This window comes from Pseudomonas sp. 29 (assembly GCF_002754355.1).
Taxonomy (GTDB): domain Bacteria; phylum Pseudomonadota; class Gammaproteobacteria; order Pseudomonadales; family Pseudomonadaceae; genus Aquipseudomonas; species Aquipseudomonas neuropathica.
The window spans coordinates 2,710,881-2,826,223 of the sequence record NZ_PEEY01000001.1 but is presented as its reverse complement, the minus strand read 5'-3'; the positions used below and the strand labels follow the sequence as shown (position 1 = coordinate 2,826,223).

The following is a 115,343-nucleotide window of genomic DNA, read 5'->3' as shown; positions in this document are numbered from 1 at the left end:
GGCCAAATTCGAAAGCAACGAGATGCTGCTGATCACCGTGCTCGGCCTGTGTTTCGGCTTCTGCCTGCTGGTGGTCAAGCTCGAATACAGCATGGTACTTGGTGCGTTCCTGATCGGCGCGATCATGGCCGAGTCGCGACAACTGCTAAAAATCGAGCGTCTGATCGAGCCGGTTCGCGACCTGTTCAGCGCGATCTTCTTTGTCGCCATCGGGCTGATGCTCGACCCGATGATTCTGCTCGAATACGCGTGGCCGATTGCGGTGATCACCGTAGCCGTTGTACTCGGCAAGATGTTGTCCTGCGGTCTCGGAGCGTTTATCGCCGGCAATGACGGACGCACCTCACTGCGCGTGGGGATGGGCCTGTCACAGATTGGCGAATTTTCCTTCATCATCGCCGCTCTCGGGATGACGTTGCAGGTCACCAGTAACTTCCTCTACCCGGTTGCCGTGGCGGTGTCGGTGATTACCACTTTGCTGACGCCGTATTTGATCCGCGCGGCTGATCCGCTGTCGATCAAGTTGTCCGCGGCTGTGCCCAAGCCTCTCGGCCGCGTGCTGGGCATGTATGGCGAATGGCTGCGCAGCATTCAGCCGCAAGGCGAGGGTGCAATGCTGGCGTCAATCATTCGCAAGATCTTGCTGCAAGTCGGCGTCAACCTGGCGCTGGTGATCGCGATCTTCTTCGCCGGCGCGTATTTCGCTGAACGCATCTCGCTGTGGCTGCAAGACTGGATCAGCGATCCGAGCTGGCAGAAGGCGTTGATCTGGGGCGGTGCATTGTTGGTGTCGTTGCCGTTCCTGATCGCCGCTTATCGCAAGCTCAAGGCGTTGTCGATGCTGCTGGCGGAGATGGGTGTGAAGCCGGAGATGGCCGGGCGTCACACGCAGCGAGTGCGCCGGGTGATCTCCGAAGTGATCCCGATTCTCTCACTGCTGGTGATTTTCCTGCTGCTGGCAGCCTTGTCGGCCAGTATCTTGCCGACCAACAAGTTGCTGGTACTGATCGCCGTGGTCGCGGCCGCCGTGGCGGCGCTGCTCTGGCGCTGGTTCATCCGCGTGCACACGCGGATGCAGGTGGCCTTGCTGGAAACCCTCGACAACCATAAGGAGTCGTCGGGGCACTGACCTGCCGGGGCGGCTGGCTGATCAGCTTTCCAGCCAGACGTCCCGCGCCCAGTGCCACACCGATTCCCAGGTTTCCTCGGCAATCAGCTCTTCTTCGGCCTGCCACAGCACCACAGTGCCGTCTTCTTCGACGCAGTAGTAATCATCGCCGTCCTGGCAGATTGGAATCAGGCTGCGATCCACGCCGGCATCCCAAGCGTTGGCGGCGACATCCGGCAAGTAGGTGTGCGATTGCGGGTCGGTGACAGTTACCGGCTCCAGGCTACCGTAAACCACGTCGCTGACGGTCAGCAAAAACTCTCTGAAGACAAACGGAATGTCGATGAACAGCTGTTCTTCGATTTCGACCAGCAGATCTTCGTCAGGCAACTCCAATGGAACCGGCACGGGTTCGTTGGCTTCACGCAGTTGTTCGATGATTTCTTCCACGTCCGGGATCCTCTTGCTTGAATGGCGCGGTTTATATGGGCCGGTTTATACAGTAGCTCGCTATAGATGCAACCGCGAAATAGAAAACCCCAGCCGAGACTGGGGTTTTTTATTACGGCAAGTGAAGCCTGGAAGGGATCAGCCGTTCTGGCGGATACCGGCCACCAGCCAAGGCTGGTTCTCGCCCTGCGGACGTTCCATGTTCCAGCTTTCGCTGAACACTTCGCCCTGGTCGAAGCGCGAGGTTTTCGAAACACCGCTGAAGGTCAGAGTGGCGATGGTCTTGTCGGCACGGTCATCCACGCCGTCCAGTTGTACCTGGAGGTTGTCGATGTAGGTCGACTGGAACGCGTCGCCCAGATCCGCACGCTCACGCTTGAGGAACTCAAGCATTTGCGGGGTCACGAACTCGGCGATCTTGTCCATTTCGTTGGCGTCCCAGTGCTGCTGCAGCGACTGGAAGTGGCTGCGGGCAGCTTCAAGGAAGTTATGCTCATTGAACCAGGCTGGCGCGTTGATCACAGGACGAGCGGCGGCGGGTGCGGCCGAACCACCGAAGATCGAACCCATGGCGGCAGGCTTCTGCTCGAACACTTCACGCTGCATCGGCGCGCCGGCCGGAGCGAACTGCTCCTGCTGCTTGCGTCGACGCGCGGCGATGAAGCGGAAGATCACGAACGCGATCACGGCCATGATCAGGATGTCGAAGATCTGCATGCCCTGGAAGCCGCCGCCCATGAACATGGACGCGAGCAGGCCACCGGCGGCGATACCGGCCAGAGGGCCGAGCCATTTCGAAGCACCGCCGGCCTTGGCGGCAGCGCCTGCGGCACCGGCAGCACCTGCGGTCGCCGCAGCGCCGCCGACACCTGGAGAAGAAGGAGCCATCTGGCTGGTCTGGTGCGTCGGCGCAGCGCCGGCGCTTTTGCCACCACCAAAGCGCTTGGCGTTGGCGTCGAGGCTCATCGTCAGGCCGATGCACAACGCCATGGCGATGCTAAGAAAACGTTTCATAAAGGGAATTCCCGTTTGTGGAGACACGCGCGCCATGTTGCACAGCTGAAGTGTTACTGGCTAGTGAGAGAGTGTTTCGGGCTTTTGCCTGACAGGTTACGTTCAGCTCGGTCGGGACAATAAGGCCATGTACTTTTGGTTGTAGGAAATCGGGACGGGTTCAGTGAGAAAGCTCGTTTAGCGACGAAAAGCGAGCATCACCACACCTGCGGTGATCAGGCCGATGCCGCCCCATTGGCGCAGGTCGAGTTTCTCGCCCAGCAGGATCACGCCGAGCACTGCGACCAGCACCACGCTGAGTTTGTCCACTGGCGCGACCAGCGAGGCCGGACCGACTTTGAGCGCGCGGAAATAGCACAGCCACGACGCACCGGTTCCCAGGCCAGACAGCAGCAGGAACAGATAACTCTTCGCAGAGATCGATCCCAAAGATTGATATTGGCCCGTCGCGTACAAAATCAAGGCCAGGCTGACGAGTACCACGATGGTGCGCAGCAGGGTGGCGAAGTCGGAATTGACGTTTTCGATGCCGACTTTGGCGAAGATCGCCGTCAATGCGGCGAAAGTCGCCGAGAGCAGGGCCCAGAATGTCCAAGAAGAAAAGAAGCCTGAGCCCATGGAAATGTCCTTTTATCAACCTGCCGACCCAGATCCTGTGGGAGCGAGCTTGCTCGCGAATGCCGCACCGCGGTCTATCAGATAAACCGCAGCGATTTCATTCGCGAGCAGGCTCGCTCCCACAAAAACAGCAGAACTGGTATCAGATTGCTTCTAGCTTGGCGTAACCGAGCATCAGCCATTTGCTGCCTTCGCTGAAATTCACCTGCACCCGTGCCTGGGCGCCGGCGCCTTCGAAGTTGAGGATCACGCCGTCACCAAAGATCGAATGGCGTACCGCCTGACCGAGGCTGAAACCCGTTTCCGGAATCTCGCTGCCGCTGAACAGATTGCTGCCGCTCATCGACTGATTGCCGCCGAACGGTCGGCTGACGCTGTTCGACAAGCGCACTTCCTGAATCAGGCCTTTCGGTACTTCGCGCACAAAGCGCGAAACCTTGTTGTAGGTCTCGCTGCCGTACAGGCGTCGGGTTTCAGCATAGGTCATCACCAGATTCTGCATTGCCCGGGTAATGCCCACGTAAGCCAGACGCCGCTCTTCTTCGAGACGCCCCGGTTCTTCCAGGCTCATCTTGTGCGGGAACAGGCCTTCTTCCATGCCCACGAGGAACACGTAAGGGAATTCCAGGCCTTTGGCGCTGTGCAGGGTCATCAACTGAATGCTGTCTTCGTGTTCGTCAGCCTGAGTGTCCCCGGCTTCCAGCGAAGCATGGCCGAGGAACGCCGCCAGCGGCGTCAGTTCTTCATCCTCTTCGGTGTTCTCGAAGTTGCGCGCGGCGCTGACCAGTTCCTCAAGGTTTTCTACCCGGGCCTGGCCTTTCTCGCCTTTTTCCGCTTCGTGATAGGCGATCAGCCCGGATTGCTCGATGACGGTTTGCGTCATCAGGTGCAGCGGCATTTCCATGCACTTGGCGGCGAGGTTTTCGATCAGCTCGATAAACGCACCCAGCGCACCGGCGGCGCGACCGGTCAGGCCTTTATTGGCGACCAGTTGGCGCATCGCCTCCCACATCGACACATCGCTGTGGCGTGCGTGATCGCGGATGGCTTCGACGGTTTTTTCGCCAATGCCTCGGGCCGGCACGTTGATCACCCGCTCCAGCGCTGCATCGTTGCCGCGACCTTCGAGCAAACGCAGGTAGGCCATGGCGTTCTTGATTTCGGCACGTTCGAAGAAGCGCTGGCCACCATAAATGCGGTAGGGAATGCGCTCACGCAGCAAGGCTTCTTCGAGAACGCGCGATTGGGCGTTGGAGCGGTACAGAATCGCGATATCGCTGCGGGCCAAGCCGGTTTTCAGCGCGCTTTCGATGGTTTCGACAACGTAGCGTGCCTCGTCGTGTTCATTGAACGCAGCGTACAGATTGATCGCTTCGCCGTCGCCGCCGTCGGTCCACAGCTCTTTGCCCAGACGCCCGGTATTGTTGGCGATCAAGGCGTTGGCGGCCTTGAGGATGCCGGCGGTGGAGCGGTAGTTCTGCTCCAGACGAATGGTCACCGAATCCGCGAAGTCGGAAGAATACTGATGAATGTTCTCGATTTTCGCGCCGCGCCAGCCGTAGATCGACTGGTCGTCGTCGCCGACCACCATCAGGCTGTCGCCGCCTTTGCCAAGCAGGCGCAACCAGGCGTACTGCACGGCGTTGGTATCCTGGAACTCGTCCACCAGAATGTGCCGAAAGCGCTTTTGATAATGCGCCAACAGGCCCGGGTGATCGCGCCACAGGTCGAGGGCACGCAGCAGCAGTTCGGAGAAATCGATGACGCCGGCACGCTGGCACGCCGCCTCATAGGCCTCATAGATGCCGCGCATGGTCGCCAGGTACAAATCGCCGCTGGCCTGAATGTGTTGTGGACGCAGGCCTTCGTCTTTCTGGCCATTGATGAACCACTGCGCCTGACGCGCCGGCCAGCGTTGCTCGTCGAGGCCGAGTTCGCGGATCACCCGTTTGACCAGTCGTTGCTGGTCATCGCTGTCGAGAATCTGGAAAGTCTGGCTCAGGCCGGCTTCCTGCCAGTGCGCCCGCAGCAAGCGGTGCGCCAGGCCGTGGAAGGTGCCGACCCACATGCCGGCCGGGTTGATCCCCAGCAACTGCTCGATGCGGTGACGCATCTCCGCAGCGGCCTTGTTGGTGAAGGTCACCGACAGAATGGAGTGGGGCGAGGCGTTTTCGACCTGGATCAACCAGGCGATACGGTGCACCAGCACTCGGGTTTTACCGGAGCCAGCACCGGCCAGGACCAACTGACGGCCAACGGGGGCTGCTACGGCCTGGCGTTGGGCATCGTTGAGGGAGTTCAGCAGAAGGGAGAGATCATCGCGCATCGGGGCATTCTAGGGTGCGCCGCAGGCCCGGGCAAACCGAGCTTTGCATTAGCCGATGAAACTCCCGTCGATGACGACCGGTCGGTCACTGGCTACAGGCATCGGCCCGCCGCGCTCCAAGGGTTTGGCCGGTGGCAAAGGACGGAAAAGTTTCGCTGAAATTATGATGTGGAGCAGTTTGGCAACGGGATCGGCTTGTGTATGCTCCGTCCACGTTTCGGGCGCACGCCCTCCTTATAAGAACAAGAACGTTGCCCATGACCCTCAGCTCCGAACTGTCGGGCCCCTCCGTGGATCCCCGGGTTATCCGCAAGCACTATGCCGTCGAGATGGCGGTCGAGCGCACGCGTCTGCTGTATCAGGGCTCGTTGTTGCCCACGTTGTTCATGTTGATCAATGGTCTGGTCTGCGCCGCTTTGCTCTGGAGCCCGCAGCGCTATTTCGTGGTCAGCGTCTGGCTGGTGTGGTTGCTGTCGCTGGTGGCGTTGCGGGTGATTCAGGTGGCGGCGTTCGATTCGGCGATCCCTGATCGTCAGGCGCAACCGATCTGGCGGCGGATGTTTCTGCTCGGCTCGACCATGACCGGCCTGACCCTGGCCGGCGCCGGCATTGCCCTGGTGCCCGCCGACAACTTCATCCAGCAGGCTTGGGTGTTCGGCCTGATCGGCGCCGCAACCCTCTCGGCCAGCGTCGCCTACGCGGTGAGCCTGCCAGCGTTTCTGTCATTTACCTTGCCCTGCCTGTTGCCGGCGATCGGTTATCTGTTCTGGGGCGGTGACGAGCAGGCGCGCGGTTGGGGCTGGCTCGGTCTGATCCTGCTCGGCTCGCTGAGCGTGGTCGCGTGGCAAGTCAATCGGCTGATTGATCGGGGCTTGCTGCGGCGCTTCCAGAATCAGCGCTTGATCGAACACCTGCAACAGACGCAGGCGCGCAGCGAACAGCTCAATCAGGAACTGGCCAAAGAAATCGATCAGCGCCGCTGCGCCGAGGGCAAGTTGCGTGAAGCGCAGGTCGAACTCGAAGACCGCGTGGCACAGCGCAGCCTTGAACTGGACGCGGCCACTCAGGCCCTGAGCAAAAGCGAAGCGCGGCTGGCGCTGGCGCTGAAGGCCAGTGAGCTGGGGCTGTGGGACTGGAACCTGCAAACCGATGAGGTCCACCACACGCAGATTCAGGAACTGTTCGGCCTCGCTCCGGAATACGTCACGGCACTTTTGCGCGACCTCAAGCCACGTCTGCATCCAGACGATGTGCCGACGCTGAAGTACGCATTGATCGAGCACTTGAAGGGGCGCACCGAGGACTATCAGATCGAATACCGCGTACGTCACGGCGATGGCCATTGGGTGTGGATCGAAGACCGTGGCCGCGCCGTTGAGCGCAGCGACAGCGGCCGGGTGATCCGCATGGTCGGCACCCGCCGCGACATCAGTGCCAGCAAAAGCCTCGAAGAGCAGCAGCGCCTGGCGGCGACGGTGTTCGAAGCGGCCAGTGAAGGCATCGTGATTCTCGACCCGAATTACGCGTTGATCGCAATCAATCAGGCGTTCAGCCGCGTCACCGGCTACGACATCGGAGACATGCTCGGGCGCAACGTCGTCGAGCTACCGTGCAGCCGTGATGCCCGCCGCCATTACGTCGCCATCCGTCATGCACTTGAGCAGCACGGCAGTTGGCAGGGCGAACTGGTGGAGACGCGCAAGAATGGCGAGCTGTATCCGCAGTGGCTGCAACTGAATGCAGTGCGTGATGGTCGGGGAAATGTCAGCCATATCGTCGGCTTCTTCGCCGATCTGTCAGCACGCCGCGAATCCGAAGAGCGCATGCGCTATCTGACCCATTACGACGAGCTCACCGGGTTGGCCAACCGCTCGCTGTTCCGCGAGCGTTTACATGAAGCGCATCAGCGCTCGCGTCAGGGCCGGCGCAGCCTGGCGTTGCTGCACATCAATCTGGATCGCTTCAAATTGCTCAACGACAGTCTCGGCCATGAGATTGCCGATCAGTTACTGCAGAAAATGGCGCGCCGGCTGGTCAACGCCTTGCCGGAAGCGGACACCATCGCCCGCTTGTCCGGTGACGAGTTCGCCGTACTGTTCGATGCCTACGGCAATCTCTCAAGTCTGGCCCGGGTCGCCACGCGCCTGTCGAGCAAGTTGCGCCTGCCACTGACGGTCGAAGGGCATGAGCTGGTGGTCAGTGCCTCGATGGGCATCAGCATGCTGCCGGACACCGCCCGGGAAATCTCCGCACTGGTCAGCCAGTCGAACATGGCCATGCAACATGCCAAGCATCTTGGCGGGAACAACTTCCAGTTCTACACCGACAGCCTGCAGGCCAGCACCCTTGAGCGCTTGCAGCTGGAAAACCATCTGCGCAAGGCCATCGAAGACAAGCAGCTGAAAGTGTTCTATCAACCGAAGCTGTGCCTGCAAACCGGGCGTTTGAATGCGGCAGAGGCACTGGTGCGCTGGGATCATCCAACCATGGGCCAGGTGCCGCCGGGGGACTTCATCGGGCTGGCCGAGGAAACCGGTCTGATCGGGCCGATCGGCGAATTCGTCCTGCGTCAGGCGTGCTGGCAGGCCTGTGAATGGCAGCGTCAGGGGCTGGAGCCGATTCGTGTTTCGGTCAACCTGTCGGTGCATCAACTGCGTCAGGGCAAACTGGTCAGTCTGGTGCGGCAGGTGCTGGAGGAAACCGGACTGGCGCCGCACTACCTCGAACTGGAACTGACCGAAAGCCAGTTGCTCGACAGCGTCGAGCACATCATCGCGACCTTCCAGCAACTGCGCGATCTGGGGGTGAAACTGGCCATCGATGATTTTGGCACCGGGTATTCGTCGCTGAGTTACCTCAAGCGCATTCCGGTGGATTACGTGAAGATCGATCAGGCATTCATTCGCGGTTTGGGGGAGGGCAGTGAAGATGCGGCGATCACTCGCGCGATCATTGCCATGGCCCATGGGCTGTCACTGAAAGTGGTCGCCGAAGGTGTCGAGCGCCAGGAGCAGCTGGAATTTTTACGCGCCGAGCGTTGCGATGAAGTGCAGGGTTACCTGATCAGCCGGCCGGTGGAGGCGAGCGGTCTGGCCGGGCTTTTGCGCGAACAGGAAAAACCGTTTTAAGGGCTACATGCATCCCATCGCGCCTGATATGGGGACATGGAGTTACGCATTGAGCAGGCAAAAAGCCAATTCATGTAGTATAACTACAAGCGTGCTACATCCTTGCCCATAAGAAGAGTCCAGCCCCTTGAATCTGCTGCAACACATCGCCCAGTCACGTCACCTGTTACGCAAGTCGGAGCTCAAGGTCGCCGACCACGTGCTGCTTGACCCTGCGGCGGTGATGCACAGTTCCATGGCCGACCTGGCCCACAGCGTTGGCATCAGCGAGCCGACCATCGTGCGCTTCTGTCGCGCCATTGGTTGCTCCGGTTTCCAGGATCTCAAGCTCAAACTGGCGCAAAGCCTGGCCGCCGGAGCCAGCTTCGGTCAGTTCGCAATCCATGAAGACGACTCGGTTGCCGATTACAGCCTGAAGATTTTCGACACCACATTGCACACCTTGATGGAGGTTCGCGAGAAGCTCGATCCGGTTGAGCTGCAGCGTGCGGTGACGTTGATGTCGCAGGCGCAGCGCGTCGAGTTCTACGGCTTCGGCGCGTCGGGCGCGGTGGCGGCGGATGCGCAGCACAAGTTCTTCCGTTTGCTGCTGACGGCGGCGGCGTATTCCGATCCGCACATGCAGGCGATGTCGGCGGTGACGTTGAAACCGACCGATGTGGCGATCTGCATTTCCCAGTCGGGGCGTTCCAAGGACCTGCTGATTACCGCCAATCTGGTGCGTGAGAGCGGCGCTTCGCTGATTACTCTGTGCCCTAGCCAGACGCCGTTGGCCGAACTGTCGACCGTCAATCTGGCAATCGATGTGCACGAAGACACCGAAATCTATACGCCGCTGACTTCGCGTATTGCTCACCTGGTAGTGATTGACGTGCTGGCGATGGGCGTGGCTATGGCGCGTGGGCCGAGTCTGGTCAATCACCTGAAGAGCGTGAAGCGCAGTCTGCGCAGCTTGCGCTTGTCGCCGAAAGCCGTGAAAGCGCTGGATGACTGAAGTTATCTAAGTAATCGCGAGCAGGCTCGCTCCCACAGGGGATTTCCTGTGAACACAGATTCTGTGTCATACCGAGATCAGATGTGGGAGCGAGCCTGCTCGCGAAGGCGTCCACAAAAACACCACAACCCTGCGCAAGTTTCATCGCACTGTCATCCCCGCGCAGCCAAACCGTCATCCCTCCCGCCTATGGTGAAACTCCCGTAATCGCCTTGGGAGACTCGAAATGGCTCAGCCCTACGAAGAACGCAACAGCGCCGCGAAAACCCGTCGTCAGCAGGAAGACCAGCGCCGCATGGAGTTTCGCCGCGCTATCGAAGATCGCTTCGAACTTCGCCAGCTACAAGCCGAAATCGGCGATTTTCCCGAGATCAACCATTGGCAGGCAGCACCCGCAGCTTCCCGTCGAAGCGCTCAACCAACGCGCTGATCTGCACCCGTTCGCTGCGGATAAACGCCAGGAAGGCGTGTGCCACCGGTGACAAGCGTTTGGCCTTGGCTTGCACCAGACACCAGCTACGGAATAGCGGCAATTCCTCGACCGGCAACTCGACGAGGCCGCCGGTCGCCAGCTCCAGGTTCAGGGCGTGGCGCGTCAACAGCGCCAGGCCCAGACCCGCCTGAACACATTCACGCTGAGCTTCGGCCGAGGCCACTTCCTGAGTCTGGGTGAAGTGCACGCGTTTCTCTTTGAAGTACTCTTCGCAGGCCAGTCGTGTGCCCGAACCGGGCTCGCGGATCAGCAGCGTGTAGGGTTCCAGATCCTGCAACCGCAGCGGGCCCATGTGTGCCAGCGGGTGATCCGGGCGCGCCACGGCAACAATCGGGTTGTTGAGGAACGGCAGGAATTCCAGACCCATGTCCTGCGGCACCATCGACATGATCACCAGATCGTCGCGGTTGTCGGACAGCCTGCGAATCACCTGGCCACGGTTGACCACGGTCAGTTGCAGATTCACTTCCGGGTGCTGACGCTTGAACGCGGCGAACAGGTGCGGCACGAAGTATTTGGCGCTGGATTCCACCGCCAGCTTCAATTGGCCCTGCAGCGAACCCTGCATGTCGGACAGCTGCATATCGAGGTTTTCCAGACGCCCGAAGATGTCCCGGCTGGCGCGCTGAAGTGCTTCGGCGGCCTCGGTCATGTAGAGTTTTTTGCCGACATAATCGAATAATGGCTGGCCGATCAGCTCCTCGAGCTGACGAATCTGTAGGCTGACGGCCGGTTGTGTGAGCGACATTTCCTCGGCTGCGCGGCTGTAAGAGCGTAAATCACACACTTCATTGAAGATTTGCAACTGACGCAATGTCATACGCATCAATGACTTACGCATTTATTATAGGCTCTGATGGCAGGCTGATCGTTCAACTATAAGTCTTTACTTATGGCTAACCCAATTTTTATTCATTTTTGTTAATCCCTCATGAGCGCTAGTGTGGACCTGCGACTGAATTGAAACATTTGGTCACGCGTCGACCTGGGTCTAGCAGGTCGTGGTGCCACCGGCTCAAGGGAACCTCCAAGTGATAACAAAGATCCTGATCGCCAACCGTGGTGAGATTGCCGTACGAATCGTGCGAGCCTGCGCCGAAATGGGCATTCGCTCGGTTGCGATTTTTTCCGACGCCGACCGCCATGCGCTGCATGTGAAACGCGCGGACGAGGCCCACAGCATCGGTGCCGAGCCACTGGCGGGTTACCTGAACCCGCGCAAGCTGGTGAACCTGGCGGTTGAAACCGGCTGCGATGCGTTGCACCCCGGTTACGGTTTCCTTTCGGAAAATGCCGAGCTGGCAGACATCTGCGCCGAGCGCGGCATCAAATTCATTGGCCCGTCGGCGGAAGTCATTCGCCGCATGGGCGACAAGACCGAAGCCCGGCGCAGCATGATCAAGGCCGGTGTACCGGTGACGCCGGGCACCGAAGGTAATGTCGCCGACATCGAAGAAGCCTTGGCCGAGGGCGACCGCATCGGTTACCCGGTGATGCTCAAAGCCACTTCCGGTGGTGGCGGTCGCGGTATCCGTCGCTGCAACAGCCGCGAAGAACTCGAACAGAATTTCCCTCGGGTGATTTCCGAAGCGACCAAGGCCTTCGGTTCGGCCGAAGTGTTTCTGGAAAAATGCATCGTTAACCCCAAGCACATCGAAGCGCAGATTCTCGGCGACAGCTTCGGCAATGTCGTGCACCTGTTCGAGCGTGATTGCTCGATCCAGCGCCGCAACCAGAAACTCATCGAAATCGCCCCGAGTCCGCAACTGACCCCGGAACAGCGCGCCTACATCGGCGACCTGTCGGTGCGTGCGGCCAAGGCTGTCGGTTACGAGAACGCCGGTACCGTGGAGTTCCTGCTCGCCGAGGGCGAGGTGTACTTCATGGAGATGAATACCCGGGTGCAGGTGGAGCACACCATCACCGAAGAAATCACCGGGATCGACATCGTCCGCGAACAGATTCGCATCGCCTCTGGCCTGCCGTTGTCGGTGAAGCAGGAAGACATTCAGCACCGGGGTTTCGCGTTGCAGTTCCGCATCAACGCCGAAGACCCGAAGAACAACTTTCTGCCGAGCTTCGGCAAGATCACCCGTTATTACGCCCCCGGCGGACCGGGTGTGCGCACCGACACAGCGATCTATACCGGCTACACCATTCCGCCGTTCTACGATTCGATGTGCCTGAAGCTTGTGGTCTGGGCGCTGACCTGGGAAGAGGCGATGGACCGTGGCCTGCGTGCCCTCGACGACATGCGTCTGCAAGGTGTGAAGACCACCGCCGCGTACTACCAGGAAATCCTGCGCAACCCGGAATTCCGTAGCGGCCAGTTCAATACCAGCTTCGTTGAAAGTCACCCTGAACTGACCAACTACTCGATCAAGCGCAAACCCGAAGAGCTGGCCCTGGCCATCGCCGCCGCCATCGCCGCCCACGCAGGCCTGTGAGGAATACAACAATGTCCAAGAAGATCTTTGTCACCGATACCATCCTGCGCGACGCTCACCAATCGCTGCTCGCCACTCGCATGCGCACCGAAGACATGCTGCCGATCTGCGACAAGCTCGACAAAGTCGGCTACTGGTCGCTGGAGTGCTGGGGCGGCGCGACGTTCGACGCCTGCGTACGCTTCCTGAAAGAAGACCCTTGGGAGCGTCTGCGCCAACTGCGCGCGGCGTTGCCTAACACGCGCCTGCAGATGCTTCTGCGCGGGCAGAACCTGCTGGGCTACCGCCATTACAGCGACGACGTGGTTAAAGCCTTCGTCGCCAAAGCTGCGGTCAACGGCATCGACGTGTTCCGCATCTTCGATGCGATGAACGACGTGCGTAACCTGCGCGTGGCGATCGAAGCGGTGAAGGCTGCCGGCAAACACGCCCAAGGCACCATCGCTTACACCACCAGCCCGGTGCACACCATCGATGCGTTCGTCACTCAGGCCAAGCAGATGGAAGCCATGGGTTGCGACTCGGTGGCGATCAAGGACATGGCCGGCCTGCTGACTCCGTACGCCACTGGCGAACTGGTTCGTGCGTTGAAAGCCGAGCAATCGCTGCCGGTGTTCATCCACTCCCACGACACGGCCGGTCTGGCGACCATGTGCCAGCTCAAGGCGATCGAAAACGGCGCTGACCACATCGACACCGCGATCTCCAGCTTCGCTTCGGGCACCAGCCACCCAGGCACTGAGTCGATGGTCGCTGCACTCAAGGGCACCGAGTACGACACCGGCCTGAACCTCGAGCTGCTGCAAGAGATCGGTCTGTACTTCTACGCCGTGCGCAAAAAATACCACCAGTTCGAAAGCGAATTCACCGCCGTCGACACTCGTGTGCAGGTCAACCAAGTGCCGGGCGGGATGATCTCCAACCTTGCCAACCAGTTGAAAGAGCAGGGCGCCCTAAACCGCATGGCCGAAGTGCTGGCGGAAATCCCACGCGTGCGCGAGGACCTCGGCTTCCCGCCACTGGTGACCCCGACTTCGCAAATCGTCGGCACCCAGGCGTTCTTCAACGTGCTGGCCGGCGAGCGCTACAAGACCATCACCAACGAAGTGAAGCTGTACCTGCAGGGCGGTTACGGCAAAGCGCCGGGCGTGGTCGACGAGAAGCTGCGTCGCCAGGCGATCGGCAGCGAAGAAGTCATCGACGTGCGTCCGGCCGATCTGCTCAAGCCGGAAATGACCAAGTTGCGTGCTGATATCGGCGCCTTGGCCAAGTCCGAAGAAGACGTGCTGACCTTTGCGATGTTCCCGGACATCGGCCGCAAGTTCCTCGAAGAGCGTGCTGCCGGCACCCTGACCCCTGAAGTACTGCTGCCGATTCCGGAAGCGGGCGGTGTGACCAAGGCGGGCGGCGAAGGCGTGCCGACCGAGTTCGTCATCGACGTCCACGGCGAAACTTACCGCGTCGATATCACCGGCGTCGGTGTGAAGGCCGAAGGCAAGCGTCACTTCTACCTGTCCATCGACGGCATGCCGGAAGAAGTGGTGTTCGAACCGCTCAACGAATTTGTCAGTGGAGGCAGCAGCAAACGCAAGCAGGCGTCGGCACCGGGTCACGTCAGCACCACCATGCCGGGCAACATCGTCGATGTGCTGGTCAAGGAGGGCGATACCGTCAAGGCCGGCCAGGCTGTGCTGATCACCGAAGCGATGAAGATGGAAACCGAAGTCCAGGCAGCGATTGCCGGCAAGGTAACCGCCATTCATGTGGCCAAGGGTGATCGGGTCAATCCGGGTGAAATTCTGATCGAGATCGAAGGCTGAGATAACGGCCGCGATCCAACGTTTTAAACCTCGGGGGGGCATGTGCTCCCCTTTTTTTTCATCCGGAATTTGTCTGCATCACATGAGGCCTATGTGGGAGCGAGCCTGCTCGCGAAGAGGAGTGTCAGTCGATATTTATTCAACTGACCGATCGCATTCGCGAGCAGGCTCGCTCCCACAGTGACGATGTTCAATCCGTCAGAACGCCATGCGCCATTGGCCCATTACGCCATGAGTGCGGCTGTCAGTGGCCATTTCACCCGTGAGACCCACACCGACCGTGTGATTGGCAGACAGCCCGAGATCGAGGCCGGCATCCACCGACAGGCTGTTGCGATCCAGCGCGGCACCGGCAATTTCAAAGCGTTTGCCACCCTTGACCAGTTGCTGGCGGGTGTCGCTTTCGATCTCGCCAAGGGTGTGTTTCCAGCCGGCACTGAATCGCGGTGTCAGCGTCATGCCGTTGTCCAGCCGATTGATTTTCGCCGTGCGCAGGCCAAAGGTACTGCTGAGGTTGTCGCGGGTTTGTCCGAAGACTTTCAGCGCCGCATCCCCGCCGTTTTCGCGGTAGCTGTCGCGTTGATAGCGCTGATAGCCGACGCTGGCGAACGGTTCGAGCGTCGCGTTGTGCCGGCCGATGTTGACCGCCAGTTCGGCAAAGGCTTGTTGGGTGTTGGCGTCATAGTTGCCCTTGAGGCGATCGCTGAAGCCGTTGAAGGCCACGCGACGTTTACTGGCGCCGTCATGACTGGCGTAGGTCGCCCCGAGACGCAGCGAGAAGGGGCCGTCCTGACGTGCGGCGTAGGCACCGAGGTGCCAGCTGTCGAGGTCGCCATCGTATTGCCGGGCATCGAGTCTGGTCTGCGATTTACCGCCGACCAGGCCGACATGCCATTGCTCGTTGAGCCGCCAGTCGGCGCCCATGACCAGGCCTTGGGTAGCGTGTTTGAGGGTGCTGTCGAAGTTGCGGTCGACTTTGCCACCATGGCGAAGCGCCTGAATCCACACGCGCCCGGAATCGGCAGCGCCGGCGGCCTGACGCGGCGAGTTGCCGGAACTGTAGGCAGAACCGTAACGGCTGTTCAGTTGCTGCATGGCCGAAAGCATGCTCACGCTCACCGGAGTGATGCTGCTCAGCGTGGCTTTGGCGAGGTTTGCATTGCTGCCGGCGGCGAGTTGTTCGAGGGCGATGGGGGCAGCGGTTTTGTCGCTGGTCAGGAGTGCGGCGACTGCTGCGTTTGTGGGTTTTAGTGGCGCAGGGGCGGGCGGTTCGGCGGTCTCGTTAACTTGCGCAGTAAGAGGTTCGTCCGGCATTGGCGATGGGACGGACTCTGCAATGGGAGTCGGCGCTGAAGTCGGAACAGGAACAGAAATTGGAGCTGGTGCAGACGCCGTCAATGGCGTTGGTGTCGCTGATGGCGCAGGTGCTGTTGGATCGACAATGGCCTCGGCAGCGGCACGAGTGTTGGCTGTCGTGGCAGCGCTCGAAAGCGGCTTACCGTTACGGGCGTAAGTCAGCCCGACGGACTTTTTGTTGTATTGCGCAGTGGCTGTCATGAAGGCGAGGTCGCTAACGACCGTACCGAATTCGCCTTCTACCTTGCCCGCTTCGAGGATTTTGTACTGTCTGCTTTGCGGATATTCTCCCGGAGCCGCAACGACTTTCAGGGTGGCGCCTTCCAGCTTGGCGGTGCCATCAACCTTGATCGTTTGACTGCCACCAGGGGTGACCTCGTAAGCCAGTTCGGCGGTCGGGGACAAGCGCAAGTCGCCTTTCACGCGCGGGCTGCCTAGCACCTCATTGACGGTGAGCAGGCCGGCGACCTCCAGGCTTCCCACCACACCTTTACCGGCAAAGCTGCCACCGCTCTCGACATACACGTCGCCCTTAATGCTCCCCAGGTTGGTCAACGCGGTACCGCTGTTGACCAGCACGCCCTCCTTGAAGTCTCCCTTGGAACTCAGCGCCCAATCGCCCCGGCTGAGGAACAGGCCGTTGAAATTACGTGTGTCTTTCAGCTCGCCGCCTGCCGCTGCATCCAGGAACAGGACGTTATCTCCCCCGCCACCATCCAGCAGGCCGGTAAAGCTTGCGCCGTCCGTGAGCGTGATCAGATCGTTTACAGCGGTACCTTTAAACGTTTCTTCAGGGGTTTTAAAAGCGATGGGCACCGTACTTGGGTCGGTGAGAAATCCCTTCAGTCGCTCAAGCGCCATTTTTTTAGGGCTGGTTTCGGACAATTCAGTGACATCCGCTACTGCGGTTGAATCAGCGACTTCAGAGGGTTGCTGAGCGTTGGCAACCGCTACGCAACCCAGCGCCAGCGAAATGGCCAAAGCCAAGTGTTTTGGTTTGAATATGTGTTGAGTGGGCATCGGGTTGGGCCTTTCTTTGGAAGAAGACCCAACTCTATTGATGCCCCAAAAAATCCGATGTCGGCTGCTTCCCGCAGGCTTGCAGGCGACATCGCATCGTTTTGTAGAAAATGACCGCGAGATCCGCAACCAGGATTTTTACTCGGTTGCAGCGTTCCCTTTTCCTACAACCGTTCAAGACCCCGCCGGCTGTTCAACCCTCAAAAGCTCATCTGCCACTGCCCGATCAAACCGTGATTGCGGCTGTTGCTGCCGATCTCGCCGCTGTATCCCACGCCCAGCGTATGCCGCGCTGAAATCCCCACATCCAGCCCGGCCTCCAGCACCAGGCTGTCGCGATCCAGCGAGCTGCCATCGACACTGAACGCCGTGCCGCCAGTCACAAACGCCTGACGAGTCGAGCTGCTGACATCGCCATAGGTGTGTTTCCAGCCAGCGGCCATGCGCGGGGTCACGCTCATGCCGTTGTCCAGGCTGCTCAGGTGCGCCAGGCGCAGGCCGAAGGTGCTGCTGAAGTTGTCCTGAGTCTGGCTGTCGACTTGCAGCGCGGCGGCGCCACCTTTTTCCTTATAGCTGTCGCGGTGGTAGCGCTGATAACCGAGGCTGGCGAATGGTTCGGCGCTGAGGCGGCCGCTGCCCATGGCATAGCCGAGTTCGGCGAAGGCTTGCTGGCTATCGGCGTCGTAGTCGCCTTTCGGGCGGTCGCTGAAACCATTGAAGGCGATGGTGCGTTTGCTTTCGCCCTGATGGCCGCTGTACGCCGCGCCGAGGCGCAAAGCGATCGCGCCGTTCTGGTGCAGCGCGTAGACGCCGGCGTGCCAGCTCTCGACGTTGCCGTCGACGCCGGTCGCGTCCAGATCGGTTTTCGAATAGCCACCGAGTACGCCCAGCCGCCATGCTGGATTCAGCGACCAGTCGGCACCCAGCACGCTGCCCTTGGTGCGTTGTTCCAGACCACTGCTGCCATGTTCGCCATCGAGCTTGCCGTAGCCGCCGATGCCTTGCAGCCAGAGCCGCCCGCGAGCGTTCGGGTCATTCAGGTTGCGTGCTTCGGACGGCACGCCATTGGCCGCCAGCACGGGGGTGTCACGCTGATCGAGACCGACCAGCAGACCCGGGCTGGCGCCCATTTGCTGCATCGCCGAGAGCATGCTGCTGCCGACCTGACTGCTGGCGCCGAGGGTGGCGCTGGTCAGGTTGGCATTGCTGGCACCGGCCAGTTGCTCGATCGCCGCGCCGGCGCTGCTTTGGCTGGTATTGAGCAAGGCGTTGTACAAGGCGTTGTCTTTGCCGATTGAGGCGAGGCTGTTGGCGGCGTTTGTGCCGTTGCCAGTCGTGGCGAACTCATTGAACGCCACATCATTGCGGGTGTAGGTCAGATCGACTTGCGTGGGCGTGTAGGCGAGAGTCGGCGTCAGGAATGCGTAGTCGCTGCTGACCTTGCCGAAGGTGCCGTTGACCTGCGCCGCTTGCAGCACGGTGTAGTGGCTCTGCCAGGGATAGGTGCCGCTGCCGGGATTGACGGCGAGCGTTGCACCGTTGAGGTTGGCGATGCCGCCGACCTGTACCGGCGCGCTGCTGCCGTCGGCATTGACGCCGTAGGCGAGGGTGCCGGCGCTGCCCATGTTCAAGTCGTGAACGATGGTGGCGCGGCCGAGTCCGGTGTCCGTGCGTAGCGTGCCGTTGACGTTGAGATTGCCCACCGAACCGCCACCGGCATACACACCGCCAGCGTCGACGGTCAGGTTGCCAGTGATGCTGCCTTGGTTGATCAGGGTGGCGCCGTTGCGCACCGCGCCGCCGTCGCTGAAATCGCCACTGCCCGACAGCGTCCACGCGCCTTGCTTGACCTCCAGCCATTCGAAGTTGCGACTGGCGCCGAAGCTGCCACCGGCCGCGTCCTCCATCACCACGCGGTCGTAACCGCTGCCGCCATCCACCACGCCGACAAAGCGACTGCCATTGCGCAAGGTCAGGCTGTCGTTGCCGCTGCCCAGATCCAGCGCCAGGCCATTGCTGCCGCTGATCGTGCCGCCGTTGATGACGTTGTCGGCGAACTCACCGACGAACTTCACGCCAAAACCGTTGAGGCCTTGGATGGTGCCGAAGTTTTCCAGGGTGGTCGCCGCCAGCCCCGAACCGCCGCTGCCATCGTCGACCAGAATGGCGCTGTCGGCACCGCTGATCAACGCGTTGCTGGCGTTGAGTATGTAGCCACCACCGAGGGCAATACCTTCGCTGCCGTTGGCGAAACCGCCCTTGTCGACACCACCTGCACCGACGCCCTGAATGGTCCCGTAGTTTTCGATGTGGGCGATCTTGTCGATGTCCACGCCATCGCCGTCACCGTTCGCTTGCAAGCCTGAGTAAGCGCCAGTGATGGTGCCGTGGTTAATCACCGTGCCATCGCCGTCGGAACCGAAGCCGGAGCCATTGCGGCCAGTGACCTGCCCGTAGTTGATCAGCGTCGCGCCAAGGTCAGTAGTGATGCCATGCCGGCCGCCGGAAATCACTCCGTAGTTAGTCACGCTGACACCGCCTGCGGAATCGATATCGATGCCGTCGAATTTCTCGTCGGCATTGTGCGAATCACCGGTGGAAATCTCGCCGTAGTTGGTAATAGTCGCGTTGGCCCCGGTCTTCATGCCGTCGCTGGCGTCGCCGCGAATCAGCCCGCCGGCACGGTTGATGATGGTGGTTTTCACCCCGTCGCTGCGCAGCGCATCCAGATCCAGGCCTTGGCCGGTAGTGGAGCGAATCACACCGCTGTTGTCGATTAACAGGCTGCCGCTGACGAAGTTGCTGTCGATGCGCAAGGCGTCGTTGGCGCCGAGAATCTGCCCGCCGCTGCGGTTGTAGATCGTGTAGTTGCGCGCCTGGGTCAGGTCGCCGCTGCTGTCGATGGCCCGGCCACCGCTGGACACGATTTTGCCGGCGTTATCGATCACCACACCCGCACCACTGGTCTTGTCTTTCAGGCTCACGGCCTTGCCGCTGTTGGTGATGCTGCCCGGTGCGGAAATCGTCAACGTGTCGCTGCCACCCAGCGTTTGCGCTGCCGTGGTGGCGGTGTCGATCTGCACGGTTTTGCCGTGGGCTGCCGTGGCGGTGATCAACAGGGCAATGGCGAGAGACAGACGCTGGCGCGGGAACGGCATGGTCGGACGGCCTTTTTGTTATAAGCGGGCCGTCCTGTATAGCGAAGGGTTTTTACAGAATGATGTCTTTGAGGTGATGAGTCACTGATCGCGACGCACGTAAGCCTTGCCGTAATGCCGCTCCATGCGTGCCTGAATCAACTCCAGGCCAATCGACATCAGCCAGTAAATGATCGCCGCCGTCGTCAGCATTTCGATATAGCGGTAGCTTGAGCGCCCGTATGACTGGGCGAGAAACATCACTTCCCAGACCCCCATCACCGAGATCAGCGACGAGTCCTTAAGCATCGAGATGAACTGGTTGGTGGTGGGCGGGATGATCGTGCGCATGGCTTGCGGCAGGGTGATGCGCCAGAAAATCACCGTCTCGCGCATCCCCAATGCCAGCGAAGCTTCGCGCTGGCCGTGGTCGACGCCGAGAATGCCGGCACGAAAGATTTCGCTGAGATAGGCGCCGTAGTTCAACGACAGGGCAATGATGCCCGCGACGATGGCGCCAGGCACGATGCCCAGTTGCGGCAAGCCGAGGTAGATCAGCAGGATCTGGATGAGCAGTGGCGTGCCGCGAAAGAACGAGGTGTAGAAGCTGGCGATACCGAACGCCACGGCGCTTTTCGACAGGCGCGCCAATGCCGTGATGAAGCCCAGCAGGGACGAGGCGACAATCGAGCACATACACAGGAAAAGCGTCAGCGCCGCGCCTTGCAGAAAGCCATTGGGCGCCAGGTGCAAGCCGACCAGGTTGGGCAGTTTGTCGAGGATGATCGAGAACTTCAGGTCGAAGCTCAGGAAGAATCCGGCGAACAGGCAGAACAGCGCCGCCCATGTCAGGTACAGCCGCGTACGAAAACCGAACAGGCGTTGCAGGCGTGATTCAGCCACCGGTTGCGGCGGCTGTGGAGGTGTCGGGAAAGAGGTCATTGGCTGATATCAGCGCCGATCCATTTTTGTGACAGCTTGCTCAGGGTGCCGTCCTGCTTCAGTTGCGCGAAGACTTCACGCACCTTGGCGTCCCATTGCGCATCACCCTTTTCGATGGCCACCGAATTCGGCTCCGAGTACAGCGGCGCGCCGGCCAGTTTGAAGCGTTTGTCTTCGTTCAGGCGTGGCTGCGCGGTGACGAGGTTGGTGAGGATTGCATCCAGACGCACGCCGGCGCCCAGGCCCAAATCCTGGAAGGCAACGTTGTCGGTGTCGTACGGCGCGATCTGCACATCTTCGAACGGGTACTGCAACTGCTTGTCTTCGGCACCTTCGATGACCAGGTTCTTGTTCAGATAGCTTTCGTAACTGGACGCGCTGGTGAGGCCGACTTTTTTGCCACTCAGATCCTTGGCAGCGTGAATCCGATCATCCTTGGCGTTGACTACGATCACTGCGGGCGAGGCGTAGTACTCGACCGGGAAATCGAACACTTCGGCGCGGGCCTTGCTCGGTGTCATCGAGCAGATGCAGATATCGTAACGCCCGCTCCAGCGGCCGGCGGCAATGACGTCCCAGGACGGCGTTTCCAGTCGCAACTTCACGCCCAACTTGTCAGCCACGGCCTTGGCGACGTCCACATCGAAGCCATCAAGCTGATTCTGGTCATTGAGAAACGAGAACGGTGGATAGCTTTCCATCAGCACACCGACCAGCTCTTTTTTCTGCTCGATACGATCCAGCGTGGCGCCAGCAAAGGCTTGAGTGGAAGCGGCCAGAATCGTCAGGCCCAGGGCCAGTAGCGGTTTAAATTTCACAGTCGATCCCTGGGTAAAAAAGAGGTTGTTTTTAACGGAATGGTGCGTATTAAATAGTTATAAGAACGACTCTGATAGTGAGTTATTTTCATAAGCATATGAGTGAAAAGCATATGGGCGCAGGAAGCACGATTATTCTCGATGGCGGCATGGGCCGTGAGTTGCAGCGCGCCGGGGCGCCATTTCGTCAGCCGGAGTGGTCGGCGCTGGCGTTGAGCGAGGCGCCGCAAGCGGTTGAGGGGGTGCATGCCGCTTATATCGCCAGTGGCGCCAATGTGATTACCACCAACAGTTATGCCGTGGTGCCGTTCCATATTGGCGAAGAGCGTTTCGCCGCAGAAGGGCAGGCGCTGGCCGCGTTGGCCGGTGAGCTGGCGCGACGTGCGGTGCAGGCCTCGGGGAAATCCGTGCGGGTGGCCGGCTCATTGCCGCCGCTGTTCGGCTCTTATCGTCCGGATCTGTTCGAGGCCGCACGAGTGACCGAGTTGCTGGCGCCCTTGGTCAATGGTCTGGCCCCGCACGTTGATCTGTGGCTGGCGGAAACCCAAAGCTCGATCATCGAGGCGCGTGCCATTCACGCCGGGTTGCCGAAGGATGGCAAACCGTTCTGGTTGTCGTTCACCTTGAAGGACGAAGACACCGATGAAGTGCCGCGCCTGCGCTCGGGTGAGCCAGTCGCCGAGGCGGCTGCGGTGGCGGCTGAGTTGGGCGTCGAGACGTTGTTGTTCAATTGCAGTCAGCCGGAAGTGATCGGTGCCGCGATTGATGCCGCGCGTGACACCTTCGAGCGTCTGGGGGCGAAAATTCACCTTGGTGCCTATGCCAATGCGTTTCCGCCGCAGCCAAAAGAAGCTACGGCCAATGACGGACTTGATCCGCTGCGCGATGACCTGGATCCGCCGGGTTACTTGCACTGGGCGATTGACTGGCAGCAGCGCGGTGCGAGCCATTTGGGCGGTTGCTGCGGGATCGGGCCGGAGCACATTGCGGTGCTGGCGCAGAAACTGGAGTAGCCGCAGATCAAAAGATCGCAGCCTGCGGCCACTCCTGCATGGGATTTAAATTCACCGTGTAGGAGCTGCCGCAGGCTGCGATCTTTTGCTTTTCAGATAATCAGGAACGGCACTCGACCAAACCTTTCACCTGCCCGTCGGGCGTCTGATTTTCATCCGACAGCCACCGCTCGAAACCTGCCGCAATTGCCGACCACTCGCCATCCAGAATCGAGTACCACGCGGTATCACGATTCTGGCCCTTGACCACCATGTGCTGGCGGAACACCCCTTCGAAGCTGAAGCCCAGACGTTCGGCAGCGTATTTGGAGCGGGCGTTGCCGTTATTGCATTTCCATTCGAGGCGGCGGTAGCCGAGGTCGAAGGAATATTTGGCCAACAGGTACACCGCTTCGGTGCTTCTCGGCGAGCGCTGCATCGGCGCGCCGAAGGTGACGTGGCCGATTTCGATACGGCCCTGGGCCGGGACAATCGACATCAGGCTAAGGATGCCTTGTACCTGACCGCTGGCGCGATCGACGACGCTGAAGAAATACGGGTCGCTGGCGGCCGCGTGGTTGTTCAGCCAAGCGTCGAAAACGCTGCGTTCCGGGAACGGGCCGTAGGGCAAATAATCCCAGAGTTTCGGGTCGGCACCGGGGCCTTCGAGTGCGGCGAACAGTTGGTCACCGTGGCGCGCCGGGTCGAGTCTTTCCAGACGGATAAAACGCCCTTCAAGCAAGGTGGCGGTGGGGGCGGGGACGCCTTTCCAGTCAGCGAGTGAAGCGATCATGCGTGCGTCTCCTTAAAGGGCTTGGCGAAACTGGATGAAGCCCGGGCGTTCGGCGATACGCTCGTAGAGCTGGATCGCGGTGGCGTTGGTTTCGTGGGTCAACCAATGAACCTTGCAGCAGCCGTCAGCCTTGGCGGTGGCGTAGACGTGTTCGATCAACCGGCGGCCGACGCCGGTGCCCCGGGTCTGCGGAACCACCAGCAAGTCCTGCAGGTAGCAGGAGTTTTCGATGCTCCAGTTCGAACGATGATAGATGTAATGCACCATGCCTACCGCTTTACCGCCAGCCCAGGCGAGGGCGGCGTGGGTCGGTTCGTTCGGGTCGAGAAAGCGCTGCCAGGTGCTGTGCGTCACAGCGTCCGGCAGTTCGGTGTTGTAGAAACGCAGGTAGGCCTGCCATAGCGGCAGCCAGGCGGCGTGGTCGTCGGCGCTGACCGGGCGAATGTCGATCTGACTCATGGGGGATTTCCTTAGCGCATCAATCGGGCGAGGGTTTGATCATTGATGTCCGGGCTGGCGGCCAGGCCTTCGCGGACGCCGGCAATGTCTTCGGCGCTGCGGTTCTGGCTGAGCTTGCGCTTGCCTTCGAGACGGTCGATGGGAATGGCGAAACCGACAATCGCCTTGAGCATGCCGTCGATGTAATCGGCGGGCGCGTCGGCGACTGACCACGGCTGGGCGCGGCCGGCCTCATGCCGGTCGGTGAGGGTGCTGACAATGTCGAGCAGGCGTCCGCCATCGCTGAAGGTTTCGGCGTGGCCATAAGCGTGCACGGCGATGTAGTTCCAGGTCGGCACGACTTTGCCGTGTTCGGCCTTGCTCGGGTAAAAGCCCGGGCTGACGTAGGCATCGGCGCCGGCGAAGATCAGCATGGCTTCGGCGCCGTCGCGCAGGTCTTTCCACTGTGGGTTGGCGCGGGCCAGGTGCCCGTAGAGCGTGCCGTACTCGCCCTGTTCGCAATGCAGCAGTACCGGCACATGGCTGGCCTGCAAGCCGCTTTCGCCATGGCTCACCAGAATGGCGAGGCGGGTGGCGAGAATCAGTTCGTGCAGTTGGGACAATTCTTCGATGGCAAAGGCGCGTGGCGTGTACATGGGCAGATTTTCCTTGGCGAATGCCAGCATCCTAGGCAGGCTATTGGTCTGTTGTAAGAGCCATTGATGACCAATTTCATAGGTCCATTGCCATGCCCGATTCGCCGCTGTTATCCATGCCGTTCAACCCTGCCGGGATCGAGCTTGATCGCCGCCAGGGTTTGAGTCGTCAGCTGTATCAGGCGTTGCGCCTGCGGGTACTGGACGGGCGACTGGCGAGCGGCACGCGGTTGCCGGCCAGTCGCGATCTGGCGGCGGCGTTGGGGATTTCCCGCAACAGCGTGGTGCGCGCCTACGATCAACTGTATGCCGAAGGCTTTATCGAAGGGCGGGTAGGCGATGGCACCTACGTCGCACAATTGATGCCGGTAGCGAGCCCTGCGAAAAAATTATCCACAAAAGTATCCACAGGGTTTTCAACAGGCTTACCCACAGCCTTATCCACAAATTGGCTGGATTTACCTGTAATTTCATCCAGTAAAGTTATCCACAGCGATAGTTTTTCGCGCATCGAAAAGAACCATTTGGCCCGGCCACCGAGTGGTCCGCCACGAGCCTTTCGGGTCGGTGTACCGGCGTTTGATCTGTTCCCGTTCGAGGTGTGGGCCAAGCTGAATGCGGCTTTCTGGCGCAAACCGGATCTGGAGCAACTGTGCTATGGCGATCCGTCCGGCGATGCGCGCCTGCGTGCAATGATCGCTGCCTATTTGCGCAGTTCGCGCGGCATGCAGTGCTCGCCTGAGCAAATTGTGATCACCAGCGGCGCACAGCAAGGCATTAGTCTTTGTGCACAGCTGCTGGTGGAGCCGGGCGACGGTGTGGCGATCGAGAATCCGGGTTACCGCGCGGCCGGTCATGCGTTCGCGGTGGCAGGAGGTCGTTTGCACGGGATTGCCGTGGACGAGGAGGGCATGGACTGCTCGGCGTTGTCGGCCACCGGGGACTGTCGGGTAGCGTATGTCACGCCCTCTCATCAGTACCCGACAGGCGTGGTGATGAGTCTTGCGCGGCGCCTCGAACTGCTCGCCTGGGCCGAGCGCGACCAAGGCTGGATCGTCGAGGACGACTACGATGGCGAATACCGCTACACCGGTGCGCCGCTGGCGCCGTTGGCGGCACTTGATCGACAGGGACGAGTGCTGTATGTCGGCACTTTCGGCAAGGTTGCCTTTCCGGCATTGCGCCTCGGTTATCTGGTGCTGCCGCCGGCGCTGGTCGATGCCTTCTCGCAACGCCGCGCGGTGGATGTCCGCCATTCCGAGGTCAGTACCCAAGCGGTGATGGCCGAGTTCATGGCGGCCGGGCACTTCCAGCGGCATATCCGGCGCATGCGCCGCGCCGCCCTTAGCCGTCGCAACACCTTGCTCGACGGTTGGCCGACCGCCATTGCCGGTGTTGGAGATTTGCCCGCCGTTTCCGCCGGGCTGCACCTGACCGTGGCCGTAACAAGCATCGAACGCGAGCAGCAGTTGATTGCGCAGGCAGCAGGCGTTGACGTGGAGATCAACGGCTTGAGCAGTTACTGGCTGCCGGACTCCACTACACCGCTGGACCAGCGCGCCGGGCTGGTCCTGGGCTTTGCCGCCGTCCCTGAACCTGACATTACAGCGGCACTGAAGCGCTTGCGGCAGGTTTGGCAGGCGTGAAGAACAGATGCTCGGCTGACTGTCGTGAAATCTCGCTGCGATGGATTTCGAGGAGCTGCGAACTGGTGGGATCGCTCGGCTCGTGGGAACCGCCGATGTGTCGTTGCGCGACTGTTTTCATATGCCCGGCGGTAAACGAAGCGACGGGAGCGTCGACACTGCTGTAGTGGAAGTGTGCGTAACACAGCACCTTGCCGGTGTGGGCATCGCGTACTTCGTATTCGTCGAGAAAACCCCTCGAGTGGCCTTTGAGCCGGCGACGGGTAATGGTTTTGGAAACCGTTACTTCACCTTTTTCTTTGAGCCACTGCACCCCCGCCGCAGTCGGTGGTTGTTGTTTGACCAGTCCGATGCGAATGCTGGTGCCTTTTTCGTCAAGGGCGTTAGCGGCCTCGTCAAGCTTGTGGCTGATTTCTTCGGTCGGCTTTTTGAAGTCTGCGGTCAGATTACTGGCGGTCAATGCTTCATCAATCGCCGCATTGGCTTCGCGCAAGACAGCGGCATGCTTGTGGTATTCCTCCTCGACCTCGACAGGTATCCGCCGCCCTCGTTTGAGGTGAGCTTCGATACGTTGGTGGAATGCAGCCAGGCCGTCGATCAGCGCCTGGCCGGCACGGCTGCTGGCACTCACGGATGAATGGGCCTTGGGTTGGCGGGTCTTTGCCGTGCGCTGTTCTACCCAGACACCGGGCGATTCTTCCTGGAATGTGGCGATGACACCCGTCAGGGTGGTTCGTACTTCCACCTGGTCGGATTTTTGCCCCTTGATGCGTTTTTTTCGATTGCCGACTACCGTGCCTCTGGATTGGGTTTTGATGATCTGGCGCGTTGATGATCTCGCCTTCGAAGGCCCCGGTGTCGGTCCCAGCAAGTGCTTGAAGTGCAGCAACTCGGCCAGTTTTACATCCGTGCGCGCCCTGAACCCGTTTACCCGTTTACGCACATGCTGCAGTCGCTCAGTGTTGATGTGTTCGGGGTAGTCGATGAGCAGATCACCAAAGCGCTGATCGATGGCGGAAAACTGTTCGGCCACATTGCTCAGGACATCGATGCGTTCGCGCAGGTTGTCGAGGCTTTCATCCTCGGTCAGATTCAGCGTGCTCTGGATACTCAACGCGGCGTCTTCGATGAGACTGGCGAGTGCCTGATAGGCATTGGCGGCGTCCGCTGTCGTACCGGCCTTGATGCAAATTTCCTGGCCAAGACTGATCTGCAAAAGCTTGAGGTCGTTCAGATCATATTTCGGCAATGCCTTGCGACAGGTTGGAATAATTTTGACGGCATCTTTTCCCAACAACATCAGTTCGTCAAAACGGCTATTGGCCAACTCTGTTTTTTCAATGATGGCCTGGGTCTGGAGGGTCATTCTTTCAAAGGTCTGAACAAACGCCTGCGCGATGAATCCGGCTTCATCGGCAAGCATTGTCTGCATGGCCTTCAGGTCAGTCTGAAATACGGCGGAATGCAGGTCGAGCCATTCCTGCCCGAGAAACAGCTGCATTTGCAGTCGCTCAATCATGACGGTCCGGTAGTTCGGAATCGGCTCTTTCTGATTCAACGCCTTGATCTGTTCAATATTCGCGCCGTACGCCTTGAGCTGTGCGTCTAGCGTTGCCAGATAGTGCTCGCGTGCCGGTCCTCGTGCTTGCCCGACCGCATCGTTGAAGGCTTTGTGGTCAGCATCACGCTGAATCTGCTTGGCTTTCATCGTTACGTCGAACGCACTGATTTCGGCAGTCAGTTGCCTGGCGTCCATTTTGCTCACGTCCTGAACGGCCTCAAGTGCGCTGTCGAGTCCGCCGCCTCGCAGGCGCAAGCGAAGGTCGACCACCCATTGGCCGTTGGCCGTGCGGGTCAGTTGCGGCCCGTTGCGTGGCGGTTGCTGGCGCGAGTCGATGATCTGCACCTCGGCGTGCTCATTGAGCATGACTTCGAACCAGCGCTGGCCTACGGGAGCGAACCACTGTTGTTGGCGGGGATAAAGATGCCTGTGTGTGCCCTCGGTGGCGGCATCGCCGATGCCTTTGGGTTTGGCGATCTGAAAACTGTCGAGCAGCGCTGCGAGTGCGACCGGGGATCGTTTCAGCGCCGTGAAGGGGTTGACCACCATCTCATGCGCAATGGGCAGTGCAGTGCTGGAGACGTCCGGCAACTGCAACGGTTTGCTGACGACGAGTTCGGTGGTGACGGTGGCGGTGGGTTCTTCCTGCGGGATCGACTCGCTGAATGGCTTGTCGCCGACCGCTGCGCGATGGGCGAGCACCATGCCCAAGGCCAGGAGAATGTCGGTGAGGGCTGTCCAGGCAAGCTTGCCGGATTGCTCATTGGCCTCGTCGCTGATCTCTTGCAGGTCGTCCATGATCTGCCAGATCCACGCTGCCGTGCCGACGCTGCGCCCGAGGAATGGCAAAGCCGCGTTGAACAGCATCCAGCCGCCGTGTTTGAGCGTTGCCCAGCGTGCTTCTGCATCAGAGACCGATTGCCGATCGGCCTGGGTGATGACAGCCTGCACGTTGCTGTTATGCAGGGTCGCCAGTACATCGTGTTCAATCGTTGCGGTCGCCAGCGCAACGGGGCCGGACATGTCGAGGGCGGTGAAGGGGTTCACCAGCAATTGCGGGATGGTCCAGACTGAAGGCAATCGGGCGGTGAAGACGAACTGGCTGTACTTGAAGCGCACATCGTCCGGCAACCAGGCCAGGACCGATTCGCGCAGCTCCTGTGAGTGCTGGATCTCGTAAAACAGGTTGGCGTGTGAGGGAAATTGCATCAGTGCCGTTTCGAACAGTGGTCGATAAAGCAGGCACGGCCCTTTGTCCGCCTCGCGCGGGCCGATGACGAACATGTTGTTGACGATGTCGGCCTGTGATCGACTGCGATGGGCCACGAACCCCAGCGGGCGAATGACGATTTCATCGCGATCGACATGACGCTCATCGCCGGTGTTTGCCAGCGCGGCAACCACATAGCGGTAACCCTGTTCAGTGATGCCGGTCTTGCCCTGTATTTTGTGCTGCAACGCCAGCAGCGGCAGCTCGATGGGCAACTGGCTGGCATAAAGTGCTTGCACTGCCGACGCCTGCTCATTGTTGTCAATCAGCAGGTTTTGCAGGTACGCCGGGTAGGTCTGGCCGATATCGACGCTGCTGACCAGTTGTTGCAGGTAGCTTGCGGTCATCCACTCAGGCAACACGCCGCCATCCTTGTAACGTACGGTTTTGTTGCCGGCTGGCTGCCCCGCGAGGTTCTGCAGCGCGAGTTCAATGAGCGACAGCGTCTTGGTCTGCGTGTTACCCGGCAAGACAAATGTGCCCCAGACCACCAGGCTGGTGATGCTGATCTCGATGTCATCGATCCTCACCTCGCCGGCTTGCGGATGATCCTTGGCTATCTGTTGTTTCAGGGCATCACGGGTGAACGCTTGCAGGCTGATGACTTCGCTTTGAAATGATTTTCCCTTGTTCGTGTGCTGCACCATCGTCAGATCCAGCAGATGCCGGCTGTAACGGGTTTGATCGGCGGGAGAGGCGCTGTCGAGCCATTCTGGCAGCATCGGACGCAGGCGAGCGATATGAGGTTTGAGGCGCGGTGTCGGCTCTCGCGGATTGCCGACAGTCCCGGTGTGCGGATATAGCTCGCTGGAACTCGAACCCTGAAAATAATTGATCGCGCCCAGCGCCTCGGCTTCCAGGGCGACCAGTGTGCAGGCTTGATAGTCGAAGAAATGGCCCTGTGGTTCGACCAGTCGCCATTTCAACCCGGCACCGGAGGCACCTTGCCAATAACGACGCGGCAGGGCTTCGCCGAGTTTTTCCAGCGATTGAAAACTCTCGAAGCCCTGCAGCACCGAGTGGGTCATGATCAAGGTGCGCTTGTCGTCGGTGCCGATCAGTACCGCGGTCTCGAGCAGGGTCACATGCTTCTGCTCGTCACCCTCGCCACGGTCAAGATCAATCAGGCAGGCGCGGGTCTTGTATTTGTCGGTGGGCAGTCGCTGGTGTTTGTCCGGGTATTTATAAAGCGCTTCGGCCATGGCTCGCTGGTCGGCATCCCAGCCAGGGTTCGCGTCGACCTTCCACAAATTGCGCAGGGCCTGTGACATCTGCTGCCAGCGCGGCTGTCCTGGGTAGGTGAAATCATCCCAGTAATTGACCTGGTGTTCCTTGTAGGCGATGAACAGCAACGGTGCCAGCTCATTGAGCAGCTTACCGATCGCGCTGATTTTCACCGGCAGCTGGATGGCGGACGGCAGGTCGGGCTGCAAGGTCAGATAATGCTCACCGTCGAGATACGCCACAGTCGTGCCGGAGAGGCCCAGGCGTACCAGGGTGTCGGTCAGCGATTCGATCAGGTGGCGACCCGGGACGACCCGATCATCTTCAATGACCCAGGTCGGTCTTACGACCATGGCCAGCTGCGGGTCGAGATCGAGGTCGGGATACAGCGTCCTGAGCGCGGGGCGCAGCGTTTTCGACGCAACTTCTCGCAGTGAAGGGCCGGTCACCAGTTGAGTCACGACATCGACGGCGCTGGGCGAGGGGATTTCGGGCATGGGCAACTCCTGCTCTGATGGGCGCGCCCAAGGGCGGCGGTTCCGGGCAAGGTAGCGGCGAGCGGCGGCGCACGTGCGGTACATACATATTGCGGGCAAAAAAAGACCCGCCTGGGCGGGTCTGGTGTTTACGGTTGCGACGGGAATCTGGTTATCGTTCGAAGCCTTCCAGTACGTTCACCGCGTTGATGCCGATTTCCTCCACAGCGTAACCGCCCTCCATGACGAACAATGTCGGTTTGCCGAGTGCAGCGATGCGCTTGCCCATCGCCAGGTAATCGGGGCTGTCGAGTTTGAACTGCGAAATCGGGTCATCCTTGAAGGTGTCGACGCCGAGCGATACGACAATGACGTCGGCGCCGTAGCGATCGATCTCATCGCAGGCCTGATCCAGCGCCGCACTCCACACGTCCCAGCCGGAGCCTGCGGGCAGCGGGTAGTTGAAGTTGAAGCCTTCACCGGCACCTTCGCCACGCTCATCGTCGTAGCCGAGGAAAAACGGAAATTCTGCTTCCGGGTGGCCGTGGATCGAGGTGAACAGCACGTCGCTGCGCGCGTAGAAAATCGATTGCGTGCCGTTGCCGTGGTGATAGTCGACGTCGAGGATCGCGACCTTCTTGTGGCCCTGATCGAGGAACGCCTGCGCGGCGATCGCAGCATTATTGAGGTAGCAATAACCCCCCATCAAGTCGCTGGCAGCGTGGTGTCCCGGTGGCCGGCACAACGCGAAGGCAGCGCGCGCGCCACGCTGGATTTCTGCTTGCGCGGTCAGGGCCACTTGCGCCGCGCTGTACGCCGCTTGCCAGGTGCCGGCGGTGATCGGTGCGCCGCCATCGAAGCTGTAATAGCCGAGCTGGCCGTGCAGGCTGGTCGGTTTGATTGCACGCAGAGTGCGCGCCGGCCAGGTGTAGGGCAGCAGATCGCCGTCGGTATTGAATTCAGTCCAGCGCGCCCACGCGCCTTTGAAAAAGTCGAGGTAGTCACGGCTGTGGATACGGGCGATCGGCTCCAGACCGAAATCCTTCGGCGCTTCGACCGGGCCGAGGTTCTGGTTTTTAACGCGCTGCAGCACATGGTCGGCACGCGACGGCATCTCGAAGCACGGCTTCAGTTGGCCATCGATGAGTTCGCAGCGGCCATGGTGCAGGTGGTGATCGTCCGAGTAGATCGTCAGCATTTGTTGTTCTCCGCAGGGCTGATTCGGTTGCTCCCAGTGTTGCGGTGTGTGGCGAATCGGAGAACGGCAGGAAAGGCCAAAAGGGGATGGATATGGCCAAAAACACTGACCGAAATTCGCCCCCTCAGGCCCGGAATTGACTCGGCGCCACGCCGCTCCACCGCACGAAGGCATGACGAAAGCTCGCAGTCTCACTGAAGCCAAGGGTCTCGGCGATGCGGTAGATCGGCAGATGATCCTCACACAACATCTGCTTGGCTCGCTCGAAGCGCAGTTCATCGAGCAATTCCTGATAGCTGCAGCCCATGTCCTTGAGATGCCGGCGCAGAGTGCGTGGCGAGCACTTCATTTGTTGCGCGAGACCTTCCAGCCCCGGCGCGGCGTTCAGTTGGGCGCTGAGCAACTGGCGGATGCGCCCGAGCCACGCTTGGCGTCCGGTGAACTCAAGGTTCTGCTTGCGGCAGCGTTCGGCCATGGCTTGATGGGTGATGGCATCGGCCAGCGGCAGCGGTTGATCGAGCCAGTGACGGTCGAAGGCGAAGGCGTTGTCCTTGGCGGCGAAGTGCAGCGGGCTGTCGAAGTGCTCGGCATAACTGTCACGGTAATCCGGTGCGGCGTGTTCGAAGCGCGTGGCGAGCAAGGGCAGCGGATGCCCGAGCAGGTCATCACAAATGACTTTCAGCGACACCAGGCAGAACTCGGCATTGAACACCGCCATCGCCGGGCTCTCGCGATAATCGGCAGCGACGAACCAGACGCGTTCGCCATCGTCCTCCAGACTGAGTTCGAAAAGTGTTCCCAACAGCGCCGGATAACGAATCGCCAGACGCAAAGCGTCACCGAAGGTGGCACAGGTCAGCAAGGCATAGCCAAGGATGCCGTAGCAGGAAACGTGCATGCGCCGGCCCAGCTCCAGACCGATATCGTGCTTAAGCGCGACCGCATTGGCGCAGACCTGCATCTCTTGATTGGTGGTGATGCGCGTGTCGGCCCGGCTGAGATCCGCCGCACTGATGCCGCTGCCGGCCAGCAACGCTTCGCTCGACAGGCCTTCGGCTTTGAAGGTGTTGAGGATTAGCGAGACGGCGTTGAGGGTGGTGAGGTGGGAGTGGAGCATAAGATCTTCCAGCCTTGAGATGGCTGGAATGCAGCAAGTTGCATGCCGCAGCAGCCCCTCACCCCAGCCCTCTCCCAAAGGTAGAGGGGGCCGATTGGGGGATATTGGCGAGATGCACCGACGTGATACATCTCTGCCGAATCCACAATCGACACGGTTTATCAGGTCGACGGACAGCGAAAAACAACTCGGTCAGTTCCCTCTCCCTTCGGGAGAGGGCTAGGGTGAGGGCCGATCCTGAGTCGTGCTCAGAGCAGCTCACCACACAGATCCAGTTCGATCAGTCGGCGCACTTCTTGAGTTTCAAGCCCAGCACCGAGCAGGCCATGCAACTTGCCGAACGCCGCCTCACGAGTCATGCCACCACCGGACAACACGCCTACACCGCGCAATCGACTGCCAGCCTCGTAAACATCCAGCTCAACGCCGCCTTCATGGCATTGCGTCACGGCAACCACCACCACACCGTTATCCCGCGCACGGCCAAGGCTTGCCAGAAACTCAGGGTTGTCGCTCGGCCCTGTACCGCTGCCGTAGCACTCCAGCACCAGACCCTGAATGCCGCTGTCGAGCAGACCATCGAGGACTTCGGCGCTGATGCCGGGGAACAGTGGCAGCACGGCAACCTTGGCCAGTTGCTTCGGCTGGTTGTAGTTCAACGACGCTGGAATCGAAGGCGCTTTCACGCCGCCGCCCTGCCGCTCAAGTCGTTTGAACGGATGACGGCCGAAGCTGCGCACCTTCGCGCAACGGGTTGGCGCCAGTAGCTCACCGTGGAAGTACAGATGCACACCGGGCGTCAGGCCTTCGCCGAGGGCGACCAGTGCGCCGCCGAGGTTTTCCCAGGCATCGCTGTCGGTAACACCGGCCGGCAGCATGGAGCCGGTGAAACACACGCGAGCATTCAGCCCCAGTAACTGGAAGCTCATCGCCGCCGCACTGTAAGCCAGGGTGTCGGTGCCGTGCAGGATCAGTACGCTGTCGCAGCCTTGCACATCCACGGCATCGACCACCGCTTCACGCAGTTGCTGCCAATAGGCCGGGGTCATGTTGGCGCTGTCGATCAGCGGCGACATTTCCCGGAAACGCCACTGCGGCACAACGAGCTCAGGCTGACTGTGCAAGTAGTCGCGCATCCGCGCTTCGAAACCGGATGCCGGGGCCAGACCGTTGGCGCTGGCCTGCATGCCGATGGTGCCACCGGTGTAGAGCACCATGACGTGTTGGGCGGCTGGGTAGGAATTGGCAATCATCTGAGGGTCTCCACAAGAGATGACATTGTAGGAGTGAGCCTGCTCGCGATAGCGGTTCATCATTCAACATTGGTGTTGGCTGAAAGACAGCTATCGCGAGCAGGCTCGCTCCTACAAGTTATTGCATCACAATAACTGACGAGCGCAGGGGATGCGCCCGTCATTCACCTGTCAGCGTTGCGCTGCAGGCACGCCTTGCGGCTCGGCTTCGGTCTTGCCGGCAGCGGCAGACGGGTTGGTCGGCCAGGCCTGCAGGTCGAGATCCAGATCGGTAAATTTGCTGGAGTCGAAAACGGGCTGTTTAACGCCGGCGCGGCGCTGCTCGTCGTAGTCGCGCATTACACGCATGCCGACCTTGAACAGCATGGCCAGGGCCATCAGGTTGACGAAGGCCAGGCAGGTCATGGTGATGTCAGCGAAGGCGAACACGGTCGACAGGTCCTGCATCGAACCCCATACCACCAGCGCCAGCACCAGGCCGCGGAAAATCATCAGCGCGGCGCGGTTGCGGGTGAGGAACTGCAGGCTGTTTTCGCCCAGGTAGTAGTTGTAGAGGATGCAAGTGAAGACGAACAGCGACAGCGCGACGCTGACGAACATGCGACCCCAGTCACCGACCACAGCGGCCAGCGAGTTCTGGGTCAGGACGATGCCGTCACCTTCGAAGCCCGGGGTGTAGAAGCCCGACAGCAGAATCAGCAGCGCGGTGCAGGTGCAAATCACGAAGGTGTCGAGGAACACGCTGAAGGCCTGAACCACGCCCTGGGCGCCCGGGTGCTTCACGGCAGCCACGGCGGCGACGTTCGGCGCACTGCCCAGGCCTGCTTCGTTGGCGAACACGCCACGCTTCACGCCCATGACAATGGCGCTGCCGAGCAGGCCACCAAAGGCCGGGTCGAGGCCGAAGGCGCTCTTGAAGATGGTTTCCAGCATGGCTGGTACGTGTTCGATCTGAGTACCGATCACATACAGGGTCACGCCGATATAGGCGAGGGTCTTGATCGGTACCAGCAGGTCGGACACCGAGGCAATGCGCTTGATGCCGCCGATGAAGGTGATGGCCAGCAACACTGCCAGGACGATACCGGTGTGTTGTGGGTTGAATTCAAAGGCGTTCTGCAGCGAGTGAGTCACGGTGTAGGACTGCAGGCCAATGAAGGCAAAGCCGTAGGTGACCAGCAGCAGGACCGAGAACACCACCGCCATGCCTTTGAGTTTCAGGCCGTGCTGGATGTAGTAAGCCGGACCGCCACGGTACAGGCCGTCGCCATCGGCACGCTTGTAGACTTGGGCCAGGGTGCATTCGAAGAAGCTGCTGGACATGCCGACCAGTGCGGTCACCCACATCCAGAAGACCGCACCTGGACCACCCAGGGTCACGGCGATGCCGACACCGGCGATGTTGCCTGCACCGACACGGCCGGCAAGGCTGAGCATCAGGGCCTGGAACGAGCTGAGTTGCCCGGCGCTGCCTTTGAGGCTGTCGCGGAACACCGCGAACATGTGGAAGAAGTGCCGCAATTGAACGAAACGCGAGCGAATCGTGAAGTAGCTACCGAGCCCGACAATGAGCACGATCAGTACTTTCCCTGAGAGGAAGTCGTTGATGACTTCGAGCATGGATTTTTCCTCGCTGTTTTTTGTGTGAGCAAATGCTGGATGGTAGAAATATCGTGTTACACCGGTGTGCGCACGGCACGACAGGTGAGGCGATGGTTTCGTCCCGGATCCATTTCGCGGGTTTGTTATTAGTTCGGGTTTCGCATGGGTTGTGGCCTCGTTACCGACGACCGCTCACGCGAAGAGGGGCGGCACTATACCGATCAGTGCGGCGCCCGTCTGCACGGTTGTGGTGCAAGCGACGAAACGAAGCTGTGAAACACCCGGCGTTACCGGCGCCGGGCTTGTGCGGGAACTGCTTTTTTGTGGGAGCGGACTCCCCCATTGTTCAGTCCCCAGACATACGGGTCTCAGGGTCAGAAAGTTAAAAAAAAGGGCTTGGGGACAAATCCCCAAGCCCTCAAAAGGTGAGAGGTGTCTAGTCCCTCGACCTGGTGAGCGGTGCTACAAACTACGCGTCGGCTCAGGCTTTAAGCGGAACCAGACGCGGAGCAATCATGTTTTCCGGGCGCAGAATGTCGGCGAGCATGGCTTCGTCGAGCAGACCTTCTTCGCGCACCAGTTCCAGTACGCCGCGGCCGCTTTCAAGGGCGAGGCCGGCAATACGGGTGGCGTTTTTGTAGCCGATGTACGGGTTCAGTGCGGTGACCAGACCGATCGAGTGCTCGACCAGTTCGCGGCAGCGCGCTTCGTTGGCGGTGATGCCGACGATGCAGTGCTCGCGCAGCATGTCCATGGCGCGTTGCAGCAGGCGGATCGAGTCGAAGATCTTGAAGGCGATCAGTGGCTCCATCACGTTCAACTGCAGTTGGCCGCCTTCGGCTGCCATGGTCAGCGCCAGGTCGTTACCGATGACCTGGAACGCCACCTGATTCACGGCTTCCGGGATTACCGGGTTGACCTTGCCGGGCATGATCGAGCTGCCTGGCTGACGCGCTGGCAGGTTGATTTCGTTGATGCCGGTGCGTGGGCCGCTGGACAGCAGGCGCAGGTCGTTGCAGATCTTCGACAGTTTGACCGCGGTGCGCTTGAGCATGCCGGAGAACAGCACGAAGGCGCCCATGTCGGAAGTCGCTTCGATCAGGTCGGCCGCCGGCACTACCGGTTGACCGCTGATCAGGGCCAGACGCTGTACAGCCAGCGCTTGATAACGCGGGTCGGCGTTGATGCCGGTACCGATCGCGGTGCCGCCCAGGTTCACTTCAGTCAGCAGTTCCGGGGCCAGCGACTTCAGACGCGCCAGGTCTTCGCCCATGGTGGTGGCGAACGCGCGGAATTCCTGGCCGAGGGTCATCGGCACGGCGTCTTGCAGCTGGGTACGGCCCATTTTCAGGACGTGATCGAATTCTTTGCCCTTGGCCGCGAACGCCTGAATCAGGCTGTCGAGGCTGGCCAGCAGGGTGTCGTGACCGAGCAGCAGACCCAGGCGGATCGCCGTTGGGTAGGCGTCGTTGGTCGACTGCGCCATGTTGACGTCGTCGTTCGGGTGCAGGTACTGGTACTCGCCTTTCTGGTGACCCATTGCTTCCAGAGCAATGTTGGCGATCACTTCGTTGGCGTTCATGTTGGTGGAAGTACCGGCGCCACCTTGAATCATGTCCACCACGAACTCTTCGTGGAAATCACCGCGGATCAATCGGGCACAGGCTTCGCTGATGGCAGCGTGCTTGGCTTCGCTCAGGTGACCCAACTCGCGGTTGGCGTCAGCGGCGGCCTGTTTGACCATCGCCAGGCCGACAACCAGTTTCGGGTAATGCGAAATCGGAACGCCGGAGAGACGGAAGTTGTTCACCGCTCGCAGGGTCTGGATGCCGTAATACGCTTGAGCCGGTACTTCGAGGGCGCCAAGCAGGTCGTTTTCTGTGCGGAAAGATGCAGCGGAGGACATGATAGAAATCATCTCGATATGGACCCGGTCTGTGCCGGAACGCTGCGAATGCTAGGCTTGTGGGAAATTTTGGGCCAATGCTGTTCAGCACTGCCCTATGCACATTCGGCATAATGCCCGTGTGACGCCGCGTGCGCGGCAGACGTGTGACCTGTTTTGGTGCGTGTCCTGGAGGACGTGATGAATCTGGAAAGCAAATGGCTCGAGGACTTCAGTGCTCTGGCCGCCACCCGCAGCTTTTCGCAGGCGGCCGAACGGCGCTTCGTGACCCAGCCGGCGTTCAGTCGACGGATTCGCAGTCTGGAGGCTGCGCTGGGGCTGACTCTGGTCAATCGCTCGCGCACGCCGATCGAACTGACGGCAGCGGGGCAGTTGTTTCTGGTGACCGCGCGCACGGTGGTTGAACAGCTCGGTGAAGTGCTGCGCCATCTGCATCATCTGGAAGGCGGGCAGGGCGAAGTGATGCAGGTCGCTGCCGCTCACTCCTTGGCGCTGGGTTTCTTCCCGCGCTGGATCGCGCAGTTGCGTAATGAAGGGTTGAACATCGCCACCCGATTGGTTGCAACCAACGTCGGCGATGCGGTGCATGCGTTGCGCGAAGGTGGCTGTGATTTGATGCTGGCGTTCTACGATCCGGATGCGGCAATGCAGATGGACCCGGAGATTTTCCCTTCATTGCATTTGGGCCAGACGGAAATGCTCCCTGTGTGTGCGGCGGATGCCGAGGGCAAGCCCCTGTTCGATCTCGAAGGTGATGCGAGCGTGCCGTTGCTGGCGTATAGCGCCGGTGCGTTTCTCGGGCGTTCGGTGAATGGTTTGCTGCGTCAGCGTCAGCTGCGTTTCACCACTATTTACGAAACGGCGATGGCTGACAGTTTGAAAAGCATGGCACTGGAAGGCCTGGGTATCGCCTGGGTACCGCAATTGAGCGTGCGTGCTGAGCTGGCTCGTGGCGAGCTGGTGGTCTGCGGCGGCCCGCAATGGCATGTGCCGCTGGAAATTCGCCTTTACCGCTGCGCACTGGTGCGCAAAGCCAACGTACGCCTGCTGTGGCGCAAGCTCGAGGGTGGCGCTGCCCAAGCTTCCTGAGCCTACGCGGCCCCCTTGTAGGAGTGAGCCTGCTCGCGATAGCGTCTGCACATTCAACGATGATGTGACTGATACACCGCCATCGCGAGCAGGCTCACTCCTACAGGGGATTTGCGGTGTTCTGTCGCTGACCTTCAAGTCAATAAAACCGGGCATTTGCGGCAGATGACAGATGGTCGTGCGGGGGGCTGTTTATTGCTTTCTTTGCGGTATACTGCGCGGCCTTCGGCCGGCACGTCCGGCCATTTTTCGTACAATCAAGCCACGCAACCTGCGTGGCTTGTTGTTTTATGACGCGCCTGCGGGCGCTCCAGAGAGAAGAGGCGCGACGATGAGTGCACTGGTTGGCGTGATCATGGGCTCCAAGTCCGATTGGTCCACCCTTAGCCACACCGCCGATATGCTGGAAAAGCTCGGCATCCCGTACGAGGTCAAAGTGGTCTCTGCCCACCGCACCCCGGATCTGCTGTTCCAGTACGCCGAAGAGGCTGAAGGTCGTGGCATCGAGGTGATCATCGCCGGTGCCGGTGGCGCAGCCCACTTGCCAGGCATGTGTGCGGCCAAGACCCACCTGCCGGTGCTGGGTGTGCCGGTGCAGTCGGCCATGCTCTCGGGCGTCGACTCGCTGCTGTCGATCGTGCAGATGCCAGCGGGCGTTCCGGTCGCCACCCTGGCCATCGGCAAGGCCGGCGCGATCAACGCTGCCCTGCTCTCGGCGAGCATCCTCGGCGCCAAGCATCCGCAGTTCCACGCGGTACTGAAAACCTTCCGTGCCGAGCAGACAGACAGCGTCCTGGACAATCCAGACCCACGTATTGCCTGAGGTTGTTGAGATGAAGATCGGTGTAATCGGTGGCGGCCAGTTGGGTCGCATGTTGGCTCTGGCGGGTACGCCGCTGGGCATGAACTTCGCTTTTCTCGACCCTGCGCCGGACGCTTGCGCCGCTGCGCTGGGCGAACACCTGCGGGCCGATTACGGCGATCAGGATCATCTGCGCCAACTCGCCGATGAAGTCGATCTGGTGACCTTCGAGTTCGAAAGCGTCCCGGCCGAAACCGTGGCATTCCTGTCGCAATTCGTCCCGGTCTACCCGAGTGCCGAAGCCCTGCGCATCGCTCGCGACCGCTGGTTCGAAAAGAGCATGTTCAAGGACCTGGGCATCCCGACTCCGGCTTTCGCTGACATTCAGTCGCAAGCCGATCTGGACGCTGCGGTGGCTTCGATCGGTCTGCCGGCCGTGCTGAAAACCCGCACCCTGGGTTATGACGGCAAGGGCCAGAAAGTCCTGCGCAAGCCGGAAGACGTGGTCGGCACTTTCGCCGAGCTGGGCAGCGTTGCCTGCCTGCTGGAAGGCTTTGTGCCGTTCACCGGTGAAGTCTCGCTGATCGCCGTGCGTGCCCGCGATGGTGAAACGAAGTTCTATCCTCTGGTGCACAACACCCACGACAGCGGCATCCTCAAGCTGTCGGTGGCCAGTACCGATCACCCGTTGCAGGCGCTGGCCGAAGACTACTCGAGCCGCGTGCTCAAGCAACTCGACTACGTCGGCGTCATGGCGTTCGAGTTCTTTGAAGTCGACGGTGGCCTCAAGGCCAACGAAATCGCCCCGCGCGTGCACAACTCCGGGCACTGGACCACCGAAGGCGCCGAGTGCAGCCAGTTCGAAAACCATCTGCGCGCCGTTGCCGGCCTGCCGCTGGGCTCGACGGCCAAAGTCGGCGAGAGCGCGATGCTTAACTTCATCGGTGTTGTACCGCCGGTTGAGAAAGTCATCGCTATCGAAGACTGCCATCTGCATCACTACGGCAAGGCCTTCAAGGCCGGGCGCAAGGTCGGTCACGCCAACCTGCGCTGCGCCGACATGGCCACGCTGCAGGCGCAGATCGTCAAGGTCGAAGCGCTGATCGCTGAGTAACGACAGTTTCATGTGCCAGCGGCGGAACCATTCAGGTGCCGCCGTTCTCTGATGGCAGGATGCTAAAGTCTGACTAGGCTTCGCATATCTACTATTCAGAGGGAAATGCCATGGGAATTATCGGAACCATCTTTATCGGCTTGATCGTCGGCCTGCTGGCGCGGTTCCTGAAACCGGGCGATGACAGCATGGGCTGGATCATGACCATCCTGCTCGGTATCGGCGGTTCGCTGGCAGCCACCTACGGCGGCCAGGCCTTGGGCATCTATCAGGCAGGTCAGGGCGCAGGCTTCATCGGCGCACTGGTCGGCGCGATCGTGTTGCTGGTGATCTACGGCCTGATCAAAAAGAACTGATCCAAAGCGACAAAGCCCTCTCTGCCAAAGTGGCCGGGAGGGCTAGAATGCTCGGCGATTTACTGTTCTTTCCTTTCTATACCGAGCACCTTCATGCGCCGTCTTTTGTTGACTCTCCTTTTCCTGGGTAGCGGTTTGGCCCACGCCGGCGAACTGCCGGAAACCGACTGGCTCGAACTGATGCCCAAGTCGGACCAAAAGGCCCTCGAGGCCATGCCAGAAATCGACCACAACTCCCCGGAAGCCACCGGCACCTTCACCGAGAAGGGCGGGATGAAGCAGGCCAAAGGTCTGCCGGCAGTGATGTATTCGACCAAAACCGTGGCGTCGATGAACGACAAGCACATCCGCATCGGTGGTTATCCGGTGCCGCTGGAATCCGACGCCAAGGGTCGCAGCACGCTGTTCTTCCTCGTGCCGTACCCGGGCGCGTGCATCCATGTGCCGCCACCGCCACCGAATCAACTGGTGCTGGTGCGTTATCCGAAAGGCTTGAAGCTGGACGATATCTACACGCCGCTGTGGGTGACCGGCACGCTGAAGGTCGAGAAGGTCAGCAATGATCTTGCCGATGCGGCGTATGCGCTGGAAGCGGACAAGGTGCGGGTTGTGCAGGAATCTGATCTCTAACAATCACCACGAAGCAACTGTGGGAGCGAGCCTGCTCGCGAAAGCGGTGTATCAGACATTTGAATGTTGACTGATACAACGCCTTCGCGAGCAGGCTCGCTCCCACATTTTGTATTGCGGTGCTGGTTAGAGCGGTTTGCTGGCGACGCTGACGCCCATGGTATGGCTCGCCCCCGGCGCCAGCGTGACGATGTCATCCATCACATTCGCCGTCTCAATGCACAGCATGCGCTGCCAGCCATCGTTATCCATGTCGGCCAGCGCGGCGGCGCGGTCGATCCACGGGTTCCAGATCACCGCCGTGCGTGAGCCGGTAGCCGTCAGCACAATGCGTCGTTCCCAGGCCAGGTCGATGATGCTCAGTTGTGGTGGAGCATCGAGATAGATGCGGTCGGTTTCACCGGCAAAATGCAGGTCGCCTTGCTGACTGTGGGTTTTCCAGTCGTCCAGCGTCTCGATGTAATTCAAACCATCCACGCCATCGACATGCACATTGCGCACGTCACTGACCGCGAAGTAAGTGTGCAGCGCCTGGCTCAGGCTGACGCTGTCACTGCCACGGTTATGGCTGGTCAGGCTGAAACTCAGTTGCTCGGATAAATGCAGGGTCAGGGTCAGATCGACCTGATGCGGCCAGCCCGGCAGGCCACCTTCGGGGTAGGGCAGCTTGAATTCGACCTTGACGCCGTCAGCCTCTGATTCGATGCCGCCCAGTTCCCAATCCATCGCCCGCACCAGACCGTGCGCGGGTGCCGGTTGCTCACCGGTAAACATGGCCTGCACGCTCTGCGGGTTACGCTCGAACTTGCCGAACCACGGCCAGCACACCGGTACACCGGCGCGGATGCTTTTGCCGGTCTTGAACTCGGCCTTGTCGTTGAGCCAGATGATCGGCGGCTGGCCATCGATCTGATAACTGAGGATGTGCGCGCCTTGCTGGGCCACCAGCACTTCGGCCTGACCGTGGCGGATACGCCAGCAGTTCAGTTCATCCAGTTTCACGGCTTCAACGTTGGGCGTGTTCATGGGACAGCTCTCGATCAGTAACAAGGACAACTATCGACCGTAAAACGGCGACGATGTTTAACGCGCGCGTGGTGGAACCGAGCGAGTGCGACCGCTGCCGTCGATGGCGACGAAGACGAAGACCGCTTCGGTGACTTTACGCCACTCGCTGGACAACGGGTCGTCGCTCCACACTTCGACCATCATCTGGATCGAGCTGCGGCCGATTTCCAGGGTCTGGGTATAAAAGGACAATTGCGCGCCGACAGCCACAGGCACGAGAAACGCCATGCGGTCGATGGCGACGGTGGCGACGCGTCCGCCAGCGACACGGCTGGCCATTGCGGTGCCGGCCAAATCCATCTGTGCCACCAGCCAGCCGCCGAAAATATCGCCAAAGCCGTTGGTTTCGCGTGGGAGTGCGGTGATTTGCAGGGCCAGGTCGCCTTGCGGGATCGGATCTTCTTGTTCGAGCTCTATCATGCCGGGGGTGCCTCTGACCCGTGACTCTTCGTTGGTATTGCTGGTGGTAGCCGTCTTCGGGAAAAACGATTCAGCACCGAACATACTACGTTCGTCACGTTTTCCATCAGGCGCCTAAGGAGAAACTCTGCGAAACCGGCTAATCCCGAGCAAAGGCCGGGCCAACGACGTTTTCGCACAGCAACCCCCTACAAACCGGAGCAGGTTGCGAGTATATCGGTCGGTAGACTCCGCGACGACCATCCGGTTCTCATTTCGACCGTCAAATACGCACCGCTATGTGCTTTTTCGAACAATTTGCTATGGTGCCGAACCTGCCCAAGCCACCGCCAGCGTTGTTGTGGCGGCAGATCCGACTATAAGAGAAGCCCTTGCCATGACCACAGCGCCTTCGAGCCTCGCGCAGCCCGAGCAACCCGCACGACCGTTAACCCGCAATGACTACAAGACTCTGTCGCTGTCCGCCCTCGGTGGCGCGCTGGAGTTCTACGATTTCATCATCTTCGTTTTCTTTGCCACCGTGGTCGGCAAGCTGTTCTTCCCCGCCGACATGCCCGAGTGGCTGCGCCTGATGCAGACCTTCGGCATTTTCGCCGCCGGCTATCTGGCGCGACCGCTGGGCGGCATCGTCATGGCACACTTCGGCGACCTGCTGGGGCGCAAGAAGATGTTCACCCTGAGCATTTTCATGATGGCCGTGCCGACCCTGATCATGGGTCTGCTGCCAACCTACGCGCAGATCGGCCTGTGGGCGCCGATCCTTCTTCTATTGATGCGGGTCATTCAGGGCGCGGCGATTGGTGGCGAAGTACCGGGCGCGTGGGTCTTCGTTTCCGAACACGTACCGCAAAAGCATATGGGTTACGCCTGCGGCACCCTCACCAGCGGCCTGACCGCCGGCATTTTGCTCGGCTCGCTGGTCGCCACCGCGATCAACAGCATTTATACGCCGGCGGAAGTATCCGATTACGCCTGGCGTATTCCATTCCTGCTGGGCGGTGTGTTCGGCCTGTTCTCGGTTTACTTGCGCCGCTGGCTGCACGAAACCCCGGTATTCGCCGAGCTGCAACTGCGTAAAGCCTTGGCTGAAGAAGTGCCTCTACGCGCAGTGCTGCGTGATCATCGCGGGGCGATTGCGATCTCGATGCTGCTGACCTGGTTGCTCTCCGCTGGCATCGTCGTGGTCATTCTGATGACCCCGACCGTGCTGCAAACGGTCTATCACTTCTCGCCGACCGAGTCGTTGCAATCGAACAGTCTGGCGATTGTGTTCCTGAGCATCGGCTGCATCATTTCCGGCGCACTGGCGGATCGCTTTGGGGCCGGCCGCGTGTTTGTGTTCGGTTGCCTGGGTTTGCTGATCAGCTCATGGACCTTCTATCACAGCCTCGCCGATCACCCGAACTGGCTGTTCCCGCTGTATGCGCTGACCGGTTTTCTGGTTGGCACCATTGGTGCGGTGCCGTATGTGATGGTTAAAGCATTTCCGCCGGTGGTGCGCTTCAGCGGGTTGTCGTTCTCGTACAACGTGGCTTACGCGATCTTTGGTGGGTTGACGCCGATGGTGGTCAGCCTGCTGCTGAAAGAAAGCGCGATGGGGCCGGCCTACTATGTGGCGGTGCTGTGCGCGATGGGGATTCTGGTCGGGGCGTGGCTCTGGAAGAAAGGGCGCTGATCCAAGTTCAGCTATCTAGGGCTCTCGCCAGCGCAAGAGCCTTGTTTCACACTCGCTTGTTGGGAGTCGAGCTCCATGCTCAAGCATGTGAGCTAAGGCGACCGCAGCATGCGGCTCTTCGATTACTTGGTGTTCAACCATTAAGTCTAATAGCCACAAAGCGCCGTGTACCTGGAGCCCGTCTCGTTGTGCCTGGCGCCTCAACCTACCATCTCCAGTTAGTAAAGGGCGGCGTGTTTCCTGTGCCAGAAGGTAACAGGAAACATCAGCCAGCGAGCTGTTGTTGTGCTCGACTCGCAAGCCGTATAAACGCATTACACTGGCTTCATCAAGCGACTCGATAATCAGACCTTGGTCGAGCAATTCGTCGTGGGGGAAGTCTTCAAGTTCCTGCATCACGAAGTCAGTGCAGCACAAAGTGAAAGGCAATCTAAACATCTGCTCCAGTAATCCGGCATTTCTGAAATCGATCCAGATATTCGTATCACTGATGTAGATAAGACTCATGCACTCTCCAGTGAGTCCAAGAAACTCGGGTCCAAGGTTTTTACTGGCCTTCGCAAGAGTTCGGCAGCCCGAGATTTGGTGATCAGCCCCTCCGCCAGCGCCCAAAATGCTAATGACTCAAACCTTTGCGGCGGTTTGCACGGCATCGGTTCAGGTTCTGACTTTCGCCAACCTTTGGCACTGAATTGGATAGTGAGGGATTTATAACCACCTTCGCTGAGTAGCTTCAGATCCTTCAGTCGCCTCAGGGCTGCGTGCATCGATATACCGTATTGCCGCTTCGCAATCAGTAGTTCCTGTGGATGAACCCTAGTGCGAGGATGGCTGCCGAAATCGCTAGTAACGCTTTTGGCGGGATACAGAAATGCCCCCGCGAAACGGTGGCAGCAGTTCTCTTTATCCTTTTCAGGCATCTCCTCTGGTAATGCCATGACCCAATGACCGAGCTCATGGGCGGCAGTAAACCTGATTCGTTCGCCTGGGCGATCAGCATTCAACGCAATTAGGACATGCTCGCCGTCGCCGGTGGTAGCGCAGGCGCCATCGAAATCGTCTGGGCCATTGAGCATTGCAACCTTGATGCTGTGCTCTTCTAGCTGTTCGGTGAGGTTGGCAATGGGGTCAGTGCCGATTCCCCAGAATTGGCGAAGCTCCTCAGCTGCTAGCTCGGCTTCTTCAAGAGAGGAAACTGCAATCATTTGCGCGGGAGTGACAGGAGTGTGGATGTCTGCGGGATCGAAACATTCCTCTAGGGCGATGTATCGCTCGAGGTGCTCTCGAATTTTTTCTTCTACTTGGGCTTGGCGATATTTAGGCATCCTGGCCAGCTTACGAAATTCCAGAGGCGCCAACGGGACCGCTTCTGCACGGAAAAAGTACTCAGGATTGACCTGCAGTGCTCTAGCTAATTGCAGCAGGCGAGTGGAGTTAGGGGTGCTCAACCCCTTCTCATATTTGCTCAATGCTTGTTTGGTTATGTCGCCGAGCTGGATGGCCAGAGCATCAAGGGTTAGTCCTCGTTGCAGGCGTGCGCGGCGAATTCGGTCGTTTATCATGGTGTCCTCTCGTGGTTGACAAGACTATCTTCTGCTAGTGATTTGTCAACCTGACGAGAGTTTCCTTTTTTTAAGACGAGGCCCATGCTGGCCTTTCATCCAATTGTCATATTTCAGCCATAGAGTGTTCACACGGCCTGCTGATACTTGGCCCCGACTTAACACACCCTATCTGCTAGGAGTAAGGCATGAAACTGAAGCGTTTGATGGCGGCAATGACTTTTGTCGCTGCTGGCGTTGCGACTGCCAACGCGTTCGCCGCTGTTGACCCTGCTATCCCGAGCTACACCAAGACCACTGGTGTGTCGGGCAACCTGTCCAGCGTCGGTTCCGATACCCTGGCCAACCTCATGACCCTCTGGGCTGAGAACTACAAAAAAGAATACCCGAACGTAAACATCCAGATTCAGGCCGCTGGCTCCGCCACTGCGCCACCTGCGCTGACTGAAGGCACCTCCAACCTGGGCCCGATGAGCCGCAAGATGAAGGACACAGAACTGGCGGCCTTCGAGCAGAAGTATGGCTACAAGCCAACCGCTATTCCGGTTGCCGTGGATGCCCTGGCAGTGTTCGTGCACAAGGACAACCCGATCCAGCACCTGACCATGGAACAGGTTGACGCGATCTTCTCGTCCACCCGCCTGTGCGGCGCCAAAACCGACGTGAAAACCTGGGGCGACCTGGGCGTGACCGGCGACCTGGCCAACAAGCCAGTGCAACTGTTCGGCCGTAACTCGGTATCCGGCACCTACGGCTACTTCAAAGAAGAAGCCCTGTGCAAAGGCGACTACAAACCAAACGTCAACGAACAACCAGGTTCGGCGTCGGTTGTGCAGTCGATCAGCTCCTCGCTGAACGGCATCGGTTACTCGGGCATCGGCTACAAGACCGCTAGCGTGAAGACCGTTGCTCTGTCGAAGAAGGGCAGCACCGAGTTCATCGAAGACAGCGAAGAAAACGCCCTGAACGGCAAGTACCCGCTGTCGCGTTTCCTCTACGTGTACGTCAACAAAGCCCCGAACAAGCCTTTGGCTCCGCTGGAAGCTGAGTTCGTGAAACTGGTGCTGTCGAAGCAGGGCCAGGAAGTGGTAGTGAAAGACGGCTACATCCCACTGCCAGCCAAGGTTGCTGCAAAAGCACTGGCTGACCTGGGTCTGCAGGAAGGCGGCGCTGAAGTCGCAAAAAAGTAACAAATTGAGTCCAGAGTGAACCCCACCGGACTCATGTAAAAGGCCGGATCTGCGCGCAGACCGGCCTTTTACACACCTCAAATTTTTGATCCCCTGCCAGTCCCGCTGGCGGTGGATTTGCTGCGTCACTGCATTGTCATCTTTCTGTCATACAGGATCGCTAGGGTGAGCGCATGAATGATCTGGCCAATTCCCACATGACTACTAATCCTCCCAAGCGCATTGATTTCAATACGCCTGAGCTGCAACGCAAGCGCCGCATTCGCGCGCTCAAGGATCGCTTCACCCGCTGGTACGTCCTCGTTGGCGGTCTCGCGGTGCTGGCAGCCATCACCCTGATCTTCTTCTTCCTCGCCTACGTGGTGGCGCCGCTGTTCCAGGGTGCCGACCTGACCGCGAAAGACTCGATCACCCCAGCCTGGATGCAGGACGCCGGCAAGCCGCTGATGATTTCGCTCGAAGAGCAGAATCAGGTGGCCATGCGCGTTTCCGACAAGGGCCAGGCATTGTTTTTTGACATCGACAGTGGCGCTGAACTGAAGCGCGTCGATCTGCCAGTGCCAGCCGGCGCAACCGTGACTTCTATCGGTGAAGATCAGCCGGGTCATCCGCTGGTGGCCGTGGGTCTGTCCAACGGTCAGGCGCTGGTGTTCCGTCACACCTATAAAGTCAGCTACCCCGATGGCAAGAAAACCATCAGCCCAGCCATCGAGTATCCGTACGGCGAGACGCCGATCGCGCTGAACGAAGCCGGCGGCGCGCTGGAGCATGTCAGCCTGAACGCCACCGACACGACGTTGATGCTGGTCGGTTCGACCGGTTCGCAACTCAACGTGCTGTCGCTGACCAGCGAAGAAAACATGATGACTGGCGAAGTCACCAACGAGCAGAAGCGTATCGATCTGCCGCAAATGACCGAGCCGGTGAAAAACATCTTCGTCGACCCGCGCCAGCAGTGGCTGTACGTGGTCAACGGTCGCGCTCAGGCCGATGTGTTCAGCCTGCGCGACAAGAGCCTCAACGGTCGCTACAAACTGCTGGAAAACGCTGACGCCGAAGTCACTGCGACCACGCAACTGGTCGGTGGTATCTCGCTGATCGTCGGCGACTCCAAGGGTGGTCTGGCCCAGTGGTTCATGGCCCGTGACACCGATGGTGAGCTGCGCCTGAAGCAGATTCGAACTTTCCAGATGGGCACCACGCCGATCGTTGAAATCACTGCCGAAGAGCGTCGCAAGGGCTTCCTTGCTCTGGATGCTAGCGGCAAGCTTGGCGTGTTCCACAGCACCGCGCATCGCACCTTGCTGGTCGATCAAGTGGTAGAAGGTCAAGGCCTGTTCGGTCTGTCGCCGCGTGCCAACCGCGTGATCGTCGAAGCCGGCGGCAAGCTGCAACCATTACTGCTCGACAACCCGCACCCGGAAGTTTCCTGGAGCGCGCTGTGGAGCAAGGTCTGGTACGAGAACTACGACGAGCCTAAATACGTCTGGCAATCGACCGCGGCCAACACCGATTTCGAACCGAAACTGAGTCTGTCGCCACTGACCTTCGGCACTCTGAAAGCTGCGTTCTACGCCATGCTGCTCGCTGCTCCACTGGCCGTTGCCGCTGCGATCTACACCGCGTACTTCATGGCCCCGGGCATGCGCCGCAAGGTCAAACCGGTGATCGAGCTGATGGAAGCGATGCCGACGGTGATCCTCGGTTTCTTCGCCGGGCTGTTCCTCGCGCCATATGTCGAAGGGCATCTGCCGGGCATCTTCAGCCTGTTGATGTTGCTGCCGATCGGCATTCTGGTCGCCGGTTTCACCTTCAGCCGCCTGCCTGAATCGATCCGCCTGAAAGTCCCGGACGGTTGGGAAAGTGCGCTGCTGATTCCGGTGATCCTGTTTGTGGGTTGGTTGTCGCTGTACATGAGCCCGTTCATGGAAAACTGGTTCTTCGGCGGTGACATGCGCATGTGGATCTCCCACGACCTGGGCATCACCTACGACCAGCGCAACGCTCTGGTGGTCGGTCTGGCCATGGGTTTCGCGGTGATCCCGAACATCTACTCGATCGCTGAAGACGCCGTGTTCAGTGTGCCGCGCGGCCTGACCCTTGGTTCGCTGGCGCTGGGTGCCACGCCGTGGCAGACCATGACCCGCGTGGTGATCCTGACTGCCAGCCCGGGGATCTTCTCGGCGCTGATGATCGGCATGGGCCGTGCGGTCGGCGAAACCATGATCGTGTTGATGGCCACCGGTAACACCCCGGTCATGGAAATGAACCTGTTCGAAGGCCTGCGCACCCTGGCCGCCAACGTCGCGGTGGAAATGCCCGAGTCGGAAGTCGGCGGCAGCCACTACCGCGTGCTGTTCCTCTCGGCGCTGGTGCTGCTGTTGTTCACCTTCGTCATGAACACCCTGGCAGAACTGATTCGTCAGCGTCTGCGCAAGAAATACTCGTCGCTTTAAGCAAAGGTAGAAGTCTGTGAAACAGAACTCCCTGAAAGGATGGTTCAAGAGCGGCGCCCCGGGCGTCTGGATCAGCGGTGGCGCGGTGTCCATCGCGGTCATCATGACCATTGGCCTGCTGGCGGTGATTGCCGTGCGCGGTCTGGGTCACTTCTGGCCGGCGGACCTGGTGCATGCCAGCTACGACGTGCCGGGCCAGGCCCAGCATCTTGTGGTCGGCGAAGTGGTGCAGAAAGAAGAAGTGCCCCGTGCCCGCCTGAAGAGCGCCGGTTTGCCGGTGCCTGATGCAGGTCCGGAATTCATGACCCGTGAGCTGATCAAGGTCGGCAACCGTGACCTGAACGGCAACGACTTTACCTGGATCGTCGGCGAGTGGCTGACCAACCAGACCACGCCGCCGGAGCTGATGGCGATCGAACGTCGCGAGTGGGGCAACTTCTACGGCTACCTGGTCAACGTCAAACAGGACGGCAAGGTCATCGCCGAAGGCGAGGCGGCATGGCCAGAGTTGCAAGCGCGGATCAACCGTGTGAACGGTCTGGCGGCGCAACTGAAGTCGTTGGAAAAGACCGACATCGGTGCAATCAACGCAGGGCTCGAACGCATCCGTCTGCACGGTCGAAAACTGGAACTGGAAGGCAAGCTCGACGCCACCGCGCAGGCGGACATGGAGTCCGAGCGTGCCGAACTGAATGCGCGTTATCAGGACATCGAAGCACGTCTGGCCGATCTGCATGCGCAGTTCAACCGTGATGCCTTGACCGCACGTGACGCCAACGGCAAAGAGATTGAAATCGGTCTGGGCAAAGTGGTTCACGCCTACCAGCCGAACGCGATGAGCACCTTCACCAAGCTCGGTTTCTACTTCAGCAAGATCTGGGAATTCCTCTCGGACGACCCGCGTGAAGCGAACACCGAAGGCGGGATCTTCCCGGCGATCTTCGGCACCGTGATGATGACCCTGATCATGGCGATGATCGTCACCCCGTTTGGTGTGCTGGCGGCGGTGTACCTGCGTGAATACGCCAAGCAGAACACCCTGACGCGGATCATCCGTATCGCGGTGAACAACCTCGCCGGTGTTCCGGCGATCGTTTACGGCGTGTTCGGTCTGGGCTTCTTCGTTTACGTACTCGGTGGTTCGGTCGACCGTTTGTTCTTCCCCGAAGCACTGCCGGCGCCGACCTTCGGTACACCGGGTCTGCTCTGGGCCTCGCTGACCCTGGCGCTGCTGGCGGTGCCGGTGGTGATCGTCGCGACTGAAGAAGGTCTGGCACGTATTCCGCGTACCGTGCGTGAAGGCTCGTTGGCCCTCGGCGCGACCAAGGCTGAAACCTTGTGGAAGATCGTCATCCCGATGGCCAGCCCGGCAATGATGACCGGCATGATCCTCGCCGTGGCTCGCGCCGCCGGTGAAGTGGCGCCGCTGATGCTGGTGGGTGTGGTGAAACTGGCGCCGTCGCTGCCGGTGGACGGCAACTACCCGTACCTGCACCTGGATCAGAAGATCATGCACTTGGGCTTCCACATTTATGACGTCGGCTTCCAGAGCCCGAACGTCGAAGCGGCGCGTCCGCTGGTGTATGCCACGGCGCTGTTGCTGGTACTGGTGATCGCGACGTTGAACCTGTCGGCGGTGTATATCCGCAACCACCTGCGCGAAAAATACAAAGCACTGGATAGCTAAGGACGACGCGAACCCTGTGGGAGCGAGCTTGCTCGCGAAGCTTTTGGCGGCCGTGAGGGCCCCTTCGCGAGCAAGCTCGCTCCCACATTGAATCGCGACCGCCGCAATATTGATGGAAGCTGCACCGAGCAGTGTTCCGAACCGAATTTGTTAGCACAGGGAGCCTCCCATGCAGCACGAAACACATACCCACGGCATCAACATGTCTGCCCTGGGCCGCGACAAGCAGAGCCTGAATCTCGAACAGGAAACCGTGGCCATCGAAGTACCCGGCCTGAGCCTTTACTACGGCGAGAAACAAGCGCTGTTCGACGTCAGCATGAACATCCCGAAACAGCGCGTGACCGCCTTCATCGGCCCGTCCGGCTGCGGTAAATCCACGCTGCTGCGCACCTTCAACCGCATGAACGACCTGGTTGACGGCTGCCGCGTAGAAGGCGCGATCAACCTCTACGGCAATAACATCTATCGCAAGGGCGAAGACGTTGCGGAGCTGCGTCGTCGCGTCGGCATGGTGTTCCAGAAGCCCAACCCGTTCCCGAAGACCATCTACGAAAACGTCGTTTACGGTCTGCGCATCCAGGGCATCAACAAGAAGCGCGTCCTCGACGAAGCGGTCGAGTGGGCGTTGAAAGGCGCGGCACTGTGGGACGAAGTCAAGGATCGTCTGCATGAATCGGCACTCGGCCTGTCCGGTGGTCAGCAACAGCGTCTGGTCATCGCCCGTACCATCGCGGTTGAGCCGGAAGTGCTGCTGCTCGACGAACCGTGCTCGGCCCTTGACCCGATCTCGACGCTGAAAGTCGAAGAGCTGATCTACGAGCTGAAGTCCAAGTTCACCATCGTTATCGTTACGCACAACATGCAACAGGCCGCGCGGGTGTCCGACTACACGGCGTTCATGTACATGGGCAAACTGGTGGAATTTGGCGACACCGATACCCTGTTCACCAATCCGGCGAAGAAGCAGACCGAAGACTACATCACCGGTCGTTATGGCTGACAGTTGCGGGTTATTCACAGAATTGACGCTGCGGCCCGCCGCACCTTACCGGACGCTCCAAGGACGCCAACATGATTAGTAAAGAAGGCCTTACCCACCACATCTCCGCGCAGTTCAACGCTGAGCTTGAGGAAGTGCGCAGCCACCTCCTGGCCATGGGCGGGCTGGTCGAGAAGCAGGTCAACGACGCGGTCACCGCACTGATCGAAGCCGACTCCGGTCTCGCTCAGCAAGTGCGCGAGATCGATGACCAGATCAACCAGATGGAACGCAACATCGACGAAGAATGCCTGCGCATTCTCGCCCGCCGTCAGCCGGCGGCATCCGACTTGCGTTTGATCATCAGCATTTCCAAGTCGGTGATCGACCTGGAGCGCATCGGTGACGAAGCGACCAAGATTGCTCGCCGTGCGATTCAATTGTGCGAAGAAGGTGAAGCGCCACGCGGTTACGTCGAGGTTCGCCACATCGGCGACCAGGTGCGCAACATGGTCCGCGATGCGCTGGACGCGTTTGCCCGTTTCGACGCCGATCTGGCGTTGTCGGTGGCGCAATACGACAAGATCATCGACCGCGAATACAAGACCGCGCTGCGCGAGCTGGCGACCTACATGATGGAAGACCCGCGCTCTATCTCGCGGGTCTTGAGCATTATCTGGGTGCTGCGTTCGCTGGAACGCATCGGCGACCACGCACGCAACATCTCCGAATTGGTCATTTACCTGGTGCGCGGCACCGACGTGCGCCACATGGGCCTCAAACGCATGAAAGAAGAAGTTGAAGGCACAAGCGGCGAAACCGCTAATGTTCCGGGCGATGCTGACGATAAGTAAGATTGCCTGAGAAAAGCGCCCGGCCCTTTGGCCGGGCGTTTTTGTTTGTGCTTTTCATGGGCAGATTCGATTAAAAAGCAGCACCCGCGAACGAAAAGTCCCGGCGTGACTGAAGAGTTTTGGCAATGTGCCATCAGCCAGCGTTATGCTTGCCGGGATTTTAATAGGGGTGTTGGATGAGCAAGATCAGTGTGTTGGTCGTGGACGATGCTTCGTTCATTCGTGACCTGGTGAAAAAGTGCCTGCGTAATTACTTCCCGGGGATCCGCACCGAGGACGCCGTCAACGGCAAAAAGGCTCAGGCCATGCTGGCCAGGGAAGCGTTCGACCTGGTTCTGTGCGACTGGGAAATGCCGGAAATGTCCGGTCTCGAGCTGCTGACCTGGTGCCGCGAGCAAGACAACCTCAAGACCATGCCGTTCGTCATGGTCACCAGCCGTGGCGACAAGGAAAACGTCGTGCAGGCGATTCAGGCCGGCGTTTCCGGCTACGTCAGCAAGCCGTTCACCAACGAGCAACTGCTGACCAAGGTCAAACAGGCGCTGAACAAGGTCGGCAAGCTCGACACCCTGATGAACAGCGCGCCGACCAAGATGAACTCGGCGTTCGGCAACGATTCCCTGAGCGCCTTGACTGGCGGCAAGCCTGCCGTGGTCGGTGGTGCTCCGGCTGCGGCGGCGGTCAATCCGTTCGCCAAACCTGCCGTCGCTGCACCAGCGCCCGCTGCTGCTCCATCGCGCGGTCTGCTCAACAGCCCACCGGTTCAGGCTCCCGCCACGTCGAAAGCGCCGGTCGGTGGTCGCGGTCAGGGCCAATTGCGCCTGCCAAGCGGCACCCAGCAATGCGTGATCAAGGCCCTGAGCATCAAGGAAGCGTTGCTGGTGGTGAAACGCACCGAGACCCTGCCGCAGATCCTCGACAGCGCCGTACTCGACCTGGAGCAGGGCGACAACGCCGAAATCGCCCGTCTCAATGGTTACCTGCACGCCATCGTTGCGCATGAGCAGAAACCCGACAGCGACTGGCTGCAACTGACCTTCCGTTTCGTCGACCAGGACGCGCAGAAACTCGACTACATCTCCCGCCTGATCGCCCGCGGCACGGCGCAGAAGCACTTCGTTCCCGGCGCGTAATCTTCGTCGCCTGACAGTCCGCCTTCGCGAGCAGGCTCGCTTCCACCCTGGAATGCATTCCAAATGTGGGAGCGAGCCTGCTCGCGAAGGGGCCATCCCTTACGACTTACATTTTCTAGGCTGCCCAATTTGAAACATCTGTCGACTAGCCTGGTCTGCTTCACCTGCTAGGCTCATTCCCAGGCCTCACTTCGACAGACTTTTGCCCATGCTCGCGCGCCTGCTGTTTTTCTATGGTCTTTTCATGGCATCCACTTCGGCTGTGGCCATGACCATCTACAAATCCACTGATGCCAACGGCGTGGTGTCGTACAGCGACCGGCCGAGCAAAGGCTCGCAGGTGTTCGTGTTTCAGGACCGCATGGTCGAGCGCCTGGAACGGCAGGTTTACCTCGATATCAAGAAGCAGAAGGGCACAGACGTGGTCTTCGTGCGCAACGATTTGTATGCGCCGGTCAAAATTGCCTTGGCATTCACCGGGCTGAGCAATGTCCGCGGTGCGCCGGCGCAAACCATCCACCGGGTTTTGCCGGCGCGCAGCAACACGCGGTTGGCGTTGCTGACGGCGATATCCGGCAAGCAGCCGCTGGTGTATACGCCGCAGTTCTACTATTCCCTCGGTGACCCCACTGGTATCGCGCAGGGCTATCGCTATCCGCTGCCGTGGCGTGGCGGGCCGTTTCGTCTGAGTCAGGGCGCCAACGGTCAGTACAGTCACTATGGACCGAAGAATCGCTATGCGATGGACATCGCCATGCCGGTAGGCACGCCGATCATTGCCGCGCGGGCCGGGGTGGTGGTGAAGACCGAGAATTCCCAGAGCGGGCGCGGTTCGGATGCGTCCGGCAATTTCGTGCGGGTACTGCATGACGACGGCACCATGGGCGTGTACCTGCACCTCAAGCAAGGTTCGGTGAGCGTGCGCGAAGGGCAACGGGTGGCGGTGGGCAGTCCGCTGGCCCTGTCGGGCAATACCGGCAACAGCAGCGGCCCGCACCTGCACTTTGTGGTGCAGCGCAATACCGGCGAGGGGCTGGTGTCGATTCCGTATCAGTTCAACCAGCCGCTGGGGGCGTTGCCCAACTTTGCGTTGGGCAAGCAATAAAGCAAAAAAGATCGCAGCCTGCGGCAGCTCCTACACAGGAATGCGATCCAAGGAGCTGCCGCAGGCTGCGATCTTTTAGCAGGCAACGCGGTTTCCCGCATTGCACTCAATCCAGCATCAACACCTTCGCCAGCACAATCTTCGGCCCTTTCATCTTCTTGATGATGATCCGCAGGCCTTCGACTTCCAGCACTTCTTCCTCTTCCGGCACCCGTTTCAGGGTTTCGTAGACTAGCCCGGCAAGGGTTTCCGCTTCGATGTGGTCGAGGTCGATGCCCAGCAGGCGTTCCACCTTGAACAGTGGCGTGTCGCCACGCACCAAGAGCTTGCCCGGCTGATAGGCGAGGATCCCGCGCTCAGCCTTGCGGTGTTCGTCCTGAATGTCGCCGACCAGCACTTCCAGCACGTCTTCCATGGTCAGGTAGCCGATGATGTTGCCGTCAGCCTCCTCGACCACGGCGAAGTGCGAGCCGCCCTTGCGGAACTGCTCCAGCAGCTGCGACAGCGGCATATGGCGCGACACGCGCTCGAGGGGACGGGTCAGCTCAGCCAGGTTGAACGACTCGGGAATGTGGTCCAGCGCCGCCAGTTCCAGCAGCAGATCCTTGATGTGCAGCAGGCCGACGAACTCCTGGCGCTCGCTGTCGTACACCGGATAACGGCTGAACTTGTGGCGACGGAACATCGCGAGGATTTCTTTCAGCGGCGCGTTGAATTCGAGGGTGATCAGGTCTTCGCGGGAGTTGGCCCAGTCGACCACTTCCAGCTCGCCCATTTCCACCGCCGAGGCCAGAACGCGCATGCCCTGATCGCTCGGATCCTGGCCACGGCTGGAGTGCAGGATCAGTTTCAGTTCTTCGCGGCTGTAATGGTGTTCATGGTGCGGACCGGGTTCGCCTTGCCCTGCGATACGCAGAATCGCGTTGGCGCTGGCGTTGAGCAGGTAAATCGCCGGGTACATCGCCCAGTAGAACAGGTACAGCGGCACCGCCGTCCATAGCGAGAGCAGCTCGGGTTTGCGGATCGCCCAGGATTTCGGGGCCAGCTCACCAACCACGATGTGCAAGTACGAAATGATGAAGAACGCGGTGAAGAACGACACACCTTTGACGATCTCCGGCGACTGCACGCCGACCGCGCTCAGCAGCGGTTCGAGGATGTGTGCGAACGCCGGCTCACCGACCCAGCCAAGGCCAAGGGAGGCGAGCGTGATACCGAGCTGACAGGCCGAGAGGTATGCATCGAGCTGACTGTGTACGGTGCGCAGGATGTGCCCGCGCCAGCCGTTCTGATCAGCGATGGCCTCGACCCGGGTCGAGCGCAGTTTGACCATGGCAAATTCCGCCGCAACGAAAAAGCCGTTGAGCAAAACCAGGATCAGAGCAAAAAGGATCATGCCGAAATCGGCGAAAATTGTAGCGAGGGACAAGCCAGGGGAAGGGTCCATGATGGAGTTTTGCGGGTTCCGTGTGATTCAAGAGAGAGAAAAATCGCGCCTGAAAGGCAGGCACAAGTCAGCCAATGTAGCGGCTGACATGGCGATTGCCTAGTGGCGAGTGCCGGTCGGTCTTACTCGGCGGCGCTGATGGCCCGCGCCTGAGCCACCTGAGCTGGGGCGAAATGGCAGGTGAACGTGCTGCCGTGACCGGGCACGCTGCTGATTTCCATGCGTGCGCGGTGGCGCAGCAACACGTGTTTGACGATGGCCAGACCCAGCCCGGTGCCGCCGGTGTTGGAGTTGCGGCTGGAGTCGACGCGGTAGAAACGCTCGGTCAGGCGCGGCAGGTGTTTGCTGTCGATGCCGATGCCGGAATCCTGCACGCTCAGGTGTGCGCCTTGATCGTCACCCCACCAGCGAATGCGGATGTTGCCCTCGGCCGGGGTGTACTTCACCGCGTTGAACACCAGATTGGAAAACGCACTGCGCAACTCCGCCTCGCTGCCCTTGAGCAACAGGCCGGCATCGGCTTCGAGGCTGATGCGCTGGTTCTTCGCGCCCGACAATTGCTGGGCATCGCTCTTGATCGATTGCAGCAGGGTGTCGATCTGCACCGGATGATTGTCCGACGGGTAATCGGTGGCTTCGAGTTTCGCCAGCAACAACAAATCGTTGAGCAGCGTCTGCATGCGCCCGCCCTGTTGTTGCATCTGCTGCAGCGCGCGACTCCAGCGCGGATTCACTTCCTCGACGTTGTCGAGCAGGGTTTCCAGGTAGCCGCAGATCACCGTCAGCGGCGTGCGCAACTCGTGGGAGACGTTGGCAATGAAATCTTTGCGCATCTGTTCCAACTGATGGATGCGCGTGACGTCGCGCACCAGCATCAAGTGTTCGTTGTTGCCGTAGCGGGTCAGGTACAGCTGAATGCGCACGCGATCGTTGGTCGGCGAGGGGATTTCCAGCGGCTCGGCGTAGCTCTCCTGCTCGAAGTACTCCTTGAAACGCGGATGGCGCACCAGGTTGGTCACCGGTTGGCCGCTGTCCTGGGGGGTCTTGAGGCCAAGCAAGGTTTCGGCGGCGCGGTTCCACCATTCCAGATTGCCGTCGCTGTCGAGCATGATCACCGCGTCTTTCAGCGCGGCGGTGGATTCCTGCACCCGGTCGATCACCGCTTGCAGACGCCCGCGCACGCGTTGGTCGCGGCGTTGCAGGTGGTAGATGCTGTCGAACACCTCGCCCCACAGGCCGTAGCCGTCGGGCGGTGCTTCGTCGGGTTGGTGCTGGCGCAGCCACTCGTGCAGACGCAGCAATTGCTTGAGTGTCCAGGCCAGATAAATCCCCAGGCCCGCCGCAAGGCTCCAGCCGTAATAGCCGGTGATCAGGCCGATCACCAGACACGCTGTGACTAGCAACAGCATGTGGCGGATCAGGGTGCCATGCCAGTTTTGATTCACGGAAAATACGGTCCTTGTCAGCGAGTCTGGCGGTCGGATCAGGCCTTGGTGGAAAACCGGTAGCCGGTGCCGCGCACGGTTTGTACCAGATTTTCGTAGGCGTCGCCGAGGGCCTTGCGCAAGCGCCGGATGTGCACGTCGACGGTGCGCTCTTCAACATAGACGTTGCCGCCCCAGACCTGATCCAGCAACTGGCCACGGGTGTAGGCGCGTTCCTGGTGGGTCATGAAGAATTGCAGCAGACGGTATTCGGTCGGGCCCATCTCGGCCGGTTTGCCGTCGATGGTCACGCGGTGGCTGATCGGATCGAGCAGCAGGCCGCCGACTTCGATCGGCGCTTCGCCGTCGGTCGGGCCGGCGCGGCGCAGCACGGCTTTGAGGCGGGCGACCAGTTCGCGCGGGGAAAACGGTTTGGTGATGTAGTCGTCGGCGCCGACTTCCAGACCCTGGATCTTGTTGTCCTCTTCGCCCTTGGCGGTGAGCATGATGATCGGGATGTCCCCGGTCAGCTCGTCACGCTTCAGACGACGGGCCAGTTCGATGCCGGAGGTGCCGGGCAGCATCCAGTCGAGCAGGATCAGGTCCGGCTTGCGGTCGACGATGATGGCGTGGGCCTGCTGCGAGTTCTCGGCCTCGAGGCAGTCATAGCCGGCCATTTCCAACGCAACGGCGATCATTTCGCGAATGGGCGCTTCGTCGTCGACGATCAGAATGCTCCTGCCAACCATGCCTTAATCCTCTTGTCATTTAACTGTCTTGCGCCGCATTAGATAACGGAATTATTGCAGTCGTGTGACAGTATTTTAGTCCGGCGGCGATTGTGCAAATCCTCAACTAAGCTCTAAGTCCGAATCCTGACAACCACAAAAGAAGGTTTCCATGACTCAAATGACTGTTTCTTTTAAAGCACTGCTGATGGCTGCCGCCCTGACTCTGCCTGGATTTGCCATGGCCGCGGAGCCGGCCATGATGAAAGACGGCATGATGGTCGATCACAAAGGCATGACCGTTTATACGTTCGACAAGGACGCTGGCGGCAAGTCGATGTGCAACGGCGATTGCGCGAAGAACTGGCCGCCGATGATGGCGCCGGCGGGGGCCAAGGCTGAAGGCAAATGGACGGTCATCAAGCGTGATGACGGCATGATGCAGTACGCCTACGACGGCAAACCGCTGTACACCTTCATGAAGGATGAGAAGCCTGGAGAAATGAAAGGCGATGGCATGAAGGAAGTGTGGCACGTGGTGCACGAGCACAAGTAAACGCAATTCCCTGTGGGAGCGAGCTTGCTCGCGAAGGCGTCGTCTCAGTCAGCCTATGTGGCAACAGACCCAACGCTTTCGCGAGCAAGCTCACTCCCACAGGTTTGAATCTTCAGCGCAATGCGTAATCCAGCACGATCCCGACAAAAATCGCCAACCCGGCCCAATGATTGTGCAAAAACGCCTTGAAGCAGCGCATGCGGTCACGATCGCGGGTGTACCAGAACTCCCACGCATAACACCCGGCAGCCACCAGCAAGCCGAGATGGAACCAGACGCCCAACTCGAACTTCGACCCCGCCAGCATCAGGCAACCCAGTGACAATGCCTGCAAACTCAGGATGATCACCCGGTCCGCCTCGCCAAACAGAATTGCCGTGGATTTCACGCCAATCTTCAAATCGTCATCGCGATCGGTCATTGCGTAATAGGTGTCGTAACCCACCGTCCACAGCAGGTTGGCGATCCACAGCAGCCACGCTGCCGCCGGCAGTTCACCGGTCTCGGCCGTGAACGCCATCGGCATGCCCCACGAAAACGCCGCGCCCAGCACCACTTGCGGGTAATAGGTGTAGCGCTTCATGAACGGATATGTGAACGCCAACGCCAGGCCACCGAGCGACAGCCAGATCGTCGGCGCATTGGTGCACAGCACCAGCAGAAAACTCACGCCCATCAACAGGGCGAAGAACACCAGCGCTTCTTTCGAACTGATTCTGCCAGCCGCCAATGGCCGTTGTGCGGTGCGTTTGACGTGGCCGTCGACCTTGCGATCCGCCCAGTCGTTGATCACACAGCCACCGGCGCGGGTCAGAATCACGCCGAGGACGAAAATCACGATATTGGCCAGCGACGGCGAGCCTTTGCCGGCAATCCACAGCGCCCACAGCGTCGGCCACAGCAGCAGGTAAATGCCGATCGGCTTGTCCATCCGGGTCAATTGAATGAAGTCCCAGGCGCGCGGGTTCAAGCGGTTAAGGGACTTGAGCAGGCTCTGATACATCAGCAGTTCTCCGGATGGGCGCGGGCGGCGCTCCACAGGCTCGGCAGGAAGATTTCCGCGACCAATACGCTCAGCGCGCCACGATCAAAACGCGAACGACGGCCCCACAGCTCAGGCGCTTTCGCCGCTTGTGGCAGCCATTGTTCAGGGTAGTGGCACACTTCGATGGCGCGGCGCTGGAACGCCTGATCGCAAAACAGCAACTCGCCCAGCGAGCGGCTGCCCAGTTCGTCCATGTGCAAGCCGTCGCCCTGCAAGGCAATGCGTGAGGCGACGCTGCGGGCGAACACCCAGGCCTCGCCGTGACCGCGCAAATACACCTCGCGCACCCAGCCTTCGCTGCCCTCGGCCAGATCCAGTGCAGCGCATTCGTCAGCGCGCAGGGTGTCCCAGCCTTCAAACAGTGGCGTGACGCTGAAGCCGTCATTGGACAACCGGGTCAGTCGGCGGGTGAGGGAGCCTTCGTCGAACAACCAGTCGAGGGTCAACGAATCGGGGAGGGGCGTCAGTCGGCTTTGGGTCAGCCAGAGCGGGGTCGGGCAGGCATTTGAATGTTGCACAATGAGTCATTATTGGCCGCAAATGAGGCGGCGAGCTTACCATGGCGAGCTGCGCTATTGATTGATCCGTGTCGCCATTGCGCCGAACAGGCTTGCATCTGCCCGGCACCATCAGTACAAAACGCCCTGAGCCGGATGGCAGCGCAACACCCATCGACTATCCGCGCCGGCACCACGCCTGAACCCTGAGGAAGTACCTGAATGAAAAAGTGGCAATGCATCGTCTGTGGCCTGATCTACAACGAAGCCGAGGGTTGGCCGGATGACGGCATTGCGCCGGGCACCCGTTGGGAAGACGTACCGGCAGACTGGCTGTGCCCGGACTGCGGCGTCGGCAAGACGGACTTCGAAATGATCGAAATCAACTAAGCAAGAAAAACAAAGGAGTAAGGCATGAGCGCACCTGTCGTCATCGTTGGCACTGGCCTGGCGGGCTACAACCTGGCCCGCGAGTTTCGCAAGCTCGACAGCGAAACCCCGCTGTTGCTGATCACTGCTGATGACGGTCGCTCTTACTCCAAGCCGATGCTCTCCACCGGTTTCGGCAAGAACAAGGACGCGGACGGCCTGAGCATGGCCGAGCCGGGCACCATGGCCGAGCAGTTGAAGGCCGAAGTGCGCACGCACACGCGCATCAGCGGCATCGACGCTGGCCACAAGCGCCTGTGGATTGGCGAGGAGGCGGTCAGCTATCGCGACCTGATTCTCGCCTGGGGCGCGGAAACCGTGCGTGTGCCGATTGAAGGCGATGGCAGCGATCTGGTGTTCCCGATCAATGATCTCGAAGACTATGCGCGTTTCCGCGCCGCTGCGGCGGGCAAGCGTCGGGTGCTACTGCTCGGCGCTGGCCTGATCGGCTGTGAGTTTGCCAACGACCTGATACTTGGCGGCTACGAAGTGCAACTGGTGGCGCCGTGCGAACAAGTCATGCCGATGCTGCTGCACCCGGCCGCTGCGGCGGCGGTGCAGGCCGGGCTGGAAAGCCTTGGTGCGAAATTCCACCTGGGCCCGGTACTGACCCGCCTGCAAAAAGTCGCCGACGGCCTGGAAGCGCACCTGTCCGACGGCCAGGTCATTCCTTGCGACGTGGTGGTTTCGGCCATCGGCCTGCGCCCGCGTATCGATCTGGCGGCGGCTGCCGGCGTGCAGGTCAATCGCGGCGTCGTGGTCGACCGGCACCTGAAAACCTCCCACGCCAATATTTACGCCCTGGGCGACTGCGCCGAGGTCGACGGATTGAATCTGCTGTACGTGATGCCCCTGATGAGTTGCGCGCGCGCGCTGGCGCAAACCCTCGCTGGAAACCCTACTGCCGTGAGCTACGGCCCGATGCCGATCACCGTAAAAACCCCGGTGTGCCCGCTGGTGGTTTCGCCACCACCACGGGGCAGCGAAGGTGTGTGGACCGTCGAAGGTCTGGGCGCCGACATCAAGGCGCTGTGCCACGGTGCCGATGGGCAGTTGCTCGGTTATGCGCTGACGGGTGCAGCGGTGATGGAAAAACTCGCCCTGAACAAACAGCTTCCGGCGCTGCTGGCGTAAATACCGGTCGTTCTGTCGGAATCACCCCGCTTTTGCCCCTACAAAGGTCGCGTGGAGACTGGCGCCGCCGGTATCCGCGTGCCATTCTCACTCCCGTCTGCCGCAGAGTAGAGCCTGCGGCGCCTTGGGCGCTGTTCCAACGAGAACAGCACGGACATAACAACAAAAAACCGTCAAAGGGGCTTCACTAATGCGTAAACCAGAACTCGCCGCTGCAATCGCTGAAAAAGCAGATCTGACCAAAGAACAGGCCAACCGCGTACTCAACGCCGTTCTCGAAGAAATCACCGGCGCTCTGCACCGCAAGGACAGCGTGACGCTGGTCGGCTTCGGCACCTTCCTGCAACGCCACCGCGGCGCCCGCACCGGCAAAAACCCGCAGACCGGCGAACCGGTTAAAATCAAGGCCAGCAACACTGTTGCGTTCAAGCCAGGCAAATCGTTGAAAGACAGCGTAAATCCTTAATTGCGGCGAACTCCTCGAATAACGGGGAGAACCGCTGAAAAAATGGGCACACCGATTGCGGTTGGGTGCCCATTTTTTATGCCTGCCTATTTGTTATGCCCTGCAGCAATAATAAAAGCCACGTAATCAATTGCATTGGTTGGCTATCGATCTGCCTCACACTTAAATCAATACCCTATATATAAAAGCCATCATAGTGATGGCACTTTTGCCATTGTTGGTTGTCTCGCTGTGGATTGTTGAAACAACACTGAAATCTTTCGGAATCATCCTACATCCGTTTTTTTCAAAACCCGTCATGCTCCGCGCCATTGTCGTCGGCCCCGGTCTTCGGTGATCACCGCAGATTGGAACGATCGCTCTAAATCAGGGTTTTCAGGTGTTTCGTGCAGCTGCGTATATATGAAGACGGCATCGGGGATTCCCTGACTAAATATAGGGAAACCTCCTACAACAAACAAAGAACAGTTCGTCTTGTTGTTTAATCAGATGCTTGCTAGTGGCCATCATAGTGATTACGATGCGCCCACTTGAAAGAGCACATCTCAATTGGATGAGTCGCTTCACCGCTCTTCGATACTGTCCCGCGCCGCGGTAACTCCAATAGGCGCCTGACTGTAATCCTTAATAAAGGCCATGGATGTCCTACTCAAGCAAACTTTCCGCCCATTACCTCGAACTCGCTAAAGTCTCTGTTTCCAAAGAGAATTTCGCGGGCGAAGACGTTCGTTTTTCGAGCGAATTCGAGGCCTTGGAAAGTGAGCTGGCCAAAGCCTCGTCGATGCACGAAAGCGGGCAGATCGACTGGCTGAAAATTCGCGAAAACAGCGAAAACCTGCTGCGTACCCAATCCAAGGATTTACGTGTCGGCGCTTGGCTGACCTGGTCGCTGTACCAGCGCGAATCCTTCCCCGGGCTGCTGGCCGGCCTCGGTCTGCTGCACCATCTGTCGGAAAACAACTGGGCCGACGTTCACCCGCTCAAACCCCGTACTCGTGCCGCCGCGATCGGCTGGCTGGTGCCGCGTCTCGAGCAAGTCATCACCGAAAACATTGCGATCAAAGAGCAGTTGCCGATGTTCCGGCAGCTCTCCGAGCACCTGTCCGGCCTTGAAGCGGCGTGTGCCGAGCATCTGGGCGATGATTCGCCGTTGCTGCTGCCGATTTCCCGTCGCCTGAAAACCATGATCCAGCGCGCGGCCGACAACCAGCCGGCCCCCGGTGTAGTCGGTGCGGCGGTGGCGCAGGTCAAACAGGCCGCGAGCCAGTTGCTCACCCCCGGCGCACCGATCGACAACGAACGAGATGCGCACAAAGCCCTGCGCGCGCAACAGGAAAGCGCCCGGCCATTGTGTGCCTGGTGGCTCAAGCAGAAAGCCACCGACCTGCGCGCCCTGCGCCTCAATCGCACACTGCTGTGGATGACCATCGACGCAGTGCCGGAGCGCAACGCCGAGCAGATCACCGTGTTGCGCGGCCTGCCACTGGAAAAGCTCAAGCTCTATCAGGACCGTTTCGATCAGGGCAAATACGCCGACCTGCTGGTGGAACTGGAGGCGAGCCTGGCGAAGGCGCCGTTCTGGTTCGATGGCCAGAGGATGGTCTGGGAGTGTCTCCAGAACCTCAACGCCGAATTGGCAATGCGCGAAGTGGAGATCCACTTCGCGCTTTTGGTTCAACGGCTGCCCGGCATTGTCGAGTTGCGCTTCCATGACGGCGCGCCGTTTGCCGATCCGTCCACCCGGGCGTGGATCGCCGCCAACGTCATGCCGCACCTGCAAAGCGCCAGCGCGCCGCGCAAGGTCGAAAGCGAAAACGTCGAAACCCAGCCGGCCTGGGAAAAGGCCCTCGAAGAAGTCCTGCCGCTGCTGCGCAAGGAAGGCCTGAAGCCTGCCGTGCAGACCCTCAAGCAGGGTTTGCAATCCGCTCACGGCGGCCGCGAACGTTTCTTCTGGCAGTTCGCCCTCGCGCGCCTGTGCTTCATGGCCAAGAAATACGAACTGGCCAAGAACCAGCTGGAAACCCTCGATCAAACATTACAGGACTCAGGCCTGCACGCCTGGGAGCCCGATCTTGCATTGGAAGTGCTGCATTTACTGCATAGCTGCTGCGAGTTGTTGCCGCAGAACCATGCCGTACGTGAACGCAAGGAAGAGATTTATCGCAGGCTGTGCCACCTCGACCTCGAAGTGGTACTCGAATAGGCCCCAGGGCCACAACCGCAAGGAGAAAAGCCATGGCCAAAGAAGGCTCGGTAGCCCCCAAGGAACGCATCAACGTCACCTTCAAACCCGCCACCGGCGGTGCTCAGGAAGAGATTGAACTGCCGCTGAAGCTGCTGGCAATCGGTGACTACACCCACCGCAAGGACGATCGCAAAATCGAAGATCGCAAGCCGATCAGCATCGACAAGATGACCTTCGACGAAGTGTTGGCCAAGCAAGAACTGGGTCTGACGCTGAGCGTGCCGAACCGTCTGCAGGAAGATGGCGAGGCCGACGAGCTGGCTGTGCAACTGCGCGTCAATTCGATGAAGGACTTCAACCCGGCCAGCCTGGTCGAGCAAGTGCCTGAGCTGAAAAAACTGATGGAACTGCGCGATGCGCTGGTGGCCCTCAAAGGCCCGCTGGGTAACGCACCTGCGTTCCGTAAAGCGATCGAAGGCGTGCTCGCCGACGACGAATCCCGCGGTCGCGTACTCGGTGAGCTGGGCCTGAACGCCGCAGCCCCGGACGCCTGAGACTCCAGCCAAGGAAGCCAACACAATGAGCACTAGCGCAGCACAAGAGAAGAGCGCCGCCAGCGGCGAATACAGCATTCTCGACAGCATCATCGCCGAAACCCGTCTGACTCCGGACGACGAAGCCTACGACATCGCCAAGCGCGGTGTGTCGGCCTTCATCGAAGAACTGCTCAAGCCGCAGAACAACGGTGAGCCGGTCAAGAAGGCCATGGTTGACCGCATGATCGCCGAGATCGATGCCAAGCTCAGCCGTCAGATGGACGAGATCCTGCACCACCCGGACTTCCAGGCTCTGGAATCGTCGTGGCGTGGCCTGCAGTTGCTGGTTGACCGCACCAACTTCCGCGAAAACATCAAGATCGAAATCCTCAACGTCTCCAAAGAAGACCTGCTGGACGATTTCGAAGATTCGCCGGAAGTCATGCAGTCGGGCCTGTACAAGCACATCTACACCGCTGAATACGGCCAGTTCGGTGGTCAGCCGGTGGGCGCGATCATCGCTAACTACTACATGTCGCCAAGCTCGCCAGACGTCAAGCTGATGCAGTACGTGGCCAGCGTTTCGTGCATGTCGCACGCACCGTTCATCGCTGCCGCCGGCCCGAAATTCTTCGGTCTGGAAAGCTTCACCGGCCTGCCGGATCTGAAAGATCTGAAAGACCACTTCGAAGGCCCGCAATTCGCCAAATGGCAGAGCTTCCGTACTTCGGAAGACTCCCGCTACGTTGGCCTGACCGTGCCGCGTTTCCTGCTGCGTAACCCTTACGATCCGGAAGAAAACCCGGTCAAATCGTTCGTGTACAAGGAAACCGTTGCCAACAGCCACGAGCACTACCTGTGGGGCAACACTGCTTACGCGTTCGGCACCAAGCTGACCGACAGCTTCGCCAAATTCCGCTGGTGCCCGAACATCATCGGCCCACAAAGCGGTGGCGCGGTTGAAGACCTGCCGTTGCACCATTTCGAAAGCATGGGCGAAATCGAAACCAAGATCCCTACCGAGGTTCTGGTTTCCGACCGTCGTGAATACGAACTGGCCGAGGAAGGCTTCATCTCCCTGACCATGCGTAAAGGCTCCGACAACGCGGCGTTCTTCTCCGCCAGCTCGGTGCAGAAGCCGAAGTTCTTCGGCATCAGCGCAGAAGGCAAGGCCGCAGAGCTGAACTACAAGCTCGGCACCCAACTGCCGTACATGATGATCGTCAACCGCCTGGCTCACTACCTGAAAGTGCTGCAGCGCGAGCAACTCGGTTCGTGGAAAGAGCGTACCGACCTCGAGCTGGAACTGAACAAGTGGATCCGTCAGTACGTTGCCGACCAGGAAAACCCGAGCGCCGAAGTGCGTGGCCGTCGTCCGCTGCGCGCTGCGCAAGTGATCGTCAGCGACGTTGAAGGCGAGCCGGGCTGGTACCGCGTGAGCTTGAACGTGCGTCCGCACTTCAAGTACATGGGTGCCGATTTCACCCTGTCGCTGGTTGGCAAGCTGGACAAAGAGTAAGAGCGACTCATGGACGGATACGGCAGCCTGTTCGAACGCCTCAATGGCGACGCGCAACTACGCAAGGGCAACAGCCTTGAGGCTTGTGCCATGGCGTCAGTGGCTGCCCATCTGGCCAAAATGCTCAGCACCCGGGCCGGCAGCGTGCAAACGCTGTCCGACTACGGGTTGCCCGATCTCAATGACATGCGTCTGAGCCTGCACGACTCCCTGAGTCAGGCCCGTCTGGCCATCGAAAACTTCATCGAAGCCTACGAGCCGCGCCTGAGCAATGTGCGTGTCATTTCCCTGCCGCGTGACCACGATCAGCTTCGCCTCGCCTTCAGCATCGAAGGCCTGCTGGAAGTAGAAGGGTTCAAGCGTCAGGTCAGTTTTTCCGCGCGCCTGGATGGCAGCGGACAAGTGAAGGTGAATTAGAACCATGCGAGGGAACGCCGTGAATCCGGGTGCGTTGGCGAAGTGGGGGCGTGGCGTGTTGCTATTTCTCGCCCTGACGGCTGCTGCCCTGGTTTCAGCTGCCTGTTACGTGAAAACGACGGCGGCACGGCTGGCTCACGAGTACTCCACCGACTGGAACGATGCGGGTACGTGCTTCATCCGCTCCTACATTCCGCAGTATTCGGCCCTCGGCATACCGGGAATGATTTTCAAGCTGTTTGCCAGCGAAGCCTTTTTCCGGGTCTACGCAAAAGACGGCACGCTGCTGAAATCGTCCGAATGGTTGCTCTGGCAGAACGAGTTCACCACCGATGAACGCTCGCAATGGGTATACGGTCACGCGATCTACCCGACAGTTACGGGTTACGAAGGCTGGAATATTCCAGCGTGTGGTCAAGAAATGAACAGTCCTCAAGCCAAGGTCAACTAAGGAGAACCCCGATGTCTGGCAAACCAGCAGCACGTGTATCCGACCCCACCGCTTGCCCGCTTCCCGGCCACGGTACCAACCCGATCGCCGCCGGTTCCGGCGACGTGTTCTTCGACGGCCTCGCCGCCGCCCGCGAAGGCGATGCCTCCGCGTGTGGTGGTGCGATGGTCGGCGGTTTGACCACGACGGTGAAAATCAACGGCAAGTCTGCTGTCACCGTTGATTCCGTGGGCTCCCACGGCAACAAAGTCACCGCCGGTTCCGGGACGGTGATTATCGGCAATTCGCATTCACCAGCGCCGTTTGTGCCGCCGTTGCCGGTGGAGCTCAGTTGGCCTTTTACCCAGCACTTCGTCGCACGCAATCCGAGAACCGGTGCTCCGGTCGCAAACCGTGCCTACACCCTGAGAACGGCCTCTGGCAGAGAAATCAAGGGCGTTACTGATGCACAGGGTAAAACGGCGCCGATTGCTTCCAATTTGGCTGAAAGCGTCACGCTTACCTTCGAACCGCAGTCTTCGCTCGTGATTGCATAGGGTTTATGACATGACCGCACCGGCACCACTCACGACCCAGCTCACGCCTTCTTCTGACAAGACGCCAGTAGAAGTGCCTGTGGACGAATTCCAGATCACAGATATTCCTGGCGCCATGAGAAAAATGGGCTGGGTGCAGGCCGCTCGACTGATGCAGCGCTGGTTCGATGGCAAGCCTTACGAAATGACTATCGACGAAAAAGAAGGGCGTCTTGACGTTAAACAACTCACTCCAGAAAAACTGTTTGATGATCTGGAGTTCGATTGGTTGAACAGTGCGTCACCGCACACAGGTGAAGATGTAAAAGCGTTGCTCGAAAAAGCAGCGTATGCCAGTCAGTACAACGAGCTGATCGGGCGTGCCAAAGGATTGAATCAACTGGCGCCTGGTCTTTTGCAGTTTATGACGCGTCTGAGAGATCTCGGGATTCTTGATCAGGCAAGCATGGATCTGAAAACAGGCGAATATGATTTCAGCTCTATGAGCGCCCAAGAGTTGGAAGTAACATCGCAGTACAATCGCAGGTCTATCGGAACTGATAAGTGGGCAAGAATTACTGATCCACTGGATGATGTTTACGGAACGTTGGGTGGGTTTTCCGTAAAGTTTGCTGTTACCAAATTTTCAACGGTTTCGAAAACCAAAAAAACACCGGCTATTTTGCATATCGAAGAAATTGGTTGCTACATACGTGATACGTATGAGTTTTTGAATGACAGCAGTAATAATCAGCCGCTTGGATACTGGAGCTTTGAAAGTGGCGTGAAAGGATTTAGTGCGTTGGGTCGAGATACATTTGAGGCAGATGGCCAGTTGTATCACAAGGTAACTAACGACAGCTTCAATCAGTACCGTGCTCTACATGGTAAAGGTGGCGATTTGTTTGTTTATTCAACCGTGAAGAAGTTGCCAACATCCATTGACTTTCGTTTCATGAGTGCCGATTTCGGTGAGTTCGTGGCGAGGGCAAAGCCGATGGTAGCGTCATGATCAGTGCTAACAGAAAACGAGGCGTTTATCTGCTGCTGGCTGTGTCATTGCTTCTGGCGATGCTTCTCGCGCTAAAAGTTCACAGTTCTCTGGTTGCAAAGCCATTAAAAACTTATTTGAGTGAATCTGGTAAATGCTACATCGCCAGATATGCAGCTGATTATGGATTTTTGGGAATCGCAGGAAGTTTGTTAGAGCTTTTCAGCAGTCAATCCTTCTATCGGGTCTATTCAATGGATGGAAAACTTCTAAAAACATCTGAGTGGTATCTATGGATGCGAGAGGGAGATCCAGGGGCTGCCCCGGAATTTCATGGCGAGATGATCTTGTATCCGGGTTCTGAAGGCTGGGAAAGTTGGATAATTCCAGAATGTCGGTAATAGGTTTTTTTGGGGCTGAAGGCACGTCCTCATTCCAGAGTGCCGATAAAGCCATGACCGGAGTTGCACATGAATAGCCGTCACGCCATCGGTCTGGCTGTGCACTCGCTAGCCTGTGTGATTTATATCGTTATGAATGGCTATGCGGTTCTCGTCTATAAACAACTGGTCGGTGGATTGACCCCGCACGGTGTCGCCATCGGCATGGCGATGTATCTGATTTTCTATTTTTTCGTTTTCATGAATTTGATTTTGGTCTTCATCCAGCGTCAAGCCATCCAGTTTGGCTTGGTAGTTTTGATGATGTTGACGATTCTGTTTTATCTGCTGCCGCAGTACCCCATTCGTGGCTTGGCCTATTGCGCGCTTACAGGTGGTTTGACGGTTTGCGCCATCCTGCTGACCAACGTCATCCACACGGCTTACACCCGCTGGCGCAAGCACGCGGCACTGCAACCGCTGGAGGCTCAGAAACGTCGAGCATTGCCGCGACTGTTGCTGGCTTCGGCGCTGACCGGTGTGTCCATATGCACCGTCTTGCTGGGGTTGAAGATTTTCGGTGGCTTAACGGCGCAGGGTTTGGCGCGACACTCGAGCGAGTCGGGCGAGTGCTACCTCATCACATACGCACCCGGTTATCCCAAGCTGGGATTGATCGGGCAAGTGTTTGGGATGTTCAGCAGCGGGTACTTTTTTCGGGTGTACACCAAGGACGGCGCGTTGCTCGAATCCTCGGAATGGAATTTCCGGGTGACTGAAATTTTTGCGGTTGCTCCCGAATTCAACGGCTCGACAGTGCTGTATCCCGGCACGCAAGGCTACGAAGACTGGTGGGTGCCGGAATGCGCCTGATCGCCAGAAGCACTCTCATGCAGAAAACACACGGTATGCATCATGACGCAATGGATGCGTGTGTTTTCGAGGATGGAGGCTTGCCCGTGATAGGTGTATCGAACGAGATGGCCCTGCTCAGTCGCGCGCAACTCAGTTTCTTCATGGGAGCCTTGTGGACGCCATTCTTGGCCATGCTGGCGTTTTCATCCTATGGCCTGTGGATTGGCGAGTATTCGACATTCGACTCGTCCGAGACCCACTGGGTGTATCTGTTGTGGTTCGGCATGCCCGGGTTGCTGTTGTTTGCGCTATGGGGCTCGCGGGCCGCGAAGAGCCGCAATGAGCAGCAGGCGCTGCGAATGGTCTGGCTGGCGCCGTTGAAAATCATCCCTTTCTACGCGGTACCCTGGATGCTTTATGGCTTGTGCAGCCTGGTCGGCGGGCCATTCGACAATGCTTTCATGGCCTACGGATGGATCCTGCTCGTGCCCTACCTCCTGATCGCCGGTTACTTCTGTGCCGGTCTGACGGTCGCGCTCTACAGGATATTTTTTTGATGCGTTCCACTACCAGGCAGGTAACCCGTGTCCTTTAACCACTACTACCAAAGCGAACTCACCGCACTGCGCCAACTCGGTCGCCGTTTCGCCGAGCGTAGTCCGGCGTTGGCGCCGTATCTGGGCCAGGCCGGGCGGGATCCGGACGTGGAGCGGTTGCTCGAAGGCTTTGCGTTTCTGACTGGGCGTCTGCGCCAGAAGCTCGATGACGAGCTGCCGGAACTCAGCCATTCGCTGATGCAATTGCTGTGGCCGAACTACATGCGCCCGCTGCCGGCGTTCAGCATTTTGCAGTTCGATCCGCTCAAGCGTTCCGGGCCGGCGTTGCGCGTCGAGCGCGATACGCCGATTGAAAGCAAGCCGATCGAAGACGTGCGTTGCCGCTTCCGTACTTGTTACCCGACTGACGTGCTGCCGCTGGATCTGGCCGCGCTGAACTACTCGGTGAAGGGCGACGGCTCGCTGCTCAGCCTGCGTCTGGAAATGAGCGCCGACGGCCACCTCGGTGAACTGGAACTGAGCAAACTGCGTCTGCATTTTGCCGGTGAGCGCTACATCAGCCAGATGCTCTACCTGAGCCTGTTGCGCAACCTTGAAGGCATCGAACTGATCCCGCTCGACGGCGCCGGCAAACCGATTGATGGCGTCAGCGGCAAGCCGATGGCGTTCAAGATTCCCGGTGATCGGGTCAAACCGGTGGGCTTTGCCGAAGAAGAGGCGTTGATCCCGTATCCGCTGAACACCTTCCGCGGCTATCGCTACCTGCAGGAATACTTCGCCTTCCAGGACAAGTTCCTGTTCGTCGATGTGAATGGTCTGGACATCATCAACGCGCTGCCGGAGGACACCCTCAAGCAGATGCGCGGCCTGGAGTTGCGCTTCGATATTCGCAAGAGCGGCATCATGCGCATGCGGCCGACCCTGGATAACGTCAAGCTGTTCTGCACGCCGATTGCCAACCTGTTCGCCCACGACGCGCTGCCGATTCGCCTCGACGGCAAACAGGATGAATACCTATTGCTGCCGGCGGAATACGATCTGGAAAACTGCGGTGTGTTCTCGGTGGAAACCGTGACCGGCTGGAAGCCCGGCGGCCTCGGTTATCAGGAGTACGTGCCGTTCGAATCCTTCGAGCACGACCCGAGTTTCGACGTGCCCAACAGCCGTCCGCATTACAGCATCCGCCAGCGTTCGTCCTTGCTGCACGACGGCCTCGACACCTACCTGAGCTTCGGTATTCGCCATACCGAAGCCCACGAAACCCTGTCGATCGAGCTGATGTGCACCAACCAGAACCTGCCGCGCAAGCTCAAGCTCGGCGACATCTGCATGGCCAGTGAAGAGACGCCGGAGTTCTTGAGCTTCCGCAACATTACCCCGGCCACTTCCAGCTTCGCGCCACCGCTGAACCGTGACTTCCTGTGGAAGCTGATCAGCAACATGTCGCTTAACTATCTGTCGCTGGCCGACGTCAATGCGTTGAAGGTGATTCTCGAAACCTACGACTTGCCGCGCTACTACGACCAGCACGCGGAGAAGGTCAGCAAACGCCTGCTCGGCGGCCTCAAGCACATCAAGCATCACCACGTCGACCGCTTGCACCGTGGGTTGCCGGTGCGCGGTTTGCGCACCGAACTGACCATCGACCCGGAAGGGTACATCGGCGAAGGCGACCTGTTCGTCTTCGCTTCGGTTCTTAACGAGTTTTTCGCGCTTTACGCCAGTCTCAATTCATTCCATGAGCTGCGCGTAAAAAGCACACAGGGAGAGGTGTACCAATGGACACCACGTATGGGCCTGCAGCCCCTGCTTTAAGCGGGCTGACCAAGGTAATACGCGAGTACTCGCTGTTTCAGGCCGTGCTGCTGGTGATCGACCGGCTGCGCGAGGCACACCCGCACCTGAGCGAAGACGATCTGTACGACCACGTGGAGTTTCAGGCCAACCCGAGCCTGGGCTTTCCGCGCAGCGACGTCGATCGTGTGGAGTTCTTCGAAGAGCACGGGCAGATGCGCGCGCGCATGCGTTTCAACCTGATCGGCCTGGTCGGCTCGGGTTCGCCGCTGCCGGCGTTCTACGGCGAACAAGCCCTGGGCGATAGCGAAGACGGCAACCCGACGCGCAACTTCCTCGACCTGTTCCACCATCGCCTGCAACGGCTGATGCTGCCGATCTGGCGCAAGTATCGCTATCGCGCGAGCTTCCAGAGCGGCGCGATCGACCCGTTCTCTTCGCAGCTGTTTGCCCTGATCGGCCTCGGTGGCGAAGAGATCCGCAAGGCCAAGGAACTCAACTGGAAACGCCTGCTGCCGTACCTCGGCCTGCTCAGCTTGCGGGCGCACTCGGCGGCGTTGATCGAAGCCGTACTGCGTTACTACTTCAAGCACGAAGACCTGGTCATCGAGCAGTGCATCGAGCGTCGCGTGGAGATCCTCGAAGAGCAGCGCAATCGATTGGGTCGTGCCAACAGCCTGCTCGGTGAAGACCTGGTGCTCGGCGAACACGTGCGCGACCGCAGCGGCAAATTCCGCATTCACATCACCGAACTCGACTGGCAGCGATTCCATGAGTTCCTGCCGATCGGTTTCGGTTACCAGCCGCTCTGCGCGCTGGTGCGGTTCACCTTGCGTGACCCGCTCGATTACGACATTCGCCTGGTCCTGCGCCAGGAAGAAATCCGCGAACTGCGCATCGGTGAGCAGAACGCCTGTCGCCTCGGTTGGACCAGTTGGCTGGGCCGCGAAAAAGCGGACGGCGTGGTAACCCTGGGCAGCAAAATTCATTAAGGACGTGAGCCATGATCAACGTAGACCTGCAACAACTCATCCAGGCGCTGGACGCCGAAACCCGTCGTGATCTGGAACGTTCGGCCGAGCGTTGCGTGGCCCGTGGCGGCAGCAAGATCCTCGTCGAAGATTTGATGCTTGGCCTGCTCGAGCGCCCGAACGGCTTGCTGTCGCGCGCACTGCAGGATGCAGACGTCGACGCCGGTGAACTGAGCGCTGCGCTGCAATCGCGCGTCGAGCACAGCGCTTCGCGTAATCCGGTGTTCGCCCCGGAGCTGGTGCAGTGGCTGCAAGACGCGCTGCTGGTGGCCAACCTCGAACTGGGCCAGACCCAGGTCGAAGACGCGGCGCTGATCCTTGCGCTGCTGCGTAACCCGATGCGCTACGCCGGCAGCCGTTATCAGCCGCTGCTCGCCAAGTTGAACATCGATCGCCTGAAGGAATTTGCCCTGTCGCAACAGGAGCAACCGGCGGCCAACGGCAAACCAGCGGCGCAGGGCGAATCGCTGCTGCAGCGCTTCACCCACAACCTGACCCAACAGGCCCGCGACGGCAAACTCGACCCGGTGCTGTGCCGTGACGGCGCGATTCGCCAAATGGTCGACATCCTCGCCCGTCGCCGCAAGAACAACCCGATCGTCGTCGGTGAAGCTGGCGTGGGTAAGACCGCTATCGTCGAAGGCCTGGCTTCGCGCATCGCCGCCGGTGAAGTGCCGCAAGTGCTCAAAGGCGTTGAACTGCTGTCGCTGGACATGGGCCTGCTGCAGGCTGGCGCCAGCGTCAAAGGTGAGTTCGAGCGTCGTCTTAAAGGCGTGATCGACGAAGTCAAAGCTTCGCCGAAACCGATCATTCTGTTCATCGACGAAGCTCACACCCTGATCGGCGCGGGCGGCAATGCCGGCGGTTCCGATGCGGCCAACCTGCTGAAGCCAGCACTGGCCCGTGGCGAACTGCGTACCATCGCCGCGACCACCTGGGCCGAGTACAAGAAATACTTCGAGAAAGACCCGGCGCTGGCCCGTCGTTTCCAACCGGTGCAACTGCACGAACCGACTGTCAGTGAAGCGGTGACCATCCTTCGTGGTCTGGCCCAGGTTTATGAGAAGAGCCACGGCATCTACCTGCGTGATGACGCGGTGGTCTCAGCCGCTGAACTGTCCGCACGTTATCTGGCCGGTCGGCAACTGCCGGACAAAGCGGTCGACGTCCTCGACACCGCGTGCGCCCGCGTACGCATCAGCCTCGCCGCTGCCCCGGAAAGCCTTGAGCGCCTGCGTGGCGAACTGGCTGAAGGTGGCCGTCAGCGTCAGGCCCTGCGCCGCGATGCCGAGGCCGGTCTGCTGATCGACCACGAAGCGCTGGATGCACTGGAAGCTCGTCTCGACGAAGCCGAAGACGAAATGGTCGCGCTGGAAACCCTGTGGACTGAACAGAAGCAATTGGCCGAGCGCCTGCTGGAACTGCGTCAGCAACTGGCCAAGGCCCGCGAAGCCGCCGCCGTTGAGCCGACCGTCAACGTTGAAGAAGACGCTGAAGGTACGGTGATCGAAACCATCGCCGCTGAAGTTGAAGAAGGCCAAAGCGTCGAAGCGCTAGAAGCTCAGCTCAACGAAACCCACAGCGCCTTGACCGCCGCACAGGTCAAGGAGCGTCTGGTCAGCTTCGAAGTGTGCCCGCGCCTGGTTGCCGAAGTAATCAGTGCCTGGACCGGCGTGCCATTGGCGCAACTGGCTCGCGAACACAACGCCAAAGTCGCCAGTTTCGCCACCGACCTGCGCACGCGCATCCGTGGTCAGGAACAAGCCGTGCACGCCCTGGATCGCTCGATGCGCGCCACCGCTGCCGGTCTGAACAAACCTGACGCACCAGTGGGCGTGTTCCTGCTGGTCGGCCCGAGCGGCGTCGGTAAAACCGAAACCGCGCTGGCCCTGGCTGACTTGCTGTACGGCGGTGATCGTTTCATCACCACCATCAACATGTCCGAGTTCCAGGAGAAGCACACCGTCTCCCGTCTGATCGGCGCACCACCAGGCTACGTCGGTTACGGCGAGGGCGGCATGCTCACCGAAGCCGTACGCCAGAAACCGTACTCGGTGGTGTTGCTCGATGAAGTCGAAAAGGCTGACCCGGACGTGCTCAACCTGTTCTACCAAATCTTCGACAAAGGCGTGGCCAACGACGGCGAGGGTCGCGAGATCGACTTCCGCAATACGTTGATCCTGATGACCTCGAACCTCGGTAGCGACAAGATCAGCGACCTCTGCGAAAACGGCGCACGCCCGACCGCTGAAGTCCTCGAAGAAACCATTCGCCCGGTACTCAGCAAACACTTCAAACCGGCGCTGCTGGCGCGGATGAAAGTGGTGCCGTACTACCCGGTCGGCGGCCCGGTATTGCGCGAGCTGATCGAGATCAAACTCGGTCGTCTCGGCGAGCGCCTCAACCGTCGTCAGCTGGATTTCAGCTGGTGCCAGAACCTCGTCGATCACCTGTCCGAGCGTTGCACGCAAAGCGAAAGCGGTGCGCGCCTGATCGACCATTTGCTCGACCAGCACGTTTTGCCGCTGGTTGCGGATCGTCTGCTCGACGCCATGGCCACCGGTGAAAGCCTCAAGCGTGTGCATGCCACGCTCGACGGCGAGTCCAGCGTGACGTGCGAGTTCGCCTGAGGTGGGTGTGATGTTCACTCAGGTGCCGCAGCCACTGGTCTATGCCGAAGCGTTGCTGGCGCAGTTCGCCAGTCTGTCGCGGGCGGCGGACGGTGCTGCGTTGCTGGGTGACTTCGTGCGTGGGTTGGCCGAGTTGAGCGGTTGCGAATTGACGCAGCTGTATCTGCTCGACGCCACCCACACGTGCCTGGGGATGAATGCCGAATACCTCGACGGCGCCTTGCAACCGCGTGAAGCGGCGAGCCTGCCGGCGGATTACAACGGTGAGCAACTGCTGCAATTCGCCCTGTGCCAGAACCGCGTGGTGTGCCTCGACGACTTGAGCGGCAGCCTGCACGAAACCAGTTTCCTGCCAGCGGCGACCTCGCCGTGGCAGTCGCTGTTGTGCGTGCCACTGGTCAATCAGCACAAAGCTGTTGAAGGTTTGCTGTTGTGCGCCAGCCGTCGTCGTACCAACCTGCAAGGCTTCGCCGATTCCCTCGGCCAGCTCGGCTCGTTCGTGCTGGGCCAGTTGCATTTGCTGCAACGCCTGCGCCAGCCACTGGCGGAATCGGCCATGGTTGCGCGCAGCGTGCCGAGCATCAGTGGCTATGGCCTGATCGGTAAAAGCGCGGCGATGCGCCAGACCCATTCGCTGATCAGCAAAGTCCTGCACAGCCCGTACACCGTGTTATTGCGCGGCGAAACCGGTACCGGTAAGGAAGTCGTTGCGCGGGCGATTCATGATTGCGGCCCGCGCCGTTCCCAGGCGTTTATCGTGCAGAACTGCGCGGCGGTTCCGGAAAATCTGCTGGAAAGCGAGCTGTTCGGCTATCGCAAAGGCGCGTTCACCGGTGCCGATCGCGACCGCGCCGGCCTGTTCGATGCGGCCAATGGCGGCACGTTGTTGCTCGACGAGATCGGCGACATGCCGTTGTCGTTGCAGGCGAAGATCTTGCGCGTGTTGCAGGAAGGCGAGATCCGTCCGCTGGGCTCCAACGACACGCACAAAATCGATGTACGCATCATCGCCGCAACGCACCGCGATCTGTCGACGCTGGTCAGCGAAGGCAAATTCCGCGAGGACTTGTACTACCGCCTCGCGCAATTCCCGATCGAGCTGCCGGCGCTGCGTCAGCGTGAAGGCGACATCCTCGAACTGGCCCAGCACTTCGCCGAGAAGACCTGCACGTATTTGCAACGCGATCCGGTGCGCTGGTCGAGTGCGGCGCTGGAACACCTGTCCGGCTACAACTTCCCCGGCAACGTGCGTGAACTCAAGGCATTGGTCGAACGTGCGGTGCTGTTGTGCGAAGGCGGCGAGTTGCTCGCCGAGCATTTCTCCCTGCGCATGGAGGCAATACCGGAAGACAACAGCCACTTGAATTTGCGTGAACGCCTCGAGCAGGTCGAACGCACGTTATTGCTCGATTGCCTGCGCAAAAACGACGGCAACCAGACCCTCGCCGCCCGTGAACTGGGCTTGCCGCGACGCACGCTGCTGTATCGGCTCGGCCGTTTGAACATCAATCTGGGAGATTTCGATGGGTAGGCAAAACTTCATCGAAATCCCCACAAAAACCAATTTCAGCGCCGCCCGCAAGGGTCGGCGCTTTGTGCTTTGTCTACACCTGGAGACCCTCTGATGTCTGTTCGTCACTGGCACGCTGTCCTGCTGACCCTCGTCGTTCTATGCGGCCTTGGCGGCTGTAGCGGCAACTACAAATTCAACGACAACGACTATCGCCCGTTGGGTGATCCGCAAGCGGTCAATCGCGGCAAGTGACCGCAAGGAGCATCAAACATGGAATTGGTTTTCGAAATGCTGAACACCAAGCAGTTCGTGCCCACCGAGTTGTGCCAGAAGACCTTTAAACAGGCCGGCGGCGTAATCGGGCGGGGCGAGGACTGCGACTGGATCATCCCTGACCGCAAGCGTCACCTGTCCAATCACCACGTGATTGTCAGTTACCGCGAGGGCACGTTCTTCCTCACCGACACCAGCAGCAACGGTGTCCAGGACGGCGAGAGCGGCGCGCGTCTGCACAAAGGCGAACCGGTGCGCATCGAGCACGGCAGCACCTACGTGCTGGGTGACTTCGAGATTCGCGCGCGCTTGGTCCGTGACCCGGCGACCTTCGATGGCGAAGTCGGCCGCCCACGCGCCGCTGGCAGCATCATTCCCGATGATGCCTTCCTCGATCTCGACCCGCTCAATGCTCTCGAGCAGCAAGAGCGTGTGTACTCGGAAATCGACGAACTGCTGGCGCCGAACACCAAGCCTGAGGATTCCCGTCAGCGTGCCGACTACGCACGTATCGACATGGAAAGCCTGATGGTGCCGGAGCTGATTGCCGCTCCGGTCGAACCTGAGCCCGCTCCGGCACCGAAAGCCGTCGAGCGCCAGAGCGAAGGTTTCTGGGATCATTTCGGTGCGGCGCTGGGTGTCGACGTCAAAGGTCTCAGCCACGACGAACGCGAAGCCCTGGCGTTGAACGCGGCGCGCTTGCTGCGCCAAAGCATCGGCGGATTGCAGCAGAGCCTGCGCACCCGCTCGGAGCTGAAAAACGAATTGCGTCTGGCCCAGACCACCGTGCAAGGCACCAACAAGAACCCGCTGAAATTCGCCGTCGATCCGAGCGAAGCCCTGCAGATTCTGTTGCAGCCAAGCAAGCCCGGCCATCTGCCGGCCGAGCAAGCGATCTCCCGTGCGTTCCGCGATCTGCAGGCGCATCAAGTCGCCCTGCTGACCGCCAGCCGCGCCGCCGTACGCGGCACCCTGGAGCACTTCTCGCCAGAGCAACTGACCCTGCGTTTCGAGCGCGACAACAAGCCGTTGATCGCGACATCGGGCGGGCGCTGGAGAGCGTTTGGCCGCTATCACCAGGCGCTGCGTCAGGACGATGACTGGAGCGAGCGTCTGCTGGCCCGCGACTTCGCCCAGGCCTACGAAGAACAGATCCGCCTGATCTCCACCCTCCACACCGACCACCAAGGATGATGCGCATGTCTCGCCGCTCGACCGCTTTTTTCAAGACGCTGACTGCGCTCACCGTGCTGGTGCTGCTCGCCGGTTGCTCGTCGCTGTCGCCGTACTCGAAAGTGACCAAGATCAACCTGAAGCTGACCGGCAGCGATCAGCTCAACCCGGACCTCAACGGTCGGCCGTCGCCGATCGTCGTGCGCCTGTTCGAACTCAAGCACCCGGTGACCTTCGAGAATGCTGATTTCTTCAGCCTTTACGAACGCGCCAAGGAATCCCTCAACCCGGATCTGGTGGCCAGCGAAGAGCTCGAACTGCGCCCGGGTGAAACCGTGGAGATGAAGCTCAAGGTGGAAGAGGGCAGCCTTTATGTTGGCGTTCTCGCCGCTTACCGCGACTTGCCGGACACCCAATGGCGCCACACCGTTCAGATCACTCCGCTGGAAGTTACCGAAGTCGATTTGACTCTGGATCAGACCGGCATCCGCAACACCAATCAAGTGCTCGCCAAGGCGGATGACTGAACATGAATACCCATAAAGTCATTTGGCAGGAAGGCATGCTGCTGCGTCCGCAGCACTTCCAGCACAACGATCGTTATTACGATCACCAGATGAAAACCCGCACCCAGTTGCTGGGTGGCTACACCTGGGGTTTCCTTAATCTGGAGATCGACTTGCAGTTCCTCAACATGGGCAAACTGGTGATCAGTGAAGCCTCGGGGATTCTGCCGGACGGCAGCCTGTTCGAACTCGGTGGCAACACTGAGCCGCTGGCGCTGGACGTGCCGCCGAACACCGGCAACACGCCGATCTACCTGGCGCTGCCGCTGGTCACCGGCAACCACATCGAGTCGCGCCGTCCGGAGCAATCCGACGTGCTCGCGCGTTACACCGCGTACGACGCCGAAGTGGCCGACTCCAACGCCGGCGACGATTCCGCCAGCCAGGTCAGCTGCGGTCGCCCGGACTTCAAACTGTTGCTCGGCGAGCAGCAGAGCGATCAGGCCTACGTCAAGCTGAAGATCTGCGACGTGCTCGACACCACGCCGGACGGCGTGATCAGCCTCGACCCGGATTTCGTGCCGACCTACATTCAGGCCCACGCCTCCAGCTATCTGCTGTCGTGCCTGAAAGAAGTCATCAGCATGCTCAACCACCGTGGCGACACGATTGCCGAGCGCATCCGCTCCAACGGCAAGGTCGGCGGTGCTGAGGTCGGCGACTTCATGATGCTGCAACTGATCAACCGCACCGAACTGCTGCTGCGCCACTACCTCGGCCTGGAGCAGGTGCACCCGGAAGAGTTGTACCGCACGCTGCTGACCATGCTCGGCGATCTGGCGACCTTCTCCGGCGAAAGCAAACGCCCGCGTCTGGACAGCCGCTATTCCCACGCTGACCAGGGTGGGAGCTTCCGCAAACTGATGGAAGCGATTCGTCAGGTGCTGTCGATGGTGCTCGAACAGCACGCCATCGAACTGATCCTGCAAGCGCGTCAGTACGGCATCATCGTCTCGCCGTTGCACGACCACAAACTGCTCGGCTCGGCGTCGTTCGTGCTGGCAGCCAGTGCCAACTGCGACTCCGAAGAACTGCGCCACCGCTTGCCGGCGCACCTCAAGGTCGGCCCGGTGGAGCGTATCCGCCAACTGGTCAACCTGCACTTGCCGGGGATCAAGGTCAAACCGTTGCCGGTGGCCCCGCGGCAGATCGCGTTCCACTCGAACAAAACCTATTTCATCCTCGAACTCAGTTCCGAAGACCTGGCACAACTCGAGCGCTCCGGCGGTTTCGCGTTCCATGTGTCCGGCGAATTCGCCGAGCTTGAACTGAAATTCTGGGCCATCAGGAACTGACCGACATGATCAAGGAAACGGATTACAACCAGGACGACAAAACTGTCCTGCTCGATCGTCAGGGCCACGGACCGGCATCGAGTCCGCTGACCGACTTCGCCGCGCCGCCGCGTTTCGAGCAACTGGAAGAACGCATGATCTACGCCGCGCGCCTGCGCCCGGCAGAAGCGTTCAACATCAGCCTCAATTCGCTGGTCGCTGCTTCGTCCGAGCTGCTTTCGGAAGTGGTGCGCCTCAAGCACAGCGAAACCCGGGAAGACTTGTACGCACTCAACGAGCGTCTGACTGCCGGGCTGAAATTGTTTGAAGTACGCGCCCTGCACAACGGCGCCGAGAGCAGCCAGGTGATGGCCGCGCGTTACGTGCTCTGCACCGTGGTCGACGAAGCTGTCGTGACCACACCGTGGGGCAACGAAAGCGAATGGTCGCAGATGAGCCTGCTGAGCAGCTTCCACAACGAAACCTTCGGTGGCGAGAAGTTCTTCCAGTTGCTCGATCGCCTGTCGAAAAACCCGGTCAAGCACCTGCCAATGCTCGAGCTGATGTACCTGTGCCTGTCCCTCGGTTTCGAGGGCAAGTACCGCGTCCAGGCACGCGGCATGCTCGAACTTGAAGGCATCCGCGATGCTCTGTACCGGCAGATTCGTCAGTTGCGTGGCGACGTGCCGCGCGAGTTGTCGCCGCACTGGGAAGGCTTGAACGATCAGCGTCGCAACCTGGTGCGCATCGTGCCGGCGTGGATGGTGGTGTTGTTCACTTTGGTCTGCCTGGTGGTGATGTATTCGGGCTTCGCCTGGGTCTTGGGCGAGCAGCGCGACACCGTTCTGCAACCTTATCAGCCGCTTGATCCGGCCGCGGTGCAACCGCAGTCGCAGCCGTAAACAGGGACGTGTGATGAAAAAGTTTTTCAAGAAAGTCGGCGCCTTCCTGCGCCAGACCTGGGTCTGGACCTTGCTGCTGGTGCTGTTTGTGGCACTGCTGGTGTGGTTCGTCGGCCCGTTGTTGGCGGTTGATGACTACAAGTTCTGGGAGAGCTCGACCTCTCGCTTGCTGACCATCGCTGTGCTGTTTCTGATCTGGGGCCTGACCATGGTCTTCGTCAGCTGGCGCTCGGGTATTCGCAAGAAAGCCGAGGAAGAAAGCGAGGACGGCCAGGACCGCATTCGCCGCGAAGAGCTGATCGACGAAGAACAGAAGGAGTTGAAGGCGCGCTTCAAAGACGCGCTGAAAACCCTGAAGACTTCCAGCCTGTATCGCGGCCGCAGCGAGCGCTGGCGCAGCGACTTGCCGTGGTACCTGCTGATCGGTCCGCAGGCTTCCGGCAAGACCAGCCTGCTGGACTTTTCCGGTCTGGAATTCCCGATCAACAAGATCGACCGCAAGCTGACCCGCGACACCCTCGGCACCCGTCATTGCGACTGGTACTTCGCCGACCACGGTGTGCTGATCGACACCGCCGGGCGCTACATGACCCAGCCTGACGTGGAAGTCGACGGCAGCGCCTGGACCACCTTGCTGGAACTGCTGCGCAAGCGCCGTCGCGGGCGTCCGTTGAACGGCGTGCTGGTGACCATTCCGGTGGAAACCCTGCTTGGCGGCAGTGAGCAGGACATCGATACCCTCGCACGCCAGGTTCGCGGCCGTCTGCAAGACGTGCATCAGAAACTGCACGTCGATGTGCCGGTGTATCTGGTCCTGAGCAAGGCTGACAAGCTGCTTGGTTTCGACGAGTTCTTCGATCAACTGACCCGCGAAGAAAGCGATCAAGTGCTCGGTACCAGTTTCCGTAAGGATCAGGTCGGCACTGACGTTGCTGTGCTACGCAACGAGTTCGAAGAACTGCTGCGTCGCCTCAACAGTCAAGTGATCATGCGCATGCACTCCGAGCGCGATACCCAGCGCCGTGGCCGCATCCTCGACTTCCCGCATCAACTCGGGCAGATCGGCGAGCGCCTGTGCCTGTTCGTCGACATGGCGTTCACCGGCAACCGTTATCAGCGTGCCACGCAACTGCGCGGTTTCTACCTGACCAGCGCGCCGCACCTGACCCAAGAGATGGATGCCACCACCGCCGGCATCGGCGCCAGCCTCGGCATGAGCGCCGGCGTGCTGCCGACCCTGCGCAGCGGCCGATCGCGTTTCATCCATCACTTGTTCAGCCAGGTGATTTTCCCAGAGGCCGATCTGGCCGGTCTGGACAAGCGCGAACGCAGCCGCATCCATTGGGGCCAGCGTGCGCTGTACGTCGGCGCACTCGCTTCGCTGGCGCTGTTCGGCATGCTCTGGGCCGGTGGTTTCTCGGCCAACTACGAGCGCCTGGAAAACCTGCGCAATCTGGCGCAGAACTGGACGCAGCAGCGCACGGCTTTGTCGCCGCGTGATGACGCCATGGGCGTGCTGAAAACCCTCGACACCAGCTACGCCGCGACCCAGGTCTTCCCGAAAAAAGGCGACGTGTCGTATCACGAGCGCGGCGGTCTGTATCAGGGTGAAGACGTCAATCCAGTGGTCAAAGAGGCTTACGGGCGCGAGCTTGAAAAGCAACTGCTGCCACGGGTGGCGACCATGCTCGAAGGGCAGATCCGCGCCAACATGAAGGACCGCGACCGCCTGCTCAACAGCCTGCGCGCGTACCTGATGTTGAACATGAAGGATCGTCGCGATGCCGCGTGGCTCAAGGACTGGGTCGCTACTGACTGGTCGACGCGCTATACCGGCAACACCGCCGTACAGAACGGTTTGAGTGCGCACCTCGATCGCCTGCTGAAACAGCCGTTTATCTACCCGCTGAACGACCAATTGGTCACTCAGGCGCGTCAGGTATTGCGCAGCGAATCGCTGGCCACCGTGGTTTACCGCATGCTCCGCGAGCAGGCGCGCAACCTGCCGGACTATCGTTTCAGCCAACACCTCGGCCCACAAGGCTCGCTGTTTATCGGCACCGAATACGTGATCCCGGGTTTCTACACGCAAACCGGTTATCAGCAGTACTTCTCGGTACAGGGTTCGGCGTTGGTCACCGACATCCTGCGTGACAACTGGGTGCTGGGCGAAGGCGCAGGCATCAGCGACATGGACTTGCGCCGTCTGATGGTTGAGCTGGAGCAGTTGTATTTCCGCGACTACGCCAACTACTGGAGCGAAGCCGTTGGCCAGGTTGCCCTGCCGCCAATCAGCGACGCCGGTGAAGGCGCTGAACAACTGGCGGGCCTGACCTCGGCCAACTCGCCGGTGCTGGCATTGCTCACCGAAGTGCGTGAGAACACCCGCTTCCAGGCCGCTGCAGATCCTGTCGAAGAAGCTGGCGACGCTGCTGATGCACTGGCCGGACAGAAAGGCAAACTGGGTAAAGTCGGCAAACTGGCCTCTGCCGTGGCGGACAAGGCTTCGGCCCTGAACGTGGCGAAGACCCTGCCGGACACCGCGAAGAAGTCGCTGCAACGCCGCTTCGAACCGCTGCATCGTTTGCTCGATGACAACAACGGCCCGGCGGCGGACCTGACGCCTGCGCTGAGCGCGCTCAACGACCTGCAACTGCAACTGGCCGGTCTGGCCCGTTCCAGCACACCGGAACAAGCCGCGTTCGAAATGGCGAAAACCCGCATGAGCGGCCAGCGTGATGCGCTGACCAACCTGCGCAATGCCTCCAGCCGTCTGCCGCGTCCGCTCAGCGTGTGGTTCAACGTGCTGGCCGAAGATTCGTGGCGTCTGGTGCTTAACGATGCTTACCAATACCTGAACGGCCGTTATCAGAACGAGCTGTACAGCGTGTATGGCAAAACCATCAGCAAGCGTTATCCGTTCAGCGCCAGCAGCACCAGCGACGTAGCGATCAGCGATTTCCGCGAGTTCTTCCGCGCTCAAGGTACCGTCGACCGCTTCTTCGACAGCTACCTGCGTCCGTTCGTCAGCGGCGATCCGGGCAACTACCGCATGCGCAGCGTCGACGGCCACAGCCTGCCGGTGTCGAAAATGTATCTGGACCAGATGGCGGCGGCGCTGACGATTCGTCAGAGCTTCTTCTCGATCAACCCGGCCGAGCCGACCGTGCAGTTCAAACTGGAGCCGTACACCCTCGACCCGGCGGTCAGCCGTTCCGAGTTCAAGTTCGGCGACAAGACCATGGAATACCGCCACGGTCCGATCCTGCCAATGTCGTTCAAATGGCCGACCGATGCTGAAGACGGTCGTACCAGTCTGGTCATGGACAAAATGGCCGGTCGCCCGATCGGCATCGAGAAGAACTCCGGCCCATGGTCGCTGTTCCGTCTGTTCGACCTGATGCAGACCGAGTACCTGACCGGTCGCGACGTGCTGGTGCTGAAAGCCGACGTAGGTGGCCTGCGCGCTAACTACCTGCTGACCAGCCAGCGCACGCCGAATCCGTTCGACATGGGCGTACTGCGCACCTTCCGTATGCCGGTGCAGCTCTGATGCTGGTGGCCAGTGCCTGGCGCAGCGCGGCGCGTACCGACCCGGGCAAGGTGCGGGCGCGCAACGAAGATGCTTTCCTCGACTCGCCACAGCAGGGGCTGTGGGTGGTCGCGGACGGCATGGGCGGTCATCAGGGTGGCGACATCGCCAGCCAGTTGATCGTCGCCAGCCTGGCTGAACTGCCGCAACACGAGGACTTCGACGAACGCCTCAAAGCCATTCGCCAGTGCCTGCACTGGCTGAACCGGCGTTTGGGGCAGGAGTTGACGGTCACCGCCGGACGTCACGACAGCATCATGGGCAGCACCGTCGTGGCGCTGCTGGTGGAAGGCAACCGCGCGGCCTGCATCTGGGCCGGCGACAGCCGTTGCTACATGTGGCGCGGGCAGCGGCTGTATCAGCTGTCCAAGGATCATTCGCTGCAACAGCAACTGATCGACGAACAACAAATGAGCGTCGAACAAGCGGCAGCACACCCGGCGGCTCAGGCCTTGACCCGAGCCGTCGGCGCCGCTGAACAACTGACCCTGGATGTCCTCGAACTCGAGGTTTATCCGGGCGATGCGTTTTTGCTCTGTAGCGATGGTTTGTATCAGGGCTTGAGCAGCGATGCCCTCGGCAACGCTCTCAGCCTCAGCGCGCCGCACGTGGCGCTGGAACGTTTGTTCGACGGCGCCCTGCGTGGCGCCGCGCGCGACAACCTGACAGCCGTGGTGATCCGCCAATGACTGAAATCGAATCCTCAGTCGATGACTTGCTGATGAGCGAAGAACAGGCCAACAACCTGACCTACTTCGCCTTCGCCAAGCAAAACAAGGCAGAGCCTTTGCTGGCGCCGACCAAGGCCAGCATCGTTGCACTGCCGGATGTACTCGCCGGTCGCTACCACCTTGAGCGTCTGCTCGGGGCCGGTGGCATGGGCGCCGTTTACCGGGCGCGGGATCTGCTGCACGAACAGTTCGGTGATCCCGATCCTTACATTGCGCTGAAAATCCTCAGCGAAGAATTTGCCGAATCGCCGGACGCCAGTGCCTTGCTCTACAGCGAGTTCGCCCTGACCCGACGCCTGCGCCACGACAACGTCGTGCGTGCACACACCTTTGAAGTCGACACCGACTGCCAGCGGGCCTTCATCACCATGGAATACATGCGTGGCCTGACCCTGGACAAATTGCTCTGCGAGCGGCCCCTCGGCCTGCCGTGGCAAGAACTGCGCGATATCGTCCTGCCGCTGCTCGACACGCTGGCCTACGCCCACGGTCGCGGCGTGCTGCACGGTGACCTGAAACCGAGCAACGTCATGCTCAGCGAAGACGGCCTGCGCCTGTTCGACTTCGGCCTCGGTCAGGCAGAGGAGGGCATCTTGCCCGGCCTGCCACACCTGAGCCGCGAACGCTTCAACGCCTGGACCCCAGGCTACGCCGCCCCCGAACTGCTTGAGGGCCAACCTTTGTCGGCCAGCGCGGACGTGTACGGCGTGGCCTGCGTGATCTACGAACTGGCGGGCGGCAAACACCCGTTCCGCCGCTTGCCCTCGACCCAGGCCCGCGACGAGCACCTGGAGCGCGAGCTGCAAGCGCCGGCGAACTTACCGAAACACGGCTGGCCAGCGCTGCGAACCGCGCTGAGCTTCGACCCTGCAGCACGCACCATCACTGCCCAACAATTGCGTGACGCCTTGGGCGCCACTTCGTCCTGGCTGCAACGTCTGCGACTTCGGGCGTAACGGATGACATTCGAACAGGGAGCACTTTATGTTCAACCCAGCTAACGAAACCCACTTCAGCCTCAAGGTCGAAGACTACGTCGGCGACCTGCAAGTGCTGTCGTTCACCGGCACCGAAGGCATCAGTCAGCCGTTTCGTTTCGACCTCGAACTGGTCAGCGAAAACCCGGATCTGGACCTCGAACAACTGCTGCACAAGCAAGCGTTTCTGGCATTCGATCCACAAGGCTCGGGCATCCACGGCCAGATCTACCGCGTCGCTCAAGGCGATGCCGGCAAGCGCCTGACCCGCTACAAAGTGTCGATGGTGCCGCAGTTGCAATACCTGCATCACCGCACCAACCAGCGCATCTACCAGCAGATGTCGGCGCCGAAAATCATTGCGCTGATCCTCGAAGAACACGGCATCAAGGGCAACGCTTACAACTTCCAGCTCAGCCAGCCGTGCCCGGACCGCGACTACTGCGTGCAGTACGACGAAACCGACCTGCACTTCGTCCAGCGCCTGTGCGAGGAGGAGGGGATTCACTATCACTTCCAGCACAGCGACAAAGGCCATCTGCTGGTGTTCGGCGACGACCAGACCGTGTTCCGCAAACTCGGTCAGCCAACTGCGTATGTGCAGGGCAGCGGCATGGTCGCCGAAGAACCGGTGATCAAAGGCTTCAAACTGCGCCTGGAAACCCGCACCAGCCGCATCACACGGCGTGACTACGACTTCGAAAAACCGCGCCTGCAAATGGAAGCCGCCTACAAACCCGAAGGCGAGAGCACTGAGCCGGATCTCGAAGACTACGACTACCCGGGCCGCTTCATCGACCGCGCCCGTGGCAAGTTCCTCAGCCAACGCGCCCGCGAACGCCATCGCGCCGACTACCGGCAGGCCGAAGGTCGCAGCGACCAGACCAAACTGGTCAGCGGCCACTTCATGGAAATGTCCGACCACCCGCGCAGCGAGTGGAACGACCTGTGGCTGCTCACCGAACTCTTCCACGAAGGCAAACAGCCGCAAGTCCTCGAAGAAGGCGTGACCAGCGACACTACCGACAATAAAGACGACTTCCACCAAGGCTACCGCAACACCTTCCTCGCCACCCCGTGGGACGTGTTCTACCGCCCGGCGCTCGAACACCCGAAACCGCGGGTACTCGGCAGCCAGACCGCCATGGTCACCGGCCCCAAAGGCGAAGAAATCCACTGCGACCAATACGGCCGCATCAAAGTCCAGTTCCACTGGGACCGCGAAGGCCAGGCCGACGACAAAACCAGCTGCTGGCTGCGCGTCTCCAGCTCCTGGGCCGGCGACCGCTACGGCGCCATCAGCATCCCGCGCATCGGCATGGAAGTCCTCGTCACCTTTCTCGAAGGCGACCCCGACCAGCCCCTCGTCACCGGCTGCCTGTACCACAAGGAAAACCCGGTGCCTTACGCACTGCCGGCGAACAAGACTCGCAGTGTGTTCAAAACGCTCAGTTCACCGGGTGGCGGTGGGTATAACGAACTGCGCATTGAAGACAAAAAAGGTGCCGAGCAGATCTACATTCATGCCCAGCGTGATTGGGATGAAAACGTTGAGCATGACCAGAAGATTCGGGTCGGTAATGAACGTCATGACACCGTGGTGAAGAACACCTACACCGAGCTGAAGGCCGAGGAACACCGCACCACGATTGCCGATCGCAAGGTTGAAGCGAAGCTGGATGATCACCTGACGATTGGGCAGAACCAGCATGTGAAGCTGGGGACTGCGCAGCTCACCAGCGTGGGGAAAGAGATTCATCTTAAGGCTGGGGACAAGATCGTTATTGAGGCCGGGACAGAGCTGACCATTCTTGGGGGTGGGAGCTTTATCAAGCTGGATGGCGGTGGGGTGACGGTGGTTGGGCCGGTGATCAAGATCAATGCCGGTGGTTCTGCGGGATCGGGGACTGGCATCGGGATTAAACCGCCGGTGCTGCCGGGGGCGGCGGATAAGGATAAGGCGGGGAGTTTGATGGATCAGGCGTTGTTGAATGCGTCTGAGGAAAAGATCAAACGCAAACCGAAGCGCATGCTCAATTTTTCCGGGTAAGACATCGACGGCAATCCAAGCCACCAGGGATCAGAATTCAGGTAATTGGTAATGACAGAGACAACCAAGAAAGTAGAAAAATGGTCGTATCCCCTGAAAGTAGGGGCAGCAGGAGCGACGGATCCGCAGCAGTTTTATAAGGCTTTAGCCAATGCCAAAGATGGGTTCTATCCGTTGGGGGCCAATGGCCTTTGGCATGGTGGTGTTCATTTCGATGAAGCCTCGGGTTTGGTACCTGACTTGGCGGAAGTTAAATGCATCGCTGACGGTGAAGTAGTCGCTTATCGCATTGACAGCACGTACCCGAAATCCGCCTATGGTACGGCTGAGGCTGAATTTTCGACCGGTTTTGTATTGGTTAAACACCGATTGGAAGCGCCGGTGCAACCAGCACCCCCAGCCCCTGCTGGATCGCCCGCTTCACCGCCAGCGGTTGGTCCAAGCCTGAACTTTTTCAGTCTTTACATGCATTTGTTGCAGTGGAAGAACTACGAAGAAACTCCAGCATTGTCGCGACCACCCTTTTGGGGTGGGGGTACGTTGCAAGTCAAAGCGTCGGCTGACGACGAAATCCTCGGTTTGCGTGTTCGTCAGGAACCGCGTGGCAAGTCAGGGTACGCAACCGTGTTAACGGTTTTGAGCCGCGGTACGGTCGTCGAGACGGGTGAAGAAGAAAACGGCTGGCTTAAGGTGGTCAACGTCACGCCCGCTAATACCGACCTCCAGCCCGGAACAGGCTGGGTATTCAAGAGAGAGATGACAGCCGGCTCGACACCCAACACTTACGTCATTGGTACCGCTGCAAAAGACCCGATGAATCCACCTCAAAAGGGTCTCGTTGTTCGCGCTGCTGCGAGCCAGTCAGGCGCTGCAAAAGCTATTTTGCCCCACGGCACGCAAGTCAGGATCGGGAGTGACGGGACGCGTGGCAAATACCAGAAACTGTTGGAAATTGTCAGCGGGAATGCTGTTCCTCCTTTGACACCTGCTGAGGTGCTCGGATATGTCTGGGAGGGGAACCTTGAAGCCAAAAGTGAGCCAGCCGAAAAGGACGCTGTGCATATCCTGACAACTCCATTCCCGATTTCGGCGGGGAGTCTGATCGGTCATGTGGGGAAATATCAAAACCATTCGGATTCGGCCCCGAAGAATTTATTGCACGTTGAGGTGTTTAGCTGCGAAGACGTAAAGGCATTTACCGAACTGAGTAAAGAGAAAGCTGCGGGGTTGCCTGCGGCTGGAAAAACGCTCGTAAAAATTCCAAAAGACAGCGTGTTGGTCACTCACACGCAAGGAATGAGCGCAACAAATCCTCCGAAGGTGACGGATCCCCACAAAAAAGTTGGATATGACTTCTTTGTCCCAGTTGGAGTGTTGGACGCGCTACCAGCGGAAAAAAAGATCAAAGTTCCTGTTGTTATGGGGGGAACCACCACCTACACGCTTTGGTGGCGTCTGGACGGATTGCTTGGTGATGCAGAGGGGAATGAAATTAGCGGGTGGTTTGCAGAGCCGGACACTGCGTTGTCACGCCATTCTCCCTTTGAGTGGGAAGGTTTCAGCTTTATAGATGAAGCTGGGAGTAACGTAGATCATTTGGCCGCGTTTCTTCATGCACAGGAAGGCCTTAGTGAGGAAGAGCAAGCTAACTACCAGCCTAATATCGGTAATGCCGAAGAAGGTTCTACAAAGCAAAAGCTTTACAAAATTCTAGACAGAAACGGTGATAAAAAGCTCACGCCTTCGGAAATAAAAGAGGCTTTGAGTAAACCATGGTTCGCACAGCCGATTTCTCAGATGGTTACACGCTATGAAAACGAGTGGCAATTCAAACAAGAAAAATGGGATTCTCTGGATGAGTTGATGGGCCATAGTGAATCAGAGCCACATAATGAATGGATTGAAGAAAAGGCAAGAATTAAAAAGTTGAGCTGGTGGGACAAGCTTGTCGGGCAGCATGGAATTACCAGTGATACTAATGTTCGGCATTTTCATCCGATTGCACTTATTGGGAGTTTTACTGCTCCACGTGATCTTATTACCTTAGAGATGCTTCGGGCTGCCAATCCAGCAGGAGAGGAGGCGCATCACGCCAATATTTTACCCTATCTCAATAAATATGCTTTGGCGTATAAGCTTGAACAACCAAAGGCTATTGCGCATTTTCTGTCTCAGGTTGGTCATGAAAGTCAACTCAGAGTTGTCGAAGAAGGTTTGAGGTTCAGCGCGCGGCAAATGAAAAAAACTTATGGATGCAGATACCATAATAAAGTGAATGGCTATAATGAGCAGACGGATAGCTGTGATTTTGGTGTGTTGAGAAGCAAACTTTGGACAGAGACAAGTCATTACGCGCTGAATGCTGAAAATCTTGCCAGTTACGTCTACGCCGATCGAATGGGTAATGGCAATGAGGCTAGTCGAGATGGCTATCGATACCGCGGCCGCGGAATGTTGCAGGTGACGGGGAAATCGGAATATCAACGGTTTACTAACGTACATAATCAACGCAACCCGTCGGATATTCAGGATTTTGTGGCAAACCCGGATCTTCTGGTTTCGTCGACCGAATACGGTGTTGAGTCTGCGTTCGTATTCTGGTTCACGAAAACTGGTCAGGGAGGCACTAAGTTGTGCGAGGTTGCCAAGACAGGAAGTGTGGCCGACGTAACACAAATGGTGAATGGCGGCCAAAACGGATACGCGGACAGGAACACTAGATTTCAAGCACTTGCTGCACTCATGAATATTAATTAAGAGGTCATTGGCTATGCTCCGTTTTTTCATGTTTGCTTTTGTTTTTCTTCTAGCAAATTCCAGCAGTGCGCAGGATTCTGATTATTTGCAGGGGCAGGTGATTCAGGGGCCGTTTAAAACTGACGTCGTAAACAGAGGCGAATTATCATTCCTGCAGACGACTAGCGAGGAGTTCCCTGTTTCTCTGGTTTTGGATGTTGTTGGAGTCGACAATAAAAAAAATAGAAGTCTTGTCGATAAATACGATGTGGCTGGCTCAGATCCAAAAATCGAGTCTATTTTCTTTTATCCGGTGAAGGGTAAGAAAAACGTGCTTGTTTTGGTTTCATGGGAAATCACGAGCAGGGGTATTGGGACGTACGGAACGCTTTATCAAGTTTATGGGTATGAAAAAAGCGCGGACAATAAATTGGTTGTAAATAAGCTTATCCGGTTTGATAAAAATTTGAGTGGGATAGAAGGGTATCAAGAAGGTGAGGAACAACATTTTCCTTATGTAAATGCAGGGTTGATCAAGTCTTATATCAAGAAAATAAATGGCGCTAAATAGTGATGGCTGCCAATGTTTTGCGTTTAATAGGATAGGCCACACTTTATTATGCTTGAACGTGGTTTGGCCCCGGCTCGCCAAGCGCAAAGCCTGAATGACTCAAAGATGAACACCATGAACCGTTTTGTTTTAACCCTGCTGGCCGTGCTGCTGCCGGTTTCAGCGGCCAATGCGCAGGATGACTGCAGCCATGTCACCTCAAGCCTGGAAATGGTGCCCTGCTCGGAGGCGGCGAAGAAGGCTGCCAATGCGCAGTTGAATGTCAGTTACAAGCAGCTGATGACGCGGCTTGAATCTGACTATCGAATAGATCCGGCGTTGAGAAAAAAGTGGTCTGTCAGTGGTCTGTCCCATTTTTCTTTCCTTTAGCTAAATAACACGCCGGAATCAAAGGGGACGGATTTATTTTTTGCGCTCGACTGCTTTGAGTTTAGTTGAGAACTTAAATAGATCTGGCTCGTTTGTCGGTTCTGACTCTATTTTCTGTCGCAGGCCCGTTCAGAATTGAACGGATCACTGAATTTTTTATGGACGCCAAGGAATGCAGATTCTCAAATTCAGCCTCATTTTTTTACTTTCAATACTGTCGCCTGTGGTCATGGCTGAGGGCACGATGATTGCCACCATCCTTCAGGCCGACTTTTCCAAGGACCCGGAAGTCCGGTTGCTTGTCAGAGTCGTTGATGTGGGTGGTGGTTCGGATACCCCTTCCATGGCGGTTCGTAATCAATGCCTGGAGAGGAAGGCGTCCGCAGAACGTCCTGGGCCGGATCCGTGCTTTTCGATAGAGATCACTGAGAGCAAAAAGCAACGGGCCATTGTTCGGCAAACGCTATTGAATGATCCTCAGCGCACAACCGACCCTATCTATTTGGAAATTGTTTATCGCTCGGAGGTCAGCGAGAGCGATCCGACGAATCACCATCAGCGATCCGCCACACTGAAGATCGAAGAAAACGGCCTCTACAATTGGAACAATGAGAGCGAACAGGCATTGGCGGACGTTGAGTGGTTTCCCTCGGGAAATGGTGTTCTTGATCTGATGGTTCCTGATGCGGATGCATTGCTGAATTCTGTATATCGGGATCGTATGAGTCGGCTGGACGAAAGCGGTCAGAAAGCACTGAGGGAAACTCAAAGAGCCTGGATGAAATTTCGAGATGCGGAGTGCCAAGCCGACCCGAAATCGCATAAATCAGTTTTCGGTGAGTGGTCCGATGCCTGCCTAATTCGCGCGACGATAGAGCGTGCTCGCCAATTGGCTTTGGCTCCGGACAAGAGCAGACGTTGAAACGGACAAGCCAGTGCATTCGCGCGAAAGCGTCGACTTGGATGAGCATGAACAAACTTTTCTTTCTCTTTTTTGCGCTATTTCCTTTACGTGTGAAAGGGGACGGATTTATTTGTTGCGCCAAAATTATTTGATTTTGAGGCGGAGCGTAAACGTATCCGTTTCGATGGTGGGAAAATTTCTTTGATGGCTGATTCAATGAAAAATTTACATTCGCTCCCTTGCTTTTTATCGTTAACCTTTTTGCTATTCAGTTCGGTCGCATTTTCTGCGAGTTTCGACTGTGGCAAAGCTTCGACGGAAGTAGAGAGGAAAATTTGTAGTTCTCCTTCTTTGTCCGCAATGGACGAAAAGCTCAGTGAGGTCTTCAAACCGATAAAAAATCGGCGAGCTTTACAAATAATCGAAAGTGATTGGCTTGAGTCAGAGCGTAATTCTTGTGAGTCAGTCGAGTGTTTAGAGGAAGCTTATGTTCAGCAGATAAGCTTTCTCACACCGGTTTCTATTGCGCCTAGGCCGACTCAGAAAGATATTAAGTTAATGTTGGGTGATAAGCCGTACACACAGTTTGAGCGCTCATGGAAGGTCATTGATTTAGCATGGCTTCCCAATGAAAAAGGGGCTGTCGAACGATTTTTGATCTCCGCTGAAACAATTTCGGGCATGTTGCATGTCATCGTGTTTGAAGGGCATTTTGATGCGGCGATGATTGCGTACCGGGGTAATCTATATGAGTACGTTGATCGCAACGACAGGCCGGTATTGCACACGATTGCGAAAGATATCGGTTTTGATGGTGCTCTGAGTTTGGGTTCAAACGACGAAGGGAAAAGATTCGCGGGAATCTTGGATGGAGCGTTTTACTATCGACAGCAACTCTCTAAGAATCAGCTGCGGGGGATGGTCTATAAGCTCGGTTCAAAATCTCCGCCATTGGAAAGCAGTTTGCTGTTCCAGCAGTGGCCAAATACTGATGAAAATGCTGTTAGTGGTTTGACATTCGGTTGGGGTGGTGAGTATGGAAAATTGCAAGCGTACTACTCGCACACCTCAGGGTATGAAACGATAGCGCAGGCTGGTCGGCCCGAGGCCGGTTGGAATATATATGCTCCGATTTGGAGCAAGTCACGGCCGACGTTTTATTTCAAGAATGGTGATGAAACTATTTGGCGTGCCAATGTTGCGGATAAGACGTTAACAAAAATTGCGAAGGCTAGTGATGAAGGAATGATCCAGAATCCTACCCCTGTCGATATTAATGGGCGCGAAGCAGTCGTTTATCTGAATGGATCTACTCTGAAAATGGCTATCTCCCTTGAAGAATAAGCACGACTTAAAAATACACTTTCGCAAAATATTGTTGGAATTTGCCTTGAGTAAATATCTTATTCCGGTGCTTCCCGCCGTGCTGATTGGTGGTTTATCTCTGTTGGGGGGACATGCATTTGCTCAAGATGCATGTGTCGATATCACTACGAACTCCCAGAGTGAAAGATGTTCTGTGAGTGCCAAGGCTGCTGCAGATGCGCAGTTGAATACCAGTTATCAAGAATTGATGGTTCGGCTCGAAGGTGGATATCAGACCGATCCAATTCTTGCGGCGAGCCAAAAGGCAACGGTTCAGGAGGCTCAGCGCGCCTGGATCAAACTGCGCGATACCGATTGCCAGGTCGATGCGTTGGAGACGGAACCGGGCTCTTCGGCGCATGTGGCAGCGGTGAACAATTGCATCGCCAGTATGAGTCGTGACCGTTCAGTGTTTTTGGACAATATCGCGTCCGATACCGGGAGTGGCCCAACAATTGGACGTGGCTCGTGCCCTACGCAAGACTTTGCACAGTTTCTTCCAGCATTCTCCGCTAATGCCGAATCGCAGAAGCGACTAACTGCGCAGGCCGTGAAGCTGCTGGTATTAAAGGGGACGTCGGATATAGGGCGGATTGTGACTTACGTTACTGCGGAGGTGGGGCGCGATATGGCGTTTCCCTTAATGGTGGCCGTGCCCGATGGGAAAGTGGAAGGAATAGAGATCGAGAAGGTGGATGACCGCCACGTTAACGTTGTGGATAAACGCGCTGGCAACAGCAATATCAAGATTTTCAACTTTTCGCGGAAGTCCTGCTGGACGCTTGATGGGGTTGAGGACTGGTCGATTCCTGAAAAAGAGCTTTCTGTAGCCAGCACACGGAAAATGAGTCGTGCAGAGAATTTCTGTTGGCAGCGCGGACAAGGATTTGCTGGCTTGGGCGGCCTTGAGCAATACCGGCTGACAGGAGAACTTTTTGAGGCGACTTTGGAAAATTACCTGTGCGCGGCCGCTTCAGGCGATCCTATATCTAGTTCGGCTGCGGCCGGGCTGAGTCTGTCGGGTATGGCCCCGCAATTGGAATACGGCAAAGTTGAGGCTCTTTTCAAAGCAGCGGCCGTTGATTCGCCGAGCGGTGCTGAGTCGTTGGCTGGCTTCTATTGTTTTGGCAATGAATTGGCCGGTTCAGGACCCTGCCAGCGCCCGCTGGACGTTGAAAAAGAGTTGATTCGTGCTACCACCATGGGATCAACGCATGCATTCGTTTCGTTAGGCGATTATTGGAAAAGCGGCGATCTAGGAAAGAAAGATACTCCTCGCGCCTTGGCCTGTTATCAGCTTGCTGCCGACAAAGGTAACGACTCGGGTATCAATGCGATTAAGCGACTTCAGTCCGAAGTGGCCGAACCGATAGTGGCCAGCAGCTGCTTTTAGTGCGGTTAAGTGAAGAAGGGCGTTTACAGCGCCCGACGCCTTTTCACCGCGATGTGATCAAACGCGTTCCGCCATCATGGCTAACGCGTTTTCATATGCGCTGAGCCAGAATCCGCAGCGCTTAAACGTTTAATACTTGAGCATCTGACGACCGCGATTTTCCTTTAAACTCCCCACCCCCAAGGAATGCGCTCAGGACACGGAATGCCAGCCCCCTCGACCTCGCTTCGCCCCGCGTTAGTGCTCTGGCTATACGCCGCCGCAATCGTGCACATTCTCGCCGGCCTCACCCTGACCTGGGCCGGGCATTCCGGTTTACTCGACGGCTATCTGCACTCCCTCGAACTCGCATTCTGGGGCGTCGACCCGGTGCCCGCGGCCGGCCACGAACAACAAGTCTGGTGGCTCGCGCTGTTCGGCGCGACGCTGCAAAGTTATTCGTTGTACATGCTCGCGTTGGTGCACCTGGGCAATCGCTTGAAAACCCCGGCAGTCTGGGGCTGGTTGAGCGCCGGCATCCTGTTATGGGCGCCGCAGGACATGTGGCTCTCAGCGCAACAACAGGTTTGGTCGCATCTATGGCTAGATGGTTTTGCATTGCTGGTGTTGTTGCCGCCACTGTTTTGGCTGTATCGGCATGACCGCCGGAAATCTCCTTCAGTAAAGACTCCGAGCCAATCCAACCCGTTTGCCGGCGGCGCTTTCAAGCGCGTGCTGATCACCGGCGGCACCGGGTTCATCGGTAAAGCCTTGGTCAATCAATTACTCGACGCGGGCCATTCGGTCAGCGTACTGACGCGCGATCCGTTGAGCGCGGCCAATCTATTCAACGGCCGCGTCCGCTGTGTGCATTCGTTCAGCGAACTCAGCCACGACGAAGCCTTCGACGTAGTGATAAATCTCGCCGGCGCCCCCGTCGCCGGCCCGAGTTGGACTCCCAAGCGTCAGGCGCAACTGCTCGCCAGCCGAGTCGGCACCACCGAAGCGCTGATGACTTGGCTGAAGAACACCAAGCACAAACCAACGCTGTGGATTCAAGCCTCGGCCATCGGCTTCTACGGCGTACGCGATGCCAGCGAAAGCCTCGACGAACACGTCAGCAAGGGCGACGGCTTCATGGCCGAACTCTGCGCGGGTTGGGAAGCCGCCGCGCAACCGGCCACAGAGTTCGGCGTGCGTCAGGTGGTGCTGCGTCTTGGCGTGGTCTTCGGCCCGGGCGGTGCGTTGACACCGTTGCTGCTGCCGTTCCGCCTGGGTTTCGGCGGGCGCATGGGCGATGGTCGGCAGATCATGAGTTGGGTGCATCGTGACGATGTGCTTCAGGTGATCGCGCGGGCGTTCAACGACGACACTCTGCGTGGCACCTACAACATGGTCGCGCCCGAGACGGTCAGTCAGGCAGCGTTCGCCGAGCAGGCCGGCAAGGTCCTCAAGCGCCCGGTGTGGTTCCACATCCCCGCCGCGCCAGTGCGTGCAATAGCGGGGGAGATGGCGCAGTTGTTCTTCGACGGTCAGCGCGTGGTGCCGCAGCGTTTGACCGAGGCTGGCTACACATTCCGTTATCCAACCCTCGACGCCGCTCTGCGCGATCTGACCTGAGGATCGCTCATGAGCAAGCCGTTGATGTACCTGCTAGCCGGCAACGGTAGCGCTGCCGATTGGTGGGACGACGCGCTGCCGCACTTTCAGCGCTACGACGTGGTGCCGCTGGAGTTGCCGGGCTTCGGCGCCAATCCGCTGCCACCCTGCGAGGATCTGGCGGACTACGCGCAGACCTTGTTGGCGATGACGCAGAAGGGCAGCGCGATCATGGCAGTCGGGGTCAATGCGTTGCTGGTGCTGCACGCGTTGCAACGTCGGCCCGGGCACTTTTCCCGCAGTGTTTTGTTGGCGCCGGTCGGTGCGTTTTTGTGGCGGCGGCGCTTGCCGGCATTGATGTCGCCGCTGCCGATCCGTAAGACCATCCACTGGCTGCTGTCGAACAAACCCACGCTGTTCGCGCGCAAGTTTTCCAACCAGACCTGGACGCCCGCGCAGTACCAGCGCATGGGCGCCGGCTATGCGCGCTGTCGTGCGTTCGTGCCGCACTGGGATCTGATTCGCGCTGACACCGCGTTGCCACTGCTGGAGTGGATCACCGATCCGGTCGAGCTGGTATGGGGCGATCAGGACGCTGTGCTCGGTATGGAGCAAGCGGCGGCGTGGTCGGCGATTCTTGCGCGCGCCGATCTGACTATCAGCCTGAAACCTGGTTGGGGCCATTACCCGTGGGTCGACTCGCCCGCGCAGTTCGCGCAGTGGCTGGAGTCGGGCGAGCGCGGGTTTGTTGCGCACACCAAGGGCGGGCGTTTGCGTCTGGCTGAACTGGCGCGGCAAACGGTACCGGCAGCGCTGATTCTCAACGATTGCACTGACCCGCGTCTGCCGGCATTTCTCGCCGCCCAACCTGATGTGACCTGGGCGGTGCGCTCCTCCAGTTATGGCGAAGATCAGGCCGACTCGGCGAATGCCGGTTTGAGCACCACCTATCTGCGCGAGCCGTCCGCCAATGTGCCGAAACGCATTGCCGAACTGACGGCCGAAGGTGTCGAGGAAGTGGTGGTGCAGCGCTTCATCACGCCGGTCGTTTCCGGCATCGCTTTCGTGCGCCATCTCTCGGTAGAACTTGAGTGGGTGGAAGGCCATCTCGAATCGCTGGCCGACGGTCACGTCAGCCCCTCGCGGGCAACGCTTTCGCGGCTCGGCGATGCCTGGCGCAGCGGCACGTTCACGCCGTCCCACGGTTTGACCGAAGACCTGCTCTGGCGCTTTTTGCAAGACGTACTGCGCGTGTTCCACTACGTGCCCGGCGATGTCGAATGGGCCTGGGACGGCTCACAACTGTGGCTGCTGCAATACCGGCCGATCAGCGACTACGGCTGGCGCCGGCACCTGACCGCCGCGAACATCGCCGAGATCCTGCCGCCGCAACCGAGCGTACTGGTGGAGTACGCCCAGCGCCGCGCAGCCGCGAGTATCCCGGCGATCATGGCGCGCTGGGATGCGCGGGTGTTGCAGGACAACGAGCCGTTCACTGCCGTGTTCGGCGGCGCGTCCTATATCAACAATGATTTGTTCCTCGCAAGGCTGGCCGACTGGGGCATCAGCGCCGCTAACTACGCCGGTGAAGTCGGTGGCGCAACTCCGCATCTGCCGTGGCAACCGCTGAAGATGCTGCGTTCGTTGCCGCTGTTTTTGCGCATGCAACGCAGTGCTCGCAGCCATTTGCTGAACCTTGAAAACGGCTTGCAGCGCTTCGATCGGGAGCTGGCCGAACTTGTCGCCCAAGCTGCCGATGGCCAACAACTCGCGGACTGGTTCACCCGGTTTTACGTGTTCGTGGTGCAAGGCAATCTGTGCATCGCCACGGCGCTGGCCAGCAGCGGCGGTGATTGGCTGGGGCGCCCGCCGACGGCTTACGACAATCTTGAAAACAGTCCGCATCGACTGCCATGGGAAACCGATCCGGCTACACCTCGACCCGCGCCGAGCGAACTGCCGCTACAGTCATTCCCGCAATGGTCAGGGCTGATCCGCCTCGCGCATTCGACCGGCCTGCCGGGCCTTCGCGGCTACTACCTGCAAGTACGCGAGTGGTATCGCGACAATCTGATGCGCATCTTCTTCCGTCTGCATCACGCCATGCCGCTGGCGGATCGCGAACATTGGTTTGCACCGCACCCGGATGTGCGCACCCGCGATGGCAGCTTTTGGCAGGACGGTCGTGAAGGTGCGGAGCAGGCCACCGGGTTCATGATTTATCCGGGGCAGGTGCAAGGCATCCTCGGCGCCGACATCTTGCTCGAAGACACCCTCGATCCGGGGCGGCACGCGCATTACCAAACGGCGCGGGCGGTGATTGCGCGGATGGGTGGGCGGTTGTCGCATGGCTCGACGTTGCTGCGGGAATTGCGCAAGCCATCGGCGGTGATACCGCAGGTTGATCAGGCGTGGTTGGGGTGTGAGGTGTTGTATCGGGATGGCGAGTTGGAGTTGATCAATTCGAAGGATGCGAAGTGAAACTACGATACCTCCGCGCATTGATCTTTGGTCTGGTCGCGTTTTTACAGGTGGAGTATGTGACTGCCGCAGGTCCTGTATTGGTCGGTAACGAACCCGGCCAGTCGCCGGTTGCGCAAGGCCCGACCGAGGCAGTTGTAGACATGGGTCCGTGTCGGTTCTCCATGCCGCTGCTGCAGAACCAATGGCTGAAGTTCGACGATTTCTATTCGGTATTTATCGCAGCCAAACAACTGCCCAAACCGTCCAGCGCCCCCAGCTTGTGGCAAGCGCAGACGTCGAGTGGTGCCGACTGGCACTTCGAGAAACACGGTGACCTGAGCCAGCCGTGGTTTGGTTTGATGTGTGAAAACTCGGAGAATTTTTCGCTTCTCACCGACTGGAAACCCCCGGTAGACGATGCGTTTGCGGTGCAAGTCCTGCGTGACGACAACGACCGCAGGTGTCCGGCGACTCGTACCGATCAGGGCTGGGTGCCCAACTCTCTGGCCGGTCGTGCGAACACCTATACCTTTGAGCAATGGGGCGGGGAGAATTCTTCGGGATTCATTTTCGGTTTCCACGACAAGTCACGACGGCACATAACCCGCGTCGCTTTTTGCCTGCTGAGGGGTAAAGACGTGCTGATCGGCTCGGCGGAATCGGGTTCATCCGCCCCGCTGGCGATCAGCAACGAAGGGTTCGAGCAAATCAAGAAAGCGGTGCGTGGCATTGCCTTCGAATGAACACACCCACAATGACTTGTGTCGATGGAGTTACAGCGTGAAAGGATTTTCGGTTCTTCTCGGCAGCCTGTTGTTGGCTGCCGCATCCATGGCATTCGCTGCCGATCCAACCTTCAAGGATTACACCGTCACGCCGGTTTTCACCGGCCCCAACCATAAGCTGGTGCCGCAAGAGAACAGCAGCCCAATGATGGATCAGGCACGGGTGCAAGCCCTGAAAGGCAAGGTCAACTTCGCCGGCCATTACATCCTGCACAGGCTCGGCTGTGGCGGCAGCGCCATTTGCGGCGAAGTGCTGGACGCCCAGACCGGTGAAGTGGTTGGCGGTCTGCCGAATGCTTACGACGGCAGCACCTTCGGCATGGTTTACCAGCCCGACAGCCGTTTGATCATCGTGTCCGGCATCACGCTCGACGGCGAAGAAGATGCGCAGGGGAATGCTTTGGAAAGCGGCAACCGGGACCGTTACTACGAATTTGTGAACAACGAATTCCGGCTGCTGAGCATGACCGACGTGGAATCGTCGCCGATGGATGAGGAGTGAGTGGATGAACCGTCTTCTCGCGGGCAGCCTTAAGTGGTTGATGATTGTCATGAGCCTGACAGCTTCAGCCAATGCCTTGTCTGAAAATATTCAGATCGTGGGGGTTGGCGGGCACTTAGTGACATTGAAGGACAAGACATGGGGCAGGCCTGCTGCGGAGGCGGCGGTTGCCTCGTTTACCGCCAATGGAAAAACGTTTCCCCTCTATGTACCCGCGGTGGGTACTGAAACGCATGAGGCTTGGTTAAGTCCCGACAAGAAAACATTGCTCCTCCTTCAGACTCTGTATGGCGTTGTCATTGGCCAGGAGGGTGAAGAAATCCCGACAGAGGAAACTGGTTGCGGGGTCATTTCAATGGAGACCGGTTGCGTGCTCAGTCAGCCGGCAGCCAGGTTTTGCTACGGCAAGTGGGAGGGCAATCGGTGGACTTCCGGGGAAGAGGATGCGCCTGACCTCGTCCTGCAGACGCCGTCTCCAAAGGACTTATTGAAGCAGGTCTCAAATATTGAGATGCCGCAATCTCGCGTGGAAGAACTCGCATTCAATCTTCGCACTATAAGTCCAGAGTCCTATATGGCTTGTCACCCACCGGCGCGCAATGTTCAAGCTTTTAACGATCTGGCTTTCTACTTGGCCGAGGGCGGTAACGATGAGCTGGCGCTGAAGTTTTATCGCGGCGTTGAGGCCGTTGGTAAGCGCACGGTACTGATGTTGAACATTGCCGACTCGCTCTGGCGCCTTGATCGCAAAGATGAAGCGCAGCGCTATTACGGCCAGTACCGCGACTCGATGAGCGCCGATGGCAAGGCGCAGAAAATACCTCAACGTGTCGTTGAGCGATCCGCCATTCAGGGAATGAAAAATTGAACATGTTTGCACGTTTTATCGCGTTGTCCTTTGGATGCCTGTTTGTCTCCTTCGCGATGGCCGAGGACGACTGCAAAGAAATCACCGTTAGCGCCCAGGTTGATCGGTGTGTGGAGGCAGCTCGCAAGGAAGCCGACACGCAACTCAATGCCAGCTACAAGAAACTGCTGGGACGGTTTGAGGCTCAACAACGGCGCGACCCTGAGCAGGGCAAGGCGCTGGTCGCCCTGGCCAGAAAATCGCAGCGCGCCTGGATCAAGCTACGCGACACCGCATGCCCGCTTGAAGCCACGGAAATCGAGCCAGGGGTGGCAGCGCATGTCACGACGATCAACAACTGCATGGCCAGGCTAAGTCTGGAGCGTGCTGCTTACCTGGACACAATCGTCGCTGATGAGCCGGGTAATGTGGTTGATCTCAACAAGGTGTACCTGTCCGGCTCCCAGCGCTTCGGCGATGTCGTGGCACGTTATGTAAGCACCTTTGGCAGCCCATGCCTGACGGTCCAGATACTGGCGCCCAACGGCGGTTGGAGAGTGCTGTCCTCCAAGCGGTTTTGCAGTTTCGAGGGCAAGGCATTTTGGACGGACTATGCCGATGCCGGGTTTGAGGATCATGCGTTTGCCGAGGATGGGTTGCACGTGACGCTCAGTTTGACGGAGCTTCGTGGGCTCGGAGAGAAGCGCCTTGCCTGTGTGATTCCGATTCAGAGCGAGCAAATCAAAGAGCTGAAATGCGGCGCACCTGAATCATCGTGAAACCATCAGCATTAACATTCGAAGATTGATCAACAGGGAAGTGAGTGGAATTGGCCAGGCTCTTAAGTTGTATGAGTGCGCTCGGATTCATGGTTGCCTTGTTGGCTCAGCCGGCATTAGCGAGTGACCCACAAACCATCGGTGAGCTGCATCCGCCTGTAGTCGCCTCGCTCGGTGATCAAAAAATCACGGTGTTCTTTTTGAAGAACAACCTCAAAGGTCAAGTTAGGGAAGGACATGTTCCTTATGCCGAGATCTTCTACATCACCACGAATGCGGTGAAGCCTTCGCTGAATTATGTGTGGAAGGTCGAAGGCGAGCAGATCGCCTCGGTGTTCTTCTTTGAACGCAAATTCCCGGAGCAATCGGGGAAGTCCATGTTTGTTCTGACAAAACAAAAAGTCTCGCACAGTCAATTCGAAGGTGATTCCTATTCGGTGCTGGAATTGCCACTGGTGAAGGACGGCGAACAATTGGCTTTGCGGTTTTTTAGCGGCGACCCACCAGATCCCGAGCTTGAGAACTGCCTCGACGGTCGAAATCTGGCGGATGATGTAAAAGTCGAATGTGCTTACAAGGATGCGACCAGCATTAAAAAGCGCTTGGCAGACTTGGATGCAAAGATAATTGCGGATTCAAAACTGCATCAGGACAACCGTCAGAATCCACTCAAAGCCAAGGGTGATACGTCTAACGCTACATGCCCTTCGACCGACTTTTCAGCGTTCCTCTCAGCTTTCTCCGAACGCGCAGATGTGCAAAAAGCCTTCGTACAACAACCGCTGAAAATGGCCACGACCGTGGCCGGCGATCCTGAACCTGAGATGGAAAAACGCAGTCTCAGCGGCGATCAGCTCAAGTTTCCAATCATGCCGGATCAAGCGACGCGAGATACCCAAGGCCTGACGTTGACCGTCAAGGAAGCGCTGGACAAAAAAGCGATCGCGATCCTGCAGAAGCCGGATACCGACTATGTCTTCGAATATCGATTTGTTCGTGGGCAGTGTTGGCGGTTGGAAGAAGTGGCGGATTATTCGCTTTAGAAACACCGGCGCTCATCGGCATATGTGCCTTCAACAGAACGGGTTCAGAGGGATTTGTGAAGAAGTTATTTTTAGTGCTGCTATTGGTGTTGCCGTTGGCGGCCCACAGTGAAGTTTCTACACAGGTAAGGTGCTTCCATTCGCTGGAAGGCAAAAACATCAATTTTGAGTTCAGAACCTATTACGACGTGGCCGCCAAATGGAGCGGCGCAAGTGTCAGGTACAGCAAGTCGAAGAAAGCCATTACTTTGGTTCATCACCGAACCGAAGAGTACGTCATGACGGAGGACGGGCCCTACGAATTCACGACGACTTGGGTGGAAGTTTCAGACGGTGCAGTGACGGGGCAGTATGTCATTGCAACGCAAGGCGCTCGGGTGAACTCTATGCGTTACACGAATTACAAATCCGGCAAACAGTATTCGTTCGATGAAGACTTCAGCATCGAGGCCTCTCCGGAAACGGGTTGTCAGTGGGGATGAAATCTTCAAGAAAGGGGACTTAACGTCCCCTTTTTTCATCCGCAAATCTCGCTATGGCGTGACTCAATCTCACCCCGTCCTGCCGTTGAGCGATGGTGTAAGTGGCTAAGGCTAGAGGGCTGCGGATTGCTCGGACCAGATAATCAATGTCAGGGTATTTCTGTTGATGTTCAAAAGCTTTCAAACGCCGCTACTCTCTCGACCTTGAAAATTGCCAGTGGTTGTCCATGTCCAAGAGTCGAGGGAACGGGTATCGCTACCAGATCTGGCGATCTGAAGCGCGCAAGGCAGCGGAAGATCTGGCGCGTGGGAACCAGAACCTCATAACCAGAGGTATTGATACAACTCGAATTCAATACGAGCCCATTACTCCCGTTGCCATCGAAGCGGCCGATCTTTGGGGAGATGAGGCTACCTTGTACCCGTGGCACGATGTGCATCAATGGAAGCAAGCAGACACCCGTGGTTTTGACGTCTCGCTTTGGTTCGACCAAGAATTATGTGGGTTATGTTATGCGTCGCCTCGCAAGAGCAAGCTGTGCATCAAGATTGTGATTCTGGAAGGTAAGCCGGACAGATCTCATCCGTTGCGAGGCACCGTGGCTGCTTTGGCATTAACCGCGATTGAAAACTACGCGATCTTGATTGGCTGTACGGAAATTGAAGTTCAAGAACCAGCCGCCACTGCTATACCGTTGTATGAGAGTTTAGGGTTTGGCTTTGATCCGACGGGCCGGCTTGTTATTGGGGTTGAGCGGTAATACTATCCAGTCAAATTTCGAGACCCGAGAGGTTTCCATGAAAAAGTCCAAACATGAACCAAAGCCTGTGATGGCTGCTCGGTTCCAGGCTGAAGCTCGTGAAGTTTTGGCCAAGCGCTCTGGTAAGCGCAGCCGCTTTCTGGATGTTGCGTTGGCCAAAGGTTCTGATTTTGAGCCAGTCGGTCGACTGGCCGGCTGAAGGTTTTGGATTCAAAAAAAAGCTGCCGTGATTGGCAGCTTTTTTGTGTCTGGGTTTTTACAGGTAGTTGCAGAAAGGGGACTTAACGTCCCCTTTTTTCATCCACAAACTTCGCTACGGCTTGGCCGCCACGCTTCGCACTTCAATCTGGTCGAGCGTCCCTTCCACCATCAATCTCACCCCATCCGCCATCCTGCTCAGGGCCAGTGCCACCGAGCGGCGGGAGCCGTGGAGGTCGTCGGCGAGGTCGCAGGCGATGACGCTGATGGACAGGAGGTCTTCGGAGGCGTTGGCCATGAGGGCTTCGGCGTCGGTGCCGGGGGAGAGTTTGAAGAGGCCGTTCTCGCGTTTGGGATGTGGTTCGACGGCTGGTTTGAAATGGTGGTCGAGGGCGCGCTCGGCGGCTTCGTGGAATTTCTTCGAATTGGGGGATTCGTAGGGCGAGGTTGCTTCCGCGCTGAATGTTTCATCGGTCATCGGTGTAAATCCTGAGCAGTTAATTGATTTCCCCGAGTTCGGACTTGCACATCCGGCCACCGATTTTGCGGCGACACACAAAGCCTATCTATAGCCAGCCAACTCGCCTAGTTCACGCACAGCCCCGCACTTTGCAGGAAATTTCCCATAGATTCGCGGGCCGGAAGATCAAAAGATCGCAGGCTTCGCCGGCTCCTACAGGGATGTGTTTCAACAGGTGTAGGAAAGGTGAGTGGTGAGACGCAGAGCGTCTCGGGATGCATTCCCACGCGGAGCGGGGGAACGATCAGTGGGCGAGCGCTGAACCGTGACTTGGTGGTCATCGTGCGGGAAATGGTCCGCATCCTCTTCCAACAGCGTCAGATACTGGCGTTATCGTCCGAATCCCTTACACTGCCTCGGCCGTTCATTTTCCTTTTGAGGCTGTGCGCATGAAATTTCGTTTTCTTCTGTGGATGATGGGTTTGTTGATGGGTAAGGCCAGCCGGACAAATCCTGCGTTCCAACAGCAGTTGGGTGACAAGGATCTGGTGTTTCAGCTGCAGACGCTGGATGGGAAAGTGGCGCGGCATTTCGTGGTCAAGGATCAGCGCATCACCAGCAAGTCTGGCGTGGTGGCGGAGCCGGCGTTTGCGATTGCGTTTAAAGATGCCGGTTATGGCTTCGCGACGATGCAGGCGAAGAACAAGCAGTTGGCGTTTATGCAGGGGATTCAGGACAAGTCGATCCAGCTCAAGGGCAACCCTGCGCTAGTGATGTGGTTTCAAGGGTTGATGAAGTATTTGAAACCAAGAAAGGCGAAGGCTAAAGCTTAAGAAGTCGTTGACTTGAACAAACCCATGCACGCGCACTGAATAACGGTGCGCTTGTCTTGTAAGGCCATTACTCAGGCTCGCAAAGACAGCCGAACTGTCATTTCTATCAGGTGTTTCGTGCACAGGCGCGATGCTCTACTCAAGTTCCAGTTCCGGCATTAAGGGACTTAACTGACTTGATGGAGCAAGCTCATGACGCAGACACACAGTATTTCGATCCCTAGGTCTCTCGATCCGACATTTGCTCAGGATGGCGTGCTGACCTTACCGATACCTGGTATCGCGGGCGACGAAGCGGCGGCGGTCCTGGCGCTCCCCTATGCAAAATTACTCGTTGCGATACCTTTAACGGGAGCGAATGCCCCGGTTGCCATTGCGAGGCTGAATGACGACGGTTCGCTGGACGAAACCTTCGGTCCGGCGCGCAGAGGTTTTGTTGAAATAGCGCTGGAAGGGGCTCGGATCAGCTATGTATCCGGTCTCGATGCGCTTGAGGATGATGGTTGGCTGATACACCTTCAATATTCCTCGACTACCTCCAATGACGTTGGCCTTGCACTGGTCCGCCTGAAAAATACCGGTGAACTGAACGAAGCGTTCGGCACCAACGGCATGCGGTTTATCTCCCATTACGGCAATCCCCATCCCGCTAGCGTGCCGCGTGAGGCAAGTCACCCGAACACCGGATCCTTACAGACTGCCCGCGTCCCATCACGATCAACGGCCCGGCAGGTGGATGGCAAAATCGTCCTGCTCCATTTAGTGTTTTTTGATGATGCACCACTGCCAGCGGGTGTTGTGATTCGTCTGCTAGCGGATGGCTCACTCGATCAATCATTCAACGGTTCGGGCTATGTGGTTGTGGATGTCGCCACATCGAATAACGTCTACGGCATCGCCATTCAAGCCGATGGCAAGGTGCTGGTCTGCGGTTCATACCAGGACGGATCGGGAGGTCGTGGAGTTTTTCTGGCGCGTCTGGACGCAAGTGGCGCGCCGGACAGTCAATTCAACAACGGTGTGGCCGTGTTGATGCCCGATGATGAAGGCGAGAGTTTTCTGCAATCGATTTCGGTACGTGAAGGCGATGGCAGGATTATCGTCGCGGGCCGAGCCCAGCGTGGTGGTCTCGACGGTGGGTTGATCGTTGCATTCACGACCAGCGGCGCGGCCAACCTTGTGTTCAATGGGGGCAAGCCGCTGTTTTCCCCGTTAATAAAAGGGTTGGCGTGGACGCATACCTCGCAGGTGGGTGGTTCGATCGCTGTTGTCGGTCAGGGTGAATCAGCCATGGTGACGGCGCGTTTCCTTGCTGATGGAAAACCGGATACGGCTTTCAACGGTACGGGTCATGCGTTGTTTGAAGACAGCGCAGGGGCAGCCTTTGCGCGAGGTGTCACCGTTATGACGGACGGCCGGATCGTGGTGTGCATCGAGCTCTCCGTCTACGCTGATCCTTCCAAAGTCCCTGGCCGTATCGTGCGCTATCTGGCGGGCGCGCCGTCTTTAAATAACGATCCGGCTTTTGGCGATGGCGGCATCCTCAGATTTCCATTCCCCGGATTCTCGGGATATGACGTCAGGGCGCTGCTGGCGCTGCCGCAAAACAAATTGCTGGTTGCCGTTCGCCTTTCAACGCCCGGTGCACCTACGCAGGTCGTTCGTCTGCTTGAAGACGGTGCTCTCGACTCAGCTTTCGGTGGAGAAGGCTCCGGCTACGTCGAGATCAGGCTGAAAGAAAATTTTTTCATGAGCCGGATTCTCGGGTTTACACCGCTGAGCGATGGCGGCTGGCTGGTTCGTGCTCAGTACACGGAAGAGGGCGCGAATAACTCGACGGGCCTGGTGCTGGTCAGACAGCGCGAGGACGGGCAACTGCAGACGTCTTTCGGGGAGCAAGGTGTGCTCTATCTTCCCTACGCGAAGATGGGCGGCGGCGGATATACCGGGGTGGTGCAAGCGTCTGCCAGCGGTGCCGCAGGGAATGGCGCGGCAGGGATGGTCGCTCAACAACTGGACGAAAAAATCGTCGTGGTCAGTAACGTTGAGGATGCTTCCGGCCGGACAAAAGGTATCGTTCTGAGGTTCGAGTCGAATGGCTCACCCGATACGACCTTCAACGGCACGGGCTTTGCGTTCGTAGAGCTTGCAGATATTTCGTCTTTGGACATCGTTGCGCAGGCGGCCGCGACCCAGGCTGACGGCGCCGTGGTGATCTGCGGCAATTACTTTGCGGTGAGTGCGCATGGCGCCTTCGTTACTCGTTTCGACGCTACGGGTAAGGTTGACACACGCTTTGGAGTCAACGGAGCGGTGAGCGTGCCCCTCGATCAATGGATCAGCCTGGACGTTGCGGCAATCGTCGACGACAAGATTGTTGTGGCCGGCGGTGCGGCGGTGGAGGGCGTCTCTCAGGGCTTGATTGCGGTGCTCAATCTCAGCGGCTCCTACAATCGGGTGTTCAATGATGGTCAACCACTGATTTCGTCACCTGTGTCCCAAGGCGTCAGATGGTTGCATTGCGTGCCGCGTACGGACGGTTCAGTCATCGTTTGCGGTAACAGTGGCACTGGCGCGCTTGACGAGAATCTCAGCGCGGTCACCGCACGCTTTCTGGCGGATGGTTCTCCAGACTCCTCTTTCTTTGGTTCGGGATTTACCGTTTTCAATGAAAGCGCGGGTTTCGAATACCCCCACGGCATGGCGGTAATGGACGATGGGCGCATCGTGGTGGGCGGAGTGTATTTCACCGACTCTGGGTACGATAAAGGCTGGGTGATCCGTTACCTGGACAAGTCGGCTTAAGCCGCAGGTTGGCCCATCGCGGGCAAGCGTCGCTCCAACTGGAGGTCGCTTGCCCGCTTTGCATTCAGGCCTGGCTGAACTGCGAAGCCAGTTCGCGCAGCAGCACTTCAGCCTCAAGCACTTTGCTAACCACGTCATTGGCTTTGTCGCGGGTCAGGCCCACACGCTCAAGCAGCGCGTCGGGGATGTCTTCATCCGGACCGGAGCCAATCCCGCGGCTGCGCAGCAGGCGCACAGCCAGGCAAACGAGGTTCGGGTATTCAGCATAAGCGCCGTCGTAGCTTGGGTCGTGCTGGAAGCGCAGAGCGGTGGCCAGTTCATCGGGCATGTCCCAGTAGCGCATCAGCCACGAGCCGATCTGTTCACGGCTGATACCGAGCAGGTGTTGCTCGATGTAGCTGTGGCACAGGTGCGGGTTGACCTCCAGGTGGCGGCAGATCAGCGAGAAGTGCGGCGGAAAGACGTGGGCCAGCAGCAGGTAACCGAAGTTGTGCAGCAGACCGGCCAGATACGTCAGGCCGGCTTCCGGGCGCTGGGCGCGCGGCATGGCGCGGGTCAGGCCTTCGATGACGGCGGCGGTGTAGATCGACTGCTGCCAGTACGGCGTGGTGTGTTGCGGGTGGTCTTTCGGCAGGCTCAGGGTCTTGCCGAGGGCCAGGCCCAGCGCAAGGTTGATTACCAGATCGAAGCCGAGCACGCGGACGATCGCGTCTTCCACCGAACGAATCTTGCCCGGCGAGGCGTAGTACGGCGACGCCGCCCAGCTCACCACTTGCGCGGCCAGCGCCGGGTCGGTTTCAACCACGCCGGTGATGTCGTCGATGGTAGCGTTGGGGTCGACGCGCAGCTTGATGATTTTTTGTGCGGTTTCGGCCAGCGGTGGAATCTCGATGGTCGCTTCCAGACGTTGCTGAATGCGCCGCGCGGTGAACGCTTGCACGGCCTGGGTGATTTCCTCGCGGTCATCGTCCGGGCGGTCGAGGTTCGGGCGGATGCTGCTCAGGGCTTCGCCGAAGTTGGCGGCGCTGGCCTTGGTCAGCATGGTCTTGAAGTCTTCGCTGGCGATTTCCAGCAGCAGGCCCGGCTCACCGGAGTTGATCAGCAGCTTCGGTTCGCGCAGCAGGCTTTCTTCGTAGAGGCACGGCGAGCTGGTCAGCGCCGGCAGGCCTGGGAGCAGGCTCAGGCTGTGTTTGCCGAGCATCTTTTCCAGGCGCTCGGTGGAGACGGCGGTGAGGCGACGGCCCGTCAGTTCGGCGAGGCGATTGAGGTCGAGCAACTGGCTCTGTGGAAACAGCACCATCAGCGCGCCGACGGCGTCGTCCAGCAACACGGCTTGTACCTTGCGCGATGCATTGAGGCCGTGGTGGTCGAGCACTTCTTCGTAGGCGATGCCCAGCTTGCCTAGCAGCAGCCGAATGACAGACGGCGCGTGCGGGGATTCGGGGGCGAGAGCGGCTTCGGTCATGGTCTGTATCCGTTTTTGAAACAATGGCAGGAGTATAACCAGCTTGATCAGAACGATCTGTCAGAAACTGCGACGGTGCTCACACTTGGCCGTATTGCTGCCCGTGGCGCAGCCAGCGATCGAGTAATGGGCTGACGTGGGTTGGCCAGCGTTCCAGCAAGGCTTGCGCGGCGTCGCGGACGGCGGGCAGCAGGTCGGCGTCGCGCATCAGGTCGGCGACCTTGAATTGCAGCAGACCGGTCTGGCGGGTGCCGAGCATTTCGCCGGGACCGCGCAGTTCGAGGTCTTTTTCGGCGATGACGAAACCGTCGTTGGTCTCGCGCATGATGCCCAGGCGCTGGCGACCAATTTGCGATAGCGGCGGATGATAGAGCAGTACGCAATGGCTGGCGGCGCTGCCCCGGCCAACGCGCCCGCGCAATTGGTGCAGTTGCGCGAGACCGAGGCGCTCGGGGTTTTCGATGATCATCAGGCTGGCGTTGGGTACGTCGACGCCGACTTCGATCACTGTGGTCGCGACCAGCAGTTGCAGGTTGCCGGCCTTGAACTCGGCCATGACAGCGGCCTTCTCGACGGGCTTCATACGCCCGTGAATCAGCCCGACTTTCAGCTCGCCGAGGGCAAGAGTGAGGTCTTCAAACGTGGTTTCGGCGGCCTGACAGGTGAGCTCTTCGGATTCTTCAATCAGCGTGCACACCCAATAGGCCTGACGACCTTCGGCGCAGGCGCTGCGCACGCGCTCGATGACTTCGACGCGGCGGGTGTCGGTGACCAGTACGGTGTTGACCGGGGTGCGCCCGGGCGGCAGTTCGTCGAGGATCGAGGTGTCGAGGTCGGCGTAGGCGCTCATCGCCAGCGTCCGCGGAATCGGCGTGGCAGTCATGATCAGTTGATGCGGACACATGCGCCCGCCGACGCCTTTCTGCCGCAGCGCCAGACGCTGCTGCACGCCGAAGCGGTGTTGTTCGTCGATGATCACCAGCGCGAGGTTCTTGAACTGCACTTCGTCCTGGAACAGCGCGTGGGTACCGACCACCATCGGCGTGCCGCTGGCGATCTGCTCCAGCGCGGCGACGCGGTTCTTGCCCTTGAGCTTGCCGGCCAGCCACGCGACTTCAATGCCCAGCGGTTCGAGCCAGCGCTTGAAGGTGATGAAGTGCTGTTCGGCGAGGATCTCGGTCGGCGCCATCAGCGCAACCTGATAACCGGCCTCCAGCGCTTGCAGTGCGGCGAGGGCGGCGACCACGGTTTTACCCGCGCCGACGTCGCCCTGAATCAACCGCAGCATCGGTTCGTGCTGGCTGAGGTCGTAGGCGATTTCGTTACCGACGCGCTGTTGCGCGCCGGTCGGGTTGAAACCGAGGTTGGCCAGGTATTTCGGCGGCAGCTTTTTCGCTTTCGGCATCGCTGGCGCGCGCAGCGAACGCATGCTTTCGCGCAGGCGTTGTTGCGACAGTTGGTGCGTCAGCAGTTCTTCGAAGGCCAGACGATGCTGGGCCCAGTGATGGCCGAGGGCGAGTTCGTCGACGTCGGCATCGGCGGGCGGGTTGTGCAGGTAGCGGATCGCATCGGCCAGTGGCGCCAGTTGGTAGTCGCGGGCCAGTTCGGTTGGCAGCCAGTCGGGCAAGGTGTCTGGCTTAAGCATTGTCAGCGTCTGCAGGCACAACTGGCGCAGACGCGCTTGGGTCAGGCCTTCGGTGAGCGGGTAGACCGGGGTCAGGGTTTCATCTACTGGCGGCGGTTCGTCACCGGTGATGGCGCGGTACTCCGGGTGGTAGATTTCCAGGCCGGACGCACCGGGCCGGGCTTCGCCGTAGCAGCGAACCCGCGTGCCGCGCTTGAGGCCTTCTTTCTGTGCGTTGCTGAAATGGTAGAAGCGCAGGCTGAGTCCGCCAGTGCCGTCCTGCAGGCGTACGACCAGGCTGCGGCGTCGGCCCATGACCACATCGGCGCCGCTGACGGTGCCTTCGACCACGGCGTCCTGCCCCGGCCGCAGAGCGCCGATCGGCACCACGCGGGTGCGATCCTGATAACGCAGCGGCAGGTGAAACAGCACGTCCTGAAGATTCTCCAGACCGACCTTGGCCAATTTCTCGGCCATGGCTTCGCCGACACCCTTGAGTGCCGTCACCGACACTTGCGACAGCTCCGTCATGACGCTCGCTTAACCGGCTGTAACCGGTGCCGCTGGCTTGGCCACCGAACACAGGCGAATGGAGTCGGCGAGGATCTCGATGGCTTTTGGCCGTGGGAAGCTCGCGCGCCAGGCAATGGCCACGGTGCGGAACGGCACCGGCGGCGACAGTGGGCGCACTTCGATCACGCCCGGGGCGTAGTGATGGCTGTCGACCGCCGACAGCGGCAGGATCGAGATGCCCAGACCGGACGCGACCATGTGGCGGATGGTTTCCAGCGAGCTGGATTCAACCGTGGTGTGCTT

The 115,343-nt window shown here is 59.1% G+C and carries 97 protein-coding genes (2 of these 97 cut by a window edge); 66 read left to right on the top strand and 31 right to left on the bottom strand.

The features are described 5' to 3' along the window. Nucleotides 1-1,129: the 3' portion of a cation:proton antiporter gene (locus CLU80_RS13200; RefSeq protein ID WP_007912064.1), read on the top strand. The gene continues 635 nt to the left of window position 1, outside the view; only the last 1,129 of its 1,764 coding nucleotides appear in the window; its start codon lies off the left edge, out of view; the stop codon is at nucleotides 1,127-1,129. A gap of 21 nt (nucleotides 1,130-1,150) precedes the next feature. Here the strand turns inward: CLU80_RS13200 and CLU80_RS13195 are convergent, their stop codons facing one another. The 4 genes from CLU80_RS13195 to uvrD form a co-directional block, all read right to left on the bottom strand. Continuing rightward, a complete protein-coding gene (locus CLU80_RS13195) occupies nucleotides 1,151-1,558 on the bottom strand; it encodes an SMI1/KNR4 family protein (RefSeq protein ID WP_003187120.1) in 408 nt (135 codons plus the stop codon). A gap of 138 nt (nucleotides 1,559-1,696) precedes the next feature. After that, nucleotides 1,697-2,572, bottom strand: a complete 876-nt coding sequence (locus tag CLU80_RS13190) for a Tim44 domain-containing protein (protein WP_099757559.1) — start codon at nucleotides 2,570-2,572, stop codon at nucleotides 1,697-1,699. Nucleotides 2,573-2,749: 177 nt separating this feature from the next. After that, complete coding sequence (locus CLU80_RS13185) at nucleotides 2,750-3,190, bottom strand: EamA family transporter (protein ID WP_016984014.1); 441 nt, start codon at nucleotides 3,188-3,190, stop codon at nucleotides 2,750-2,752. A 142-nt stretch (nucleotides 3,191-3,332) separates the two neighbouring features. Beyond that, nucleotides 3,333-5,516: a DNA helicase II gene (gene uvrD / locus CLU80_RS13180; protein ID WP_007912069.1), complete on the bottom strand. Its 2,184-nt coding sequence runs from the start codon at nucleotides 5,514-5,516 to the stop codon at nucleotides 3,333-3,335. Nucleotides 5,517-5,773: 257 nt separating this feature from the next. Here uvrD and CLU80_RS13175 point away from each other — a divergent pair, with 257 nt between their 5' ends. The 3 genes from CLU80_RS13175 (at nucleotide 5,774) to CLU80_RS13160 (ending at nucleotide 10,068) form a co-directional block, all read left to right on the top strand. Then, on the top strand, nucleotides 5,774-8,644 hold the full coding sequence (locus CLU80_RS13175; RefSeq protein ID WP_099757558.1) for a GGDEF domain-containing phosphodiesterase: 2,871 nt from the start codon (nucleotides 5,774-5,776) through the stop codon (nucleotides 8,642-8,644). A 127-nt stretch (nucleotides 8,645-8,771) separates the two neighbouring features. Beyond that, nucleotides 8,772-9,638 carry a transcriptional regulator HexR gene (gene hexR, locus CLU80_RS13170; RefSeq protein ID WP_007962240.1) on the top strand — a complete coding sequence of 289 codons (867 nt, stop codon included), beginning with the start codon at nucleotides 8,772-8,774 and terminating at the stop codon, nucleotides 9,636-9,638. A gap of 226 nt (nucleotides 9,639-9,864) precedes the next feature. Beyond that, the gene (locus CLU80_RS13160; protein WP_093429603.1) at nucleotides 9,865-10,068 is read left to right on the top strand and encodes a PA3496 family putative envelope integrity protein; all 204 of its coding nucleotides are present in this window, start codon (nucleotides 9,865-9,867) and stop codon (nucleotides 10,066-10,068) included. Here CLU80_RS13160 and CLU80_RS13155 read toward each other — a convergent pair. Then, nucleotides 10,010-10,972, bottom strand: a complete 963-nt coding sequence (locus tag CLU80_RS13155; protein WP_093429604.1) for a LysR family transcriptional regulator — start codon at nucleotides 10,970-10,972, stop codon at nucleotides 10,010-10,012. The two genes, CLU80_RS13160 and CLU80_RS13155, sit on opposite strands and share 59 nt — an antisense overlap. A gap of 190 nt (nucleotides 10,973-11,162) precedes the next feature. On the opposite strand from CLU80_RS13155, the gene CLU80_RS13150 reads away from it, so the two are divergent. After that, complete coding sequence (locus CLU80_RS13150; protein WP_025112637.1) at nucleotides 11,163-12,578, top strand: acetyl-CoA carboxylase biotin carboxylase subunit; 1,416 nt, start codon at nucleotides 11,163-11,165, stop codon at nucleotides 12,576-12,578. A gap of 11 nt (nucleotides 12,579-12,589) precedes the next feature. Next, nucleotides 12,590-14,398, top strand: a complete 1,809-nt coding sequence (gene oadA / locus CLU80_RS13145; protein ID WP_099757556.1) for a sodium-extruding oxaloacetate decarboxylase subunit alpha — start codon at nucleotides 12,590-12,592, stop codon at nucleotides 14,396-14,398. 198 nt (nucleotides 14,399-14,596) lie between these two features. Here the strand turns inward: oadA and CLU80_RS13140 are convergent, their stop codons facing one another. From CLU80_RS13140 to CLU80_RS13125, 4 genes are all read right to left on the bottom strand, one after another. Next, complete coding sequence (locus tag CLU80_RS13140; protein ID WP_099757555.1) at nucleotides 14,597-16,774, bottom strand: autotransporter domain-containing protein; 2,178 nt, start codon at nucleotides 16,772-16,774, stop codon at nucleotides 14,597-14,599. A 200-nt stretch (nucleotides 16,775-16,974) separates the two neighbouring features. Further along, nucleotides 16,975-19,932: an autotransporter outer membrane beta-barrel domain-containing protein gene (locus tag CLU80_RS13135; RefSeq protein WP_099757554.1), complete on the bottom strand. Its 2,958-nt coding sequence runs from the start codon at nucleotides 19,930-19,932 to the stop codon at nucleotides 16,975-16,977. A gap of 81 nt (nucleotides 19,933-20,013) precedes the next feature. Continuing rightward, nucleotides 20,014-20,853 carry an amino acid ABC transporter permease gene (locus CLU80_RS13130; RefSeq protein WP_099757553.1) on the bottom strand — a complete coding sequence of 280 codons (840 nt, stop codon included), beginning with the start codon at nucleotides 20,851-20,853 and terminating at the stop codon, nucleotides 20,014-20,016. Next, complete coding sequence (locus tag CLU80_RS13125) at nucleotides 20,850-21,671, bottom strand: ABC transporter substrate-binding protein (RefSeq protein ID WP_099757552.1); 822 nt, start codon at nucleotides 21,669-21,671, stop codon at nucleotides 20,850-20,852. Before CLU80_RS13125 ends, CLU80_RS13130 begins: the two co-directional genes overlap by 4 nt. 113 nt (nucleotides 21,672-21,784) lie before the next feature. Between CLU80_RS13125 and CLU80_RS13120 the strand changes: the two genes are divergently transcribed. Next, nucleotides 21,785-22,684 carry a homocysteine S-methyltransferase family protein gene (locus tag CLU80_RS13120; protein ID WP_093429610.1) on the top strand — a complete coding sequence of 300 codons (900 nt, stop codon included), beginning with the start codon at nucleotides 21,785-21,787 and terminating at the stop codon, nucleotides 22,682-22,684. Between the two features lie 100 nt (nucleotides 22,685-22,784). Here the strand turns inward: CLU80_RS13120 and CLU80_RS13115 are convergent, their stop codons facing one another. From CLU80_RS13115 to CLU80_RS13105, 3 genes are read right to left on the bottom strand one after another with little or no spacing between them, the layout of a single operon-like run. Continuing rightward, nucleotides 22,785-23,456, bottom strand: a complete 672-nt coding sequence (locus CLU80_RS13115; RefSeq protein WP_099757551.1) for a GNAT family N-acetyltransferase — start codon at nucleotides 23,454-23,456, stop codon at nucleotides 22,785-22,787. Between the two features lie 12 nt (nucleotides 23,457-23,468). Further along, nucleotides 23,469-23,915 carry a GNAT family N-acetyltransferase gene (locus tag CLU80_RS13110; RefSeq protein WP_099757550.1) on the bottom strand — a complete coding sequence of 149 codons (447 nt, stop codon included), beginning with the start codon at nucleotides 23,913-23,915 and terminating at the stop codon, nucleotides 23,469-23,471. A gap of 11 nt (nucleotides 23,916-23,926) precedes the next feature. After that, a complete protein-coding gene (locus tag CLU80_RS13105; RefSeq protein WP_093429613.1) occupies nucleotides 23,927-24,550 on the bottom strand; it encodes an FMN-binding negative transcriptional regulator in 624 nt (207 codons plus the stop codon). 92 nt (nucleotides 24,551-24,642) lie between these two features. On the opposite strand from CLU80_RS13105, the gene pdxR reads away from it, so the two are divergent. Beyond that, nucleotides 24,643-26,196 carry a MocR-like pyridoxine biosynthesis transcription factor PdxR gene (pdxR, locus tag CLU80_RS13100; RefSeq protein ID WP_093429614.1) on the top strand — a complete coding sequence of 518 codons (1,554 nt, stop codon included), beginning with the start codon at nucleotides 24,643-24,645 and terminating at the stop codon, nucleotides 26,194-26,196. Here pdxR and CLU80_RS13095 read toward each other — a convergent pair. The 6 genes from CLU80_RS13095 to aspA all read right to left on the bottom strand — a co-directional run bounded on the left by CLU80_RS13095 (nucleotide 26,153) and on the right by aspA (nucleotide 37,803). Further along, nucleotides 26,153-30,748, bottom strand: a complete 4,596-nt coding sequence (locus CLU80_RS13095; protein WP_099757549.1) for a dermonecrotic toxin domain-containing protein — start codon at nucleotides 30,746-30,748, stop codon at nucleotides 26,153-26,155. The two genes, pdxR and CLU80_RS13095, sit on opposite strands and share 44 nt — an antisense overlap. 151 nt (nucleotides 30,749-30,899) lie before the next feature. After that, the gene (locus CLU80_RS13090) at nucleotides 30,900-31,925 is read right to left on the bottom strand and encodes a histone deacetylase family protein (RefSeq protein ID WP_099757548.1); all 1,026 of its coding nucleotides are present in this window, start codon (nucleotides 31,923-31,925) and stop codon (nucleotides 30,900-30,902) included. A gap of 124 nt (nucleotides 31,926-32,049) precedes the next feature. Beyond that, nucleotides 32,050-33,042: an AraC family transcriptional regulator gene (locus tag CLU80_RS13085; protein ID WP_099757547.1), complete on the bottom strand. Its 993-nt coding sequence runs from the start codon at nucleotides 33,040-33,042 to the stop codon at nucleotides 32,050-32,052. 248 nt (nucleotides 33,043-33,290) lie between these two features. Beyond that, entirely contained in the window at nucleotides 33,291-34,295 is a 1,005-nt protein-coding gene (locus CLU80_RS13080; RefSeq protein WP_099757546.1) for an asparaginase, read from the bottom strand. Nucleotides 34,296-34,466: 171 nt separating this feature from the next. Beyond that, nucleotides 34,467-35,915 carry an alanine/glycine:cation symporter family protein gene (locus CLU80_RS13075; protein WP_093429619.1) on the bottom strand — a complete coding sequence of 483 codons (1,449 nt, stop codon included), beginning with the start codon at nucleotides 35,913-35,915 and terminating at the stop codon, nucleotides 34,467-34,469. Between the two features lie 463 nt (nucleotides 35,916-36,378). After that, on the bottom strand, nucleotides 36,379-37,803 hold the full coding sequence (gene aspA, locus CLU80_RS13070; RefSeq protein ID WP_095049638.1) for an aspartate ammonia-lyase: 1,425 nt from the start codon (nucleotides 37,801-37,803) through the stop codon (nucleotides 36,379-36,381). 180 nt (nucleotides 37,804-37,983) lie between these two features. Between aspA and CLU80_RS13065 the strand changes: the two genes are divergently transcribed. The 5 genes from CLU80_RS13065 to CLU80_RS13045 all read left to right on the top strand — a co-directional run bounded on the left by CLU80_RS13065 (nucleotide 37,984) and on the right by CLU80_RS13045 (nucleotide 41,794). After that, nucleotides 37,984-38,892, top strand: a complete 909-nt coding sequence (locus CLU80_RS13065) for a LysR substrate-binding domain-containing protein (RefSeq protein ID WP_093429621.1) — start codon at nucleotides 37,984-37,986, stop codon at nucleotides 38,890-38,892. Nucleotides 38,893-39,223: 331 nt separating this feature from the next. After that, nucleotides 39,224-39,715, top strand: coding sequence for a 5-(carboxyamino)imidazole ribonucleotide mutase (gene purE, locus CLU80_RS13060; protein ID WP_085579114.1), 492 nt, complete (start codon nucleotides 39,224-39,226; stop codon nucleotides 39,713-39,715). A 10-nt stretch (nucleotides 39,716-39,725) separates the two neighbouring features. Further along, nucleotides 39,726-40,808, top strand: coding sequence for a 5-(carboxyamino)imidazole ribonucleotide synthase (locus tag CLU80_RS13055; protein WP_047596872.1), 1,083 nt, complete (start codon nucleotides 39,726-39,728; stop codon nucleotides 40,806-40,808). 110 nt (nucleotides 40,809-40,918) lie between these two features. Then, nucleotides 40,919-41,164, top strand: coding sequence for a GlsB/YeaQ/YmgE family stress response membrane protein (locus CLU80_RS13050; RefSeq protein WP_003229635.1), 246 nt, complete (start codon nucleotides 40,919-40,921; stop codon nucleotides 41,162-41,164). Between the two features lie 93 nt (nucleotides 41,165-41,257). Then, nucleotides 41,258-41,794, top strand: a complete 537-nt coding sequence (locus tag CLU80_RS13045) for a DUF3299 domain-containing protein (protein ID WP_007920225.1) — start codon at nucleotides 41,258-41,260, stop codon at nucleotides 41,792-41,794. Between the two features lie 126 nt (nucleotides 41,795-41,920). Here the strand turns inward: CLU80_RS13045 and CLU80_RS13040 are convergent, their stop codons facing one another. Together CLU80_RS13040 and CLU80_RS13035 are read right to left on the bottom strand one after the other, a co-directional pair. Beyond that, nucleotides 41,921-42,820: a D-hexose-6-phosphate mutarotase gene (locus tag CLU80_RS13040; protein ID WP_099757545.1), complete on the bottom strand. Its 900-nt coding sequence runs from the start codon at nucleotides 42,818-42,820 to the stop codon at nucleotides 41,921-41,923. Between the two features lie 57 nt (nucleotides 42,821-42,877). Next, nucleotides 42,878-43,282, bottom strand: coding sequence for an acyl-CoA thioesterase (locus CLU80_RS13035; protein WP_003229628.1), 405 nt, complete (start codon nucleotides 43,280-43,282; stop codon nucleotides 42,878-42,880). A 376-nt stretch (nucleotides 43,283-43,658) separates the two neighbouring features. Here CLU80_RS13035 and CLU80_RS13030 point away from each other — a divergent pair, with 376 nt between their 5' ends. Continuing rightward, nucleotides 43,659-44,957, top strand: a complete 1,299-nt coding sequence (locus tag CLU80_RS13030) for an MFS transporter (RefSeq protein WP_093429623.1) — start codon at nucleotides 43,659-43,661, stop codon at nucleotides 44,955-44,957. A 15-nt stretch (nucleotides 44,958-44,972) separates the two neighbouring features. On the opposite strand, the gene CLU80_RS13025 is transcribed toward CLU80_RS13030, so the two are convergent. Both CLU80_RS13025 and CLU80_RS13020 read right to left on the bottom strand, forming a co-directional pair. Further along, the gene (locus tag CLU80_RS13025; protein ID WP_099757544.1) at nucleotides 44,973-45,464 is read right to left on the bottom strand and encodes a PIN domain-containing protein; all 492 of its coding nucleotides are present in this window, start codon (nucleotides 45,462-45,464) and stop codon (nucleotides 44,973-44,975) included. Beyond that, complete coding sequence (locus CLU80_RS13020; protein ID WP_099757543.1) at nucleotides 45,461-46,519, bottom strand: helix-turn-helix domain-containing protein; 1,059 nt, start codon at nucleotides 46,517-46,519, stop codon at nucleotides 45,461-45,463. Before CLU80_RS13020 ends, CLU80_RS13025 begins: the two co-directional genes overlap by 4 nt. Nucleotides 46,520-46,707: 188 nt before the next feature. On the opposite strand from CLU80_RS13020, the gene CLU80_RS13015 reads away from it, so the two are divergent. From CLU80_RS13015 to CLU80_RS12985, 7 genes are all read left to right on the top strand, one after another. Then, the gene (locus CLU80_RS13015; RefSeq protein ID WP_054048327.1) at nucleotides 46,708-47,709 is read left to right on the top strand and encodes a phosphate ABC transporter substrate-binding protein PstS; all 1,002 of its coding nucleotides are present in this window, start codon (nucleotides 46,708-46,710) and stop codon (nucleotides 47,707-47,709) included. A 422-nt stretch (nucleotides 47,710-48,131) separates the two neighbouring features. Next, a complete protein-coding gene (locus CLU80_RS13010) occupies nucleotides 48,132-50,165 on the top strand; it encodes an ABC transporter permease subunit (RefSeq protein WP_175559543.1) in 2,034 nt (677 codons plus the stop codon). 16 nt (nucleotides 50,166-50,181) lie between these two features. Continuing rightward, complete coding sequence (gene pstA / locus CLU80_RS13005; RefSeq protein WP_099757542.1) at nucleotides 50,182-51,852, top strand: phosphate ABC transporter permease PstA; 1,671 nt, start codon at nucleotides 50,182-50,184, stop codon at nucleotides 51,850-51,852. 169 nt (nucleotides 51,853-52,021) lie between these two features. Further along, on the top strand, nucleotides 52,022-52,855 hold the full coding sequence (gene pstB / locus CLU80_RS13000) for a phosphate ABC transporter ATP-binding protein PstB (RefSeq protein ID WP_093429626.1): 834 nt from the start codon (nucleotides 52,022-52,024) through the stop codon (nucleotides 52,853-52,855). Nucleotides 52,856-52,926: 71 nt separating this feature from the next. Then, the gene (gene phoU / locus CLU80_RS12995; protein ID WP_007954334.1) at nucleotides 52,927-53,688 is read left to right on the top strand and encodes a phosphate signaling complex protein PhoU; all 762 of its coding nucleotides are present in this window, start codon (nucleotides 52,927-52,929) and stop codon (nucleotides 53,686-53,688) included. A gap of 176 nt (nucleotides 53,689-53,864) precedes the next feature. After that, entirely contained in the window at nucleotides 53,865-54,821 is a 957-nt protein-coding gene (locus CLU80_RS12990; RefSeq protein WP_093429627.1) for a response regulator, read from the top strand. A 208-nt stretch (nucleotides 54,822-55,029) separates the two neighbouring features. Continuing rightward, nucleotides 55,030-55,926: a peptidoglycan DD-metalloendopeptidase family protein gene (locus tag CLU80_RS12985; protein WP_099757541.1), complete on the top strand. Its 897-nt coding sequence runs from the start codon at nucleotides 55,030-55,032 to the stop codon at nucleotides 55,924-55,926. A gap of 106 nt (nucleotides 55,927-56,032) precedes the next feature. On the opposite strand, the gene CLU80_RS12980 is transcribed toward CLU80_RS12985, so the two are convergent. From CLU80_RS12980 to phoB, 3 genes are all read right to left on the bottom strand, one after another. Next, nucleotides 56,033-57,373: a hemolysin family protein gene (locus CLU80_RS12980; RefSeq protein ID WP_007920256.1), complete on the bottom strand. Its 1,341-nt coding sequence runs from the start codon at nucleotides 57,371-57,373 to the stop codon at nucleotides 56,033-56,035. Between the two features lie 122 nt (nucleotides 57,374-57,495). After that, the gene (gene phoR, locus CLU80_RS12975) at nucleotides 57,496-58,782 is read right to left on the bottom strand and encodes a phosphate regulon sensor histidine kinase PhoR (protein WP_256573782.1); all 1,287 of its coding nucleotides are present in this window, start codon (nucleotides 58,780-58,782) and stop codon (nucleotides 57,496-57,498) included. Nucleotides 58,783-58,856: 74 nt separating this feature from the next. After that, the gene (gene phoB, locus CLU80_RS12970) at nucleotides 58,857-59,546 is read right to left on the bottom strand and encodes a phosphate regulon transcriptional regulator PhoB (RefSeq protein ID WP_007896474.1); all 690 of its coding nucleotides are present in this window, start codon (nucleotides 59,544-59,546) and stop codon (nucleotides 58,857-58,859) included. A 151-nt stretch (nucleotides 59,547-59,697) separates the two neighbouring features. Between phoB and CLU80_RS12965 the strand changes: the two genes are divergently transcribed. Further along, nucleotides 59,698-60,081 (top strand): COG4315 family predicted lipoprotein, encoded by a 384-nt coding sequence (locus CLU80_RS12965; RefSeq protein WP_077575084.1) that lies wholly within the window; start codon nucleotides 59,698-59,700, stop codon nucleotides 60,079-60,081. A gap of 112 nt (nucleotides 60,082-60,193) precedes the next feature. On the opposite strand, the gene ubiA is transcribed toward CLU80_RS12965, so the two are convergent. Both ubiA and CLU80_RS12950 read right to left on the bottom strand, forming a co-directional pair. After that, nucleotides 60,194-61,084: a 4-hydroxybenzoate octaprenyltransferase gene (gene ubiA / locus CLU80_RS12955; RefSeq protein WP_099757540.1), complete on the bottom strand. Its 891-nt coding sequence runs from the start codon at nucleotides 61,082-61,084 to the stop codon at nucleotides 60,194-60,196. Then, entirely contained in the window at nucleotides 61,084-61,644 is a 561-nt protein-coding gene (locus CLU80_RS12950; RefSeq protein WP_099757539.1) for a chorismate--pyruvate lyase family protein, read from the bottom strand. The genes ubiA and CLU80_RS12950 overlap by 1 nt, the downstream gene beginning before the upstream one ends. A gap of 201 nt (nucleotides 61,645-61,845) precedes the next feature. Here CLU80_RS12950 and CLU80_RS12945 point away from each other — a divergent pair, with 201 nt between their 5' ends. The 42 genes from CLU80_RS12945 to CLU80_RS30240 all read left to right on the top strand — a co-directional run bounded on the left by CLU80_RS12945 (nucleotide 61,846) and on the right by CLU80_RS30240 (nucleotide 107,341). Next, complete coding sequence (locus CLU80_RS12945; protein WP_093429633.1) at nucleotides 61,846-62,013, top strand: rubredoxin; 168 nt, start codon at nucleotides 61,846-61,848, stop codon at nucleotides 62,011-62,013. Nucleotides 62,014-62,037: 24 nt separating this feature from the next. Next, on the top strand, nucleotides 62,038-63,186 hold the full coding sequence (locus CLU80_RS12940; RefSeq protein ID WP_093429634.1) for an NAD(P)/FAD-dependent oxidoreductase: 1,149 nt from the start codon (nucleotides 62,038-62,040) through the stop codon (nucleotides 63,184-63,186). Between the two features lie 190 nt (nucleotides 63,187-63,376). Then, nucleotides 63,377-63,652: an HU family DNA-binding protein gene (locus tag CLU80_RS12935; protein ID WP_003213368.1), complete on the top strand. Its 276-nt coding sequence runs from the start codon at nucleotides 63,377-63,379 to the stop codon at nucleotides 63,650-63,652. 640 nt (nucleotides 63,653-64,292) lie between these two features. Further along, nucleotides 64,293-65,855 carry a type VI secretion system protein TssA gene (tssA, locus tag CLU80_RS12930; protein ID WP_007920270.1) on the top strand — a complete coding sequence of 521 codons (1,563 nt, stop codon included), beginning with the start codon at nucleotides 64,293-64,295 and terminating at the stop codon, nucleotides 65,853-65,855. A gap of 32 nt (nucleotides 65,856-65,887) precedes the next feature. Further along, complete coding sequence (gene tssB, locus CLU80_RS12925) at nucleotides 65,888-66,391, top strand: type VI secretion system contractile sheath small subunit (protein ID WP_003229587.1); 504 nt, start codon at nucleotides 65,888-65,890, stop codon at nucleotides 66,389-66,391. Nucleotides 66,392-66,416: 25 nt separating this feature from the next. Then, a complete protein-coding gene (gene tssC / locus CLU80_RS12920; protein WP_016772499.1) occupies nucleotides 66,417-67,892 on the top strand; it encodes a type VI secretion system contractile sheath large subunit in 1,476 nt (491 codons plus the stop codon). A gap of 9 nt (nucleotides 67,893-67,901) precedes the next feature. Continuing rightward, nucleotides 67,902-68,309, top strand: a complete 408-nt coding sequence (gene tssE, locus CLU80_RS12915) for a type VI secretion system baseplate subunit TssE (RefSeq protein ID WP_093429635.1) — start codon at nucleotides 67,902-67,904, stop codon at nucleotides 68,307-68,309. Between the two features lie 4 nt (nucleotides 68,310-68,313). Beyond that, nucleotides 68,314-68,760, top strand: a complete 447-nt coding sequence (locus CLU80_RS12910) for a hypothetical protein (protein ID WP_099757538.1) — start codon at nucleotides 68,314-68,316, stop codon at nucleotides 68,758-68,760. Between the two features lie 11 nt (nucleotides 68,761-68,771). After that, nucleotides 68,772-69,296 carry a PAAR domain-containing protein gene (locus tag CLU80_RS12905; protein WP_099757537.1) on the top strand — a complete coding sequence of 175 codons (525 nt, stop codon included), beginning with the start codon at nucleotides 68,772-68,774 and terminating at the stop codon, nucleotides 69,294-69,296. A 10-nt stretch (nucleotides 69,297-69,306) separates the two neighbouring features. Beyond that, entirely contained in the window at nucleotides 69,307-70,287 is a 981-nt protein-coding gene (locus CLU80_RS12900) for a DUF6402 family protein (protein WP_286079736.1), read from the top strand. Continuing rightward, nucleotides 70,284-70,667 carry a hypothetical protein gene (locus CLU80_RS30250; protein WP_286079735.1) on the top strand — a complete coding sequence of 128 codons (384 nt, stop codon included), beginning with the start codon at nucleotides 70,284-70,286 and terminating at the stop codon, nucleotides 70,665-70,667. Before CLU80_RS12900 ends, CLU80_RS30250 begins: the two co-directional genes overlap by 4 nt. A 69-nt stretch (nucleotides 70,668-70,736) precedes the next feature. Next, nucleotides 70,737-71,519 carry a hypothetical protein gene (locus CLU80_RS30245; RefSeq protein ID WP_286079734.1) on the top strand — a complete coding sequence of 261 codons (783 nt, stop codon included), beginning with the start codon at nucleotides 70,737-70,739 and terminating at the stop codon, nucleotides 71,517-71,519. A 107-nt stretch (nucleotides 71,520-71,626) separates the two neighbouring features. Beyond that, nucleotides 71,627-72,058: a hypothetical protein gene (locus CLU80_RS12890; RefSeq protein ID WP_286079821.1), complete on the top strand. Its 432-nt coding sequence runs from the start codon at nucleotides 71,627-71,629 to the stop codon at nucleotides 72,056-72,058. A 27-nt stretch (nucleotides 72,059-72,085) separates the two neighbouring features. Beyond that, nucleotides 72,086-73,873, top strand: coding sequence for a type VI secretion system baseplate subunit TssF (gene tssF, locus CLU80_RS12885; protein ID WP_093429639.1), 1,788 nt, complete (start codon nucleotides 72,086-72,088; stop codon nucleotides 73,871-73,873). Further along, the gene (gene tssG, locus CLU80_RS12880; RefSeq protein ID WP_016985779.1) at nucleotides 73,837-74,844 is read left to right on the top strand and encodes a type VI secretion system baseplate subunit TssG; all 1,008 of its coding nucleotides are present in this window, start codon (nucleotides 73,837-73,839) and stop codon (nucleotides 74,842-74,844) included. Before tssF ends, tssG begins: the two co-directional genes overlap by 37 nt. 11 nt (nucleotides 74,845-74,855) lie before the next feature. Then, on the top strand, nucleotides 74,856-77,513 hold the full coding sequence (gene tssH, locus CLU80_RS12875) for a type VI secretion system ATPase TssH (protein WP_099757535.1): 2,658 nt from the start codon (nucleotides 74,856-74,858) through the stop codon (nucleotides 77,511-77,513). A 10-nt stretch (nucleotides 77,514-77,523) separates the two neighbouring features. Beyond that, nucleotides 77,524-79,044 (top strand): sigma-54 interaction domain-containing protein, encoded by a 1,521-nt coding sequence (locus CLU80_RS12870; RefSeq protein ID WP_099757534.1) that lies wholly within the window; start codon nucleotides 77,524-77,526, stop codon nucleotides 79,042-79,044. Between the two features lie 93 nt (nucleotides 79,045-79,137). Beyond that, entirely contained in the window at nucleotides 79,138-79,278 is a 141-nt protein-coding gene (locus tag CLU80_RS12865) for a hypothetical protein (RefSeq protein WP_003229566.1), read from the top strand. Between the two features lie 18 nt (nucleotides 79,279-79,296). Beyond that, nucleotides 79,297-80,493, top strand: coding sequence for a type VI secretion system-associated FHA domain protein TagH (tagH, locus tag CLU80_RS12860; RefSeq protein ID WP_099757533.1), 1,197 nt, complete (start codon nucleotides 79,297-79,299; stop codon nucleotides 80,491-80,493). A gap of 5 nt (nucleotides 80,494-80,498) precedes the next feature. Beyond that, entirely contained in the window at nucleotides 80,499-80,999 is a 501-nt protein-coding gene (tssJ, locus tag CLU80_RS12855; RefSeq protein ID WP_007920299.1) for a type VI secretion system lipoprotein TssJ, read from the top strand. A gap of 2 nt (nucleotides 81,000-81,001) precedes the next feature. Next, the gene (gene tssK, locus CLU80_RS12850) at nucleotides 81,002-82,333 is read left to right on the top strand and encodes a type VI secretion system baseplate subunit TssK (protein WP_007920300.1); all 1,332 of its coding nucleotides are present in this window, start codon (nucleotides 81,002-81,004) and stop codon (nucleotides 82,331-82,333) included. 5 nt (nucleotides 82,334-82,338) lie between these two features. Beyond that, complete coding sequence (gene icmH, locus CLU80_RS12845) at nucleotides 82,339-83,214, top strand: type IVB secretion system protein IcmH/DotU (protein ID WP_007920301.1); 876 nt, start codon at nucleotides 82,339-82,341, stop codon at nucleotides 83,212-83,214. 13 nt (nucleotides 83,215-83,227) lie between these two features. Beyond that, entirely contained in the window at nucleotides 83,228-86,767 is a 3,540-nt protein-coding gene (gene tssM / locus CLU80_RS12840) for a type VI secretion system membrane subunit TssM (protein ID WP_099757532.1), read from the top strand. Beyond that, nucleotides 86,767-87,495: a PP2C family protein-serine/threonine phosphatase gene (locus CLU80_RS12835; protein ID WP_038359322.1), complete on the top strand. Its 729-nt coding sequence runs from the start codon at nucleotides 86,767-86,769 to the stop codon at nucleotides 87,493-87,495. Before tssM ends, CLU80_RS12835 begins: the two co-directional genes overlap by 1 nt. Next, a complete protein-coding gene (locus tag CLU80_RS12830) occupies nucleotides 87,492-88,493 on the top strand; it encodes a serine/threonine-protein kinase (RefSeq protein WP_099757531.1) in 1,002 nt (333 codons plus the stop codon). The genes CLU80_RS12835 and CLU80_RS12830 overlap by 4 nt, the downstream gene beginning before the upstream one ends. Before the next feature lie 28 nt (nucleotides 88,494-88,521). Then, nucleotides 88,522-90,564 (top strand): type VI secretion system Vgr family protein, encoded by a 2,043-nt coding sequence (locus tag CLU80_RS12825; protein ID WP_099757530.1) that lies wholly within the window; start codon nucleotides 88,522-88,524, stop codon nucleotides 90,562-90,564. Nucleotides 90,565-90,615: 51 nt separating this feature from the next. Next, entirely contained in the window at nucleotides 90,616-93,321 is a 2,706-nt protein-coding gene (locus CLU80_RS12820) for a hypothetical protein (protein ID WP_099757529.1), read from the top strand. A 13-nt stretch (nucleotides 93,322-93,334) separates the two neighbouring features. Beyond that, nucleotides 93,335-93,871, top strand: coding sequence for a hypothetical protein (locus tag CLU80_RS12815; RefSeq protein ID WP_099757528.1), 537 nt, complete (start codon nucleotides 93,335-93,337; stop codon nucleotides 93,869-93,871). A gap of 114 nt (nucleotides 93,872-93,985) precedes the next feature. Then, nucleotides 93,986-94,240, top strand: coding sequence for a lysozyme inhibitor LprI family protein (locus tag CLU80_RS12810; RefSeq protein ID WP_286079733.1), 255 nt, complete (start codon nucleotides 93,986-93,988; stop codon nucleotides 94,238-94,240). 172 nt (nucleotides 94,241-94,412) lie between these two features. Further along, nucleotides 94,413-95,162, top strand: coding sequence for a lysozyme inhibitor LprI family protein (locus CLU80_RS12805; RefSeq protein ID WP_286079732.1), 750 nt, complete (start codon nucleotides 94,413-94,415; stop codon nucleotides 95,160-95,162). 186 nt (nucleotides 95,163-95,348) lie between these two features. After that, nucleotides 95,349-96,488, top strand: a complete 1,140-nt coding sequence (locus tag CLU80_RS12800) for a lysozyme inhibitor LprI family protein (RefSeq protein WP_099757527.1) — start codon at nucleotides 95,349-95,351, stop codon at nucleotides 96,486-96,488. A gap of 46 nt (nucleotides 96,489-96,534) precedes the next feature. Next, nucleotides 96,535-97,902 (top strand): lysozyme inhibitor LprI family protein, encoded by a 1,368-nt coding sequence (locus CLU80_RS12795; protein ID WP_099759373.1) that lies wholly within the window; start codon nucleotides 96,535-96,537, stop codon nucleotides 97,900-97,902. A gap of 204 nt (nucleotides 97,903-98,106) precedes the next feature. After that, nucleotides 98,107-99,501, top strand: a complete 1,395-nt coding sequence (locus tag CLU80_RS12790) for a TIGR01777 family oxidoreductase (protein WP_099757526.1) — start codon at nucleotides 98,107-98,109, stop codon at nucleotides 99,499-99,501. A 9-nt stretch (nucleotides 99,502-99,510) separates the two neighbouring features. Next, on the top strand, nucleotides 99,511-101,961 hold the full coding sequence (locus tag CLU80_RS12785; RefSeq protein WP_099757525.1) for an alpha/beta fold hydrolase: 2,451 nt from the start codon (nucleotides 99,511-99,513) through the stop codon (nucleotides 101,959-101,961). Further along, nucleotides 101,958-102,686 (top strand): hypothetical protein, encoded by a 729-nt coding sequence (locus tag CLU80_RS12780; RefSeq protein ID WP_099757524.1) that lies wholly within the window; start codon nucleotides 101,958-101,960, stop codon nucleotides 102,684-102,686. The genes CLU80_RS12785 and CLU80_RS12780 overlap by 4 nt, the downstream gene beginning before the upstream one ends. A gap of 88 nt (nucleotides 102,687-102,774) precedes the next feature. Further along, a complete protein-coding gene (locus CLU80_RS12775) occupies nucleotides 102,775-103,230 on the top strand; it encodes a hypothetical protein (RefSeq protein WP_049802143.1) in 456 nt (151 codons plus the stop codon). A gap of 4 nt (nucleotides 103,231-103,234) precedes the next feature. Then, nucleotides 103,235-104,098, top strand: coding sequence for a tetratricopeptide repeat protein (locus CLU80_RS12770; protein ID WP_099757523.1), 864 nt, complete (start codon nucleotides 103,235-103,237; stop codon nucleotides 104,096-104,098). Between the two features lie 2 nt (nucleotides 104,099-104,100). Further along, the gene (locus CLU80_RS12765) at nucleotides 104,101-104,856 is read left to right on the top strand and encodes a lysozyme inhibitor LprI family protein (RefSeq protein WP_099757522.1); all 756 of its coding nucleotides are present in this window, start codon (nucleotides 104,101-104,103) and stop codon (nucleotides 104,854-104,856) included. A 71-nt stretch (nucleotides 104,857-104,927) separates the two neighbouring features. Continuing rightward, entirely contained in the window at nucleotides 104,928-105,899 is a 972-nt protein-coding gene (locus tag CLU80_RS12760; RefSeq protein WP_286079731.1) for a hypothetical protein, read from the top strand. Between the two features lie 56 nt (nucleotides 105,900-105,955). Further along, a complete protein-coding gene (locus tag CLU80_RS12755; RefSeq protein ID WP_095049674.1) occupies nucleotides 105,956-106,381 on the top strand; it encodes a hypothetical protein in 426 nt (141 codons plus the stop codon). Between the two features lie 227 nt (nucleotides 106,382-106,608). Then, a complete protein-coding gene (locus tag CLU80_RS12750) occupies nucleotides 106,609-107,142 on the top strand; it encodes an N-acetyltransferase (protein ID WP_099757521.1) in 534 nt (177 codons plus the stop codon). Between the two features lie 37 nt (nucleotides 107,143-107,179). After that, entirely contained in the window at nucleotides 107,180-107,341 is a 162-nt protein-coding gene (locus CLU80_RS30240; protein WP_186620174.1) for a hypothetical protein, read from the top strand. Between the two features lie 114 nt (nucleotides 107,342-107,455). Here CLU80_RS30240 and CLU80_RS12745 read toward each other — a convergent pair whose 3' ends face one another. After that, on the bottom strand, nucleotides 107,456-107,818 hold the full coding sequence (locus CLU80_RS12745; protein ID WP_095049317.1) for a DUF6124 family protein: 363 nt from the start codon (nucleotides 107,816-107,818) through the stop codon (nucleotides 107,456-107,458). Nucleotides 107,819-108,249: 431 nt separating this feature from the next. On the opposite strand from CLU80_RS12745, the gene CLU80_RS12740 reads away from it, so the two are divergent. Then, nucleotides 108,250-108,633 (top strand): hypothetical protein, encoded by a 384-nt coding sequence (locus CLU80_RS12740; protein ID WP_007920327.1) that lies wholly within the window; start codon nucleotides 108,250-108,252, stop codon nucleotides 108,631-108,633. A gap of 192 nt (nucleotides 108,634-108,825) precedes the next feature. Next, entirely contained in the window at nucleotides 108,826-111,438 is a 2,613-nt protein-coding gene (locus CLU80_RS12735; RefSeq protein ID WP_099757520.1) for a hypothetical protein, read from the top strand. A 64-nt stretch (nucleotides 111,439-111,502) separates the two neighbouring features. On the opposite strand, the gene CLU80_RS12730 is transcribed toward CLU80_RS12735, so the two are convergent. The 3 genes from CLU80_RS12730 to CLU80_RS12720 form a co-directional block, all read right to left on the bottom strand. After that, complete coding sequence (locus tag CLU80_RS12730; protein ID WP_016985804.1) at nucleotides 111,503-112,903, bottom strand: aminoacyl-tRNA deacylase and HDOD domain-containing protein; 1,401 nt, start codon at nucleotides 112,901-112,903, stop codon at nucleotides 111,503-111,505. A gap of 79 nt (nucleotides 112,904-112,982) precedes the next feature. After that, complete coding sequence (recG, locus tag CLU80_RS12725) at nucleotides 112,983-115,058, bottom strand: ATP-dependent DNA helicase RecG (RefSeq protein ID WP_099757519.1); 2,076 nt, start codon at nucleotides 115,056-115,058, stop codon at nucleotides 112,983-112,985. A 9-nt stretch (nucleotides 115,059-115,067) separates the two neighbouring features. Continuing rightward, on the bottom strand, nucleotides 115,068-115,343 hold the final stretch of the coding sequence (locus CLU80_RS12720; protein ID WP_007920331.1) for a hydrogen peroxide-inducible genes activator. It continues 654 nt past the right edge of the window; 276 of the gene's 930 nt are visible here — the last part of the coding sequence; the start codon falls outside the window, past its right edge — the gene reads right to left on this strand; its stop codon occupies nucleotides 115,068-115,070.

Coding starts and splice junctions, on each gene's coding strand:
- CLU80_RS12985 (WP_099757541.1), top strand. CDS start 55,030: ATGCTCGCGCGCCTGCTGTTTTTCTATGGTCTTTTCATGGCATCCACT.
- CLU80_RS13055 (WP_047596872.1), top strand. CDS start 39,726: ATGAAGATCGGTGTAATCGGTGGCGGCCAGTTGGGTCGCATGTTGGCT.
- CLU80_RS30240 (WP_186620174.1), top strand. CDS start 107,180: ATGAAAAAGTCCAAACATGAACCAAAGCCTGTGATGGCTGCTCGGTTC.
- tssM (WP_099757532.1), top strand. CDS start 83,228: ATGAAAAAGTTTTTCAAGAAAGTCGGCGCCTTCCTGCGCCAGACCTGG.
- CLU80_RS13085 (WP_099757547.1), bottom strand. CDS start 33,042: ATGCTCCACTCCCACCTCACCACCCTCAACGCCGTCTCGCTAATCCTC.
- phoU (WP_007954334.1), top strand. CDS start 52,927: ATGATTAGTAAAGAAGGCCTTACCCACCACATCTCCGCGCAGTTCAAC.
- CLU80_RS13175 (WP_099757558.1), top strand. CDS start 5,774: ATGACCCTCAGCTCCGAACTGTCGGGCCCCTCCGTGGATCCCCGGGTT.
- CLU80_RS12980 (WP_007920256.1), bottom strand. CDS start 57,373: ATGGACCCTTCCCCTGGCTTGTCCCTCGCTACAATTTTCGCCGATTTC.
- oadA (WP_099757556.1), top strand. CDS start 12,590: ATGTCCAAGAAGATCTTTGTCACCGATACCATCCTGCGCGACGCTCAC.
- CLU80_RS30245 (WP_286079734.1), top strand. CDS start 70,737: ATGAATAGCCGTCACGCCATCGGTCTGGCTGTGCACTCGCTAGCCTGT.
- CLU80_RS12910 (WP_099757538.1), top strand. CDS start 68,314: ATGCGAGGGAACGCCGTGAATCCGGGTGCGTTGGCGAAGTGGGGGCGT.
- pstB (WP_093429626.1), top strand. CDS start 52,022: ATGCAGCACGAAACACATACCCACGGCATCAACATGTCTGCCCTGGGC.
- CLU80_RS12865 (WP_003229566.1), top strand. CDS start 79,138: ATGTCTGTTCGTCACTGGCACGCTGTCCTGCTGACCCTCGTCGTTCTA.
- CLU80_RS13065 (WP_093429621.1), top strand. CDS start 37,984: ATGAATCTGGAAAGCAAATGGCTCGAGGACTTCAGTGCTCTGGCCGCC.
- tssC (WP_016772499.1), top strand. CDS start 66,417: ATGAGCACTAGCGCAGCACAAGAGAAGAGCGCCGCCAGCGGCGAATAC.
- ubiA (WP_099757540.1), bottom strand. CDS start 61,084: ATGTATCAGAGCCTGCTCAAGTCCCTTAACCGCTTGAACCCGCGCGCC.
- tssK (WP_007920300.1), top strand. CDS start 81,002: ATGAATACCCATAAAGTCATTTGGCAGGAAGGCATGCTGCTGCGTCCG.
- CLU80_RS12905 (WP_099757537.1), top strand. CDS start 68,772: ATGTCTGGCAAACCAGCAGCACGTGTATCCGACCCCACCGCTTGCCCG.
- tssH (WP_099757535.1), top strand. CDS start 74,856: ATGATCAACGTAGACCTGCAACAACTCATCCAGGCGCTGGACGCCGAA.
- CLU80_RS13010 (WP_175559543.1), top strand. CDS start 48,132: ATGCAGGACGCCGGCAAGCCGCTGATGATTTCGCTCGAAGAGCAGAAT.
- CLU80_RS12900 (WP_286079736.1), top strand. CDS start 69,307: ATGACCGCACCGGCACCACTCACGACCCAGCTCACGCCTTCTTCTGAC.
- uvrD (WP_007912069.1), bottom strand. CDS start 5,516: ATGCGCGATGATCTCTCCCTTCTGCTGAACTCCCTCAACGATGCCCAA.
- CLU80_RS13130 (WP_099757553.1), bottom strand. CDS start 20,853: ATGACCTCTTTCCCGACACCTCCACAGCCGCCGCAACCGGTGGCTGAA.
- CLU80_RS12770 (WP_099757523.1), top strand. CDS start 103,235: ATGAACCGTCTTCTCGCGGGCAGCCTTAAGTGGTTGATGATTGTCATG.
- purE (WP_085579114.1), top strand. CDS start 39,224: ATGAGTGCACTGGTTGGCGTGATCATGGGCTCCAAGTCCGATTGGTCC.
- phoR (WP_256573782.1), bottom strand. CDS start 58,782: ATGCTGTTGCTAGTCACAGCGTGTCTGGTGATCGGCCTGATCACCGGC.
- CLU80_RS13190 (WP_099757559.1), bottom strand. CDS start 2,572: ATGAAACGTTTTCTTAGCATCGCCATGGCGTTGTGCATCGGCCTGACG.
- CLU80_RS12825 (WP_099757530.1), top strand. CDS start 88,522: ATGTTCAACCCAGCTAACGAAACCCACTTCAGCCTCAAGGTCGAAGAC.
- tssB (WP_003229587.1), top strand. CDS start 65,888: ATGGCCAAAGAAGGCTCGGTAGCCCCCAAGGAACGCATCAACGTCACC.
- CLU80_RS13140 (WP_099757555.1), bottom strand. CDS start 16,774: ATGCCCACTCAACACATATTCAAACCAAAACACTTGGCTTTGGCCATT.
- CLU80_RS13045 (WP_007920225.1), top strand. CDS start 41,258: ATGCGCCGTCTTTTGTTGACTCTCCTTTTCCTGGGTAGCGGTTTGGCC.
- tssG (WP_016985779.1), top strand. CDS start 73,837: ATGGACACCACGTATGGGCCTGCAGCCCCTGCTTTAAGCGGGCTGACC.
- CLU80_RS13050 (WP_003229635.1), top strand. CDS start 40,919: ATGGGAATTATCGGAACCATCTTTATCGGCTTGATCGTCGGCCTGCTG.
- CLU80_RS13185 (WP_016984014.1), bottom strand. CDS start 3,190: ATGGGCTCAGGCTTCTTTTCTTCTTGGACATTCTGGGCCCTGCTCTCG.
- CLU80_RS12800 (WP_099757527.1), top strand. CDS start 95,349: ATGGCTGATTCAATGAAAAATTTACATTCGCTCCCTTGCTTTTTATCG.
- CLU80_RS13105 (WP_093429613.1), bottom strand. CDS start 24,550: ATGTACACGCCACGCGCCTTTGCCATCGAAGAATTGTCCCAACTGCAC.
- CLU80_RS12750 (WP_099757521.1), top strand. CDS start 106,609: ATGTCCAAGAGTCGAGGGAACGGGTATCGCTACCAGATCTGGCGATCT.
- CLU80_RS13035 (WP_003229628.1), bottom strand. CDS start 43,282: ATGATAGAGCTCGAACAAGAAGATCCGATCCCGCAAGGCGACCTGGCC.
- CLU80_RS12830 (WP_099757531.1), top strand. CDS start 87,492: ATGACTGAAATCGAATCCTCAGTCGATGACTTGCTGATGAGCGAAGAA.
- phoB (WP_007896474.1), bottom strand. CDS start 59,546: ATGGTTGGCAGGAGCATTCTGATCGTCGACGACGAAGCGCCCATTCGC.
- CLU80_RS12820 (WP_099757529.1), top strand. CDS start 90,616: ATGACAGAGACAACCAAGAAAGTAGAAAAATGGTCGTATCCCCTGAAA.
- CLU80_RS13095 (WP_099757549.1), bottom strand. CDS start 30,748: ATGCCCGAAATCCCCTCGCCCAGCGCCGTCGATGTCGTGACTCAACTG.
- tssE (WP_093429635.1), top strand. CDS start 67,902: ATGGACGGATACGGCAGCCTGTTCGAACGCCTCAATGGCGACGCGCAA.
- CLU80_RS12810 (WP_286079733.1), top strand. CDS start 93,986: ATGAACCGTTTTGTTTTAACCCTGCTGGCCGTGCTGCTGCCGGTTTCA.
- CLU80_RS12730 (WP_016985804.1), bottom strand. CDS start 112,903: ATGACCGAAGCCGCTCTCGCCCCCGAATCCCCGCACGCGCCGTCTGTC.
- CLU80_RS12740 (WP_007920327.1), top strand. CDS start 108,250: ATGAAATTTCGTTTTCTTCTGTGGATGATGGGTTTGTTGATGGGTAAG.
- CLU80_RS12945 (WP_093429633.1), top strand. CDS start 61,846: ATGAAAAAGTGGCAATGCATCGTCTGTGGCCTGATCTACAACGAAGCC.
- tssA (WP_007920270.1), top strand. CDS start 64,293: ATGTCCTACTCAAGCAAACTTTCCGCCCATTACCTCGAACTCGCTAAA.
- CLU80_RS13015 (WP_054048327.1), top strand. CDS start 46,708: ATGAAACTGAAGCGTTTGATGGCGGCAATGACTTTTGTCGCTGCTGGC.
- CLU80_RS13040 (WP_099757545.1), bottom strand. CDS start 42,820: ATGAACACGCCCAACGTTGAAGCCGTGAAACTGGATGAACTGAACTGC.
- CLU80_RS13135 (WP_099757554.1), bottom strand. CDS start 19,932: ATGCCGTTCCCGCGCCAGCGTCTGTCTCTCGCCATTGCCCTGTTGATC.
- CLU80_RS13090 (WP_099757548.1), bottom strand. CDS start 31,925: ATGCTGACGATCTACTCGGACGATCACCACCTGCACCATGGCCGCTGC.
- icmH (WP_007920301.1), top strand. CDS start 82,339: ATGATCAAGGAAACGGATTACAACCAGGACGACAAAACTGTCCTGCTC.
- CLU80_RS12760 (WP_286079731.1), top strand. CDS start 104,928: ATGAGTGCGCTCGGATTCATGGTTGCCTTGTTGGCTCAGCCGGCATTA.
- CLU80_RS12940 (WP_093429634.1), top strand. CDS start 62,038: ATGAGCGCACCTGTCGTCATCGTTGGCACTGGCCTGGCGGGCTACAAC.
- CLU80_RS13115 (WP_099757551.1), bottom strand. CDS start 23,456: ATGATCGCTTCACTCGCTGACTGGAAAGGCGTCCCCGCCCCCACCGCC.
- CLU80_RS12790 (WP_099757526.1), top strand. CDS start 98,107: ATGCCAGCCCCCTCGACCTCGCTTCGCCCCGCGTTAGTGCTCTGGCTA.
- CLU80_RS13160 (WP_093429603.1), top strand. CDS start 9,865: ATGGCTCAGCCCTACGAAGAACGCAACAGCGCCGCGAAAACCCGTCGT.
- CLU80_RS13120 (WP_093429610.1), top strand. CDS start 21,785: ATGGGCGCAGGAAGCACGATTATTCTCGATGGCGGCATGGGCCGTGAG.
- CLU80_RS13025 (WP_099757544.1), bottom strand. CDS start 45,464: ATGAGTCTTATCTACATCAGTGATACGAATATCTGGATCGATTTCAGA.
- CLU80_RS12935 (WP_003213368.1), top strand. CDS start 63,377: ATGCGTAAACCAGAACTCGCCGCTGCAATCGCTGAAAAAGCAGATCTG.
- CLU80_RS13020 (WP_099757543.1), bottom strand. CDS start 46,519: ATGATAAACGACCGAATTCGCCGCGCACGCCTGCAACGAGGACTAACC.
- CLU80_RS12815 (WP_099757528.1), top strand. CDS start 93,335: ATGCTCCGTTTTTTCATGTTTGCTTTTGTTTTTCTTCTAGCAAATTCC.
- aspA (WP_095049638.1), bottom strand. CDS start 37,803: ATGTCCTCCGCTGCATCTTTCCGCACAGAAAACGACCTGCTTGGCGCC.
- recG (WP_099757519.1), bottom strand. CDS start 115,058: ATGACGGAGCTGTCGCAAGTGTCGGTGACGGCACTCAAGGGTGTCGGC.
- CLU80_RS12990 (WP_093429627.1), top strand. CDS start 53,865: ATGAGCAAGATCAGTGTGTTGGTCGTGGACGATGCTTCGTTCATTCGT.
- CLU80_RS12765 (WP_099757522.1), top strand. CDS start 104,101: ATGTTTGCACGTTTTATCGCGTTGTCCTTTGGATGCCTGTTTGTCTCC.
- CLU80_RS12775 (WP_049802143.1), top strand. CDS start 102,775: ATGGCATTCGCTGCCGATCCAACCTTCAAGGATTACACCGTCACGCCG.
- CLU80_RS13155 (WP_093429604.1), bottom strand. CDS start 10,972: ATGCGTAAGTCATTGATGCGTATGACATTGCGTCAGTTGCAAATCTTC.
- CLU80_RS12965 (WP_077575084.1), top strand. CDS start 59,698: ATGACTCAAATGACTGTTTCTTTTAAAGCACTGCTGATGGCTGCCGCC.
- CLU80_RS12870 (WP_099757534.1), top strand. CDS start 77,524: ATGTTCACTCAGGTGCCGCAGCCACTGGTCTATGCCGAAGCGTTGCTG.
- tagH (WP_099757533.1), top strand. CDS start 79,297: ATGGAATTGGTTTTCGAAATGCTGAACACCAAGCAGTTCGTGCCCACC.
- CLU80_RS13080 (WP_099757546.1), bottom strand. CDS start 34,295: ATGATTGCCAATTCCTACCCAGCCGCCCAACACGTCATGGTGCTCTAC.
- CLU80_RS13075 (WP_093429619.1), bottom strand. CDS start 35,915: ATGCTCGAAGTCATCAACGACTTCCTCTCAGGGAAAGTACTGATCGTG.
- CLU80_RS13110 (WP_099757550.1), bottom strand. CDS start 23,915: ATGAGTCAGATCGACATTCGCCCGGTCAGCGCCGACGACCACGCCGCC.
- CLU80_RS12735 (WP_099757520.1), top strand. CDS start 108,826: ATGACGCAGACACACAGTATTTCGATCCCTAGGTCTCTCGATCCGACA.
- CLU80_RS12785 (WP_099757525.1), top strand. CDS start 99,511: ATGAGCAAGCCGTTGATGTACCTGCTAGCCGGCAACGGTAGCGCTGCC.
- tssJ (WP_007920299.1), top strand. CDS start 80,499: ATGTCTCGCCGCTCGACCGCTTTTTTCAAGACGCTGACTGCGCTCACC.
- CLU80_RS13030 (WP_093429623.1), top strand. CDS start 43,659: ATGACCACAGCGCCTTCGAGCCTCGCGCAGCCCGAGCAACCCGCACGA.
- CLU80_RS30250 (WP_286079735.1), top strand. CDS start 70,284: ATGATCAGTGCTAACAGAAAACGAGGCGTTTATCTGCTGCTGGCTGTG.
- CLU80_RS12805 (WP_286079732.1), top strand. CDS start 94,413: ATGCAGATTCTCAAATTCAGCCTCATTTTTTTACTTTCAATACTGTCG.
- CLU80_RS12745 (WP_095049317.1), bottom strand. CDS start 107,818: ATGACCGATGAAACATTCAGCGCGGAAGCAACCTCGCCCTACGAATCC.
- CLU80_RS12890 (WP_286079821.1), top strand. CDS start 71,627: ATGGCCCTGCTCAGTCGCGCGCAACTCAGTTTCTTCATGGGAGCCTTG.
- pdxR (WP_093429614.1), top strand. CDS start 24,643: ATGCCCGATTCGCCGCTGTTATCCATGCCGTTCAACCCTGCCGGGATC.
- CLU80_RS12835 (WP_038359322.1), top strand. CDS start 86,767: ATGCTGGTGGCCAGTGCCTGGCGCAGCGCGGCGCGTACCGACCCGGGC.